This is a genomic window from Natrinema ejinorense (assembly GCF_002494345.1).
Taxonomy (GTDB): Archaea; Halobacteriota; Halobacteria; order Halobacteriales; family Natrialbaceae; genus Natrinema; species Natrinema longum.
Genome location: NZ_NXNI01000001.1, coordinates 1578689 through 1693275, shown reverse-complemented (window position 1 = coordinate 1693275; position 114587 = coordinate 1578689). Strand labels below are relative to the sequence as shown.

111 protein-coding genes, 2 tRNA genes and 5 pseudogenes (2 of these 118 running past the window's edge) are annotated in these 114587 nt (G+C 59.8%); 66 read left to right on the top strand and 52 right to left on the bottom strand.

The genetic code is table 11. The features are described from left to right. Together CP557_RS08380 and CP557_RS08375 are read right to left on the bottom strand one after the other, a co-directional pair. Positions 1–40 carry the beginning of a TIGR00341 family protein gene (locus CP557_RS08380; RefSeq protein ID WP_097379478.1) on the bottom strand. 1253 nt of this gene lie to the left of the window's left edge, so the window shows 40 of its 1293 coding nt (coding positions 1–40); the start codon lies at positions 38–40; its stop codon lies off the left edge, out of view. Between the two features lie 110 nt (positions 41–150). Continuing rightward, positions 151–1002: a translation initiation factor eIF-2B gene (locus CP557_RS08375; protein ID WP_097379477.1), complete on the bottom strand. Its 852-nt coding sequence runs from the start codon at positions 1000–1002 to the stop codon at positions 151–153. Between the two features lie 191 nt (positions 1003–1193). Here CP557_RS08375 and CP557_RS08370 point away from each other — a divergent pair, with 191 nt between their 5' ends. The 5 genes from CP557_RS08370 (at position 1194) to CP557_RS08350 (ending at position 4965) form a co-directional block, all read left to right on the top strand. Further along, positions 1194–1517 carry a glycosyltransferase family protein gene (locus tag CP557_RS08370; RefSeq protein ID WP_097379476.1) on the top strand — a complete coding sequence of 108 codons (324 nt, stop codon included), beginning with the start codon at positions 1194–1196 and terminating at the stop codon, positions 1515–1517. A gap of 106 nt (positions 1518–1623) precedes the next feature. Next, a complete protein-coding gene (locus tag CP557_RS08365; protein WP_097379475.1) occupies positions 1624–2832 on the top strand; it encodes a hypothetical protein in 1209 nt (402 codons plus the stop codon). Between the two features lie 90 nt (positions 2833–2922). Continuing rightward, on the top strand, positions 2923–3999 hold the full coding sequence (locus CP557_RS08360) for an Mrp/NBP35 family ATP-binding protein (protein ID WP_097379474.1): 1077 nt from the start codon (positions 2923–2925) through the stop codon (positions 3997–3999). After that, a complete protein-coding gene (locus tag CP557_RS08355; RefSeq protein WP_097379473.1) occupies positions 3996–4250 on the top strand; it encodes a hypothetical protein in 255 nt (84 codons plus the stop codon). Before CP557_RS08360 ends, CP557_RS08355 begins: the two co-directional genes overlap by 4 nt. Positions 4251–4362: 112 nt before the next feature. Next, on the top strand, positions 4363–4965 hold the full coding sequence (locus tag CP557_RS08350) for a uracil-DNA glycosylase (RefSeq protein WP_097379472.1): 603 nt from the start codon (positions 4363–4365) through the stop codon (positions 4963–4965). A 19-nt stretch (positions 4966–4984) separates the two neighbouring features. On the opposite strand, the gene CP557_RS08345 is transcribed toward CP557_RS08350, so the two are convergent. Then, positions 4985–5203: a hypothetical protein gene (locus CP557_RS08345; protein ID WP_097379471.1), complete on the bottom strand. Its 219-nt coding sequence runs from the start codon at positions 5201–5203 to the stop codon at positions 4985–4987. A 112-nt stretch (positions 5204–5315) separates the two neighbouring features. Between CP557_RS08345 and CP557_RS08340 the strand changes: the two genes are divergently transcribed. The 3 genes from CP557_RS08340 (at position 5316) to CP557_RS22800 (ending at position 6342) form a co-directional block, all read left to right on the top strand. Continuing rightward, positions 5316–6056, top strand: coding sequence for a hypothetical protein (locus tag CP557_RS08340; RefSeq protein ID WP_097379470.1), 741 nt, complete (start codon positions 5316–5318; stop codon positions 6054–6056). A 41-nt stretch (positions 6057–6097) separates the two neighbouring features. After that, a tRNA-Ser gene (locus CP557_RS08335) sits at positions 6098–6181 on the top strand. Continuing rightward, positions 6157–6342, top strand: coding sequence for a hypothetical protein (locus CP557_RS22800; protein WP_211290190.1), 186 nt, complete (start codon positions 6157–6159; stop codon positions 6340–6342). Before CP557_RS08335 ends, CP557_RS22800 begins: the two co-directional genes overlap by 25 nt. A 57-nt stretch (positions 6343–6399) precedes the next feature. Here CP557_RS22800 and CP557_RS08330 read toward each other — a convergent pair whose 3' ends face one another. The 5 genes from CP557_RS08330 to CP557_RS08310 form a co-directional block, all read right to left on the bottom strand. Beyond that, positions 6400–7566, bottom strand: coding sequence for an ABC transporter ATP-binding protein (locus CP557_RS08330; RefSeq protein WP_097379469.1), 1167 nt, complete (start codon positions 7564–7566; stop codon positions 6400–6402). Positions 7567–7568: 2 nt separating this feature from the next. Beyond that, on the bottom strand, positions 7569–8453 hold the full coding sequence (locus CP557_RS08325; RefSeq protein WP_097379468.1) for a carbohydrate ABC transporter permease: 885 nt from the start codon (positions 8451–8453) through the stop codon (positions 7569–7571). A 1-nt stretch (position 8454) separates the two neighbouring features. Further along, positions 8455–9339, bottom strand: coding sequence for a carbohydrate ABC transporter permease (locus tag CP557_RS08320; RefSeq protein WP_097379467.1), 885 nt, complete (start codon positions 9337–9339; stop codon positions 8455–8457). An 18-nt stretch (positions 9340–9357) separates the two neighbouring features. Then, positions 9358–10545 carry an ABC transporter substrate-binding protein gene (locus CP557_RS08315; RefSeq protein ID WP_097381585.1) on the bottom strand — a complete coding sequence of 396 codons (1188 nt, stop codon included), beginning with the start codon at positions 10543–10545 and terminating at the stop codon, positions 9358–9360. Between the two features lie 467 nt (positions 10546–11012). Further along, positions 11013–12986 (bottom strand): 3-hydroxyacyl-CoA dehydrogenase/enoyl-CoA hydratase family protein, encoded by a 1974-nt coding sequence (locus tag CP557_RS08310; RefSeq protein WP_097379466.1) that lies wholly within the window; start codon positions 12984–12986, stop codon positions 11013–11015. 115 nt (positions 12987–13101) lie between these two features. Here CP557_RS08310 and CP557_RS08305 point away from each other — a divergent pair, with 115 nt between their 5' ends. The 5 genes from CP557_RS08305 to CP557_RS08285 all read left to right on the top strand — a co-directional run bounded on the left by CP557_RS08305 (position 13102) and on the right by CP557_RS08285 (position 17774). Continuing rightward, positions 13102–14244, top strand: coding sequence for an acyl-CoA dehydrogenase family protein (locus tag CP557_RS08305; protein ID WP_097379465.1), 1143 nt, complete (start codon positions 13102–13104; stop codon positions 14242–14244). Between the two features lie 294 nt (positions 14245–14538). Beyond that, positions 14539–15078 (top strand): CBS domain-containing protein, encoded by a 540-nt coding sequence (locus tag CP557_RS08300; protein ID WP_097379464.1) that lies wholly within the window; start codon positions 14539–14541, stop codon positions 15076–15078. A 196-nt stretch (positions 15079–15274) separates the two neighbouring features. Continuing rightward, entirely contained in the window at positions 15275–15484 is a 210-nt protein-coding gene (locus tag CP557_RS08295; RefSeq protein WP_245852956.1) for a hypothetical protein, read from the top strand. A 77-nt stretch (positions 15485–15561) separates the two neighbouring features. Next, positions 15562–16464 carry a universal stress protein gene (locus tag CP557_RS08290; RefSeq protein ID WP_097379463.1) on the top strand — a complete coding sequence of 301 codons (903 nt, stop codon included), beginning with the start codon at positions 15562–15564 and terminating at the stop codon, positions 16462–16464. A 92-nt stretch (positions 16465–16556) separates the two neighbouring features. Beyond that, positions 16557–17774, top strand: coding sequence for an MFS transporter (locus tag CP557_RS08285; RefSeq protein WP_097379462.1), 1218 nt, complete (start codon positions 16557–16559; stop codon positions 17772–17774). 197 nt (positions 17775–17971) lie between these two features. Here the strand turns inward: CP557_RS08285 and CP557_RS08280 are convergent, their stop codons facing one another. Both CP557_RS08280 and CP557_RS08275 read right to left on the bottom strand, forming a co-directional pair. After that, positions 17972–18514 (bottom strand): DUF7122 family protein, encoded by a 543-nt coding sequence (locus CP557_RS08280; RefSeq protein WP_097379461.1) that lies wholly within the window; start codon positions 18512–18514, stop codon positions 17972–17974. Next, entirely contained in the window at positions 18514–19422 is a 909-nt protein-coding gene (locus CP557_RS08275) for an RsmB/NOP family class I SAM-dependent RNA methyltransferase (RefSeq protein WP_097379460.1), read from the bottom strand. Before CP557_RS08275 ends, CP557_RS08280 begins: the two co-directional genes overlap by 1 nt. A gap of 123 nt (positions 19423–19545) precedes the next feature. Between CP557_RS08275 and CP557_RS08270 the strand changes: the two genes are divergently transcribed. Continuing rightward, on the top strand, positions 19546–20292 hold the full coding sequence (locus tag CP557_RS08270; RefSeq protein ID WP_097381584.1) for a proteasome assembly chaperone family protein: 747 nt from the start codon (positions 19546–19548) through the stop codon (positions 20290–20292). 59 nt (positions 20293–20351) lie between these two features. Next, the gene (locus tag CP557_RS08265; protein ID WP_097381583.1) at positions 20352–20630 is read left to right on the top strand and encodes an acylphosphatase; all 279 of its coding nucleotides are present in this window, start codon (positions 20352–20354) and stop codon (positions 20628–20630) included. 166 nt (positions 20631–20796) lie between these two features. On the opposite strand, the gene CP557_RS08260 is transcribed toward CP557_RS08265, so the two are convergent. Further along, a complete protein-coding gene (locus CP557_RS08260) occupies positions 20797–21111 on the bottom strand; it encodes a hypothetical protein (protein WP_097379459.1) in 315 nt (104 codons plus the stop codon). Positions 21112–21151: 40 nt separating this feature from the next. Next, positions 21152–21649 carry a hypothetical protein gene (locus CP557_RS08255; RefSeq protein ID WP_097379458.1) on the bottom strand — a complete coding sequence of 166 codons (498 nt, stop codon included), beginning with the start codon at positions 21647–21649 and terminating at the stop codon, positions 21152–21154. Positions 21650–21769: 120 nt separating this feature from the next. Here CP557_RS08255 and CP557_RS08250 point away from each other — a divergent pair, with 120 nt between their 5' ends. The 6 genes from CP557_RS08250 (at position 21770) to glmS (ending at position 28443) form a co-directional block, all read left to right on the top strand. Then, positions 21770–23218 (top strand): NAD(P)H-hydrate dehydratase, encoded by a 1449-nt coding sequence (locus CP557_RS08250; protein ID WP_097381582.1) that lies wholly within the window; start codon positions 21770–21772, stop codon positions 23216–23218. Further along, on the top strand, positions 23211–23708 hold the full coding sequence (gene moaC, locus CP557_RS08245; RefSeq protein WP_097379457.1) for a cyclic pyranopterin monophosphate synthase MoaC: 498 nt from the start codon (positions 23211–23213) through the stop codon (positions 23706–23708). The genes CP557_RS08250 and moaC overlap by 8 nt, the downstream gene beginning before the upstream one ends. A gap of 12 nt (positions 23709–23720) precedes the next feature. After that, positions 23721–24749, top strand: coding sequence for an NAD(P)H-dependent flavin oxidoreductase (locus CP557_RS08240; RefSeq protein ID WP_097379456.1), 1029 nt, complete (start codon positions 23721–23723; stop codon positions 24747–24749). A gap of 156 nt (positions 24750–24905) precedes the next feature. Beyond that, the gene (locus tag CP557_RS08235) at positions 24906–25313 is read left to right on the top strand and encodes a hypothetical protein (protein WP_097379455.1); all 408 of its coding nucleotides are present in this window, start codon (positions 24906–24908) and stop codon (positions 25311–25313) included. A 143-nt stretch (positions 25314–25456) separates the two neighbouring features. Next, on the top strand, positions 25457–26638 hold the full coding sequence (locus CP557_RS08230; RefSeq protein WP_097379454.1) for a sugar phosphate nucleotidyltransferase: 1182 nt from the start codon (positions 25457–25459) through the stop codon (positions 26636–26638). Between the two features lie 2 nt (positions 26639–26640). Next, on the top strand, positions 26641–28443 hold the full coding sequence (glmS, locus tag CP557_RS08225; RefSeq protein ID WP_097379453.1) for a glutamine--fructose-6-phosphate transaminase (isomerizing): 1803 nt from the start codon (positions 26641–26643) through the stop codon (positions 28441–28443). 334 nt (positions 28444–28777) lie between these two features. Here the strand turns inward: glmS and CP557_RS08220 are convergent, their stop codons facing one another. Further along, positions 28778–29239, bottom strand: coding sequence for a hypothetical protein (locus CP557_RS08220; RefSeq protein ID WP_097379452.1), 462 nt, complete (start codon positions 29237–29239; stop codon positions 28778–28780). Between the two features lie 411 nt (positions 29240–29650). On the opposite strand from CP557_RS08220, the gene CP557_RS08215 reads away from it, so the two are divergent. Further along, positions 29651–30478: an undecaprenyl-diphosphate phosphatase gene (locus CP557_RS08215; RefSeq protein ID WP_097379451.1), complete on the top strand. Its 828-nt coding sequence runs from the start codon at positions 29651–29653 to the stop codon at positions 30476–30478. A gap of 911 nt (positions 30479–31389) precedes the next feature. Here CP557_RS08215 and CP557_RS08210 read toward each other — a convergent pair. Then, positions 31390–34683 carry an ATP-binding protein gene (locus CP557_RS08210; protein ID WP_143825057.1) on the bottom strand — a complete coding sequence of 1098 codons (3294 nt, stop codon included), beginning with the start codon at positions 34681–34683 and terminating at the stop codon, positions 31390–31392. A gap of 899 nt (positions 34684–35582) precedes the next feature. Here CP557_RS08210 and CP557_RS08205 point away from each other — a divergent pair. Continuing rightward, the gene (locus tag CP557_RS08205; RefSeq protein WP_097379449.1) at positions 35583–36965 is read left to right on the top strand and encodes an ATP-binding protein; all 1383 of its coding nucleotides are present in this window, start codon (positions 35583–35585) and stop codon (positions 36963–36965) included. 577 nt (positions 36966–37542) lie between these two features. Next, the gene (locus CP557_RS08200; RefSeq protein ID WP_097379448.1) at positions 37543–38391 is read left to right on the top strand and encodes a DNA-binding protein; all 849 of its coding nucleotides are present in this window, start codon (positions 37543–37545) and stop codon (positions 38389–38391) included. Between the two features lie 237 nt (positions 38392–38628). On the opposite strand, the gene CP557_RS08195 is transcribed toward CP557_RS08200, so the two are convergent. Beyond that, entirely contained in the window at positions 38629–39303 is a 675-nt protein-coding gene (locus CP557_RS08195; protein WP_097379447.1) for an IS6 family transposase, read from the bottom strand. A gap of 717 nt (positions 39304–40020) precedes the next feature. On the opposite strand from CP557_RS08195, the gene CP557_RS08190 reads away from it, so the two are divergent. Continuing rightward, positions 40021–40614, top strand: a complete 594-nt coding sequence (locus CP557_RS08190; RefSeq protein WP_097379446.1) for an LURP-one-related/scramblase family protein — start codon at positions 40021–40023, stop codon at positions 40612–40614. 345 nt (positions 40615–40959) lie between these two features. Further along, the gene (locus tag CP557_RS08185) at positions 40960–41211 is read left to right on the top strand and encodes a hypothetical protein (RefSeq protein WP_097379445.1); all 252 of its coding nucleotides are present in this window, start codon (positions 40960–40962) and stop codon (positions 41209–41211) included. A gap of 183 nt (positions 41212–41394) precedes the next feature. On the opposite strand, the pseudogene CP557_RS08180 reads toward CP557_RS08185, so the two are convergent. The 3 genes and pseudogenes from CP557_RS08180 to CP557_RS08170 form a co-directional block, all read right to left on the bottom strand. Next, a pseudogene (locus tag CP557_RS08180) lies at positions 41395–41824 on the bottom strand (hypothetical protein); the annotation flags it as partial. Positions 41825–42186: 362 nt separating this feature from the next. Continuing rightward, positions 42187–43113 carry a DMT family transporter gene (locus CP557_RS08175; RefSeq protein WP_097379444.1) on the bottom strand — a complete coding sequence of 309 codons (927 nt, stop codon included), beginning with the start codon at positions 43111–43113 and terminating at the stop codon, positions 42187–42189. Continuing rightward, entirely contained in the window at positions 43113–43751 is a 639-nt protein-coding gene (locus tag CP557_RS08170) for a nitroreductase family protein (protein WP_097379443.1), read from the bottom strand. The genes CP557_RS08175 and CP557_RS08170 overlap by 1 nt, the downstream gene beginning before the upstream one ends. Positions 43752–43834: 83 nt before the next feature. Between CP557_RS08170 and CP557_RS08165 the strand changes: the two genes are divergently transcribed. After that, positions 43835–44497 (top strand): helix-turn-helix domain-containing protein, encoded by a 663-nt coding sequence (locus tag CP557_RS08165; RefSeq protein WP_097379442.1) that lies wholly within the window; start codon positions 43835–43837, stop codon positions 44495–44497. Positions 44498–44966: 469 nt separating this feature from the next. Here the strand turns inward: CP557_RS08165 and CP557_RS23495 are convergent. Continuing rightward, a pseudogene (locus tag CP557_RS23495) lies at positions 44967–45653 on the bottom strand (transposase); the annotation flags it as partial. A gap of 57 nt (positions 45654–45710) precedes the next feature. Here CP557_RS23495 and CP557_RS23005 point away from each other — a divergent pair. Further along, positions 45711–45836 (top strand): annotated as a pseudogene (locus tag CP557_RS23005) (PadR family transcriptional regulator); the annotation flags it as partial. 85 nt (positions 45837–45921) lie between these two features. Here CP557_RS23005 and CP557_RS08145 read toward each other — a convergent pair. From CP557_RS08145 to CP557_RS23000, 4 genes and pseudogenes are all read right to left on the bottom strand, one after another. Further along, the gene (locus CP557_RS08145) at positions 45922–46236 is read right to left on the bottom strand and encodes an ArsR family transcriptional regulator (protein ID WP_245852952.1); all 315 of its coding nucleotides are present in this window, start codon (positions 46234–46236) and stop codon (positions 45922–45924) included. Between the two features lie 456 nt (positions 46237–46692). After that, positions 46693–46917 (bottom strand): annotated as a pseudogene (locus CP557_RS08140) (transposase); the annotation flags it as partial. Positions 46918–47101: 184 nt separating this feature from the next. Continuing rightward, a complete protein-coding gene (locus CP557_RS08135; protein WP_097379440.1) occupies positions 47102–49510 on the bottom strand; it encodes a DEAD/DEAH box helicase in 2409 nt (802 codons plus the stop codon). A gap of 121 nt (positions 49511–49631) precedes the next feature. Beyond that, positions 49632–50159, bottom strand: a complete 528-nt coding sequence (locus CP557_RS23000) for a hypothetical protein (protein WP_245852950.1) — start codon at positions 50157–50159, stop codon at positions 49632–49634. Between the two features lie 377 nt (positions 50160–50536). Between CP557_RS23000 and CP557_RS23490 the strand changes: the two are divergent. Then, positions 50537–51079: pseudogene (locus tag CP557_RS23490) on the top strand (AAA domain-containing protein); the annotation flags it as partial. A 6-nt stretch (positions 51080–51085) separates the two neighbouring features. Beyond that, the gene (locus CP557_RS23485; protein WP_394340609.1) at positions 51086–51853 is read left to right on the top strand and encodes a DEAD/DEAH box helicase; all 768 of its coding nucleotides are present in this window, start codon (positions 51086–51088) and stop codon (positions 51851–51853) included. A 644-nt stretch (positions 51854–52497) separates the two neighbouring features. On the opposite strand, the gene CP557_RS08125 is transcribed toward CP557_RS23485, so the two are convergent. After that, complete coding sequence (locus tag CP557_RS08125) at positions 52498–53883, bottom strand: ATP-binding protein (protein ID WP_097379439.1); 1386 nt, start codon at positions 53881–53883, stop codon at positions 52498–52500. Positions 53884–54493: 610 nt separating this feature from the next. Between CP557_RS08125 and CP557_RS08120 the strand changes: the two genes are divergently transcribed. The 14 genes from CP557_RS08120 (at position 54494) to CP557_RS08055 (ending at position 67898) form a co-directional block, all read left to right on the top strand. Beyond that, positions 54494–54748 (top strand): toxin-antitoxin system TumE family protein, encoded by a 255-nt coding sequence (locus tag CP557_RS08120; RefSeq protein WP_245852948.1) that lies wholly within the window; start codon positions 54494–54496, stop codon positions 54746–54748. Positions 54749–54772: 24 nt separating this feature from the next. Further along, positions 54773–55222: an HVO_A0114 family putative DNA-binding protein gene (locus CP557_RS08115; RefSeq protein WP_097379438.1), complete on the top strand. Its 450-nt coding sequence runs from the start codon at positions 54773–54775 to the stop codon at positions 55220–55222. A 74-nt stretch (positions 55223–55296) separates the two neighbouring features. Then, the gene (locus tag CP557_RS08110; RefSeq protein WP_097379437.1) at positions 55297–56235 is read left to right on the top strand and encodes an ArdC-like ssDNA-binding domain-containing protein; all 939 of its coding nucleotides are present in this window, start codon (positions 55297–55299) and stop codon (positions 56233–56235) included. Continuing rightward, positions 56228–56440 (top strand): hypothetical protein, encoded by a 213-nt coding sequence (locus CP557_RS08105; protein WP_097379436.1) that lies wholly within the window; start codon positions 56228–56230, stop codon positions 56438–56440. The genes CP557_RS08110 and CP557_RS08105 overlap by 8 nt, the downstream gene beginning before the upstream one ends. Before the next feature lie 510 nt (positions 56441–56950). Next, a complete protein-coding gene (locus CP557_RS08100) occupies positions 56951–57895 on the top strand; it encodes a transcription initiation factor IIB (protein ID WP_097379435.1) in 945 nt (314 codons plus the stop codon). A gap of 108 nt (positions 57896–58003) precedes the next feature. Next, positions 58004–58477, top strand: a complete 474-nt coding sequence (locus CP557_RS08095; RefSeq protein ID WP_342746473.1) for an SWIM zinc finger family protein — start codon at positions 58004–58006, stop codon at positions 58475–58477. A gap of 347 nt (positions 58478–58824) precedes the next feature. Continuing rightward, positions 58825–59244: a hypothetical protein gene (locus CP557_RS22990; RefSeq protein ID WP_245852947.1), complete on the top strand. Its 420-nt coding sequence runs from the start codon at positions 58825–58827 to the stop codon at positions 59242–59244. A gap of 40 nt (positions 59245–59284) precedes the next feature. Then, a complete protein-coding gene (locus CP557_RS08085; protein ID WP_097379434.1) occupies positions 59285–60976 on the top strand; it encodes a hypothetical protein in 1692 nt (563 codons plus the stop codon). Next, complete coding sequence (locus CP557_RS08080) at positions 60973–61815, top strand: hypothetical protein (RefSeq protein WP_245852946.1); 843 nt, start codon at positions 60973–60975, stop codon at positions 61813–61815. The genes CP557_RS08085 and CP557_RS08080 overlap by 4 nt, the downstream gene beginning before the upstream one ends. Continuing rightward, complete coding sequence (locus CP557_RS08075) at positions 61815–62948, top strand: hypothetical protein (RefSeq protein WP_097379433.1); 1134 nt, start codon at positions 61815–61817, stop codon at positions 62946–62948. The genes CP557_RS08080 and CP557_RS08075 overlap by 1 nt, the downstream gene beginning before the upstream one ends. Next, positions 62948–64042: a hypothetical protein gene (locus tag CP557_RS08070; protein ID WP_097379432.1), complete on the top strand. Its 1095-nt coding sequence runs from the start codon at positions 62948–62950 to the stop codon at positions 64040–64042. Before CP557_RS08075 ends, CP557_RS08070 begins: the two co-directional genes overlap by 1 nt. After that, positions 64039–66159: a VirB4 family type IV secretion system protein gene (locus CP557_RS08065; RefSeq protein WP_097379431.1), complete on the top strand. Its 2121-nt coding sequence runs from the start codon at positions 64039–64041 to the stop codon at positions 66157–66159. The genes CP557_RS08070 and CP557_RS08065 overlap by 4 nt, the downstream gene beginning before the upstream one ends. 5 nt (positions 66160–66164) lie before the next feature. After that, on the top strand, positions 66165–67340 hold the full coding sequence (locus CP557_RS23480; RefSeq protein WP_097379430.1) for a phage NrS-1 polymerase family protein: 1176 nt from the start codon (positions 66165–66167) through the stop codon (positions 67338–67340). 327 nt (positions 67341–67667) lie between these two features. Continuing rightward, a complete protein-coding gene (locus CP557_RS08055) occupies positions 67668–67898 on the top strand; it encodes a hypothetical protein (protein ID WP_097379429.1) in 231 nt (76 codons plus the stop codon). 198 nt (positions 67899–68096) lie between these two features. Here the strand turns inward: CP557_RS08055 and CP557_RS08050 are convergent, their stop codons facing one another. The 3 genes from CP557_RS08050 to CP557_RS08040 form a co-directional block, all read right to left on the bottom strand. Next, entirely contained in the window at positions 68097–69011 is a 915-nt protein-coding gene (locus tag CP557_RS08050; RefSeq protein ID WP_097379428.1) for a hypothetical protein, read from the bottom strand. After that, entirely contained in the window at positions 69004–69243 is a 240-nt protein-coding gene (locus CP557_RS08045) for a hypothetical protein (RefSeq protein WP_245852944.1), read from the bottom strand. The genes CP557_RS08050 and CP557_RS08045 overlap by 8 nt, the downstream gene beginning before the upstream one ends. 109 nt (positions 69244–69352) lie before the next feature. Then, positions 69353–69727: a hypothetical protein gene (locus tag CP557_RS08040; RefSeq protein ID WP_097379426.1), complete on the bottom strand. Its 375-nt coding sequence runs from the start codon at positions 69725–69727 to the stop codon at positions 69353–69355. Positions 69728–69884: 157 nt separating this feature from the next. Here CP557_RS08040 and CP557_RS08035 point away from each other — a divergent pair, with 157 nt between their 5' ends. Continuing rightward, positions 69885–70133: a winged helix-turn-helix domain-containing protein gene (locus tag CP557_RS08035; RefSeq protein ID WP_245852943.1), complete on the top strand. Its 249-nt coding sequence runs from the start codon at positions 69885–69887 to the stop codon at positions 70131–70133. A gap of 216 nt (positions 70134–70349) precedes the next feature. Beyond that, on the top strand, positions 70350–72788 hold the full coding sequence (locus CP557_RS08030) for an MFS transporter (RefSeq protein WP_097379425.1): 2439 nt from the start codon (positions 70350–70352) through the stop codon (positions 72786–72788). Positions 72789–73019: 231 nt separating this feature from the next. Here the strand turns inward: CP557_RS08030 and CP557_RS08025 are convergent, their stop codons facing one another. Further along, positions 73020–73406 (bottom strand): hypothetical protein, encoded by a 387-nt coding sequence (locus tag CP557_RS08025; RefSeq protein ID WP_097379424.1) that lies wholly within the window; start codon positions 73404–73406, stop codon positions 73020–73022. 250 nt (positions 73407–73656) lie between these two features. Here CP557_RS08025 and CP557_RS08020 point away from each other — a divergent pair, with 250 nt between their 5' ends. The 4 genes from CP557_RS08020 (at position 73657) to CP557_RS08005 (ending at position 77874) form a co-directional block, all read left to right on the top strand. After that, positions 73657–73917 (top strand): winged-helix domain-containing protein, encoded by a 261-nt coding sequence (locus CP557_RS08020; RefSeq protein WP_097379423.1) that lies wholly within the window; start codon positions 73657–73659, stop codon positions 73915–73917. Between the two features lie 165 nt (positions 73918–74082). Continuing rightward, the gene (locus CP557_RS08015; protein WP_097379422.1) at positions 74083–75597 is read left to right on the top strand and encodes a sulfatase; all 1515 of its coding nucleotides are present in this window, start codon (positions 74083–74085) and stop codon (positions 75595–75597) included. Continuing rightward, positions 75597–77096: a lipopolysaccharide biosynthesis protein gene (locus CP557_RS08010; RefSeq protein ID WP_097379421.1), complete on the top strand. Its 1500-nt coding sequence runs from the start codon at positions 75597–75599 to the stop codon at positions 77094–77096. The genes CP557_RS08015 and CP557_RS08010 overlap by 1 nt, the downstream gene beginning before the upstream one ends. Positions 77097–77157: 61 nt before the next feature. Continuing rightward, positions 77158–77874: a class I SAM-dependent methyltransferase gene (locus tag CP557_RS08005; protein WP_097379420.1), complete on the top strand. Its 717-nt coding sequence runs from the start codon at positions 77158–77160 to the stop codon at positions 77872–77874. Between the two features lie 49 nt (positions 77875–77923). On the opposite strand, the gene CP557_RS08000 is transcribed toward CP557_RS08005, so the two are convergent. After that, entirely contained in the window at positions 77924–78919 is a 996-nt protein-coding gene (locus CP557_RS08000) for a glycosyltransferase family 2 protein (protein ID WP_097379419.1), read from the bottom strand. Positions 78920–79043: 124 nt separating this feature from the next. Further along, positions 79044–80156, bottom strand: coding sequence for a hypothetical protein (locus tag CP557_RS22145; RefSeq protein ID WP_143825056.1), 1113 nt, complete (start codon positions 80154–80156; stop codon positions 79044–79046). Positions 80157–80487: 331 nt separating this feature from the next. On the opposite strand from CP557_RS22145, the gene CP557_RS07995 reads away from it, so the two are divergent. After that, positions 80488–81600, top strand: coding sequence for a glycosyltransferase family 4 protein (locus tag CP557_RS07995; protein ID WP_097379418.1), 1113 nt, complete (start codon positions 80488–80490; stop codon positions 81598–81600). An 11-nt stretch (positions 81601–81611) separates the two neighbouring features. Then, positions 81612–83096, top strand: coding sequence for a sulfatase (locus tag CP557_RS07990; protein ID WP_097379417.1), 1485 nt, complete (start codon positions 81612–81614; stop codon positions 83094–83096). Here the strand turns inward: CP557_RS07990 and CP557_RS07985 are convergent. Then, positions 83090–84181 carry a glycosyltransferase family 4 protein gene (locus tag CP557_RS07985; protein WP_097379416.1) on the bottom strand — a complete coding sequence of 364 codons (1092 nt, stop codon included), beginning with the start codon at positions 84179–84181 and terminating at the stop codon, positions 83090–83092. The genes CP557_RS07990 and CP557_RS07985 overlap by 7 nt on opposite strands. A gap of 193 nt (positions 84182–84374) precedes the next feature. Here CP557_RS07985 and CP557_RS07980 point away from each other — a divergent pair, with 193 nt between their 5' ends. Then, positions 84375–85352 carry an NAD-dependent epimerase/dehydratase family protein gene (locus CP557_RS07980; RefSeq protein WP_097379415.1) on the top strand — a complete coding sequence of 326 codons (978 nt, stop codon included), beginning with the start codon at positions 84375–84377 and terminating at the stop codon, positions 85350–85352. Next, positions 85352–86719, top strand: coding sequence for a nucleotide sugar dehydrogenase (locus CP557_RS07975; RefSeq protein WP_097379414.1), 1368 nt, complete (start codon positions 85352–85354; stop codon positions 86717–86719). The genes CP557_RS07980 and CP557_RS07975 overlap by 1 nt, the downstream gene beginning before the upstream one ends. Here CP557_RS07975 and CP557_RS07970 read toward each other — a convergent pair. After that, positions 86668–88107 carry a sugar transferase gene (locus CP557_RS07970; RefSeq protein ID WP_097379413.1) on the bottom strand — a complete coding sequence of 480 codons (1440 nt, stop codon included), beginning with the start codon at positions 88105–88107 and terminating at the stop codon, positions 86668–86670. The two genes, CP557_RS07975 and CP557_RS07970, sit on opposite strands and share 52 nt — an antisense overlap. Positions 88108–88507: 400 nt before the next feature. On the opposite strand from CP557_RS07970, the gene CP557_RS07965 reads away from it, so the two are divergent. The 5 genes from CP557_RS07965 to CP557_RS07945 all read left to right on the top strand — a co-directional run bounded on the left by CP557_RS07965 (position 88508) and on the right by CP557_RS07945 (position 92669). Then, complete coding sequence (locus CP557_RS07965; RefSeq protein ID WP_097379412.1) at positions 88508–89494, top strand: GDP-mannose 4,6-dehydratase; 987 nt, start codon at positions 88508–88510, stop codon at positions 89492–89494. Positions 89495–89638: 144 nt separating this feature from the next. After that, positions 89639–90175: a DNA-binding protein gene (locus CP557_RS07960; RefSeq protein WP_097379411.1), complete on the top strand. Its 537-nt coding sequence runs from the start codon at positions 89639–89641 to the stop codon at positions 90173–90175. Further along, a complete protein-coding gene (locus CP557_RS07955) occupies positions 90168–90644 on the top strand; it encodes a metal-dependent hydrolase (protein ID WP_097379410.1) in 477 nt (158 codons plus the stop codon). Before CP557_RS07960 ends, CP557_RS07955 begins: the two co-directional genes overlap by 8 nt. A gap of 141 nt (positions 90645–90785) precedes the next feature. Next, positions 90786–91910 carry a DUF4330 family protein gene (locus tag CP557_RS07950; RefSeq protein ID WP_097379409.1) on the top strand — a complete coding sequence of 375 codons (1125 nt, stop codon included), beginning with the start codon at positions 90786–90788 and terminating at the stop codon, positions 91908–91910. Between the two features lie 12 nt (positions 91911–91922). After that, on the top strand, positions 91923–92669 hold the full coding sequence (locus CP557_RS07945) for a hypothetical protein (RefSeq protein WP_097379408.1): 747 nt from the start codon (positions 91923–91925) through the stop codon (positions 92667–92669). 92 nt (positions 92670–92761) lie between these two features. Here the strand turns inward: CP557_RS07945 and CP557_RS07940 are convergent, their stop codons facing one another. The 5 genes from CP557_RS07940 to CP557_RS07920 all read right to left on the bottom strand — a co-directional run bounded on the left by CP557_RS07940 (position 92762) and on the right by CP557_RS07920 (position 96604). Then, positions 92762–93505 (bottom strand): beta-ketoacyl-ACP reductase, encoded by a 744-nt coding sequence (locus CP557_RS07940; RefSeq protein WP_097379407.1) that lies wholly within the window; start codon positions 93503–93505, stop codon positions 92762–92764. A gap of 125 nt (positions 93506–93630) precedes the next feature. Next, positions 93631–95208 carry a class III poly(R)-hydroxyalkanoic acid synthase subunit PhaC gene (gene phaC / locus CP557_RS07935; RefSeq protein WP_097379406.1) on the bottom strand — a complete coding sequence of 526 codons (1578 nt, stop codon included), beginning with the start codon at positions 95206–95208 and terminating at the stop codon, positions 93631–93633. Continuing rightward, entirely contained in the window at positions 95205–95750 is a 546-nt protein-coding gene (locus CP557_RS07930; RefSeq protein ID WP_097379405.1) for a poly(R)-hydroxyalkanoic acid synthase subunit PhaE, read from the bottom strand. Before CP557_RS07930 ends, phaC begins: the two co-directional genes overlap by 4 nt. 51 nt (positions 95751–95801) lie before the next feature. Then, complete coding sequence (locus tag CP557_RS07925) at positions 95802–96287, bottom strand: hypothetical protein (protein ID WP_097379404.1); 486 nt, start codon at positions 96285–96287, stop codon at positions 95802–95804. Next, positions 96284–96604 carry an AbrB/MazE/SpoVT family DNA-binding domain-containing protein gene (locus CP557_RS07920; RefSeq protein WP_097379403.1) on the bottom strand — a complete coding sequence of 107 codons (321 nt, stop codon included), beginning with the start codon at positions 96602–96604 and terminating at the stop codon, positions 96284–96286. Before CP557_RS07920 ends, CP557_RS07925 begins: the two co-directional genes overlap by 4 nt. Positions 96605–96866: 262 nt before the next feature. Between CP557_RS07920 and CP557_RS07915 the strand changes: the two genes are divergently transcribed. From CP557_RS07915 to cdd, 3 genes are all read left to right on the top strand, one after another. Then, entirely contained in the window at positions 96867–97505 is a 639-nt protein-coding gene (locus CP557_RS07915) for a MaoC family dehydratase (protein WP_097379402.1), read from the top strand. 79 nt (positions 97506–97584) lie between these two features. Next, complete coding sequence (locus CP557_RS07910) at positions 97585–98988, top strand: phosphohexomutase domain-containing protein (RefSeq protein WP_097379401.1); 1404 nt, start codon at positions 97585–97587, stop codon at positions 98986–98988. A 41-nt stretch (positions 98989–99029) separates the two neighbouring features. After that, positions 99030–99419, top strand: a complete 390-nt coding sequence (cdd, locus tag CP557_RS07905; protein ID WP_097379400.1) for a cytidine deaminase — start codon at positions 99030–99032, stop codon at positions 99417–99419. A gap of 29 nt (positions 99420–99448) precedes the next feature. Here the strand turns inward: cdd and CP557_RS07900 are convergent, their stop codons facing one another. The 4 genes from CP557_RS07900 to CP557_RS07890 all read right to left on the bottom strand — a co-directional run bounded on the left by CP557_RS07900 (position 99449) and on the right by CP557_RS07890 (position 102397). After that, complete coding sequence (locus CP557_RS07900) at positions 99449–100450, bottom strand: M23 family metallopeptidase (protein ID WP_097379399.1); 1002 nt, start codon at positions 100448–100450, stop codon at positions 99449–99451. Between the two features lie 136 nt (positions 100451–100586). Next, positions 100587–100748 carry a hypothetical protein gene (locus CP557_RS22505; RefSeq protein ID WP_169924356.1) on the bottom strand — a complete coding sequence of 54 codons (162 nt, stop codon included), beginning with the start codon at positions 100746–100748 and terminating at the stop codon, positions 100587–100589. A gap of 193 nt (positions 100749–100941) precedes the next feature. Beyond that, positions 100942–101859, bottom strand: a complete 918-nt coding sequence (locus CP557_RS07895; RefSeq protein ID WP_143825055.1) for a winged helix-turn-helix domain-containing protein — start codon at positions 101857–101859, stop codon at positions 100942–100944. A gap of 106 nt (positions 101860–101965) precedes the next feature. Next, positions 101966–102397, bottom strand: coding sequence for a DUF488 family protein, N3 subclade (locus CP557_RS07890; RefSeq protein WP_097379398.1), 432 nt, complete (start codon positions 102395–102397; stop codon positions 101966–101968). A 59-nt stretch (positions 102398–102456) separates the two neighbouring features. On the opposite strand from CP557_RS07890, the gene CP557_RS07885 reads away from it, so the two are divergent. Further along, entirely contained in the window at positions 102457–103278 is an 822-nt protein-coding gene (locus tag CP557_RS07885; protein ID WP_097379397.1) for a nucleoside phosphorylase, read from the top strand. A 42-nt stretch (positions 103279–103320) separates the two neighbouring features. Here CP557_RS07885 and CP557_RS07880 read toward each other — a convergent pair whose 3' ends face one another. From CP557_RS07880 to CP557_RS07845, 8 genes are all read right to left on the bottom strand, one after another. Next, positions 103321–104019: an ABC transporter ATP-binding protein gene (locus tag CP557_RS07880; RefSeq protein ID WP_097379396.1), complete on the bottom strand. Its 699-nt coding sequence runs from the start codon at positions 104017–104019 to the stop codon at positions 103321–103323. Then, the gene (locus CP557_RS07875) at positions 104016–104792 is read right to left on the bottom strand and encodes an ABC transporter ATP-binding protein (protein WP_097379395.1); all 777 of its coding nucleotides are present in this window, start codon (positions 104790–104792) and stop codon (positions 104016–104018) included. The genes CP557_RS07880 and CP557_RS07875 overlap by 4 nt, the downstream gene beginning before the upstream one ends. A gap of 73 nt (positions 104793–104865) precedes the next feature. Beyond that, positions 104866–105999: an ABC transporter permease subunit gene (locus CP557_RS07870; RefSeq protein ID WP_097379394.1), complete on the bottom strand. Its 1134-nt coding sequence runs from the start codon at positions 105997–105999 to the stop codon at positions 104866–104868. Next, entirely contained in the window at positions 105996–106898 is a 903-nt protein-coding gene (gene urtB / locus CP557_RS07865) for an urea ABC transporter, permease protein UrtB (protein ID WP_097379393.1), read from the bottom strand. The genes CP557_RS07870 and urtB overlap by 4 nt, the downstream gene beginning before the upstream one ends. 70 nt (positions 106899–106968) lie before the next feature. Next, on the bottom strand, positions 106969–108219 hold the full coding sequence (locus CP557_RS07860; protein ID WP_097381576.1) for an urea ABC transporter substrate-binding protein: 1251 nt from the start codon (positions 108217–108219) through the stop codon (positions 106969–106971). Positions 108220–108793: 574 nt separating this feature from the next. Continuing rightward, positions 108794–109561, bottom strand: coding sequence for a mechanosensitive ion channel domain-containing protein (locus CP557_RS07855; protein WP_097379392.1), 768 nt, complete (start codon positions 109559–109561; stop codon positions 108794–108796). 1 nt (position 109562) lies between these two features. Continuing rightward, positions 109563–110375, bottom strand: a complete 813-nt coding sequence (gene dacZ / locus CP557_RS07850) for a diadenylate cyclase DacZ (RefSeq protein WP_097379391.1) — start codon at positions 110373–110375, stop codon at positions 109563–109565. 312 nt (positions 110376–110687) lie between these two features. Further along, a complete protein-coding gene (locus tag CP557_RS07845; protein WP_097379390.1) occupies positions 110688–111182 on the bottom strand; it encodes a hypothetical protein in 495 nt (164 codons plus the stop codon). A gap of 261 nt (positions 111183–111443) precedes the next feature. Here CP557_RS07845 and CP557_RS07840 point away from each other — a divergent pair, with 261 nt between their 5' ends. Continuing rightward, on the top strand, positions 111444–111680 hold the full coding sequence (locus CP557_RS07840; RefSeq protein ID WP_245852942.1) for a winged helix-turn-helix domain-containing protein: 237 nt from the start codon (positions 111444–111446) through the stop codon (positions 111678–111680). A gap of 424 nt (positions 111681–112104) precedes the next feature. On the opposite strand, the gene CP557_RS07835 is transcribed toward CP557_RS07840, so the two are convergent. Continuing rightward, positions 112105–112189 (bottom strand) — tRNA-Leu (locus CP557_RS07835). Positions 112190–112235: 46 nt separating this feature from the next. Continuing rightward, a complete protein-coding gene (locus CP557_RS22500; protein ID WP_169924355.1) occupies positions 112236–112409 on the bottom strand; it encodes a hypothetical protein in 174 nt (57 codons plus the stop codon). A gap of 239 nt (positions 112410–112648) precedes the next feature. Here CP557_RS22500 and CP557_RS07830 point away from each other — a divergent pair, with 239 nt between their 5' ends. Next, positions 112649–112957: a transcription initiation factor IIB family protein gene (locus CP557_RS07830; RefSeq protein ID WP_097379388.1), complete on the top strand. Its 309-nt coding sequence runs from the start codon at positions 112649–112651 to the stop codon at positions 112955–112957. Between the two features lie 219 nt (positions 112958–113176). Here the strand turns inward: CP557_RS07830 and CP557_RS07825 are convergent, their stop codons facing one another. Next, positions 113177–113641 (bottom strand): phosphopantetheine adenylyltransferase, encoded by a 465-nt coding sequence (locus tag CP557_RS07825; RefSeq protein WP_097379387.1) that lies wholly within the window; start codon positions 113639–113641, stop codon positions 113177–113179. A gap of 146 nt (positions 113642–113787) precedes the next feature. On the opposite strand from CP557_RS07825, the gene CP557_RS07820 reads away from it, so the two are divergent. Next, positions 113788–114587: the start of an NADP-dependent malic enzyme gene (locus CP557_RS07820; protein WP_097379386.1), read on the top strand. Its footprint extends 1456 nt past the window's final position; 800 of the gene's 2256 nt are visible here — the first part of the coding sequence; its start codon is at positions 113788–113790; the stop codon falls past the right edge of the window.

Below are 114587 nucleotides of genomic sequence, written 5' to 3'. Positions count from 1 at the left end.
CCAACTCGCCTCGCGGCACGAATACCTGGACGAGACGCATAGGGCCAGTACACTCGAGACTGGCATAGGCTGTTGCCACACGACGGTGACTGTCAGACCAACCGACCGATCGAGCCGACCGACGCCGGTCGAGAACCCCCGGTGCCCGGTTCAGAATTCCGTTCGACCCTCGTCCGTAATCACGCTCTCGAGCAACTCGACCGGCGTTGCGTCGTAGGCCGGGTTGACAACGTCGAAGCCGTCGGCGGGTTCGGCCATCACCTCGCTGCCCGACCGGAACTCGTTTTCGAAGACGAACCCCTCGCTGACGAGCTTCGCGGCCGAGCCGAGCACGGTGACCGGGACGTCCAGTCGGGCAGCCGTCGACGCGATCGGGAACGTTCCGACGCGATTGTACAGCGTCTCGTCGACGATGCAGTCCATGCCGACGACGACCCGGTCGCACTCCTCGAGGTAGGTCCCGTGTGCGCTGTCGGTGATCAGCGTGGCGTCGACGCGATCGAACTCGGCGAGCGTCCGGGCGGTCTTTCGCCCGAGGTACCGGGGACGGGCCTCGGTGACGTACACGTCGAAGCGCTTGCCGGCACCCGTTGCCTGCTCGAGGGCCTCGAGAACCGTCGAGGAGTAGTCGTGTGTCAGGATGGTCGCCCCATCTGCGAGGGTATCGACGGCGTTTTCGGCCGCGAGTCGCTTGGCGGATTCGATCCGCGAGACGACCTCGTCGATGGTTTCGCTCGTGAGCCGGCGGGCTTCCTCGACGGTGTCGGGGTCGGCGTCGGTCACGCCGCCGACGACCTCCCGGACGGCGTTTTGCAGCGAGGCGTGTGATGGATTCGCCCGCCGCAACACGGACCCGTTCCGCTCGAGGGCGCGGGTGTACTCCTCGACGGTGGCGAACTCCCGTTCGATGAGCTCCTCGAGGGCCTGCGCGGCGCGAACTGCAACCACCGAGGAACTGTGCGTCTGCATCTCTCGGATTTCCTCGGCCGTCTCGTCGATCATACTCTGATGGTTTCCCGTCAGCGCAAAAGGTGTTCCGGGTGCTCTCATCGCGTCGCCGTCCCGTGGCTTTCGTCGGTCGTCGGACGGCAGTCGGATCGGGTAGCCGGTTCGGAAGACCGACACTGGAGTGGCCGCCCCTCAGTCTCACCGGTGCCCGCAGGCTTACGTTCTCGAGTCCGCTAGAACCGCTGATGACTGTCACCGTCCGGTACACCTGTCCCCACTGCGGAGCCGTCGTGAGCGTCGAGCGCCCGCCGGATCTGGCGGATCGGTCAGTCACGAAGGTCCGCCAGCCGGGCTGGGACTACGCCGACCCGACCGACCCCGATCGCGAGTCGGCCGACGGAATCGAGTTCCTCTGTGGCGAGGACGGCACCGTCACCGACCTCGAGGGCGAGTCCGTCGAGGGCTGTGGTCGCCCCTTCTATCTGAATTTCGTGCGCTACGAACAGGGCGTCGAACTCGATCCCGATCCGCCGACGTACGGTGGGCCACGGTTCGATTTCAACGCATAGGTTCCGGGTCGCCGATTCGCCGTCGGCGGGCGTCGAGGCTCGAGCAACGCGCGATGGAACCCCGGTCTCGGGAAAGAACGATTACGCTGCCACATCAGGACGACCTATGGGAGAGACCTACTCGCTGATGGGCCTGTTCTTCGTCGACGACGTGGGGGACGGCGCAGCGTTCGTCCGTCGGACGGTCGAACGGCTCCGTGACAACGGCTTCGAGACGACGTCTGGAGGCGGTGAGATGATCGACCGGTACGCGGTCGACGGAGACCGCAGAGTCGACACTGACACCACGCTCACCGACGCCGCCGGTGAAATCGCCGACAGCGGTAGCGGGAAGATCGAGACCCGACTCGAGAGCTACCCCGTTGAGGCTCGGTTCGATCTCGACGGGGTCGGCGACAGCGAGCTGCCGATCCCGGTGACGCTCCGCGGACCCGAAACGTCCGCGTTCGAGGAGTACGACGTTCCTCGAGAGCTGGCCCGTGACCGTTCGGACCGTCTCGCTGACGGAATCGCTGGTCTCGCCGTCGAGGTCGACCCATGGCTCGCCGTCGCGTGGATCCCCTACCCACACAAGGATGCGCATCCGTATCCGGAGGGGAAACCGCCGGAGACCGCCCTCGAGACGCTGGGGTGGGTGACGGTGTTCGGCGAGACGTTCTACGATCGGTTCGGCGGTCGCGAGCGACTGCTCGAGGCACCGGCGTGGAACGTCCGCGGTCTCGAGAGCGGGGCCGTCCTCGTCCGCGAGCAAGAGACGCCGGGAAGTGGCCGTAGCGACGCCGATCCGGCCCCCGATCCGTCGACGTACGCCTACCTCTTCGAGGGTGAATCCCTCGCGGAGCTGCGGGTCGAGATCGAACGCCAACGGAGTACGTACGTCGATCCGTTTCGCGACCTCGAGGATGGCGAGCTGGCGAGTGACGTGGTGATCTGCGAGTCACACGCCCCCTTCGAGTTCGAGGGAATGAACTACGCGGCGTTCCCCGACCATCTCGACAGGAGCGACCGGTGTCACGTGTTATGTGTCCGCCGTGACGGGGACAAACTCTGGGTGGCGAATACCGACGAATTCGTCCGACGGCTCGTCGACGCGGACGGTCGTCCCATCGGCGACCGTCCCGACGGCGTACCGCCGGATCAGGAGATGATCTCGCTCGTGATCTCGACCGAGTACGAGGACGCGACATCGTTCGATCTATACCGCATGGAGAGCCCTGACGATCCAAGCGTCGTCGGCGGTCTCCTCGGCCTTCAACGGGCTCCCGACGGCGAGAGTATCTGGCAGGACAGGGACGATCCCGTCACGCGAGACTGATCGTGGGTTCGCCACTCGAACCACGACCGTCCGCGTCCCCCGAACGGGTTCGAACACAACCCTTTTCGACGCTGGCAAGTACCTAGCGACATGGACGAAGCCGCCGTTCGCGACCGCCTTCGGACGGTCGAGGACCCCGAACTCGGCGACGATATCGTTTCGCTCGGACTCGTCAACGACATCTCCGTCGACGGCGACGAGGTCGATATCGACCTCGCACTCGGCGCTCCGTACTCCCCGAGCGAGAGCGACATCGCTGCCGAGGTCCGCGAGGTCCTCACTGCAGAGGGCCTCGAGCCGGATCTGACCGCGAGCGTTCCCGATCGCGACGATCTCACCAGCGAGGAACAGGTACTGCCGAACGTCAAGAACGTCATCGCCGTCGCCTCCGGGAAGGGCGGCGTCGGCAAGTCGACCGTCGCGGTCAACCTCGCCGCCGGGCTCTCGCAACTCGGGGCTCGCGTCGGCCTCTTCGACGCCGACGTCTACGGGCCGAACGTCCCGCGGATGGTCGACGCCGACGAGCCGCCGATGGCAACCGAGGACGAGACGCTGGTCCCCCCCGAAAAGTACGGCGTCAAGCTCATGAGCATGGCCTTCCTCACCGGCGAGGACGACCCCGTCATCTGGCGCGGTCCGATGGTCCACAAGGTCATCACCCAACTCACTGAGGACGTCGAGTGGGGCCACCTCGACTACCTCGTCGTCGACCTCCCGCCGGGGACCGGCGACACGCAGCTGACGATGCTCCAGACCATGCCCGTCACCGGCGCGGTCATCGTCACGACCCCACAGGACGTCGCCCTAGACGACGCTCGCAAGGGCCTCGAGATGTTCGCCAAACACGACACCGTCGTCCTGGGGATCGCCGAGAACATGTCGACCTTCGCCTGTCCGGACTGTGGCGGCGAACACGACATCTTCGGCTCCGGGGGCGGCGAGGACTTCGCCGAGGAGCACGAACTCCCCTTCCTCGGCTCGATCCCGCTCGACCCGGCCGTCCGCGAGGGCGGCGACGGCGGGAAGCCGACGGTTCTGAAAGATGGAGACGGCACGAGCGACGCCCTGCGGACGATCACTGAGAACGTCGCCAACAACACCGGGATCGTCCACCGGCAGGCGATCTCCCAGAGCCGACGCAACGAGGCCGCCTCCCCGGACCGATGAGCGACGGTGGCCGAGACGCGAACGATACCGCGGCGGCCGACGGGTTCGAGCCCGATCCCGAACGCGTCGAATTCCTTCGCGCGATCGCCGACGACGTCCGCGGTGACACCAGCGAGAGCAAACAGCTCGCGAACGTTCTCTACCGGACCAGCGACCTCTACGACGAGCGCGAGGACACCTCGCCCGAGGAGATCGTTCGCAACGTGAAGTTCATTCTCGAGGTCACCGAGCGCGGCGGCCTCGATCGCTGAGTCGGCCGTCCCGTGACCGGTTCCCCGACGCCTCGGGCGCGTCGCTTTTGCGCCTGCCCCTCGAGATGCGAGTGTGGACGCGAACCAACAGTCTCGGGCGAACCCCTTTGGCATGGACGAGGAGTGTCGGAACTGTCCGGCCCTCTGTGAGACGCGCAGCCAAGTGGTCCACGGCTACGGCGACGTCGGCGCGGACTTCCTGTTCGTCGGCGAACGCCCGTCGGCGCGAGCGGACGAGGCGGGGGTCCCCTTCGCCGGCGAGGGCGGCAGCGACGGCGACGGCGGGGTGCGACGGCTCCTCGAGCGGCTTGGGCTGTGTGACGTGACGTCTCCTGCCGCAACGCCCACGCTCGAGAACGTCTACCTGACGAACCTCACCCGCTGTCGCGACCCCGACAGGGAGCCGACCGACGAGGAGATCGGCAACTGCGAGCCCTATCTGAACGCCGAGATTCGGATGATCAATCCGGAAATCCTCGTCCCCGTCGGCGAGCGCGCGTTGCGGGAACTCGGGACGGAGTACACGACGACCCCGGTCGAGGAGCTCGTGCTTCCCGACGACCACGCGGCGCGGATTCGCGGTCGCGGGTTCGAACTCGTTCCCATGATTCATCCCCGCGAGCAGACCGACGACCAGACGCAGGCGTGGCTCGAAACCTTCGTCGAACTAATGGCATCGGACTATCGGCAGACGAAGGGACGGCAGGAACGGTGAGACCCAGCGGCGAGAGCGATTACCAGTAGGGGTTCGCGCGCCAGCGCTTCGAGCCGATGCCCGACGCGATCAACGCCCCCACGGCGAGGACTGCAACGACGAGCACGCCGATCGTCGGGACCAAGAACTCGCCCGGTGAGTTGAGCAGGTAGCCGGTTCCGAATCCGTACACGCCGAGGACTGCCAACGTGGCGATGACGACCATCGCGAGCAGCCCGGCGATCGTTCGTTCGTCCATACCGGAGCCCTGGCGCTACACCATTATAATTCATCATCATTTCGGCTCCGCTGGCGGGCGGTCGACCCCCGGAAGCGCCGCGTTCAAGGACCGCGCGCTCGGAGTACGTCTCATGATCGTCGTCGTTCCGGTCGATCCGCCACGGGAAGGACTCGTCCTGTCGTCGCTCGTCGACGGCTCGCCGGTGACCGAAACCGAGGCAGTGTCGCTCTACGAGGCCGCCGTCGCCGACGTCCTGTGGGCCGTCGCTCAGAGCGGCGGCGACCTCCTGATCAACTACCGCGACGAGGAGACCCTGCCCGAGGATCGCGCGGCGGGCGATCCCGAGGCCGAGGTCCGGGCGCTGGCTCTCGACGCGCTCGGCGAGGACGCTGACGTGCGGTTCGAACGCCAGGTCGGCTCGAGCCGCTCGGCACGGGTCGGCAACACCGTCACGCATCTGCTCGAGCAGGAGGGGGCCCAGAGCGTGGGGGTCCTCGAGCCGACGGCACCGCTGGCGGCCCGAACGGAGATCGACGGGGCGGCGATGTCGCTGCGCCGCTACGACGTCGTTCTGGGGCCGTCTACCGGGGGCGCGACCTACTTCGCCGGCTTTTCCGAGCCGATCGATTTCACGGACGCGTACGCGACGCCCGAGCTGTCGTCGCTGGCCCGGCGGGCAGCCGACGACGGCCTCGGCGTCGGCTTCGCACCGATGCTCCCGACCGTCTCGACTCCGGCCGGATTGGTAGCAACTGTCGCCGGACTCGAGGCCCGACGGGCCACAGAGCGGCCGGGTGGCGAGGCGACGGCGGCGCTGATCGAGGAGCGAGGGATTACCGTGGGTGCAGACGGCGAACTCGAGCGCGAATAGACCGACAACCATTTTTGAGCGTGCGGAGAACGTGCAGGTGAGGTGGGGTGGCAGAGCGGCCCAACGCGCCTGCCTTGAGAGCAGGTGGCTGTCAAGCCTCATGGGTTCAAATCCCATCCCCACCGCTTTTGCGACGAACGGACGTGAGGAGTCAAGCGTCGAGATGGATTTGAACGATACCGAGGTTCTGCGCGAAGCGCAGGTTCTCGGAGGGGGTTCAAATCCCATCCCCACCGCGTTCAAGGTGGTGCTCGAGCAGAACACGACCTACGTTATCCCACTCTGATATGTCGAAGGCCCCGCAAACGGGCCGTCCGTTGTCGAGATCGACACCGGAGAGCGGCTACTCTCGAGGGGCTCGTTCGATCCGCTCGGGGGACCTGCGATCGTTCGCCGAGTGATAGCGGGCCTCGCCGGTTTCCGGATCGAAGAGGTGGAGTCGCTCCGGATCGTACGCCACCGCGATCTCGTCGCCCGACTGCAGTGCGGTTCGCGGTTCGGCCTGGATTTTGAAGACGGCGTCGCCGACCGAACAGTGTATGAGGAGGCTGTCCCCGAGCGGCTCCGTGACGTCGACCGTCGCGGTGAAGGTCGCGTTCCCGAGGTCAGGAGACTCCTGTGCCAGGTAGAAGTCCTCGGGGCGAACACCGAGAACCGCGTCGTGACGATCCCCTGATCGTCCAGCGACCGCCGTTTCGGGAGTCCCGTCTTCGGTGCCGGCATCCGGGAGCGGTATCTCGAAGCCGTCGTGGACCGCGGTCCCGTCTTCGACCGTGACGTCGATCATGTTCATCGCCGGATCGCCGATGAACTCCGCGACGAACCGATTCTCCGGGAAGTCGTACAGCGCCTGCGGGGAATCGACCTGCATGATCTGCCCGTCGTTCATGACGACGACCCGTTCGCCGAGGGTCATCGCCTCCGTCTGATCGTGCGTGACGTAGACGGTCGTCGTCTGGAGCTCCGCGTGGAGTCTCGTGAGTTCGGCGCGCATCTGGATCCGTAGTTTCGCGTCCAGATTCGAGAGCGGCTCGTCCATCAGAAACGCGTCCGGATCGCGGACGATCGCTCGCCCGAGCGCGATCCGCTGGCGTTCTCCGCCTGACATGGCCTCGGGTTTCCGCTCGAGGAGTTCCGTGATGTCGAGGGTCTCCGCCGCGTCCTCGACCCGCTGGTCGATCTCGTCGTCGGTGAACGCCCCGGCCGACTTCATCCCGAAGGTGATGTTCCGTCGCCCCGTCATGTGGGGGTAGAGCGCGTAGTTCTGGAACACCATCGCCACGTTCCTGTTTTTCGGTTCGGTACTGGTGACGTCTCTGTCGTCCATCCCGATCCGTCCGGCCGTCGCCTGCTCGAGTCCGGCGAGGAGTCGGAGCGTCGTACTCTTGCCACAGCCACTCGGGCCGACGATCACGAGGAACTCCCCGTCCTCGATAGTGAGGTCGATTCCGTCGACGGCGACGACGTCGTCGAATTCCTTTCGGAGGTTCTGTAGTTGGATAGTTGTCATCGTTATTTCTGTTGAATGGTGAACGTTTCCAGGAGCGGTTTCCGGAAGACGATCATCAGGACCAGCGGGGGAATCAAGGTCAGCATCGATCCGGCCATCACCAGCGACCAGGAGAGCTGTCCGCCCTGCACGTCGCCCTGAAGCAGTTGCAAGCCGACCTGTGCGACCTGATTGGTCTCCGAGTCGATGATCACCAGCGGCCAGAGGTACTGATTCCACGCGTAGACGAACATGATGATCGAGACGCCGACGAGGACGCCTTTCGACATCGGAACCAGCACGTAGAGCATGAATTTTATTGGGCCGACGCCGTCCAGCTTGGCAGTTTCGACGATCGACGTCGGAATCGAGAGGAAGTGCTGTCGAAGGATGAACACCGTCGTCGCGCTGGCGAGGTAGGGAACGGTGATCGCGAGTAGACTGTTGCCCCATCCGAAGTCGTTGATCAACTGAAACAGCGGGATGAACCGAACCGGGACGGGCAACAGGAGCGTAAACAGGATGAACAGGAACACGAGGTCCTTGTAGGGAACCCGATAGTAGACGATCGCCATCGCCGCACAGACCGAGATGACGAGCTTCCCGGCGACGACGATGACCGACATCAGCAACGAGTTCCACATGAATCGGCCGAAGTTGTAGTCGACGATCGCCTCCCGATAGTTCTCGACGGCGTACGCGCCGGGAACGAGGTCGCCGAGACTCGTGACGATCCCCTGTTGTTTCGTACTCACGACGAGGGCGACGACGATGGGAAACACTACCAGCGACACCAGCACCCAGAGTTGCAGATGGACTCCGGCAGTGCTCCCCTGTGCCGTCCGCTCGGGGGTCCGTCGTTTCATCGCATCGATTCGGCGCTTCGTGTATTGGATGACTCCGTCCATTCTACCCACCGTAATACGAATACTCGTCAGTCACACGAAATTGGACGTACATGAGGACCCCGACGACGAGGAACAGAACGACCGACTTCGTGGATGCGATGCCGAAGTTGAAAAAGGAGAACCCCTCCTGATACAGATCGAAGATCAGGATGTTCGTCGCGCCCGAGGGGCCACCGCTGGTCAGCAGATCGACGAACGCGAACGTACTGAAGAACGCGTAAATCGTGTTGATAATGACGAGGAAGAACAGCGTGGGCGTCATTATCGGCACGTAGACGGAGACGAGGCGACGAAACCGACTCACCCCGTCGAGTCGAGCGGTCTCGGTGAGCGCATCGGGAATCGTGTTCATCGAGGCGATCATGAAGATCACGTTGTAGCCGATCTGCTTCCAGATCGCTGCGAGGACCACGACGGCGAACGCTTGTCGGCCGTTGTTGAACCAGTCGAGGTCGATCCCGAGCGCCTCGATCGGCCCGGTCAGAACGCCCAGCGTCGGATGTAGCATGAACAGGAACACGAGCGCACCGACCGCCGGCGGGAGCGCGTACGGCCAGATCACGGAGAGCAGATACGCAGTCTGGCCGGACTCCACCTCGTGGATGAGGAAGGTCACGTACAGCGAAAACGAGATCACGCCGATCACCACGAGCGCGGCAAAGAGAACCGAGAGGAGGACGCTCGAGCGATAGTCCGAACTGGTCAGTATCGTCACGTAGTTTTCGAGTCCGACGAACTCGTCTTGCCGACCGAAGCCCGAGTCGAAGAAACTGGTCCGAACCGCCAGTGCCGTCGGGTAGTACAGGAAAACGATCGACACGACGATCGTCGGCAAGAGCAACAGCGCTGCCTCGAGCCGTCCGTCGAAGATTTCGCGCGTGGACATGATAACGGGACTCGCTGATCAGTTGTAGTAGTCGTCGAGAATCGTTTCGACCTCGTCTTTCATCGCGTCGACCTCGGAGCCGATGTCGTCGGCGTTGATGATGTCGACCGATTTGTCCTGCACGGTCGTCTGGACGTTCCGTGCCGGCCCGAGCAGGGCCCGTTTCGTCGCCGGATCGTCGGCATCACCGTTCTGGAGTTGCTCGAGTGCGACGTTGTACATCGGGTTTTCCTCGAACCAGCCCTCTTCCCTGAGCGAGTCGACCGAGGGCTGTGTGATCGGATAATAGCCCGATCCCTTGTGCCACTCCGTCTGGACCTCGGGGGTAGCCATGTACTCGAGCAGTTGCCCGATCTCCTCGTAGCGTTCCTCGGGGAGTCCATCGGGCACGTAAAACGACGCACCGCCGATGACCGGCCCGACGCGGGTGTCGCTGATAGTCGGGTAGGGAGCCGCGTCGACGTCGAAGTCCTCGGAGTCGGCGATCAGTCCCGCGACCGACGCGGTGCTCGTCAGGACCATCGCGGCCTCCTGTTCGATGAACAGCGACGTCGCCTCGCCCCACGCCTCGATGCCCGGATTCGTGTAGAGACCGTCGTCGGCCATTCCCTTCCACCACTCGAAGAGGTCGTAGATCGCGTCGGGCGTTCGGAACGTCGAGGGGTCGCCCGCGTGGCCGTTCTCGGCATCGGTCATGAGTTGGCCTTCGAAGCCGTACCACGTTTCGACGAACCAGACGTGATTCGGCCAGGTGATACCATACTGGGTGACACCCTGATCGACGAGTTGCTCGGCGGCGGACCGGACCTCCGCGAGCGTGCGCGGCGGGTCGTCCGGGTCGAGTCCGGCCTCCTCGAACGCGTCGCGGTTGATGTACATGATCGCGTTCGAGTTGTTGAACGGCAGCGACGCGAGTTCGCCGTCCACGGTGAAGAACTCCGCGACGTTATCGAGGAAATCGTCCGTCTCGAAATCGTCGGGGAGGATTTGCTCTACCGGGCGCACCTGGCCGGTATCGAGCACTTGCTGTGCGAACAGGCTGTCGACCTGTAGCATATCCGAGACGGACCCGGAATCGAACGCCGCGAGCGTGTTCGTGAGCACGTCCTCGTAGGAGTCCTGGAACTCCATGTTCACCGACGTCCCGTGTTCGCTCTCGAAATCGGCGGCGATCGTATCGAGCGTCTCTCCGTTCGTCCCGCCCATCGCGTGCCACACGGTCAGTTCGTCGGCGATCGGTGAGAACTGTTGTGTCCCCCCGCCACTCCCCATACAGCCCGCCAGACCGGAGAGGGCACCCAGCGTCAGTCCGGTCCTCGTGAGTACGCCTCGCCGTGAAATGCCACCCATCGCTTCCTCAGTAGACTTCATGCAAGAGAACGTACGAAAAAGCCGGATAATAGGCCCTGCTAAGAGTACTATATCCGGTTACGACGCGCTGAGGCAGCTATATATGTCTATTGTCACTAGTGATCAACTGGACGTATAGTCGTTCCGTCAGTCTCCCGTCGTCCCGTCAGTCGTGACTGCCCGATCGTCGTTGCGTCCCGGCCCCGTCCGTATTGGCACTACACGTACCGATCAGATCTGCGCCGGCAGTGCTAGAATAGTTGGCCCGGTTCGCGAGCGGATTCGCCGAGGTTCGACGACGATCGCGGATCGGCCGAACCGGCTTACTTTCCTTCGAACTCGGGTTCCTCGTCGCCCATGAACGCGGTGATTCCTTCCATCAGGTCGTCGGTCGCCATCAGATGTCCGAACGCCGAGGCCTCGTACTCGAGGCCGGCGTCCGTGTCGTCGCGGCCGGCCAGCATCGCACGTTTGGTGAACTTCTGGGCGATCGGTGGCCCGCCGGCGAGGTCCGTCGCCAGCTCGAGTGCACGATCCTCGAGCTCGTCGTTGTCGACGAGTTCGTTGACGAAGCCGTACGATTCCATCGTCTCGGCGTCGTAGCGCTCGGCGGTGAGAATGATCTCCTTCGCGCGACCTTCGCCGACGATGTGTTTGAGCCGCTGCGTCCCGCCCCAGCCGGGAATGAGTCCGAGGTCGAGTTCGGGCTGGCCGAACTCGGAGCGCTCGCTCGCGACGCGCAGGTCTGCACAGGTCGCCAGTTCCATCCCGCCGCCGAGACAGAAGCCGTCGATCCCGGCGACGACGGGCATGTCACAGGCCTCGAGGCGTCCGAACGTGGACTGTCCCAGCCGCGAGAGCTCCTGGCCCTCGATCGGGTCGGCACCGTCGCCGGCCATGCTCTGGACGTCGGCACCGGCGGAGAAGGCCTTCTCGCCCTCCCCAGTAACGAGGAGCGCACGAACCTCCTCGTCGTCTTCCAGGTGTTCGACCGCCGTCGAGAGCTCTTCGAGCAGTTCGTCGCTGATCGTGTTCATCCGGTGTGGCCGGTCGATGACGACGTGACCGACCATATCGCCGGGGTACTCGATCCGGACGGTCTCGAAGTCGAGCTCGTCGGCGTCGTCGTCATCGTCGTAGAAGCCGCCTTCGGCGGCGCGTTCCGCGAGGTACTCCGCGGGCGCGTAGCGCTCGTGGCCGGTCTCCTCGTAGGCCTCCTCGAGCACCTCGTGGAGGGTCTCGAGGCCGTACTCGTCGACGAGCTTGACCGGGCCGTCGGGGAAACCAGCGCCGAGTTGGACGGCCTCGTCGATCGATTCGGGCGGCGCGACGTCGCCGCCGATCAGCTTGGCGGCCTCGTTGGCGATCGTCGCGAGGAGTCGTTCCTCGACGAACTCGGACTGCTGATCGGACGGGATCTGGACGCCATCACCGTCCTCGTAGTCGTAAAATCCCTTGCCGGTCTTCTTGCCCAGTTCCTCGTTCTCGACTTTCTCTTCGAGTAGCGGGGCCGGCTCGTAGGCCGCACCCAGCACGTCGTGCATGTACTCGAGAACGTGGTAGCTGACGTCGTTGCCGACCTGGTCGCCGAGTTCGAAGCTCCCCATGGGCAGCCCCATGCCGTACTTGGTCGTGGAGTCGACCTCGGCGATGGTCGACTCGTCGTTGCTGACGAGCCAGGATGCCTCGTTCATCAGGGGGACGAGGATCCGGTTCACGATGAAGCCGGGCGAATCCTTGTGGACTCTGACCGGTGCCTTCTCGAGGTCCTCGGCGAGTTCCTCCGTCACTTCGAGGGTCTCGTCGGCGCTTTCGGCACCCGAAATCACTTCGACGAGGGGCATCCGAACCGGCGGGTTGAAGAAGTGCATCCCACAGAACTGGTCGGGACGGTCCGTAAACTCCGCGAGATCGGTAATCGAGAGGCTCGAGGTGTTCGTCGCGAAGATGGCGTGATCCGGCGCGGCGTCCTCGAGTTCGGTGTAGACGTCCTCTTTGATCTCCATCTGTTCGGGGACCGCTTCGATGACGAAGTCGGCGTCACCGACCGCTTCCGACATGTCGACCAGCGGCGTCACCCGCTCGAGGGCGGCGTCGGCTTCCTCCTGGGTAAGCTGGTCGTTTTCGGCGAGCTTGTTCAGCGACCACTCGATCTGTTCGTAGCCGTTCTGAACGAACTCGTCTTTGATGTCGCGCATGTTCACGTCGTAGCCCGCCATTGCGGCGACTTCCGCGATACCGTGGCCCATGTTTCCCGCACCCAGAACTGCGATGGTGTTGATATTGTCCAAATCCATGCTTGAGAATCCAATGTGGACGGGTTTCAACGTTTCCCTCTTCCGATCTATAAACAGCACTTCTGTTTACTATCGGTTACAAACTTCTTTATCGCTTGGATAGTAACGAACGACTATGGAATTCGGACTCAGTGAAGAACAAGAGCAAATCCGCGAAGAGGTCCGCCGGTTCGCAGAAAACGAGATCGTTCCCAACGCAGAAGAGTACGACACCGAGGAGAAGTTCCCCCACGAAGTCGTCGACAAGGCAGCCGAAATGGGCCTCGTCGGCTCGACGATCCCCATCGAGTACGGTGGGGCCGGCTACTCGACGCTCGAGTCGGTGATCATCGCCGAGGAACTGTTCTCCCACGACCCAGGGATCGCACTCTCGATTATGGCCTGCTCGTTCGGAACCGAAGCCATCCGCGAATTCGGGACCGAAGACCAGAAGGAACGCTTCCTCGAACCCGTCGCAACCGGCGAGAAGATCTCCGGGGCGGCGATCTCCGAACCCGACACCGGCTCGGACGTTTCCTCGGTCTCGACGCGCGCCGAGAAGGACGGCGACGAGTGGGTGATCAACGGCAACAAGATGTGGATCACCAACGGCAGCGTCGGCGACTTCTTCGTCGCGCTCTGTAAGACCGATCCCGACGCCGAGAGCCGCTACGACGGCTTCAGTCAGATCGTCATCGAATCCGACCGCGACGGCTTCAGCGCGGACAAGATCACCGGCAAGCTCGGCATTCGCGCCTCCGACACGGCCGAACTCATCTTCGACGACGTTCGCGTTCCCGAAGAGAACCTCATCGGCGACCGGGACGCCGCGTTCCTCCAGCAGATGCAGTTCTTCGACGCGACCCGTACCGGCGTCGCCGCACAGGGACTGGGTATCGCGAAAGGCGCACTCGAGGCCTCCCTCGAGTACGCCGAGGACCGCGAGCAGTTCGGCCAGTCGATCTCGGAGTTCCAGGCCATCCAGCACAAACTCGCCGACATGGCGACGAAGACCGAAGCAGCACGCAACCTGACCTACAAGGCCGCCTGGAACGTCGACCAGGGCAACGACATCACCAAACTCGCCTCGATGGCCAAGGAGTACGCCTCCCGCGTCGCCGTCGACGTCTCCAACGAAGCCGTCCAGATCCACGGCGGTTCCGGCTACGTCAACGACTTCCCCGTCGAGCGGTTCTACCGTGACTCGAAGATCACCCAGATCTACGAGGGCACCACCGAGATCCAGAAAAACGTTATCGCCCGCGAACTGCTGGACTAACGGCCGAAACGTCGATCGAAGCCGCCGAAAGACACACCGCGTCTTTTGCGAGACCGAGTACACCGCTCCCCACCTCGCAGTGCGTGGGACCGCGTTGTCGCTTGTCACCACGAGACGGCGGGCGGATTGGCCCCGCGTCGCATTCGATCCGCGCGCTGTCGCTCGGGGCGGTTGTTCCGGCCCGACCAGGCCGTTCCCGCTACAGTGACGAGACGGACCGGTTTCTGCACCGATCTGTCTGCGAAACTGGACCCAACCCAAAATACTTTCTATAACCCGTAGTAATCCACTCGTATGGAACTCCCGACGCCCGCGGACCTCCGACAACGTCGTACCGAACTCGGACTTACCCAGAGCGAGCTGGCGGACACGGCCGACGTCTCCCAGCCGCTGATCGCCCGCATCGAGGGCGGGGACGTCGATCCGCGTCTCTCGACGCTCCGACGGATCGTCAACGCCCTGGAAACGGCCGAAAGCGACGTCATCCGCGCCGATGATCTCATGAACGAGGCCGTCGTCAGCGTCGCGCCGGCGGACCCCGTCAGCGATGCCGCCCAGAAGATGGAGGACGAAGCCTACTCCCAGCTGGCAGTGATTCAGGACGGGATCCCGGTGGGATCGATCAGCCAGAGCGACCTCGTTCACCTCGACTCCGACGACCGCGACGAACCCATCGAGGACCACATGAGCGAAAGCTTTCCGACCGTCTCGAAAGACGCCACCCTCGACGAGATCAGCAACCTCCTCGAGCACTACAAGGCCGTGATGATCACCGAGGCCGGCGAAACCGTCGGTATCATCACCGAGGCCGACATCGCCGCGCGGCTCTCTTGACGGGCTTTAGCGGCACCGTTCGATCCACTCGGCAGCCGGGCGATCGGCGGAGGGGTGACTGTGGGGAACCTACACCGCATCCACCGTAGAACCGACCTCCGACTCCAAGCGGGCTGGAATCGGTCGACCACGCTTTTGGAGAAACGGCCTACATCCTGCTCGGAAGATGGACTACTACGATTGACTGCTGGCCGGAATGCTCACGTCCCTGCTCGTCGGGGTTGCCGTTGGATTCCATCCCGTCGTCGATTTCCGGCTCGAGCTCTTGGGTGGCGCGTTGCTGGCGACCGCCTTCCTGTGGGAGGCGATCGTCCGCCGTCCGCCGGTACCGACGGCAGAGTCGGGGTACGCGGTTGCAGTCATCGTTTGGCATGGACTGGTACTCGGCCTCCTCCTCGTGGCGTGAGACAATAATCACCGTCGCCCAGGAACGGTGAGAGCGTTTTAAGCGAACCGCGAGTGAATCACGAGCCAGAATACGCTATGTACGACTCCATTCTCGTCCCGATCGACGGAAGCGACCACGCAGTCCGGGCCGCCGAACACGGCCTGGCGCTCGCACGCTGGTTCGACGCGACGGTCCACGTCCTCACCGTCGTCGACGTCGCCGCCGCCGGTGGCGTGTTCAATGCCGGCGGTGTCGACGCGGAGTTCGTCCAGCGACTCGAGGCCGAGGCCGAGACCGCGACCGAACGAATCGAAGCGATCGCCGACGGGAGCGAGACGGTCCGGACGGCGCTGCAGAGAGGGAGCCCCGCCGACGTGATCCTCGAGTACGCCGCCGAAAACGGGATCGATCTGATCGCGATGGGGACCCACGGCCGAACCGGCGTGAACCGCTACGTCGCAGGCAGCGTCACCGAACACGTCGTTCGACGGTCGGACGTTCCGGTACTGACCGCCCGAGTGGCCGACCGAAGCGAATGGACCGGCGGGTACGACGAGGTCCTCCTCCCGACGGACGGCAGCGAGGAGGCGTCCGCCGCGGTCGACCACGGACTCGGGATCGCCACGAAAGCGGACGCACGCGTCCACGCCGTCAATATCGTCGACGTCAGCAACGTTGCAGGCACTCCTAACGTCGCGGCGTCCCGCAAGCTGCTTTCCCAGTTCGAATCCCAGGGGGAACGGGCAACCGAAGCGATCGCAACGCGGGCCCGAGATGCCGGTCTCGAGGCAGTGACTGCCGTTCAGGAGGGGTTCCCCGCCAGTGGTCTCCTCGAGTACGCCGCGGAAAACGAGATCGACCTGATCGCGATGGGAACGCACGGCCGAACCGGGCTCGGTCGCGTTCTCCTGGGCAGTACGACGGAACGGCTGATCAGGCGCGCGGGGATGCCGGTCCTCGCCGTCAAATCGAGTTCCGGCGACTCGAACTCGGAGTGAGACCCCTCGGCTGGACGGCTACCCGCGGCCGTGTCGGGATCGTGACCGATCGGCCGCCTCACTTTTTCAGGTGTCCGCCGTATAGTCGGGCGATGACAGCCGTTGCCGGCACCAAGTGGCGTGCGCTCGTCCTCGTCGGGGTCGCCGAACTGTTCGCGATGACGCTGTGGTTCAGCGGGACGGCCGTCGGTCCGGAGCTGGCCGAGAGCTGGAATCTCACGCCCGCCGAGACGGCGTGGCTGACCAACGCCGTCCAGCTCGGGTTCGTCGTCGGCGCGCTTGGGTCGGCCTCGCTAACCATCGCCGACGTCGTTCGGCCGCGATACCTCTTCGCCGGGGCCGCCTTCGTCGGAGCGGCGTCGACGGCCCTCATTGCCGGGGCCGTACACAGCGGGCCGCCGGCTATCGTCCTTCGATTCCTCACCGGTGTCGCGCTCGCTGGTGTTTATCCGACGGGAATGAAGATGATGGCCTCGTGGTTCGTTCAGGGCCGCGGCCTCGCCATCGGCGTCCTCGTCGGTGCACTCACCGTCGGTTCCGCATCGCCACACCTGCTCCGGGCAGTCGGCGGCATCGGACAGCCGCGTCTCGTCCTGTACGGAACGGCCGGTATCGCATCGATCGGGGGACTCCTCGCGCTCGCATACGAGGACGGCCCACACCAGCCCGAAACGGCCCCGTTCGATCCGAGCGCGGTCCGTCGGATCGTCACGGACCGGGCCGTCGTTCTCGCGAACACCGGCTACTTCGGCCACATGTGGGAACTCTACGCGGTCTGGACGTGGATTCCGGTCTACCTCCTCGCCAGTCTCGAGGCAAGCGGGACGCCGGACCCGGCGCGGCGAGCGGCACTGCTGGCGTTCGGGACGATCGCGATCGGCGGCGTCGGAGCGTGGCTCGCCGGCTCGGTCGCGGATCGGGTGGGCCGATCGCTCGTTACCAGCGCGTCGATGATCCTCTCGGGCACCGCGTGCCTGCTCGCGGGCGTCGTCTACGGCTCGTCGCTGGCCGTGATCACGCCCTTCGTGCTCGTCTGGGGGTTTTTCATCGTCGCGGATTCCGCGCAGTTCTCCGCGGCGGTCTCCGAACTCGCGGACGACAGCTACGTCGGCTCCGCGCTCACGCTCCAGACCGCAGTCGGCTTCTGCATCACCATCGGATCGATCCAGTTGCTCCCCGTCGTCCAGCGCGCCGTCGGCTGGCAGTGGGCGTTCGTCCCGCTGGCGATCGGCCCGTTGATCGGGACGGTCGCGATGCTCAGATTGCGAACGCGACCGGAAGCAAAGCAGTTGGCCGGCGGCCGAGGCTAACTCGTCGTTCACCCGCCGGTCACACGATACCGGCGGACTCGTGTCAGGCAGCCGCCAGCCCGTTCGATAGCGGCCCCTCGAGCGACATTGGGACGTCTGCCGGTGTTATAAAGCGATCCCCTCGCTGCCCCATCGCAGCCGGGCGACGACTAGTTGAACGAGCCGACGGCAACGAATGCGACCCGCATCGAACGCGCTTATCGGGACGACGTGAGGTCGCGCTGTCGCCCCTTCGGGACCATCGAGCGCAGTTCGCCGTGAACGTAGAGGCCGACCCCGAGGGGCTCGAGTCGGCCAGCGACCGTCTGCGCGGCGATGAGATACCCCCAGTCACCGTCCCACGCGAGTTCCTGGTCCTCGCCGCTCGCGAACCGCCGGGCCGCCTCGCGGTCGAGGTCGATCACGCACTCGGTCGCGTGACGGCCAAACCGCTGGGCGAAGTCCGTCGTGGGCTTCCAGTGTTCCTGGCGGGTGCGCAGACAGGTCATGCCGATCGCTTCGATCTCGAGCGGCGTCGAGGCCTCGCCGCCGTAGATCCAGATCTTGCCCGCGCCTTTCTCCCAGAACGTGTACTCGTCGAACGTCGCGGGCGGAATCCCGAACCGATCCGCAAAGAGGTCGACGACCGCCTCGCGCGTGGCCCGTCCCGCGACGGTTCGTTCGGACTCCGTGGCCGGCAGTCGGTCGAACCGCTGGCCGTCGTTTGCCGCGAGATCGGTGGCGTCGGTGCCCTCGCTCATCACGCGGTCACCTCCAGTTTCGCCACGAAGAAGCCGCCGGTATCGTTCTGGTGGGGATAGATCCGGGCCGCCTGCTCGAGACTCGAGTCGAAGCGCTCGCCCTCCCACTCGGTCACTCCCGGCGAGTGCTCGAGCCCGAGATCGAAGTCGACGACGCGGCAGTCCTCCTCCTCGAGCGCGTGCTGGACGACGGCCTCGTTCTCCTCGGGGGCGAAGGTACACGTCGAGTAGACGACGGTCCCGCCCTCGCGAGTGGCCTGGATCGCCCGCCGGATGATCCCCTTTTGGATGCCCGCGACGGAGGAGATGTGGCCCTCCGACCAGTTGTCCAGCGCGTCGGGGTTCTTCCGGATCGTCCCCTCGCAGGAACAGGGCGCGTCGACGAGCGTCCGGTCGAACGCGTCGAAGTCGAAGCGCTCGAGCGAGTAGTTGCGCGCGTCGGCGTTCGTCACCGCGAGGCTGGTCGCGCCGAGTCGTTCGGCGTTGAACCGCAGCGCCGAGATCCGGCCGAGGTTGTTGTCGTTCGCGACGACGGTTCCGCGGTCGTCCATCAGCGCGGCGATCTGGGTCGCCTTCCCGCCGGGCGCGGCACAGCAGTCCCAGACCCGTTCGCCGGGCTCGGGATCGAGGACGACCGGCGGCACCGCCGATACCTCCTCCTGGCCGTGGGTAAAGCCGTGGAAGGAGGTCCACGTCGATCCCGGCGAATCGGTCTCGAGGTCCAACACGCGGGGGTTCCAGTCGGCTTGCTCGTAGCCGACGCCCTCTTCGGCGAGGGCCTCGAGCGTCCGCTCGACCGAGACCTTGATCGTGTTCACGCGCACGGCGTTGCCCAGCGGCCGCTCGCAGGCCGCGAGGAAGGCGTCGAAATCGTCGACGATCGGTCGATACCGCTCGAGTGGCTCCATTGGCCGCAGGTTCGGGTGGCCGGTGCTTGTGGGTTTCGAAGCGGGCAGCGTGTGGCCGCCCGTGTGATTCGTTTGGCACCCGCTGCCCTCGATTTTATGTCGCTGACGGCCATCGGTCCGATCATGGCAGGAATCCGCGTTCAGGGACCGGAACCGGAACTCGAAGCGCCGACGCTCGTCGAAGGGTTTCCAGGTGTCGGTCTGGTCGGCAAGATCGCGACCGACCACCTCGTCGAGGAACTCGAGATGCGCTACTACGCGAGCGTCCACTGCGAGGGGCTCCCCCGGATCGGCGTCTACCGCGGCGGCGATCGGACGGCGCGGCCGCCGGTCCGACTCTACGTCAGCGAAGCACACGACCTGCTCGCGCTCCAGAGCGACGCCCCGATCACCACCAAGGCCGTCGAGAGCGTCGCCGACTGCCTGACCGGGTGGATCGTCGAGCATGGCGTCACGCCGATCTACCTCAGCGGTCTGCCCGCCGAGCGCGACGACGAGGACCGTCCCGACCTCTACGGCATCGCGACCGGCGACGGCGGCGACCGACTCGAGGCGACCGACATCCCGGTTCCGCCGGAGGACGGCGTCATCACGGGGCCGACGGGGGCGCTCATCAACCGCGCTGCACAGGAAGACTACGGGAGTCTCGGCCTCGTCGTCGAGTGCAACCCGCAGTTCCCCGATCCCGAGGCCGCGAGCGTCCTGCTCGAGGACGGCATCGGGCCGGTCGCCGACCTCGAGGTCGACGTACAGGAACTCATCGACCGCGCCGAGGAGATCCGCGCGAAACGCGAACAGCTGGCCCGGCAGATGCAGGCGATCAGCCAGGAGGAAAGTTCCCAGGCCCAGCCGCTGCGAATGTATCAGTAACGATCCGCGAGGGGGTCCCGGCGGCGGATTTTTTGACGGTCGCGATCGAGTATCCGCATATGAGCGATCGAACCCGCGCACGCGTCTTCGTCTCGGGAACGGTACAGGGCGTCTACTATCGCGCGAACACTCGCGATACCGCCCACGAGAGGGGTATCGACGGCTGGGTTCGAAACCTCGAGGACGGCCGCGTCGAGGCGGTCTTCGAGGGGCCGGCCGACGCCGTCGAGTCGATGGTCGAGTGGTGTCAGACCGGCAGTCCGGCGGCAAACGTCGAGGACGTCGAAGCGGAGTACGAGGAACCACAGGGCGAAGACGGATTCGAGATTCGGTACTAGAGTATCAACTGACGCGATTCGTACACCGATCGCATCCTCCGCGGGTCTCGCTCCGACCAGCGCTCCCGTCGTGCGATCGGGTGTGCGGTGACTGTCGGTGGCTACGGATAGTCGGCGGTCGGTCCGAACGTCGGCCTCGTGTGGGAGGGGGCGACCTCTGCCGATATCAACGGCTGAACCGGCCGGTCCGGTGATCGTCGCTATCGTCCCCGGTTCTGGTGTCGGCTCTCCCAGTGGTATCCTGCTGGTCGTCGAGTCCGGCGTCTCCGTCGTAGATGTCGATGTGATGGACCGCGTTCGGCGAGAGGAGTCGGTCTCCCTCGAGTTCGATCCACCCGTTCGCGTGGACGACGATCGGGCCCTGATAAAGGGGCACATCCGCCTCTCGCTCGTCGTAAACGACGACGTCACGGTAGGCCTGCGTCAGGGGATTCACGTCGTCCGAGAGAATCGATTCCCGCGAGAACGGCGGTGGAAACATGACCAGCGAGTAATGACAAGCGATAAACTAATAAAGATGATCACTCGCGCTCGGACAGAGACGCCTCGAGCCACGGCGGCTCTGCCGTATACTGCCACTCGGCCCAGTCGGCTTTCTCGCCGGCGTAGTACGCCCGATACGCGGCGACCGGATCGTCGGGGCGTTTGTACTCGTCGGGCATCGCCTGCGGACGCGGCGTCGGCTCGTCGGCGGGGAACGCGATGTCGTCGGGATCGATCCGCTCGATGACGCCCCAACTCGCGTGATCGTCGTCCTTGTCGTAGCGCTCGACGAACTCCGCGTTGAGCGCTTCGGCCTGATCCCGAAGGCGAAGCCAATTGGCTCGCGACTCCGTTGCCCATCTCGTTACGGGATGGGCGACGTGGGTCGACCGATAGAGACCGTCCCCCTCGGAGCCGTTCTCGCGAGCCGCGGTGCACAGTACTTGCGCGGCCTCGAGCAGCAGTTTGTTCACGTGCTGGTCGCAGTGATAGCGGGCAGCCAGCCGCGGGTCCTCGTCGAGCCAGAAGACGTTCACAGCGGGGCTCAGGGCTGTGCTGGCTTGAACATGCTGGTCACCGTGGCTCGGACGACCCGTCTCGGCGAGCGGTCCACGCCGTCCGCAATCTTCAACGGCCGGCCGGTCGAACCCTCAGTCATGATTACAGGCGAGCGAATGGCCGCCGTCGACGCAAACGCCGCAGCGCTGGGCGTGCCACGAAAGCAGTTGATGGAGTCGAGCGGGCACGCGGTCGCCCGCGAGATTCGGACGATCGCCGATCCCGGCGCTCGAGTCGTCGTCGTCGCCGGCCGCGGGAACAACGGCGGCGACGCGTTCGTCGCGGCCCGCTTTCTGGACGACTACGACGTCACGACGGTGTTGCTCGGTCGCGCGGAACTGATCGGGACCGACATCGCTCGCGAGAACTGGGCGGCTCTCGAGCAAGCCGAGTACGAGACGCGGGCGGTGACCGACTCGAGCGAGTTCGATCGCGACGCCGAGGGATTCGGGCTCGCCGACGCGGACGTGATCGTCGACGCGATGCTCGGAACGGGGATCAGCGGCGACCTTCGGGAGCCCGCGGCGACCGCCGCCGGGGCGATCAACGAAACCGACGCCACCGTCGTCGCGGTCGACGTGCCCTCCGGGTTCGACGCGGATGGCGGCGACCACGCGGACAACGGGGTCGAGGCCGATCGCGTCGTCACCTTCCACGATTCGAAACCGGGCCTCGAGGACCTCGAGGCGACCGTCACCGTCGCAGATATCGGCATCCCGGCGGCCGCAGAACGGTTCGTCGGCCCCGGGGATGTCGACCTCGCTCGACCCGACGGCCGTGAGGGACGCCCGTTCATCATCGGCGGCGGCCCCTACACCGGTGCGCCGGCGCTGGCCGCCCAGGCCGCGTTGCGGGGCGGCGCGGACCTTTCGTTCGTCGCTGCACCCGACTCCGTCGCCGGCGAGATCCAGGGCTACACCGAGGATCTCATCGTCCAGCCCTACGAACACGACGTTCTCAGGCCCGAGGTGGCCGACGACCTGCTCGAGACGGCCGAGCGCTACGACAACGTCGTCGTCATCGGCCCCGGGCTCGGGGACGCCGAGGAGACCCTCGCGGCCACCCGGGAGTTCCTCGAGTCCTCGACCGGGCGGGTCGTCGTCGACGCGGACGCGCTCGCGGTCGTCCCCGACCTCGAGACGGACGCGACGCTGGTCTGTACGCCGAATCGTGGCGAACTCGCGCGGATGGGGGGGCCGGATACGGACGATTTGGCCGCGACGGCCGACGAAATCGAGGCGTTCGCGGCCGAACTGGGGCACGTCGTCCTCGCGAAGGGCGCGAACGACGTTATCACCGACGGGGAACGGACCCGGATCAGCCGCTCCGGGACCGTCGGGATGAAAGTCGGCGGGACCGGCGACACGCTCGCCGGTCTCGTCGCGGCACTGCTCGAGGGGACCGAGCCACTCGAGGCGGCTGCCGCGGCGGCACACGTCAACGGGCTTGCCGGGGAACGACTGGCCCAGCGAGACGGCCACGGGTTCGTCGCGTCCGAGGTCGTGAACGAACTTCCCGCGGTCCTGTGGGGTGGTTCGGATGAGTGAGAACGACGACGCGGCCGCCGACGAGCTTACCCACACGACCGACGAGGGTGACGTCCAGATGGTCGACGTCGGCGACAAACCCGACAGCGAACGCCGAGCGGTCGCGGCCGGTGAGATCCGCCTCCAGCCGTCGACGATCGAGGCGATCCGGGACGACGAGGTCGGCAAGGGCGATGTCCTCGCGACCGCCCGCGTCGGCGCGGTCCAGGCCGTCAAACACACCTGGGAGACGATCCCGATGTGTCACCAGATCCCGATTACGAACGTCGAGACCGACTTTTCGCTCGCCGAGGATCGGATCGAACTGCAGGTCGCCGTCGAGACCACCGGGAAGACCGGCTGTGAGATGGAGGCGCTCGAGGGCGTGACGACCGGTCTCAACGTCGTCTGGGATATGGTCAAGGCCGTCGAGAAAGACGAGGACGGCCAGTATCCCGACACCGGGATCGAGAACGTGGGCGTGCTCACGAAGGAAAAGCAGCGACCGTAGCGGGCACGAAGGATGACACTACGAACGACGCTCTGTGACCTGCTCGAGATCGAGTACCCGATCGTCCAGGCGCCGATCGGGAGCGCGACCTGCCCTGCACTCGCGGCCGCCGTCTCGAACGCCGGCGGCCTCGGTCACCTCGCGGTCACGTGGCGCGATCTCGCGGAGACGCGGCGAGTGATCGACGAGACACGCGGGCTAACCGACGAGCCGTTCGCGGTCAACCTCGTGGTCGACGACGCGACGACGAGCGTGGCCACGGCCGACCACCTCGAGGCGGTCCTCGACGCCGGGGCCGAGATCGTCACGCTCTCGTTCGGGGACGCCGACCCCCACGTTGGTCGGATTCACGACGCGGGCGCGATCGTCGCGCAGACGGTCGGGAGCGCCGAGGAAGCCCGCGACGCCGTCGACGCCGGCGTCGATATCGTCGTCACGCAGGGACTCGAGGCGGGCGGTCACGTCCAGAGCGACGTGGCGACGACGGCGCTCGTCCCGAGGGTCGCGGACGCCGTCGGTGCGGACGTTCCGATCGTCGCGGCCGGCGGAATCGGCGACGGCCGAGGGATCGCGGCCGCGCTCGCGCTCGGTGCCGACGGCGCGTGGCTGGGAACGCGGTTCGTCGCGAGCGAGGAAGCCCGGGTCCACGAGGCCTACCAGCGACGGCTCCGCGAGAGCGACGAAACCGACACCGAGTACACGACCCTCTTCGAGAAGGGCTGGCCGGGAACGCCACACCGCGTATTGCGAAACGAGACGCTCGAGCGGTGGGAACGCGCGGGCAGTCCCCCTGCCGGGGAACGGCCGGGCGAAACCGATACCGTCGCGACCACCGGTGACGGCGAGCCGATCGAGCGCTACGACGAGGCCCTCGCGACCCCGGACGTCGACGGTGCGATCGAGGAACTGGCACTGTTCGCCGGCCAGAGCGTCGGACAGGTGGCCGAAATTCGGCCCGCCGGAGCCGTCCTCGCGGACCTCGTCTCGGAAACCCACACGGCGATTTCGGGGTTACCGGGTCGCCAGAATGCCGACGGGTAATCTCCCTCGCGGGTTCGAGACGACGGCAGACTGGGAGGCCATCCCCTTCGTGACCGACTCGAGTGAGGGAGTATCGCGCTGTTCACGTTTGTTCAGAGACAGTGCATTCAGTATAATTAACTATTTGCAACGTCGGAACGTATTCGACCGGTACGAATGAGTTCGCTCACTCTCTGGCCGTGGGCTGCGCTTGCGTTAGTAATCGGACTCGTCTTGCTGTCGTCGACGGTCTGTCTCTGCTATGCGATCGGAACGGACGCGAACGCTCGCGGTGCAAACGGGATTGCCTGGGCGATGTTCGCGATACTGTTCTTGCCGATCGCCGTCCCGGCATACGGGGCGTACAGAACGCGACTCCCAGCCCGAGACGAACCGCCCGGATCGACCGAACGCCGCCTCGGCGCGTTCGGAATCGGCGCCACGACCGCGTTCGTCGTCTCGGCACTCGTCTCGCCGCCGGACCCGTTCACCCAGCTGCTGTATGCGGGTCCGCTGGTGGTCGTCTTCGTCCCCCTGGCTGCGGTCGTCTGTTACGAGCCCGGCTGGCGAGGTCTCGGTTCCTGAATCACGTCCCGGTCGCCGCCCCGTCCGGGATCGGTAGTCCCGAATCGAACTCGGTATCACGCCACCGTCCGTTGTTGAGTTCTCGTCGAGAGCGACAGTTCGAGCCACAAGAATAATATCTGCGGATTACTCTCACTCTGCCAATGACGATTCATTCTGCGGTTGTTCTCGCAGCGGGGGAGGGAGCCCGTCTCCGTCCCCTGACGAAACATCGGCCAAAGCCGATGCTTCCCGCGGCGACCAAGCCGATTCTCGAGCACGTCTTCGATGCGCTCGTCGACGCCGGCATTACGGAGCTCACCGTCGTCGTCGGATACGGGCGGACGCACGTCCAGTCGTATTTCGGCTCGACGTACCGCGACGCCTCTCTCGAGTACGTCGTCCAGGACAAGCAACTCGGCAGTGGGCACGCCCTGTTGGCTGCCGAACCCGAGGTTTCCGAGCCCCAACTCGTCCTCAACGGCGATCAACTCGTGGCCCAGCGGATCGTCGAGGACGTCCTCGCTGCTTACGACGATGACGACGACGCGATCGCGACGCTCGGACTCGTTCGCGACGCGGCCGTCGACAACTACGGCGGCGTGATCCTCGAGGACAACGGCAGCGTTCTGGAAATCGTCGAACGTCCCCGCGACGACCGGACGTACCAGCTCAACGCGGGCGTCTACGCCTTCGATCCGGAGCTGTTCGAATATCTCCGGGGGCCGGAACCACAACTGAACGAGTACTCGCTCGTCGACGGGATCGCGAACGCGATCGAGTCGACGGAGACCGTCCGGGGCGTCACGTCCGAGGGTATCTGGATCGACGCGACGTATCCCTGGGATCTCCTCGAGGTAACCGAGACCCTCTTCGAGAGCGTCGACGGTGTCGAAAGCGAGATTTCGGCCGATGCTCGCGTTCACGACTCGGCAACGATCGTCGAGCCGGTCGTGATTTCCGCCGACTGCGTCGTCGGCCCGGGCGCCGTCGTCGGCCCGAACGTCGCACTCGGCAAGAACGCGACGATCGGAGCGAACGCCGTCGTCGAGACCAGCGTCATCGACGCCGACACGCGCGTCGGTTCGGGGGCGACGCTCGTCGACTGCGTCACTGGGCGGAACGTCCGGATCGGCACAGGTTCGACCGTCGTCGGGGGGCCAGGCGACGTCCGCGTCGGCGACCGCGTCCACGAAGCCGAACGACTGGGCGCGTTGCTCGCGGATCGCGTTCACGACGGTGGCGGCGTGACCTACGCGCCGGGAACGATCGTCGGCTCCGATGCCGTCATCAACGCGGGAACGACCGTTCGCGGGACGATCGAGACCGGAACGGAGGTCCAGTAACGATGTGTGGTATCGTGGGGTACGTCGGCTCTACCGACGGTAGCGATGCAGTCGACGTCGTTCTCGACGGGCTCTCGCAACTCGAGTATCGTGGCTACGATTCCGCCGGACTGGCCGTACCGACCCCCTCGATGCGGGTCTCGAAGGCCGCCGGCGAGCTGTCGGCACTCGAGGACGTGGTTTCTCGCCCTGCCCTCGCGGGCGAACCGGTCGGAATCGGTCACACGCGCTGGAGTACACACGGCAAACCGTCCGACGCCAACGCCCACCCACACGGCGATGCGGCGGGACGGGTCGCCGTCGTCCACAACGGGATCATCGAGAACTACCAGCGGCTGCGCGATGATCTCGTCGATGCGGGCGTCGCCTTCCAGAGCGAGACGGACACCGAAGTCGTTCCTCACCTGATCGGGCGCTACCTCGACCGCGGTGCCGACCCCGAGGCTGCGTTCCGGCTGGCGATCGACCAGCTCGAGGGCAGTTACGCGATCGCCGCCGTTTTCGACGGCTCGGAGACGGTGTACGCGGCTCGCCAGGATTCCCCGCTCGTCGTCGGCCTCGGCGAGACCGGGACGTACCTCGCGAGCGACGTCCCCGCGTTCATCGAGTACACCGACCGCGTCTGCTACCTCGAGAACGGCGATTTCGCTCGACTCTCCGCGGACGGCGCGGTCATCACTGACGGAGCGGGAGAACCCGTCGACCGGCCGACGGAAACGATCGCGTGGGACTCCGAAGACGCGGAGAAAAGCGGCTACGACCACTATATGCTCAAGGAGATCCACGAGCAGCCGACGGCCCTACGACAGTGTCTCCGGGGCCGGATCGACGAACTCGAGGGAACGGTCGATCTGGCGGAACTCGCCGCCATCGACCACGGCGGTCCGGTCCAGTTCGTCGCCTGCGGAACGTCGTATCACGCGGCGATGTTCGGTGCGGAGCGGCTCCGGTCGGGCGGCGTGAGGGCACAGGCGTTTCTCGCCAGCGAATACGGGAGCGATCGCGTTCCCGTCGACGAGGGGACGCTCGTCGTCGGCGTCACCCAGAGCGGCGAGACCGCCGACACGTTACGCGCCCTCCGTGAGGCCGACCGCGCCGGGGCGACGACGCTCGCCGTGACCAACACGGTCGGCAGCTCCGCCGCTCGAGAGTGCGATCACGCCCTCTACATCAGAGCGGGTCCCGAGATCGGCGTCGCCGCGACGAAGACGTTCGCGAGCCAGCAACTCGCGCTCGCACTGCTGGCGTTCGAACTCGGCGACGGCCCGACTCGCGGGGAACTCGAGGCACTCCGAGACATCCCCGGGCAGATCCAGACGGTCCTCGAAACGACGACCGCCAGAGCGGTCGCCGAGGCGTTCGTCGATGCCGACGCGTACTTCTTCGTGGGACGGGGCTACCACTACCCGGTCGCGCTCGAGGGCGCGCTGAAAATGAAGGAGATCACCTACCGTCACGCGGAGGGATTCGCATCCGGCGAGTTGAAACACGGCCCGCTGGCCCTCGTGACCGAAACCACGCCCGTGTTCGCGATCGTCACCGGCGACGGCGAAACCGCTCGGAAGACGATCGGAAACGTCAAAGAAGTCGAAGCCCGCGACGCACCCGTCGTGGCGATCACCGACGGGGAGTCCGACGTGACGCGCTACGCCGACCACGTCCTCGAGATTCCCGCCGTCGACGACATCAGTGCGTCAGTGCTCGCGAACGTCCAGTTGCAACTGGTCGCCTACTGGGTTGCCAACCTGCTGGGACGCTCGATCGACAAGCCGCGCAATCTGGCCAAGAGCGTGACAGTGGAGTGATACCGTCAATCTACTGTTATCGATCTTGAAGTTAGCGCACGGTCACGGTGGCTCTGCGTATCATCGGTCGGGTCCCACACCAGTCCTGTCCGATCGACTGGTCTGAGCAGTTCAGGTGACACAGCCCTCCGTCCCGGTATCGACCGGTTTGATAACGATCAGAAACGGTCTGCTGAATACAGCGGTTTGACCCCGTTTGGATGCAAAATGCAGTAGAACGGGACAGTCCGCTGCAGTATGTAACCCATTATGCCAGGGAATTCATGGCCACCTCAACCACTCGATGGCCGGGCGTTGTAGTGTTGATACTGGTAGTTCTGCTTTTGAGAAACGTCTAGACGTATTCATCGACGACGAGAGCACCAGCGATCCCGAGGAGTCCTCCCACGAACAACCGCATACCACGAGGCAGGCTATTTCGCATGTGGCCGAGCAACGACTGCTCTACTCCGCTACCAGACACGAAGAAGTGAGTCACCGTTACCCCAAGAATTGCATTCCCGATGAGAAAGACGACCCCGGCGACGAGGAACCCCGTGCCGACGCTGCCCGGAGTGTGTTCCGTTCTCGTCAGGTGACATGCGATTATAGCACAGGCGAGGGGGATCCCAACTGAAAACACGAAGCCACCGACAGTCGTGATCGGTTGCGACCACGTTTCGATGTATGTAGTGCTTGCCGCCGAGGACAGCAGTTCCTGGGGAACGATAAAGAGCAGCGTCGTAGTCAGAAGAAGGAACAACGCGCTGAATACACCGATACCTGCGCCGATTTTGGCGGGTTGATGCTGATACATGAATTACTGTTGGAATTATCCCATATTAAATTACAGAGGAGGATATCGGATCGATAACTGGGAAGCACAGATCGATGGTGGATCGCGGAGTGCATCTCCAGCCAGCCCGTGCTGTCGCCGAGCCGCTGTTCGAACACATCGAGCCGATCCCCCATCCGGCACCCCAGACTCTGTTCGACGATCTCACCGTCTCTTCTATGATTCGTTTTCAAGCACGCCGCTGTGCCGCCTGTCCGTTTCACTCTCGTGACGACCGGCCGCGTCGACGACACGACCGCGGCCACTCTGTGATGCTCGCCGGTCGAAGGGGTCCCGCGGCTCGAGTACTGGCCCGTTCGACGCGGACCGGGACGCTTCGACGGCGGCTCGAATCGGGCCGATTTAAGTGGCCGTGTGCGTCGACTAGCACCAGTGAACCGCGCCGAACTCGTCGTTGCGATACTCGCCGGGATCGTTCAGGGGGTCGTCGAATGGTTGCCCGTCTCGAGCCAGGGGAACCTCGCACTGTTCTTGACTGCCGTCGGAACGGATCCCAGCGTGGCGTTGCAACTGGCGCTGTTTTTGCAACTCGGGACGACGCTGTCGGCGGCGACCTACTATCGTAGGGACATCGCGACGACCGTTCGTTCGGTGCCCGGATGGCGACCCCATCGGGCGTACGCCAGTGAGAACGCGATCGCATCGTACATCGTCGTTGCCTCGCTCATGACTGGTCTCGTGGGGATTCCGCTGTACGTGTACGCGGTCGATCTCGCCGGCCGGCTTACCGGCGGCGTCTTCATCGCGGCGATCGGCGTCCTGTTGATACTGACCGGCGTCCTCCAGCTCGCCTCGGAGTCGGTGTCGATGGGGATTCGCGACGCGCCGACGCTGCTCGATTCGGTGCTCGTCGGGGCCGTCCAGGGCGTCGCGATCCTCCCCGGTATCTCTCGGTCGGGCGTGACGACGAGTACGCTACTGTTTCGCAGCTACGACCCGCCGGCCGCGTTCCGGCTCTCCTTTCTGTTGTCGATCCCCGCGAGCCTCGGTGCGGCCGCGCTCACCGTCGCGGGTGCCGGCGGACTCCCCGGCATCGCGCTCGGGCCCGCACTGGCCGCACTCGGGATCAGCGCCGTCGTCGGCTACCTCACGATCGATGCCCTCATGCGAGTCGTCGATCGGGTTCCGTTCTGGGTCGTCTGTTTCGGTCTCGGCGCACTCGCGATCGCCGGCGGGGGCGTCGTCTCCGTCGTCGTATAATCGGATCTGTTCTCGACACGATGCGTCGCTGCGGATGTTGCCGGCGACTGTGAGGCGGAGCCATTGTTGACGAACCGAACACGATCAGGCGCGTGATTTCCGTCGACAGACTGCAATTCCCCGTGTACAGTCGGTCATAATGGGAATCTTGCTCCGAACAGCTATAGTAGCCACTGAAACGATTTACACACTCACCGCAACGTTGTCGTGCGATGAGGTGTGCAGTGACTTTCAGTGGCTACGATAGTCACAGCTCTCCCCTATTGTCTCTCATGTCGATCCAAATATCCATAACCGTCTCTGCCCCCGCAAGGTGTTGCTGAGGGGTACGAAAGGGAGATCCTATGAAGAGAGGAAGTGATATTCAAAATCGGCCATCGACTCGAGCAGAGGCGCTGAAACGAGTCCGAGACGGCGAGGGGGCGTCAGAGACGAGTTGAGCATGCCAACAGGAGTAATTAGAGGTGGGACAATTCGAATCTCATAATCGGCCTTCGTCTGCTGGTTTTGGTTCTTTGCGGTCTTCGATACGCTCGAGCAGTCGGGGAATTCGATTTCGGAGACCGATTTCGGTGACCGATTTCGGATCTGCTCTGTGAAAGTTCGAATCAGCGGGTGCAAAGAGAGGGTCTCCTCCTCGATTTCCTCCGCTCGAGGCGCATCTGAGAATCTATAGCAGGAGTTGATTCCGGACTATAGCTCGAGCGAAATGGATCGGTTCGACAGAGCAAGGCATGCAGTATCCGATCGATCAGCCCACCTAGTTACGCCCCTCGAGAACCCAGCCACGGCAGCCTTGCGGTGGATTGAGCCGATTATGAACGGGAAATGGCCGTTTCTGTGATGGGTACACGACGTCTCGAGGTGAGAACAGAGACGAATCGTCGTTGGGAATCCCGTACCGCTTCGAACTATACTGTATCCGGTTCCGGTGAGTGATCTCGAAGCCACTCTGCGGGGTAGACTGCCGTCATCCCTGGCGTGTCGATCCGGAACTGTTGGGGCGGCGTGGTTTCTGCATACGTTTTCTCGACGCGGGGTGTGCCCTCGAGAGGAGCGTTGAGTGCGGAGAGTATTTTGTGTCCGTCGGCTTGTTTCATGACGACCCAGATCGCGGCCTCGGGTTCGCAGGCGGCCATCTTATCGAAATCTTCGGGCACTGCACGTCGCGTGTCGTGGTTGATGCGTTCGACCTCTGCCGTGACGATGATTTCGCCGTCGGAGGTCACACCTGCGAGATCGAGTCGATGTTGGTCGTCGAGTTCGTAATATGGGATGATTTCAGAGACGCTCGAGTCTGGGTTCTCCGCATATGCTTCCTCGAGATAGTGACGAGTGACTTCGATTCCGAAGACGTGTTCACTGGACTCGTCGAGATCGCCGATCCCGTGGCCATAGTCGACGCCTTTGCGATAGCTCTCCCCAATTACGGATCTGCCGTCCGAAGAGACGGTGTAGAGGCGATGTGGGTGATCCGTATCGTGTCGGAGGAGGTCGGCCTCGAGCAGCGGGGAGATTTCGTCGGGTTCGATGCCGACGTACTCCTGCAGTCTGAGCATGGAGTCGTACAGGAGATCGTACTCGAGGGGATCATAGCGGAGTTGCTGAGCGTTGTATACCGTCTGTAGAAAGAGCAGTTGGCGATCGCTCCACTCGGTGGCAGCACGCTCCTCGGGCGTGAGTTTGAGATTGATCTCGCAGACGGGGATATCGTCCGAATCGACGTCCGTAAGCGTGTGACAGCAGTCGATCGCCCGCTTCATTCCATCGATAGTCGGGTCGTAGCGGTTTGCACACGAGTCACAACAGAGGGCGTGTATCGATTCGTCGTAGCTCACGCAATCGGGAAGCCGCTTCGTATGTGGGAGTAACGACCCGACATAGAGTGACTCTTCTCCGGTTTCGTCCCCCTCCCCGGGACCGTTTTCGTTACCCGTTTGGCCCCTCCCCGACGGAGTGGTCTCGTAATCGAGTCCCGATTCATTCCACGTCTCCAACTCGGTGAGTTCGAACGCGGCCTCGAAGGTCTGTGCGCTCTCGTCGTCGAGAGGAGCGTCGCTCACCGGGTGCCCGTCAGGGGCGGGCAGTGACCGGCCGAGAAACGGCCGTGGGACGGGCGAACCGAACGCGGCTGCCGGGCGGATGAGCCACTCGCCGTGGCGAATTGCCGCAAGTCGTCTGGCGACTTTTTTCGGCGGAACGTCGTCGGTCGCGAGCGCCTTCGCGAGATCGTCTTCGATACTGACGTTACCGACGACGAACGTCCCGATCTCGTTGAGCGCTTCCTCGTACGTGTGATTCGATGGATCCGGGGAATCGAGTTGGCTCGGAAACTGAACGCCGAGCATGAGGGAGAGGCCGAACGACCGCCCCTGTGAGAGGAGCGTATCGACCAGTTGCGTCGCGACGACATCTTTCGCTTCCTCGAGATACAGATTGACCAAGAGTGGAGTTTCGGACCGCTCCGGGCTTTCGGACCGAGCTTTCAGTGCCGTCCACAGGTTTGAGAGGAAGACGAGCGTGAGGGCGCGTTTGATCCGCTCTTCCATTCCGCCAAAGTCGAAGATGATGACCACATCATCGTTGATAACATCGATGAAATCGAAGTGTGGGCTCGTCTGGTCATCAGCTGTCTCATCCCGCGAACTCGCTCTCTCCCCACCAGTCTCGTCTTCCGCGTCGTGAACAGCGGGGACGTGATCGAACAACGGTGCGAGTCGATCGTCAGTCGCGATCATCTCGACTCGAGCCACGGCACCGCCGAGGACCATGTTGAAGACGTCTCGGTCGCGCTCTAGCAATCCGGCGAAGTATTCGGTGAGTCGGTCATCCGAGGTCGGCGGTGGCGTTCGATCGCCGAGCGTGCGTTGAAGCGCTCGATAGAGGTCTTTGTGCGAGACGATATCCGAGCCGTGAATCGGATCGAACAATGCTCGAAGGTGGTTTCGAATCGCCTTTGTCGACTCTGTCGCCCCGTAGTACTGTTCTTCGCCCATCAATCCCGCGAGGATCTCCTCGTAGTGGCCCGCGATTCTCGATCGCGCCTCCTCGCGTGAGAGGCCTGCATCGAGCAGTGACCTGATATCGAAGATCGACAGCGCGGGCAATAGTTTGGTGAGGTCGAAGTAACGGACGTTCTCGAGGCTGCCGTGTGCCACGTAGTGTGCTCGAAGATACTCCTCGGCCGTTCCCCCTCCCTTGTAATCGAAGAGAATTTCCGGACCGTCTGTTGCTCCGACGTTCGAAAGCATCGCGCCGGCGGTGAGGACGGATTTCCCCGAGCCCGTATCGCCGACGACGAAGAGATGTCTGTCCTGGAGCGATGGTGGGAGGACGAACGGGTTCTTGTATGGTTGGCGGTCGTCAGTGAGAGGCATACAGAGCGCTTGACCGACCCCCGTATATCGCTCGAGATCGGCCGGCGATGGCAGGGGAAGTCCGGTTCGTTCGGATTGTCGAGCGCCGAGTGCTCGCTGCCCGGTCGGCGTGAGACCGACGCCGTCGATCAAGCAGAATCCGGGCAGTTCGTCCAGCGAGACGACGATTCCAGCGCTCTCGGGAGTCTTCCACGGAAGACGGCTCCCGACGGTTTCGTACGTCGGTTCGGGACAGGTCCGATCACGGATCTCTTCGAAAAGCCGGCTCGCAGGCGGACATATGCCCGTATGGAGGTCGCTGTCCGTAATGACGTGTCCCCGGATGGTATGGTACGGTCCGCTCAGGTGTCCGAACACGCTCGCCAGACTGCGAACGATCGCGTCGGCTTGCTCCGGATTCCGAGACTCGTCTGCGAACGCCACCGCTCGAGCGGAGAGGCAAAACATCCGTTGGAGGTCTCGCGTCTCGAGATCGGCGAGGCGGTCTCGGTATGCGGGTGAGAGGTCCGTCGTCTCGAGTTTTTCGTCCGCGTTCGGGAAGATAAATCCGAAGACGCGATCTGCGGGTGTGACAAGGCTGCGCTCGAGATCGTACCGGTACTGGTCTGCGGTCGCCCGCTGATCGCCGATCGGGCGACAGACGACCTGATAGACGATGGGAACCGCCGAATCACAGAGCGTTTCGACGAGCATCGCCAGTGGGACGCGCCGCGATTTCGACTCGTCTTCGGTCGATCGTGGCTGTGAGGAACGGTCGGTGATCTCGTCGAACGTTGCGAGCGAGGTTTGCCAGTCCTGGCGGATGTCGGTAGTAGCGCGATATTCCACACCAGCGACGTACGGTTGTGTTTGGATCTCAGGGACCTTGCTATCACCAGCAATCGACGGCGTCGAACGCTCGTTCCCTATAGAGACCGAACACGAGGCTTCGATTTGGCGCGGATGCCATTCGACCCGTGTCAATTCGTACGTGTCCGGAAACCACGTCCGAAGAATCGCCTCGAGTTCATCGAGAAACGAATCGTGTGTCGTGCCGACGAGATACCGAATGCTGGTATCCGACTGCCCGTCAGCGACGAGCAGCCACTCGACGATCGGCTGTTGAGTTCCGTTCCGCAGCGCCGACCAGACACTCGAGTGAGAGAGTTCTCGTAGGCTCTCGTACAAAAGCGACGTCGCCTGTGAAACGGCCGTCGCGTTGAGTGGCTTCGTCGATGGTCGAATTTCGATATACGCTCGTGGCTTGTAAGATGGTGACTCCGTGTGAACCCCGGTTGTTTCGTCGCAGATCTCTGGACTCGAGTCACTGCTGGTGTCATTTTTAAGAGTGGTCGAACTCGAGTTCTCGAGAGAGATAGTCGTCTGTTCCTCAGGTATCGGCGTCGCGTCTTTCTCTGTCGGCATTAGTTACGGGAAGTCTGGCACAGACAGCGCTTACGCGGACCGTAGTATGAGCGCTTCTGAGACTACGACTTTCAATACGTGTACTATAGTAGCAAATCTAATAAATAGATGTCGAGCACGGATGATCGATTGTTCCGGTCGACTACCAGAGTTGCTCTGTGACGAGCGGTCGCGGTGACGTTGTTCACTGGTGTCTCTCATCGAATTCGCGTCCGTCCACCTCATCCATTGAGATTCTAAACCTGCCTAAACGTCTCATGGAGGCCTGTTTCTGAGCGCACCAAAACACACAAGTCATTATTGCACTAATCATTAGACAAAGTATGACCTTCTATGACCGGAGCGATGAGTTGGAATCGTTACAAACCGCTTTTAGCGCACCTGGTCACGCGTTCTACGTCGTCTATGGACGCCGGCGCGTCGGAAAGACAGCACTTCTCAAGGAATTCTGCGTCGACCGACCGCATCTCTACTATCTCTCCGCTCAAGAAGCAGAGCACCGTCAGCGTGAGAAATTCGTCGAACAGGTAGCCGATTCGTTCGACGACCGCGTGCCCCAAATCGATGGATGGGACGATGCGTTTGATTATCTTAGTGACAAGCTCACAGTAGAAGACAGAATCGTCGTCATTGACGAATTTCCATATTTAATCGAGGAGAATGACTCGCTTCCATCCTACATCCAGGCGTTCGTCGACGAACAACTCAGAGACACTGACTCGATGCTCGTCCTCTGCGGATCGAGTGTGAGTACGATGGAATCCGAGGTGCTCGGTCACGAGAGTCCGCTGTACGGCCGCCGTACCGGGCAGATCGATCTCCAACCGTTTTCGTTTCAAGAGGCTCGAGCTGTTATTTCCTATGATATTGCAGACGCGATCCGGTCGTACTCGGTCACTGGCGGGACGCCGATGTACTTGACTCTCTTCGACTACGGGCAATCGCTCGCCAAGAACATCCAGACACACGTCCTCTCGCCGACAGCAATACTCTACAACGAACCGGAATTCCTGCTTCGGACGGAATTACGAAGTCCCGCCCGGTACCTGAGTATCCTCGAAGCAGTGGCGCTGGGCCATACGACGCCGAACGAGATTTCGGGCGCGACTGGAATCGATTCGGGGCCACTGTCGAAGTATCTCCAAACGCTTCGCCAACTCCGACTCCTCGACCGCAGTGTCCCAGTCACAGCATCCGGGAAGAAGTCCAAACGTTCTCGATACCGCGTTGCTGACGAGTTTCTCCGATTCTGGTTCCGCTACGTCGAGCCGAACCGCTCTAGCATTGAAGAAGCACCGTCGGTCGTTTTCGACGGCACCATCGAGCCAGATCTACCGATGCACGTCGCAACGACGTTCGAAGACATCTGTGAAGAAGCCGTCTGGGAGTTGATCAGACGTGGCAACCTTGCGCCGTACTCCGACGTCGGACGTTGGTGGTACGGTGAAGAAGAGATCGACATCGTCGGTCTCGCCCCCACTGATGACCGTATCCTCCTCGCCGAATGCAAATGGACCAGTGACCCGATCGACCACGGACTCGCTGCAGACCTTCGAGCAAAGGCGGACAGCGTCCGATGGGGTCCGAACGATCGCACTGAGCAGTTCACCCTCTTTTCGAAAAGCGGATTCGTCGACGGTCTCGCTGACGACCTCGACGACAATTGGTCACTGTTCGATCTCGATGATCTCAATCAGATTATCTGAGATTAGGCGAGCGACTTGATTCAGGCGTATTCGAAGCAGTCGTCCCTCAGGAAGAACTTGGATGATATACGAGTAGGAGCGTAGGGACGAGTGATCGACCATCTGACGAACGTCCCAACCCCCTCGCACAGTCGACTCCCGCGACTCGCTGCGCTCCTCGCTTCGTTGCGGTGCTTTCGTCGTCGGGGTTCGTCGACTGCACTCGCCCGTTGGACCCCACCCATGCCGGGTGTTTAGCCAGTTATCGTCTCTGTTTCTCGATCGAGAACCGCGCACACAACTCGCCGCTTCTGCCCTCCGCTCGCTCCCACTCTTCGGACACCAGTATTAAGCGCGCTTTCGGTCTTCGCTCGCGCTCAGACGCGAAAACGGCTTAAAACTGGACGCTCGCTCCGGTGGAAGCGACGCGCGGTGCTGGTTGCTCGGGCATCGGCGCGTCTCGCTCGCGCCCTGACGGGCGCCTGCGAAGGCGCGAGCGAGACGCGTGTGATGGAGCGTTGGAGAGCGACGAGAGCCAGGGCTGGAGAGTCGTGGTGTCGGAAAAGACGCCGAGTGAGCGCCTTCGGACTGAAGTCCAATGTCTAGTAGGAAGTCGATTAGCAAGGTCGTTTCGGTCGATGAACAAGCGTACAAACAAGATGGCGCTCGAGAAGGGCATCCGGATATCGTCGATGAGACGCCGGAGTTCCGGGCCACGGTGGAGATGGAGATTCAGGCGAAAGTAGATGCGAACCACCCGGACGGAATCGTCGATACGAGCGACGATCGGATCTACGGCGCGACTCTGGCCCAGGAAGAACGCATTCGAGCCAGAGAAGAAGAGCTCGAGCGAATCAGTGAACAGGCGGTAGTCGGTCGACAGGAGGGACGGGCGGAACGAACGAGAGCAGCGGTCGAGGAGGCGTGTCAAAACCGGCGGACGAATGTGCGAGATGATCCTCGTGAAAAACTCGAGCGAGCGGTAGTGGGAGAAATCAATCGACAGGCACAGCGGTTGGCCGAGGACGTCGCCGGTGGCTACACCCGAGCGGTCATCGCGAAGCGAATCGCGAGTCGAGTTCTCGAGGGCGTAGAGCTGTTCGAGGCGGTGATGGCGACGAAAGAAGAGATGCTACATGAAGCAGGGACGATCGTGCCGATCGGGAGGCTCGAGGAGATTAGGCGGGGAGAGGTCAGTGTGGACGGTCGCGTGATCGACCTGTGGGAACCCTCGAGTACGAGTATCCAACAGGTGGGGTTGATCGAAGACGAAACGGGACGAACGAAGTTCACTATCTGGTCGAAGAGCCGGCAGACGATGGTCTGCAAGGGCGAGCGGGTGCGGTTCAGGGCGGCTGCGAAGAACTGGTACAATGGACGATGTTCGATCGCGCTGACTCGATGGTCGGAAATCGTGTTCCCAGAGCGCGGTCAGTGGTGGGAGTAGCGCTGTAGTCTCCTTTTTGTTGGATCCCGATCACCCACTACCCGCCTCCCCACCCACCTCCACGTTCCGGGCTGCTCACGGCCGAAGGCCGTTCGCTGCCGGGCTTTCGCTCTACTGTTTATTTAGAAAGCGGTTGGAACGCAATCAGATCATTCGGTGACATCTTCTCCACCCTACTCGCTCACGGTTGACGCCGTTCGCTCCTTGAGGTTGGACTTTCTGTTTCTACGGCACTGTCTAGTTTAGCACCTCCGCTGGCGGTTGCTTATTGAGTGACTGGTACGGTCGCTGTGTGTTATAGTAGTGGACAAACTGTTCAAGTAATTCTCTTGTGCTGGCCCGACTGCCAACCCATGAGCTATGGAAGCGGTCGATCCGCATGTTGAGGGTATGAAACCACTTTTCGATGTGGTTTCGATCAACGTAGTCGAGGTGACCGCTCAACCCTAATCGAGAGAAGGCAGTTAGATAGCCAGCACCATCGACGAGAAACTTAGCGTCGGAGAGATCGTGTTTCTCGGCGAGTCCATGCAGAAACGCAGCAGCTGGATCGGTGCCTCGCCGTCCGAAGAGCGCGACATCGAGAATGAGTTTCGTGTCGAGGTCTATTGCAGCGTACATCCAAGATCGGTCGCCGTTAATCCTGACAGCGGTTTCGTCAACCGCGACCCGCGACGGCGAAGCCGTCGGCGGATCTGGCACGCTGTCAGCCAGCCGATGCACCCAGTACCAGATTGCTTGATGAGAGCGTTCAACGCCGAGTGAGCGAAGAATCGCTTGTGTCTCTCGAAGCGAACAACCGGTCGTATGGAGTCGGACGGCGAACGCCCTGACGGGCGTTGCCGTCCGCTCACGCTCCCAACATTCATCAAATTCCGCTGCGTAGCTCTCGCTGAGCAGGTCTGCGAGCATCTTAGCCAATTCACTCAACGACCTGCTCATTTCTCAAACTGACTCAACTAGACAGTGCCCGGAAGGATTAATGGTAATGGTTGAAACAATAGTTTGTCTCCGGCTCCCCTTCCTCCCTATCCGGAGACTGCTCACATCCCCCCACTTACCATTTCGAAGGTATCCACAGATGCGTTAGCGGTCTCGCAAGGTCACTGTTGAAATTAGTAAGGCTCGCGAGATCGTCAGGCTTGTCACAGCGAAGTTTACTCGAGAGAAAACGCCAGCCAGAGGCTAGCGTAGAAGCTCCCCAACCCTGATGGTGGGTGTCCGATCTGGGTGGGTCCGAGACCGTGTGTGACAATATGGCTATTGACCCCTTGTTGGGACAATCTCGAAGGCAGGATTGGCCTGTCGTGGTGGACAGGTAGGTTAGCTGAATGTCTGAACCTTTCCCCGCCATTTGACCAAAGGTTGTCGTATCGCATGAATGTATTGGCCATCTGAGAACGACCCCAACGAATAATACCATGTTCAGAATACAGCGGAACGCCTCCACACCTCGTCCGTCGTGGTGGCTCAGTCATTCACCAGACTTCCTTCTTTCATCGCTGTTCGTCGGTCGAAGATCGGTAGGGAACACTACGTTCGACGGTTCACGACAGTCGGCACTGAAAGACACACGCTCTACATGTCCAGAGTTTAAGTAATAGCCCCCCAGAAAATCTCCCTCAAAGGATGAAAGAACCAAAACAATACGAAATCACTGGTCTCGGCCTCTCGGGCACCCAGTATACCGTCGAACAAACGGGAACGGACAAGAACTTTCGACCCGAGTACGAAGCCAGAGACGTCACTGGCGACACGATATTCCGCTGCACCTATAACATGTACGAGGAGAAAGACGAACTCCCCTTCGTCGATGCCGACGGAGACGAACTGTTTACCGTCAAGGCGAGCGAAACCTGGGACATCGCCGGCGACTATCTGCTTACAGATAGCCAGACTGGAGAAGACATCGTCGTTCTAGACAACGACTTTTCGCTCTTCCAAGACACTTGGCGAATCCGCGACGCTGAGGACGAGTCTCTCATCGCCGAAATCAACTCGCGTGGTGCACTCTTCACCGTGGGTCGGAAGATCCTGCCAGTGGGCCAGTGGATCGGACACAGGTTCAAGGTAACTGATCCCGAAGGCAACTCCGTTGGAACCATTGAGAGCGGTTTCGCAGTTTTTGACCAGTACGAGATCACGATTCGCGATAGAAGTTCGGTTCCAGTAGATCCAGTATTGGCAGGAGCAGTTGTGATAGACGCAATTCAGGAGAATTGAATCATCGACTCCGTTGAAAGAGGTTGAGAAGGACGCCCCCAGACAGCCATATCGAGCCGGTCGAACGCCTTACACAACGTCGAAAGAGAGGAGAGTTTTTCAAGTTCGAGAGTGAACCCTATTCTTCAGATATATTTTTGACTGGAACAGCTGTTACGTAGATGTGCACACTTACCAACCTGAGTGGGTCAAATCAACGCTTGACCTTAGGGAGGGCATTTCCGTATAACTGCTAAATGGATCGCTATGAACCGCCGTTCGTATCTCGCTGTCGCCAGTCTTACCGTCTCCAGCCTCATCGCTGGTTGCTCCTCGGATAAGCCCACAGAACCAGAGTGCCACTTGATGCACGAAATCGTCGAATCACCAGAAGACTACGGTGAGCCAGTTGATACGTACAGATATGAAACCCTGAGCAGTGACGCACAGCGGGTGGTTGAAGAGGTCGTCACCAAAGGAAGCTATTCAACTACGAATCAAAGCCTCGAATCGACGGAATTCCGGTATTGGGACACAACGACCGTCTACAACGTCACCTACCAAAACGAGACGCACGTACTGCTCACGTATACGGGCGGGGGGTGCGAAAGCCAGTAGATGGGCAATGTGTAGTGTCTAAGCTCCCTGTCCCCGCATCGTTCTGCGGATGGAACCCGGTGTATACTAGTTGGTTTTGAGTGGTATTTTTGCGTGGACAGCGTTCCAGTCATGCGATTCTTCGTGGACAGAGGTGTCCATGCAGTTTCCGTGGATAGCCGATCTGCGTGGACAAGTGATGAAAGGAACGCTGTCCTTCGAGAGTACTCCGTCATCAGGGACACGAGCGAACTCTGTGTTCCCATCGGAAAGGACGTGCTCGCCGTTGTCGCGCGTCCAGACGGTCTGATTACAGAACCTTCGCCGGCCGGTCTGGCGTTGTTGTCGCTGCCTCGATGTTAAACACCACATCATGGTCTGGATGCGTCGCAACTGCGTCAGGTTGCTCGCTCCCATCCTGCTCGAGGATCTCGACACTGAATCCGCGTTCAGTGAGCGCTATCTCAGTATCCAGAAGCACTTCATCGTGGCTAGTTCCACCAGCCGAGCCGCCAGTGCCCGTCTTGGGCCGGACTAACTCTTCACCCTCGTCAGTGAGGCGAGCGACGATCTCGTCGTTCTGCAGGTCGACTTCGATCAACTGCGAGGCGTCGCGCACGTTCGGCAGGTCTTCGTATCCAGAAGGCAGTGACTATGTCAGTGGTATACAACTCATTTCGAATATCAATGCCAAACTGATACGACTCACATAGGTATCGCGTTTTACAGTTTTCGTTGGGAGACATTTGCTCGGACTGGGCTCAGTTATGATGGATTGGCTAATTATCCAATATTACTCTCGGTATCTAGCTTCTCGTTCGGACGGTCAGACCGATCGTCAGCCGCTAGGCACCGCGGTAACCGGTACATTCGCCGAAATAGCCGGCTGGCTCGCGAACGATGGGATCATCGCCGGACTTGTTCGCCCTACTCGTTGTAGGCCTCGGTAGGGGTGGTCTGGCCAATGCAATGGTCGAGCGCTATAAGAGCAATGCTCTACATCGCTTGGGGGTCACCGAACGTGAGGAGGCCAACGCCAAGTGCGATGAGGATACCACCGATGGCGAGCCCCTGTGGCGGAGCTTCCCCGAGGAGTAAAACAGCGATAGGGACACCGACGACGGCACCGACCGAGCCGAGAAGGCTGAGATAGACCGGCCCGCCGTGCTTCTGAAGGACGAAGAACAAGAGATACTGGAACGAGAATGCCGCCATCTGTGCGAGAATGAGGAGGACCGGCGCGGCGTTATCCGTGGGCACCACGAGAGAGAATCGTGCCACATCTCTCAGGAGAGTCCCCGTGAGTGCGCCGACGGCCAGTAGCATGAGTCCGGATGCAGCGAGCATACCGGGCGCGAGCTCGTCGGGGGTGGCCCCTTCTGGCCAGCGGATTGTCCGGTAGATGTTACCGACGGCGAGGATGAGCGGTGCACTGAGGGTTGCGACGACCCAAAACCCGTCGACATCAGGCTCGGAGAGCTTGAGGGCGGCGAGCAAGGCGGCGCCCCCCAGTGAAAACGCTACGCCCGCCGCGCGGCGAGTCTGGAACTCCTCCATGCCGAGGAGAAGTGCACCAAGATACGTGAATAGAGGCGGGAACGCGATTGCGAGCGCAACGAAGCCGGCTCCGACGCGGGGGACGGCAGCGAAGAGCAGGAGGTTCGGTGCGGCAACGCTGACTAAGCCAGAGACGACGAAGTACTCGGTCGTGCGGGCAGTAAGCGGAGGGAGCCGGTGGCGGGCGGCCCCGACCCCGGCGAGGACGGCCGTGGACCCGACGAGCGACCACGCGAGGAAGGCCAAGGGATTAAGGCCGGCGCCGGCGGCGAGCTTAGCGAGATTGGTCGAGATGCCGAGGAAAACACCCGTGCCGAGGAGAGAGGCGAGCGGGATTGTCCAGTTCGATTCGGTTGGAGTAGTCACTACTCATCTCCCCCTTTCTCGGCACCATCGAACGCTCCTTCGATAACGATATCATCCAGAAGCTTTCTGTCGCTCGGTTCTTCGCGCTCCCGGAGCGTATCCGGGAGTAAATCCGGAGGGCCTTGAATGCCGATTGCCGCCATCGCCTCGATCGTGTAGGCCGATGGAATAGAGAGGGCTGCTGCCGCCTGCTCGTAATCAAAACCACCGATTCCGTGGACGACCAACCCGCGCCTGGCCCCCTCGAGTGCGAGGTTTTGCCACGCGGCACCCGTATCAAACGAGTGCGTTCGTGACAGTTCGCCACTGTAGTCGAATGTCGTTTTCGAAAGTATGACGACGAGCACGGCTGCTCGTTTCGCCCACGTTTTGTTTTCATTCGAGAGAAAATCGAGATAGACATTCCAATGGTCGTCACCCTTGGCCGCGTAGAGGAACCGCCACGGCTGGTTGTTGTACGACGATGGAGCCCATTTTGCCGCCTCAAACAGCGGCATGAATTCCTCTTCATCTAGTGATTTGCCAGTCATCGCCCGTGGCGACCAGCGATTCACGAATACCGGTGCGATGTCATAGTTTGGTATCCGGTGGTCACGTACGTCACTACGAATCTCCGCTTCTGAATTCCATGTAACCATGGTGGGTAGTAGATGAGAAGTCACCCTGGCTTCATACGTGAATAACTTTCTGCGTTTAAGTGACCAGCCAGCCAACGTTCGATATGCCTCGCATCCAGTTGCAGGTCAACGGTATGCCAGTAGACGATTGGCTAGCCGACACCTCTTCCGAGTTCCCGGCCGCTGAATTCAAACTGTTGGCTTCCCAACCAATAGATGAACACTTGCTCGAAATCGTCGAAGTAACGACGCCGGACGGAGATGTCCTCGTTCATCATCTCGAGAACTCCCCCGAGGTGCGATCATATGAGGTGATTCATTCCGACGAGCATTTGCTGCTGGTTCAGTTCGTGATTCCGATCTCGGAGACGTATGTAGCACTAAGTGCGTCTGGGATCCCTCCACGGTATCCGACTCTCCTTTACGATGGATGGTACTCCAAGGAGATAACGGCCTCACACGAACGATTGGCGGAGTACACGGAGGAGTTAGACAACGCTGACATTCCGTATCAGATTACGTCGTTAACTCAATCGCACGATTCGAACGAGTTGCTCACGGAACGCCAATGGGAATTCATAACTGAAGCAATCGAGCAGGGTTTCTACGATATTCCTCGGGATTGTACGCTCACCGATCTAACAGAGAGGTTCAATATCAATATCTCGGCAATGAGTCGATTGCGTCATCGGGCTGAAAGTCGGATTATTCAGGAATTCGTCGAAGGGTCAACTCCAAAATCGGGCCAGAATAGAACGCCGGAATAGACTTGAACTGACTAACGGGCCGGAGATGAATATCGTTTGCTTTCAGGCGGTGCCCGAGTGGTGTCCGCCGCAAGGGCGGGACGACCTGAACAACCGGCTCCAGCAGGCGTTACTCTCTGAGCACGAAATTTCCGTGTCGTTACCAGCTTATCGTGCCAGCCGGAGGTTGCGAGTCGTCCTACTGAATCCATTCACCGGAGTGGATACTATTCAGCGGCTCTTCGGTGGGATTGAATCGTTCCGAGACGTAGAAGAGATATAATCTATTCAGTAGACAATATCTGAATAGAAGGAACGCATCAAAACTATCTTCCGAGGTTGTGTAGTTCCCACAGTTTCGGAGAATAGTGCAGTCTCGGGTTAAATCCCCGCCGATTCGAGGTCAATCACCAAACTGGATGCTCGATTTCTGCCCATTCTGGACGAGACAATCGAGAGGGCATAGGAAATTCCGCGGATTTTGATGCTCCTACAGAGCGTTGCCACTCTCAATCGGCGAACCCAGTAGGGGATCCGTCGCTCGGTCAGGCGGTATCAATACCGAAACGATCATTTGGCACACTCACCAGCGGTCAGGACCGGCGCGTGGTTGATTTCGCCGTCGACCCCCGCTTCCAGCAGGAAGTCAGTGAGCCGCCAGATGTTGTACAACAGCACCGAAGTAAAACAGCCTGACACGGTAGTCCTTCGAGGATGTCTTCGCAAGGAAATCGTTCTTGATCGATTCGTACTCGTTCTCTATGTGCCAGCGCCGGCTGTAGCGCCGGCAGAACGACTCGGCCTCCTCCAGTCTGACTCTGAGATTTGTCGCGAATACGGCCGTTCCGTCGCTTTCGTCGACGGCACGTACAAAAACCGCATCGGATGGATCCCCCCTCAACGTGAACAGAAGCCGATTCCACCGCGACAGCTTGTCCGTCAGCCTCCATCGTCTTGATGACATCCCGCTCAGTGCTGTTGACCCACTTTGGGATGAGATAGTTCACCCCAATATTTGCCAGTGCATGGTAGACTCGCTGGGAATTGAAGTCGGGGGTACACAGCACGGCCTCTACAGGACGTGTTCTTTCGCACGCCGCACTAACCGCCGGACAATACGGTAGACCTGATTGGATAAATTCTCGTCCCAAGATGAACTCTCACGGACCGGCTCGATTTACGACGGTGGTGATCGCTCAGTTTCGGTGAAGGACAGAGCACGTCAATGATGGACTTGGTGAATAAGGACCTTGTCGAGAAAGGACAACTCGACAGGCGCACAAACTACTACGCGATTACAGACGAGGGAGAGCAAGTAATCGAGGATCGTCGTGAGTGGAAATCCCAGTACGTCGACTGAACCGATATCAGAAGTGGTCTGAATTCTTGCTTTGTTCTCTTGAATCGGTAAGTATAGGCAATGAGTTACTGTAGAAACTGTACAGTTACAACCATTCGTTAGGTAATTCGTCCTGATGATTGTTCATTAGTTCTATGAGTGGTCTGATTTCTTCAAAATTCGGCCCTTTTGTAACTACATGATCCTCTTTATCCCAGTTTATGAATCCATCCGCTTCTAATTTGGGAAGGTGGACGTGAGTCATATGTATGAGCAGTTCCTCTAAATCGACGTCTTCGACGTTCATGTCTCCGATATAGACTTTTGTATCGTCTTCAGGATTGTGTTCAAGCATGTGTACTAACAACCGTCGTCGTTGCGCATCAGCAAGTGTGTCAAATATTTCATCTACATTGGTCATGGCTTCCCTACTGCTTGGGTAGTTAAATGCGTCGTTCCAAAGAAAAAAGGGAGGTGTAATGATACGGGTGAACGAATAGATGGTCTGTCCGCAGGTGTAGTGTGTGGAGGAGTCACTGAATCAGCTGTGATGGAGTGGATCTCACTGAGCAACTTGCAATCACCGCTTTCGATAATAGGGTGAAAGCCCCTGGCACGCTCGAGTCCCGCGCCTGGCGAGACGCACGCGTCTCGCTGCCCGTCGCTCGTTTCACTCGCAAAGACCTCTCTGCGCTCCTCACAGGTTGCGGTGCTTGCGTCGGCGGGGTTCCTCGAGCGCGCCAGCCCCTTTCATCCCCACCCACGTGGACTGATTGGGTTGCTGTTGCGTTGGTTGTCCGCTCTTGGTATTCGGCCCGCCGCGCGGTGCTGGTTGGGTAATTAGTCACGAGTAGGGTTCGTGGAAACGTGCTGACACTCACGGACATAAGTATGTGAATACATCTGGTATATTGACGTCGTCCAGTGTACAGAGAGCAGCATCATGAAGTTCGTCAAGCGTTTCGAATAAGCGGTTGCCGAGTGATTGATCGAGTTGTCGCCAGCACTCTTCCGCGGGGTTCAACTCTGGTGAACCCCACGGAAGGTAACACAGTTCGATCGGAGTATCTTCAACGAATTCTTGGACTCTGTTCGCCGTGAAAGACGTTGTCGAGAGAGGTCATATCGGAGTAGCGTACCCTTCTTTGAAATATTTTTGTCTGACAGTATCAGCTACAGACCAATAGATCGTCAACGAGTACTGGTTGAAAATCCTCCCTCCAGCCAATCACGTTCTCTGAAGAAACCAGGTAAGGCTTGGTGGTGACAGCAGGATAAGAGACGCCTCAGAAATCGTCAAGTGACGTCGGTCGTGGTTCCGAGCCAATCGAGGTTTGTCCTCGTTCGATAGCTGTCGTTGAGTCACTTCCATCTGTACGTGTTTGTTTTTTGCCGCCGAACGCTTCGAGGAACTCCCGTCCAGATGCGGTGAACGGCGGCCGGGCTGGCACCGTTGTGTCGCCACCGATCCAGTCTTCGATTGCTTGGACGACTGTTGGAGCGGTTTGTGAACCGATACCCTCGGCGTTGCTGACAAGCCGTTGTTCGAAGCGAACTGAGTTTTCATACTGAACCGCTAACTTCTTGATCGTCGGATGCGACAAATCGATGGTATCGGTCCCCTCACCAAATTTTTGCCAGGCGTTTCGGATTCGATCGTCGAGGATTATTACTCGCCCACGAGCAATGCCTTGGTAACTCGTCAGATGGAGGTCTTCAGCAGTGACGCCGGCATCCATCTGTCGGGCCATCGTCTCTAGCCACTGTGGTGGCGTATGCGACGTTGCTGTGTACAGTTCAGCAAGCGGTCGAATCGCCTCTGCCAATTGGCTCCCGGTCCGCGAGACGTGTGAAACATCGATATCGAGTGTTAATTGGATTAGTTCGACATCGATTCCTTCGGCCCAGAGCCAACACATCACACCTGCTGTGACGCCGCCCTCATCGGTTCCCAGGTCATGGCGCTCGAGGAGTTCGAGAAACTCTGGACTCTCATCGTCAGTGACCGTCTCGCCGAGATTACACTGGTAGAACATCTCGGCCAATTCAGCGACGATTGTCTCTGGATCAGTTGGGGCAGTCGCTTCCAGTGTTTCGACCAACGATTTGATGGCAACGGGCGGACAGTCAATTCGTGTTGCGTGATCGTACTCGAACGCAGCCGTCCCAAGATCGGTCGTTGCAAGCATCGAATTTGAGACCATCTCGATGAAGCCATTCTCGACGAGTTCGGTGAGCACGTCACGAACCCGGTCGGCGATTTCGTCACGACCGCCCTGTGCTTCGCCGCCGATCATCGGGTTCTCTCCAAGCGTAAGTCGGTCCCGGAGCGCGTAGTGGCCGTACAAGGTCGACGAGACAAACTCGACCAGAGCGTCGACGGAGTCCCACCCGTTCTGGACTAACTCGATCAGAAGCCATTCGAGGTTCGTCTTTGCACTCTCGAGATTCGTCGTATAGTCAGCGTTCGAGTCCAAGCCTTTCGGATGGCCGAAATGCGAGCCGATCGACTCGAGTGACTTTTCCTCAACCGGGGTATCGAACTGGAAGACATCAGCAGCGTCTTCGCGACTGTAAATCGGGTAGGCGTAGGCTTCCTCCATCTCAGAGTCACGCCCAGCACGCCCGATCCACTGGATGTACTCCCACCGCCCAACGAAGTTCCCAAACCGGGTGAGATCGGCAACGATCACTGCCTGGACGGGACTGTCAAAGCCGTAGGCGAGCGTCGTGGTACACGAAATTGCCTGGATTTCACCGTTTTTGACACCCTTTTCCACGATCTGTTTGATGTCGTCCTCGAGTGCCGAATAGTGAAACCCGACGCCCTGTTCCAGACACTTGATCAGATCCTGATGTGTGTCCGTCAGTGTCGTGTCGATCGCATTCTCGATCTTCTCCCGGTAGTCGGTCTCCGGCCGTTTGAAATCTGAATGAGAGGCAATCTGGACCGCTCGCGAGCGAGTGTGATCCGTTGTGAAGTTAAAGATCATAAACGGCGCTTCATCGGCCCGCTTGGCCATGTGGTCGGCGATGAATTCGCCGTAGGTTTTGTTCCCACTCTTCTCGAGTGGTCGCTCGACGATGGGCACACCACGGTCTTCGGGGCTGATGATTAACTCGGCATCCAGCCATTGGGCGATTTCGTCGGGGTTGCCGATCGTCGCCGACATCGCACAGATTTCGATATCCCGATCCATGGCCATCGCGAGACTTTTCTCGATGGTTGGCCCCCGAAAGCCCGAGTACAATTCGTGGAAATCGTCATAGACGAGGACGTCGATCCGTGAATCAACACCACGGATTGCAGCTTCGAAGTGCGAATCAAACGTCGCGACGATCACATCGGCATACTGGTAGCCGGCTTCATCGCCCCACGTCGCGTTTGTCAGCGTATATCGGTCTGTATCGATCCACTTGTTGAGACTACTGTACTTTCCGTTCGTCAGCTGAACGCTCGGGACGAGATAGCCGACGGTCTGTCCTCGCTCGAGCGCCCGTTTGACGACAGCCTCAGCACAGAACGTTTTGCCGTTGCCAGTCTCAGCGACCAAGAGTGTATTCGACTCCTCAAGGCCGCCCTGTTCGAAAAAGGCACGTTGGGTTCCGTTGATCTCGTCGAACTGTTTTGCCTCGAGGAGGGCTTCGATACAGTAGGTTTCTGTTGCTGACAATGAGTCTGGAAGCTCCGCCATTGTGGGGTCTCGTTCTATTTCCGGACTTCTCAGTCTGTTATCAAAAGTATATTGGGTATGCAATAGTCGATTGTGATTCCGGACAACATACCTAGGATAAGCCACAAGAATATCGAGTAACTCAACAACTGTAACAGGTATGTCCCTCCTCTTCGACCACGCTCTTTCCAACTTCTCTCCAGAGGCCGGTCACCATTACGAGGTCTAGGCAGGCGATCTTGAATCCACTAGAGAGCGAGTCCCCGTCAAACCGATCGTCGAATTCGCTCAGCATCACGACCTCGAGTTTTCGGGCGACGATGATTACATCCCTATCCCACTCCATGGGATGGACGACGCCACACCGACTGGGGAGTACCTCGGATACGCCAACACAGATCTCCGGGGTGAAATCATCGTGTATCGCGACGAGGACGGTCGCGGGTCGATCAGCCTCTCTGAATTTGCAGAAGCCAGACTGGCACAGCGAGTTCGATTCCGGCACTCTGACTATCAGCCACCAACCCTTCCACAGAGCTACGATCGGCCCGTCGACGACAACGGGCCACCGCGGAAGACAATCGATCCGGATTCTTTCTGTGGTGACCTCGAGGAGTTCATCAGAAACGAGCGAGAGGCAACTCGCCAGGCAAACTATGAGCGAGCGCAATCGAACACTGCTCGTGAAATCTACATCAACGGAGGGAATGCGACTCCGACCGTCGAGTACAGGGGCCAAGATGGCGAGCAACGCAGACTCGAAGCGCAACCACTAACTGATGAGTCGGATGATCGCGACGACTGGGCATACTACGTTCCAAACACGTTCGGAATTCACCAAGGGAACGAGATTCTACTTCACGGTGATGGGGATGTCTTCCCGCTACCGGCGACCGTCGAAACCATCCGTGCCTTCGATTCACCGCCAGCGTCCACTGGAGCAACATCGAATCGTCGAATAGCGTCCGACACCATCTGTCGAACGACGCTAACCTCGGGATCTCCCTCTTGCTGAACACTGTCCCAACCGATCGTGAACTTGAGGCAGTGACTGAACTGCAGGACGATGCGTTCCTAGACGTTCTGACTGGCCAACGACCGATCACATTCACGAACGGAGCGGCTGCCCAAAGCACGCAAGCCGACACTGATTTCAATCAGGAACAGCAGTTGGCTTCGGAACTGGCGCTACTGGCCGACGACGTCTTCTGTATTCACGGCCCACCCGGAACAGGAAAGACACGGACGCTCATCGAGATCGTCCGGCGAGCTGGCGAAGCTGGCGAACGTGTGCTCGTCTGTACTGACTCGAACCAGGCAGTCGACAATATCGTCGTGGGAGACTCGACAGAAAACGACCCAGACGACAGTTCGCTTCATGCCTATGCACAGTATGAGAAGGACCAGTTCACGCTCAAACGGCTCAACGGCTCGAAGCGATCGAACGATCTCGTTCGGCAATATGGAACCACGAACGAGTCGCCAGACGTCGTCGCCGGGACGAACAACAGCACCGCTCAGCTTCCGAGTGAGTTCGATCTCCTGGTCCTTGACGAGGCAACGCAAGCAACGTGCGCGTCATCGTGTATCCCGTTAGTGAAAGCCGACCGAGTCGTCCTCGCCGGTGACCACAAGCAGCTCCCTCCGTTCAGTACGATCGAAAAGCCTCCCGAATCGAGTCTGGGGATGTCCCTGTTTGAGCATCTCTATGCGGATGGTGGTGTTTACGAGGATGTCGGCGTGCAGTTGAAGACGCAGTATCGGATGCACCGTGACATTGCAGCGTTCTCGAATAGCGTGTTCTACAATCGGGAACTGCGGAACGGACGGACTGTCGAGCCACTCCCCTCGAGAGATGAACCGATGGAAGCGTTCAATGTCGGTGGATCAGTCGAGATCGACGATTACTCACGGTCGAACGACACTGGGGCCGGTCTCGTAACGTATCTCATCCAGAAGCTGACTGACGATCTGTCGCCAGATGAAATCGGTGTCATCACGACCTACACGGCACAGGTGAGAACGATCGAAGAACGACTCCAAGATCACATTCAGAACGACCAAGCGGTAACTGTCGATACGATCGACTCGTTTCAGGGTAGCGAACGTGAGGCAATCATCCTCTCGTTAGTTCGGTCCAATAGTCACGGTAAGATTGGCTTCCTCGGAAGAGAAAAAGACGGTCCGAGGCGGTTGAACGTGGCACTGACGCGGGCAAAACGATACTGTGCAGTTGTCGCCGATTTCCACACCCTGTGTTACGAGAGTAGTGGGAAATGCACCGACATCTATACTCGGTTCAATCGATTCTTCGAAGATACGGATCGCCGTCGAGACGTTGATTCCGATTTTATCCCGGTCTGAGTCAGATTATATGCGGAGTAGGCGCAATACCACGGCGTTCACGCCGTGGATACGCGCCGTCGATAGGTGACGCAACCCACCGACCATAGCACGACTTGAGTTTCTCAATCTGTGCTTCCAAGTAGATGATTCTCCTACTGAGTGGCAAGGTCCGGTTGGAACGAAGCGGATTCCGACTGACCTTCGGAGGTCGTTCGAGAGAGCTTTGCTCTCTCGTGATGACGGAAATCTCCGATTTTCGAACCACGCCCTGTCCGCCATCCAATGAGACAGTATCCGAAACGCCGATATGGCGAACGCGAACCCTCGAAGGGTTCGTCTCGTACCTGTTGGCCTAAGCAAGCCCACCGATACCTCCGAGTCTGTCGACGCGGCGGCGACTCCCTGCTGGCAAAAACAACAGATGGGTGTTTCCGGCGCCGAGGATAGGAGTAACGGCGATTTGGCACCGTCCTCAGAAATCGAAGATTTCTGATGGGCTGCACGAGAACGCTGTTCTCGTGAACGCCAGACAGCCACCGACCACGACGACAGGGTTAGATGCGAACTCCCGTAAAGTAGCGGCATCCGTGGTTGCAGACCTGAAACTCCCACCGCTCGAGATTCCTCCGCATGAACGCGGAGGAGGATGTCACTCCATAACGTCAGCTCTGGTCGTGCTCAGTGGTGACTAGGTCAGACAGGTCGAAAAGACGGACGTCATCCCGCGTTTCGGTGGCGTGTTCGAGATCATCAGTATACCCTGACCGGCTGAACAGCACGTACAGCGGCTCTCCGCCGGTGGGTCGCTTTGACCATCGTACTTCGTCCGCTGTCCGTTCGAGATCGGACAAGATGCCCTCACTGACGGGGTTGGAGGTGAACTTACACTCCCCAGCGACAAGCCCGTCCTCTGTCAGACCGAGGACATCCAGTTCGTATTCCTTGAACCACCACTGTCCGACGTCCCGGAACTGTCGATCAACGAGAGTTGGGAGTGCTCGCTGGCAGAGCCGTTCGAACAGCGGACTCACGTAATCCGCGAGTTCTGGCGCGACAAGTTCTTCGTACGCATTCTCGCCGAGCATCCGAAGCTGATCCTGACTGCCGTAGACGAATCGGAACCAGAACCGGAACAGCGGAGCAGCGATCCGATACCGGCCGCGTTTCGACGAGGTCGACGATTCAGTCACGGGAATGTGGCGCTCGATAAGACGAAGGCGGCGAAGCTTCTGTAAGTACGTACTGAGTGAGGCCGACTCGACGCCGGCCATACCTGCAATTTCGTTTGGCGTCCGGCGGCCGTGAGCGAGTGCGCGGAGGATACTGAAGTACGTGTTCGGCTGGCGGAGTTCGGTTCGCAGCAGGAACTCTGGCTCGGAGTACAAAAGCCCACGTTCCGAGAGGGTTGACTGCTGAACGTTCTTCCCTAACTCCTTGTCAGGGTCGATTGTCTGGAGATAGTACGGTGTCCCGCCGTAGATCGACCACGCAGCGATAGCGGTTTCAGGGTCGTATTCCGGGAAGAACTGGCGTGCGTTAGCGACGGAGAGTGGTTTGAGATCGATCGTTGCCGTCCGTCGCCCATACAACGGCGCACTCCCCGAGAGCACCTTCTCTTCCATGACGCTAATTGAGGACCCGACGAGCACGAGCGTCATTCCAGTCTCCTGTAACTCCATATCCCAGACCCGTTGTACCCGGGAGGGGAGCGACTCATCCTCTTCGATGAGGAACGGGAACTCATCAATGACGACAACAGCATCTTGGTCACCGAGTGCTTCAAGGAGTGCTTCCCAGTCCCGACGAACGTTTCGCAGCGAGGGGAACTGTGCAGTCGCTATGTCTACGAACTGCTCGAGCTGGTTTTGTGCGGTGGACTCGACTGCTTGATAGTAGAGGGCGTCATCCCGATCAGAAATGGACTGACGAACCAGCTCGCTTTTCCCCAGACGACGTCGTCCGTAGATCACAACGAAGTCTGCCGTCTCGGACTCGTAGCAGTCCGTGAGTTGGTCGAGTTCGACTTCCCGATCAACGAATTGCTCCATGCACCTAGTCGCATCTCCTTACAAATAGAACTCCCGATTTCGGAAATCATGATTTCCGAAATCGCACTTTCTATCAGATAGCAAGAACGACCTCAAATGAGTTGATCAAGTGACTTCATCGAGAAATGTGACTTCGAACAGTACCGCTCTGGAAGGTGAGTCTCACTATCCACTTCAACAACCTTAACCAACGCCCGATGAAGAACATGGCACTCTGTTGGTTAACGGGACCACTGCTTCGTTGATGTTGGAACTGAGAGACTGTACCCGAGCACGATGACACACAATTATTCTATTTGATCGACATTTCACAGCATGTGATCTACAAGGGTGGCCACTATTCGGTATATCTTACCCTTTCCGACGAAGATAGTGATGGAGGATACGAGAAGGTGGGAAAATGGAGGACACGACGTGGTGAAATGGACTGGAGAAGCGGAACGCATTAATATTGGTCATTCCACCAATTATATTGGTTCATAGACCAATAGTCTTATTGTATTGGTCTGTGGACCAATGGATGGGGATGGCCTCACTGACCGACGATGATCTTGATGGCGTGAGCGAGGGGAGGAAGTTCCCTGATGAGACCGTCGTCTAGGTGTTTTGCATGCGAACCGATCGTGACGCGTACCCGTCTGGGTGGGCCTACAAGTTCCACTACGGCGCGACGGAGCCAGACCCACCCCGCACGCTTGACGATGGGACGATTCGTCGGTACGACAACTCGCACGAGGACACCAAAGGGCACGAACTACACGTCGCACCGGATCCCGACCCAGACATAATCACGTTCCCCGGGATAGTCGAACTCTGGGAACGGTTCTGGGGCGAGACCCCGAAATCCGAGTTCGAGGTCAAGTGAGGACATCACACCACGGTGATACCCATGAACGATACTACGCCGCCGCTACACCCAATGGAGCGCGAACAGCTTCGGGCCGAATCAACCCTCGTCGTGACTGTAAAGTCATCCGGTGAGTTCCACGGGGATATCACCGACAGTATCGAGGCGCTCGAACGGGGCGAAGCAGAGGATTCCACGCCGACACTCTCGTTCACGAGTTACGACGATTTGATGGAGACGTTAACACCGCGCGTCCTCGATCTCATCAAGGCCATTCGTCGAGAAGAGCCATCCAGCATCAACGAGGCTGCACGGATCGTTGACCGAGACGTGAAGAACGTCCACGAGGAACTCAGTTGCCTTGCCCAGCTGGGTATCATCTTCTTCGAGGAAGACGGCCAGAGTAAGCGCCCGGTTGTCTGGTTCGATGAGCTCGTGATTACCCTCCCATTCGATCCAGAGACTGGTGGCACGGCCACTACCGCGCCCTAACCATACGCCGGTTTTTTGAGACCCGCTGACGGGCAGCGGTCTTCTCGAGTTCGGTTCGAGACGGCCGTTTACCCATGAGTACGAGTAGTTGCCCCCGGGAAACGTTCGACGATTCGAGCACCCGGAACGACGAGATGCACAGTACGATCGAAACGTGGCTCGAGGAACTCGTCGGAGAGGTCGACGACGCCGTCTCGAGCGAGCAGTTCAGAGAGTGGCTCGACGTCCAGAGCGAGTTCCACGACTACTCCCCTCGGAACACGCTGTTGATTAAACTCCAGTGTCCGCACGCGACTCATATCGCCGGCTACCGAACGTGGCACAACGAGTTCGATCGGCACGTGACGGAAGGCGAGAAAGCGATCTGGATCTGGGCTCCGATCATCGCGAGCAAATGCCCCGAGTGCGGTAACTCGTCGTCGTACCACGACCGAAGCGAGTGTGAGTACGACGAGACCGACCCGAGCGAATGGAAAAACGGACTCGTCGGCTTTCGGCCAGCGCCCGTGTTCGATATCTCGCAGACGGAAGGCGAGCCACTACCCGAACTCGAGACCGAAGCGATCGGAGAGGGCGACGAGGTGGCATCACACCTCCTCGAGGGAGCGCCATCGCTCTCGGTGGACGTCGTGGTCGTTCCTCTCTCGGAGTGGCCTCACGGCAATGCCAGGGGCGTCTGTCAGTATCGAGCCCCTGCGGAACGACCGCTAGTGAAGGTTCGCGACCGGGAGAACAGCGCCGATCTCGCTGTGACGCTCATCCACGAGTACGCCCACACACTGTTGCACGGTGACGCTGAAGACGAGACCAATCGTTCGGAACGAGAGCTTGAGGCCGAAGCAGTCGGCTACATCGTTGGACGGTACTTCGGACTCGATACGAGCGGCTCTGCGTTCTATCTCGCTGCATGGCGAGGCGACGAGCCAGAGGCCATCTTCGAACGTCTCGATCGGATCAGTTCGACGGCTGAGAGGATTATCGGCGTCGTCGACGAGGTGAGCAAGGATGAGTGATCGAAACCTCCTCCTCGAAATCGTCGACGTACTCGAAGAACAGGGACTCGATCGTAACGCGTACCAACTGCATCGAGTAATCGATATCGAAGCGCTCGAGCAACTCGTCGACTCGGCGAGCGATGAGTTCGAGATCAGATTCGCAGTCGGAGAGTTTTGCGTCCTCGTCATGCGAACCGAGGTACGTGTTATTGCTCGATCGTAGAACAACCACTACGATTAGCGGTGAAGGTGGAAAATAGAGCACGTTTTCTCCTACTGCTTTGCTTGCGTGGTGCAATACGATAACTCGAGAGAAATGAAAAGTCCGTCAGTTCCGACGGAATTGTCTTTGCTCTTAACAACCTCATATTACAGACCGAACGCTAAATTTATAACAGTATTATTCTTACGTAGATAATTGATGGATTCTGATCTACGCAAGCATTTGCTGTTGATCGAATTTCTCCTGATAGTGATTGCATTGATTGGGGTATTTATTTACGGCCAGATGGTTCCGGAATCCGGTATGCTAGGTATAGGGCTCCTCGGTGTCGTTGGAGCCCTGTTTCTGTATGTTTTTGACTCAACCGAATAATACCGTCCGTTCACTAATCGCCACCCACTCCGAAAGTTCCAGTTCGATATACTCCCTCCCCACTCATGGTCTCGAGCCAGTTTATAGCCCCCAGAGGGGTGACGGGGCAAGCAGAGAGGCGTCCCGTCAGAGTGACTTATGACGAGAGCAGATTCGGATAGCGGTCGATTTGATCGAGAGACGAGTACAGAACGGACGAGATCTTGCCCGGAGTGCAGTGGATCCCTCATTACGATAACGCACGAAACGCAATGTCAGGAATGCGGTCTGATCGTTGAGGAAGACCTGCTTGATTACGGTCCCGAGTGGTTTCCATCTGCAGACGGGACGAGCCAACGACGAACGGGTGCACCGCTCACTGCGGGTCGCCACGATCGCGGCCTTTCGACCGAGATCGGCTGGCGAATCGATGCACGAGGGAATCCGATTCCCGGCCGAAAGCGTCGTCAACTCAGTCGGCTCCGTCGGCAACACCGCCGTAGTCAATGGCGTTCGAAACGCGAGCGAAATCTGGCAGACGGCCTCGGCGAAGTACGCCGACTCGCGAGCGTTCTCGAGCTATCGACGTCGCTGCGAGATCAGGCGTGTACGCTGTTTCGGCGTGCCCAGGATCGGAAGCTCTGTTCGGGACGATCCCTCGAGGGAATCGCAGCTGCGAGCGTCTATGTCGTCTGTCGATGCAACAGACTCGGACGAACACGCGACGAGATCGCCGCTGGGGCGCAATGTTCTCGAGCGCAATTGGAGTGTGCATACACTGCGATAAATACTGAACTGGATTTGCCGATCCCCACCTCGCGACCGCAGGACGTCCTTCCCCGACTCGCGACTGAGCTCGACATTCCATGCGAGGTGCGATACCGAGCGCTCGAGTTAGCCGATCGGGCAGAGGAAGCAGGGATGACGATCGGCAGACACCCGCATGGATTCGCCGCAGCGTGTCTCTACAGTGCAACGCAAGAAACCGGTCATCGGCTCACTCAGCAAGCGATCGCTGATGCAGCGGGGACATCCACGACAACGCTTCGAAGTCATCGAAATCGCCTTCGGGAGGTGATCTGCGGCTCCGAAGTGAGGTTCTGATTGTCGAACCGAGGAGCTAAATTCCTCGTAGAACAGCTTCACAGGTCCGTCTCCGTTCTCCAGCGAGCGCCAGTTTTTATTTGCCCCGTCAGGGTGCGGGGCAGCTCAATGAAGCCTCGCATGAAAAATCGCATGTCGACGAATCCACTCTCCAAACTCGAGTTTACAGGTCGGACGGCGAAACGAGCCCAGTACGAAGCATTCGAATACACGCTCACGCCGGCGGGCGTCCGCGTCAGAAACGGTAGTCACGCAAAGCCAGAAGAACACGAGTACGTCGTCACCGTCACGAACGGACTCCCGATCGCCTGTGAGTGCCCCGCAGACGACCACTACGAGGGGGCATGCAAACACCGAGTAGCGGTTGCGATCCGTCGGCCAATCATCCAGGCAGTCACTCAGCAGCAGCTCACCACCGACGGTGGAAGGCCACTCGGATCCCACGAAAGAACGGATCACTCCGGCCCGCAAGCGAACTCCGAAAACGCGGCGTCGACAGAAGAGTGTGACTGTCCTGAGACCGGAGATTCGTTTCCCTGCTGGAACTGTGTTCGCACTGGTCGCCGAACGCTCGAGGAGTGAAAATGAGCATTTTCGAATGGTTTCAGGACCACTCGAAACGAACTCCGACAACGATCGTCGAGTGTCGGAATTGTGGGACGACGCTCAAAACCGACCGAGATCGTTGTCCGTATTGTCGGATCAACGATGTCGTTACTCTGGACCTGGGTTAGTTCTCTCCATTCTGTTACTGGTACCAGGTATAATCCATATATGGTTTTTCACTATCAATAGGTAATTACTAGTCTAATATATACGTAAACTATATTATCAGCACCGGCTGAATGGGTTTGACGATCCAAGAAGAAGTCGTCTGAATCTATACGCTGGATTCCTTGAGAGATTTCACTGGATCGAAGTACCTACCAATGTATTCGAAAATCCCGTTTTTGCATCAATCCGTAGAGACAGACGAACCATCGGACGTGTCTCATCGAGTCATACGTTCTGGTCTTGGAACGCTCACGCTGTTACTGATTATCGCCGTTGATCCGGTCCTCGCACAGGACAACGTCGTTTGCGACGCTGAAGGGCTACCCGGAATGATATCCGGGTTCTTTCAGATCACAACCGCGCTCGGCCTCATGGGCCTGGTGGTCGTCTGGCAAGTCGACTCGCTCGTCGAGATGTTCACGATGAACCTCGAACAGAAGAAGAACCTGAAGATGCACAAGCGAACGGCGCTGAAATCCGCGGTCATTCTGATGATCCTCGGGCCGCTGTATACGGTTGCCGGCGCTACGATGGGGCTTCCGTTAGCCGAGTGTGTCAATCTCGTGCCGTGGTAATGCTGACCTGTGAGCAGTTCTACTCGAGTCGGAGGCTCTGATGCGATTCGAGGGACGGCAACTCCTCCTCGCAGCCGTCGGAATTGCTATCGCTTTCAGTGGAACCGGTCTCGTCAGCGCTGACGCTGCGTTCCAGACGAATACCGCCGAACTCGGATTGGATGAGAACGAGACGGCAACGCTGTGGTCGAAAACACCGAACGCGTGCACAAGCAACGCGGAGTACGAGGAGCGATACGGCGAAGAGCGGACCCTGATGCGGGAACTCGGCAACTGTACGGATATCACGTTCAAAACACCGCCCGACACGGCCGAGCGCTGGACCGTCTCTGACTACGAATCACTCGAGGGAGGCGATACGGAAACCTCGATTTATCCCACGCACGCAACACTCACGGACTCTGCACTCATCGCCGACGCCCACATAACGGCGTTTGCGATCCATCCGTCGACGAGAACGCATTTGGACGCGAATGAGACGGTTCACTACATCGCACCGGAAGGCGACCTCCGTGGACTCGTCGATTATCGCGTCCGTCTCGAGAACAACTCGTCAATCCAAACTCACGGGATCGAGGAAGTCCGGCTGCTACGCGATGACGATCTCGTCGAGACCATCGGCGGGACACAGACACCGATCTTCGAGTATGTGTTCGACCAAGGTGGAGAAGCGACGCTGACGCTCGAGGCGGATATCAGCGCTCGAGTCGAGCAGGAGGGAGAGAACGAGACGGTGGTGATCACTGATGACGTGACCGTCTCTCAGGATCTCGCTGTCGAGATCTACGACCCCCGCGCATCGATCTATCACGCATCGTATCCGAACGGCGATAGCGGCGTCGCGATCTATCACGCTCAACCGTGGCACGGATACACGCTTTCGGACGACGGCGAAGCGAAGGTCCGTGGCGTGTGGCGATATTACACCGCTCGCGACACGAACTGGGACGAACTTACGAAGGCGACTCGAGCGACTCGGGAGACGATCCAATCCGACGCACTCCCGGTATATGTTCACGCCTATCCCTCCGAATTAGGTCCGCGGACAGAACCGGTCCGCGAGGGCCCCGAAATCCTCGAGGTATGGGGAACTGAGAGTTCCTCTCCGGAGCCGTCGATTCACGAGAACGTCGAGATCGACGTGGTCTCCGAGACCTACACGCGATCGTACGGGCTCGCGCTCCGTCACGATCGCATCGATTCGGATGCCATCACCGTCGACGGGATCGTTCGCGGTGTCTCCGCAGACATCGTCGAGCCCGACGGCGGTTCAGAGCGAGAGATTCGCAAGAGCGACCTCTCCGTCGAGATCGTCGAATCGAACGCGACTGCGATAACGTTGCAAATCGAACTTCGCGATGCGGAGACGGGATCCCCGATCTCGCTCGAGCGTTCGGTCGCTGATCCTCGATTCTCACTGATCGGTCACGATTCCCGCGAGGGCACCATCTCGATCGGCGATCAACAGGTCCGAACGAACGCAGCAGGCGTTGCGGAGATCGTGATCACCCAGCCGGGGATTTACACAGCAGAATATCATCCGGGCTCGTGGCGATCGCACAGTCCGGCATACATCGGTGATACGGCGACCGAAACGTGGCACCCGCTCGCGACACCGACGGGCTGGTTCGCACTTCTGGTCGACTTCGTTCGATATGCCATCCCCTTTGCAGTCGCGCTGTACGCTGCAAAGCGGATCGGATCCTTCTTGAAAATCAGAGAAACACCATGACAGACAAGCGGCACACCCCACACAGACGCATCGTTCTCGGAAGCCTTTTCACTGGAATCAGCACAGCCCTCGCCGGTTGTTCGACGGTGAGTACTTCCAGAAAGACCGACCCAACAGCTGACTCCGGTGGAGATGTCATACAGAGCGTCGAGGTTGTCGAGCTCGATCTAATGATCGAACTCGAGCGAGACGCGGTCGATCAGCTAAACGTAGTTGCCCCTTCCGGCGAACTGTTCGCTCGCCGAATGATCGAGTCGGGGGTGTCTCGTACGACGGTCGAGGTCGGAACAGACTATCCACCTGGCGAGTACGAACTCATCGGACTCGCAGACGGAAAGACGGTCGAGACGACGTCGATTACGCTCGAGCCAGACCTTGAGGTAACGGAACTCAGGGTGGGGCGGGACTCCCCTGAAGCGATGTATGATGGAGCAGCTGAGTATGAGACGGAAACAGAAGCAATACTTTCGGTGGCGAACCGAGGAACGGGCCCAACTGCAGCGACTGCGATACGGTTTGACGGAGATGTTCCGCTTCCGACGCACGAGAGCTACGACGAGGTCGGTAAGAGCGGTATCTACGATCCAGAGGTCGACTTTGGAGCAAATGCCGAGTCGATACCGATCCCTGCCGGTGAGACGGTTCTTCTCTACAGCAATACGCGACCATTTTCACCAGTACGTACACGATCAAAGTGCGACTCGGTCGGACGAGACGGCCGGTTCACTGTCCGTCTCTTCGCAACCCACAAAGAAGAGAATCTCGCCCTTGATTATATCATCCACTATCTCAGCAGAGATTCTGATGATTGTGATATCGAAATCGAGGAGGCACCGTAATGCCGTCGTGGTCGCTTTCGGATGTCGGGATCAAATGGTTCGAAGATGCAGTTGACAAAATCATAGACTGGTTCCAAGAGGGACTGACGGATGGCTATGATGCAATCACGGCCCAGATCTTTGGGACGCCAACCCCAGAAACGGATGGTGCGTTCGTATTCGGACAGCCATCGAACGCACCGTGGGTCGAAATCTATAGCAGTCTCGTCGCCGGCGAGATCATGCTCGTCGCCTTGTTACTACTCGTAACGTGTGTCCAAGGCCGACATACGATTCGAATCTTCAATATCGGCAGTGCGTATGAAACTCGAAAGGCGAAACGCAGCGCGTGGATGGGTGCCTTTTTGATTGTAACCTGGTACTGGCTCGCCGTCTTGGTCCTCTACCTCGTCGATGGCTTCACGATCGCACTCCTTCCAGACATTGCAACCGTTACTGATGCGATGGCTGGTATACTCCTGACCGGCGTTTCAAACCCGCTCCTCGCCCTCTTTCTGATGGGAATCGGTGCCACAGCGATGTGGATACTTCAGGCGCTATTTTTCCTCCGCGAAATCATGTTGTACATCCTGATTTACGCGATGCCGATCGGGATCGCTCTGGCGTACGGCAATCTCCCCGTGGTCTCACACATCGCGAGAACGGTCTGTCTGAAGTTCGTGCCGCTCGCGATCATGCCGATTCCAGTGGCGCTACTGTTCAAGGGATACGAGATCCTCTTCAGAGAAGGCACAGACGCTGTACTCGTCCCCGCTAGCGCTTTTCTGAGCAACCTCATCGCGGTCACGCTCCCACTTCTCTCGATCGTCATCGTCTGGAAACTGTTCAAGTACGCCAGCCCAATGGCGACGGGGATCATCGGCACGACGACGAAGGTAGGCGTAACCGCAGGTGCGGCGATCGGCGCTGGTGTCGTTGCCGGCCCTGCGGCCGCAGCGACGACAGCAACGTGGGGACCGAAAGCGGCCGTCGGCTATTCTGCCGTCTCGAAGATGCGCCAACAGGGCGGCTCATCTCAAGCGAGCAGTAGTACCGACGGACGAACCGATCACGATAACGTTGCGACAGACGCGTACGGTCAGGACGGTGTCCCGGCGTACCGTCGAACTGAGAACGACCCGGGATACTACTGATGACGCAAGAACGAGATGCGGCCGGCCGTCGAATCATGGATGAACTGGGCGAAGCGAATCGAGTTCCACTCTTCAATATCGAGGAAGGTGACGTCTACATCTTGCTCGGATTTCCGATCGGTGGCCTCCTCGTCGGTGGCCTCATCGGACTCGAGGGTGCGATCTTCCCGTTCGTCCTCTTGGGAGTCATCGCAGGCGGTGCAGTCGTCTATTCGTCACCGAGTCATCTTCCGGCATCGACGTGGCTAGGCGATCTCTATCGATACTACTGCAAACGCCCCAGATTCACCTACAGTACTGCACCGAACTCGGGTCCCGACGAAGCGAGTACAGACGGCGGTCTCGTGAATTACACGCCGTTCCAGCCTGACGAACGGACACAGGACCTCACCAACGTCTGCCGTGCGTGGCCGGGTGCCGGTGCCATCGAACGAACCGATGGCGCGATGGAAGCGCTCCTCGAGATCGATCCCGGGAACATGGATTTCGCGATGTCCGGTGACTGGGCACAGATACAGCGTCTCGGTGAGGAGTTCGCGAACCGCGAACTCGACTTCAAACTCACGTTCCACGCGACGACGCGTTCTTTCCCAGTCGAACGATTGGTCAATCGGATTGACGACCGACTTACTGACGAGGACGTGAAGCGAAATCCGATCTTCAGGGTACTCCTCGAGGAGTATCGCGAGCGACGCCCGACCGAGCTCGAGGCGACCCAGCAGCTTCGGTACTTCCTCGGCGTTTCGGTCGCCCCACTCGAGGTCTACAACCGCTATCAGGACGAGCGCTCGCCCGCTGAGAAGCTCACCACGTTTCCTGGAATCGGATTCCTGTTCAATCCGTTCGTGACCCGACGAAAGAGTATGGCCGACGCCGAGATCAGGACGGCAATGTTCGATAAGCTGGACGATCGCTGCCGGGCCATCCAAACGGAGTTCGTCCAGAAGACGCCGGGCTGGTCCGCCCGTCGACTGACGACGGTCGAACTATTCGTCCTCTCGATGGACTTCTGGAACGGTGAGGAACACACCGACGGCGAAGCTACGATTCGCGAGCAACCTGTTATTGGTCACGAACGGAGGACCGATCGATGACTGTCCGTCTCTCGATCGTGAACGGGGTCGTGGTTCCCGATCCCGGAACGCAGACCGGTCTCGCTCTCTATCTGGGGATCACCGCTGCGCTCACACTCCTCGCGAAAATCGCATGGGATCACCGGAATGCCGCGGAGATCAAAGAGATCGACCTCAGTGAGTTGCTCGAGGACGAGGTTATCGAAGACGGACGCGATGAAGGCAAACTGCTCGATGAGGTTGCGGAACGGCACACGCACGCGATCGCACCGGCCGCGATCGAGTGGGATACTCGTACCGCGCGTGTCGGCAACCAATGGACGTCCACGCTGTATATTGCCGACTATCCAGATTACCCGAAAGACGGGTATTTCAACGAACTGTTCGAACTCACTGACGTCGAGTTCGACCTGACGGTACACATCACGCCGAAGGATCAACAACAAGCACGTGACGAACTCCAACGGGTCGCAGACGATCTCCGAGCCGATGCAGACCTCGAGCAGAGCGTGCGTGGTGCGTACCTTCAGGAGCGAGCGGTCGAGGCGGTCTCGACCTACAAGAGCGTTGAGAACGGCAGTCGCGTGTTCGATCAGGGAACGTTCATCACGATCCGTGCGGCAACCCGTGATCAGCTTCGGGATGCCGTCCGCACCGTCAAGAGTCGCCTCCGCGAGGAACCAGCAGGGCTCTCACCGAAGACGGCCATCTGCAAGCAAGATCTCGCGATTCAGGCGGCGGCACCGATCGGCCCCAATCCCTTCGGCCGAGAGGCGACCGCGCTCGGCGGGGCCATCGGTGCGCTGTTAGCGTCACCACACAATGCGACGATCCTCGAGGACGGTGGCGTCGAATTCGGCGATCACTGGCGGAATCAGAGCCCCGTCGTGATCGACCCGTTCGCTCGAGAAAACGGCTATGCGATGTTCACGATCGGCGATCCCGGCTCTGGCAAATCGTTCGGCGCGAAGCAGAACTTCATCCGATCGATCGAACACAGCGAGGATCGCATCGGGATAATCTTAGAACCGCTGAACAACTGGGCAGGCGTCGCCGAAGCTCTCGGCGGTGAGCGCATTACGATCGGTGGGAACATGGGCCTGAACCCACTCGAAATCAAGCCGACGCCCGAACGGGTACAGCGAGCGATGGGTGAGGACGCCAGCCCCTACCGAGAAAAGCTCGATAGCGTCATGAGTTTTCTCTCGAACTATTTTGCCCTCCGCGGGATTCGACTCGGCGATCGACGAACGACGCTCGAGACGGCGATCGAGAGCGCCTACGACCATAAGGGAATCACCGACGATATCGCGACGCACCACAACGAGAGTCCGACGATGCGTGACGCCCTCGATATTCTCGAGGGGATGATCGACGACCCTGACGAACACGTCGTCCGCACTCACGAGGAGGCGACCAAGATCCGCGAGGACGCGACGTGGCTCATCGACCAGTTACGTTCCTTTGACGAGGGCGGCCGGTACGAAAATCTCGGACGGGAAACGGAGTTCGATATCCGTGACGAGAAGGTGATCTATCTCGATCTCGCCCAACAGGAGGGGAGTCTCGGCGGCAGTACGAGCCTCATCATGCAACTGCTGATCTCGGCGGTCTACGAGCGAGCGAAAGAGACGGACAAAGAGGTCGTCTTCGTTATTGACGAAGCCCGCTACATCATGCAAGACGCAGCGAGTCTCGAGTATCTCGAAATCGTCTTTCGACATCACCGCCATCACGACCTCTCGATCCGCCTCGTCACACAGACCGTCGACGAGTTCTTTCAGCATCCCGAGTCAGAGGCGATCATCGACCAGTGTGCAATCAAGCAGTTCCACCACCTCGACGGAATGGACCGCGAGTGGGCCGACGAATTCGGCCTCAATTTCGCACAGATGCGGTTCATCCAGGACGCCGTCCCCGGAAACGATCTGGCGGGCTACTCGGAGGCCCTCGTCGGCGTCGACGGCGAGTGGCGCGGTATCGAAGTTCGGGCACTGGATAACGAAAAAGAAGTCATCGACTTCGATCCGAAGTCACAGTCCCAGCCCCAGTTACCGGGCCACTCTAGCGATACCGCCGACGATGTTTTTGACCGCACCAAGGGTGGCGGTCAGAGTTCTCGAGGATACTCTGACTGAAAGATATGATCGACGAAAATACAATTCCGGAAACGCTGTGTGCTCGAGACCAGTGGATCTGCTGGGAGCAAGCCGAACGTAACGGAGAGACGACGAAGATTCCGATTGACCCGCAGACAGGGAACTTCGCATCGACGACGAATGACCACACCTGGTGTACTCTCGAGACCGCTCTCGAGTATTGGGAGTCGAATTCGACGGCAGTCGATGGTCTCGGATTCGTGTTCACGAGTGCGGATCCGGTCGTCGGCGTCGATCTCGATGACTGTCGCGACCCGGAAACTGGGCGACCAACCGAGCGAGCAAAGCGCATCATCAATCGATTCGACTCGTATACCGAGTGCTCACCGTCAGGAACCGGCTACCATATTCTGGTTACCGGCGAACTGCCCGACGGTCGCAATCGATGCGGTCACGTCGAGATGTACGACCACGCCCGATACTTCACGGTCACCGGCGATCACGTTTCGGGAACGCCGACGCGAGTCGAACCTCGACAAACCGAACTCACGGAGGTCCACGAGACATACGTTCGCGAGCCCGATGACGACCGTCACGAGACGCTTTCACCAGAATCGGATTCGAATCCTCCCCTCTCGGACGACGAACTCCTCGAAAAGGCGCGAAACGCATCGAACGGAGACAAATTCGAACGTCTCTGGAACGGAACGACCACCGGATACGCGAGTCAGTCGGAGGCAGACATGGCCCTCTGTTGTCTCCTCGCGTTCTGGACCGGTGGCCATGCCGTCCAGATGGACCGATTGTTTCGACGATCCAAATTAGACCGCCCGAAGTGGTATCACGTCCACTACGCAGACGGCTCCACGTATGGTGAGAAAACTATTGCTCGCGCAATCGAGCACACCTCTGAATTCTACGAGCCGTCCGAGACAAGGTCGAACGAAACACAGACGCAGGAGTTCGAGTCGCCGACGGATCGTGAACACACTTATCTCAATGAGAAGCTTTCCCTCCTTCGAAAGCAGACTTCGACTCTCGAGACGCGACTGGAAGAGAAGACAGCACGTATCGAACAGTTGGAGCGACGGCTCGAGACATATGAGGGACGACCTGCGACTCGAGAGCAGCCGTCTGACCACTCGAGAGTGACTCAGCCACGATCGATTTGGGGTCGCCTCTGGAGAATCATTCGTTGTGTGTTTCCTAGAGAACGTTGAGTCCTGGTTCGACGAACTCGTGATCAACCTTCTGTTCGATCCAGAGGCTGGCGACACGGCGACCGCCGACCCGTGAAGTCTCTAGCTTCACTGAGACTATAATATGGTCTATAGTAGAATCTGGAAGTCTTTGCAGTGGCACCCGCTGAAGATTAGCGTATCTCATTGTCTCTCGAAGATCTGATGAGAAGTGAGAGTAGACGCTTCTGGAGAGTACTATAGACAGTGCCGGATTTGGCATTGTCCCATCTAGTTTGATGAACTCGATGTCGTTCAATATGAGGTGCATCGAAAGACACAGAATTCTGTGCTTGCATAGATTCCTGTATGCCTAGTATCACGGTCAACGTGGACGACGAGCTCAAAGAGCAAATGGAAAAGCACCCGGAGATCAACTGGAGCGAGGTCACGCGACAGGCCATCCAAGAGAAGATCGAGGCGCTCGAAATGATGGACGAACTCACCAGCGAAAGCGAACTCACCGAGCGCGACGTGCAGGAAATCGCCGATAAAATCAACGAACGTGGACGCAAGCGCGTCGAAGAAGGATCGGAGTAGACTCGACGAATCAGTCACCGTCCATGGACAGCTGTCGTCTCCAGACACTGACTCGAGGCCGTCACTACTGTCTGACTGCGAGACTGCTCGAGCAGGGACAGCCACAGCTACCCAGGCCGGATAGACAACCGCTAGCGTTATCTTTGGTATGTCGGAGAGAGGTGTCTGGCTCTCTCGAGGGTGGATTCTTCCTGCTGTCTATGGGGATCCGTGGACGCCAGCTGTCTCCAGGTCCTGTTCCGTCCTGTCCCACTCCGGCGACTCACCGGGGATCTCTGCATCGGTTGGAAGTACGAGCCGCCGTTCGGTATACTCGAGACCGTTCTTTCGCTCGGTTCGTTTGCGAACCGCAACGCGATGCTTCGAGAGATCGAGTACAGCGTCGATCATCCGAGAGACGAGTTTCTTCGCATACGTCTCGCTCGTCCCAGGCTCTTGCCTGCGGATCCAGTGTTTCAGGTCACTCGCTTTGACGTACTCGGCGATGGTCTTACAGCCTGATTCCCAAGGATTGTCGCCGACGCTCGAGTCAGTTCTCGCTCTCCAGAGTTTCGCGGCGAGCCGTGTCGGAAGGGAGTTAGCCGTCGAGCGAAGCATTTCTTCGTCCATTCGGGCGAGTTGTTGGACCGGAAGTAAATCCCCGTGAGAGAGTGCGACGCTGCCGCGTTCGAGTGGATCTTCGGATCGCGGTAGTCGATAGTAGGTTTGGCCGTCGTCTTTGGAGATCCGCTCGAGTCGGTCTCCGTCGACATCGATCTCGTAGTTGTCTACAGTCTCTGTGAGGAGGTGAGCACCTTTTTCGAGTTCGCGCGCTTGGAGTTCTTCGATACGCTGTTTGTTCGCCCCTGCTCGCTTGCACGTAGCATCCGTGAGCGCGTCAAGCCGAGTGGTCGCTTGCTCACAGTCATCAAGCCGGTCGTGAAGTCGTTCGTTCGTCTCCTGAAGGTCCGCTTTCTCAGTTTCGAGTCTCTCGAGTTTGGCGTTGGCCTGTTCGAGGTCGCACTCGAGACCATCGACGCGCTCGATAAGCTGTCTGTTCTGTTCATATAGATTGGTAACCGCTTCTGTGAGCGTGGTGATATCGACCTTACCGAGTTCAGAGGGACTACTCATCACCATCACCGCCCTCGAGGTGGGTTTGAATGTGGAATGGAGTTGTTTCCTCTTCGTCGCTACTGACGAACGAAACCTCTTCGAGATACTCGATACCGACCTCTCGCCACTGGGATTCACAGAGTTCGAACTCGGTGCGAGTCCACGCGTACTCACCTTCGGGTTGTGGCTCGAAGACGAGCTTTCGCATTGGGCCATGGACGGGCGTCCACTGTAGGGAAAGTTCGTCCATTATCGACCCTCCTCAGCCTGCTCGAGGATCTCGCAATAGGCGCGTTCGAGATCTCCTGGGGTGATTGGGTACTCGAGTTCAAGTGTGATAGTGACTCGATTCTCGTCGGTCATCGTTGATCCCCCTGCGTGGAGTGCATCTCGGCGAAGATTTCCTTGACATCGATGGGGACCGGACGATCTATCCAGCCTCTGACCGAGTCGACATACGCAACCCACCTGTCACGGTCTTCGTCTCGCTCGAGTTCTTCTCTGTGGTTTAGTTCACCACGGACGCGAAACCAGTACACTCCTGCGTTAGCTGGGAGGAACCGCTCAGCGCGGCTTAACGTCACGTAGACGGTATTCGTGGCTTCATCGACGTGATGATGGAATCCCTCACCGTCCTTTCCCAGATAGCCGTAGTAGCTCCCTGATTGCTCGAGGACGATGTCGCCCTGCTGTCCATCCGAAATTGTTTCGTGTGCAGTAGTCGTAGTTGACATTGCTGGTTGCTCCAGCACGGGTCGGTGCTCTAACACCGGCCTCAGATCATCTAAGGCATTCCGTGCTCATTCTACAGGATGTGCTACGACTACATAACCCTTAGGACCTATGGGTAAGGGGATAAGGATTATGTCCGAAGCCATTGTCCATTTAGACGTGAGCGTAACAACTACTAACCGAGATTCGATGCTTGAAAAAGAAGATCTCGGGCCGGCCGACGAGAAGTTACTTGATATGCTGAATGAGGGGCGTGTAACTGCACCGTACGTCGCTGAAGAAACAGGATATAGTCTGCAATATGTCCGTGACCGTCTTGGCCGGCTTGTAGAACATGGAAACGCACGCAAAGTGTACGAAGGGCTTTATGAACTCATCGATGACCCACGAAAAGACGTAGATTCGTGACCGATATGGGAATATTGGTGTGGATTCTTACTTTCCCTCCCTGTGTATTGCTCATTCTGTATGTTCTCACACCGAATTCTTAATATCTACCAACATCTTCTGCTATAGAAGGAATAGACGGACATAAGCGCTGACAGCATATTGGTCCGTTGGTCTCCGTTTCTTGAGTACTCAGAACGAAAGGACCATGTGCAGCGACTGTCACACCTTCGTTGAATGACCGCCGACGCCCGCGAGACGGTACAGAAGTTTCTCGAGGATCGCGACGACGGCGACCAGGTACTCGAGACCGTCCTCACGGCCGACGCCGAATACGACACATGGACGTTCGACGATATCGATCTGGATTCGGGAACGTTCGGAGAACTCGTTTCGAGCGGAATCGTCGAGAAGGTCGATGGCGCGTATCGAGTTGCCGACCCCGAAGTCGTCGAAGCAGTGATAGCAGGTGAGGAGTTCGAAGAGGAGTTGGATTCAGCAGCTGACGACCGCGGGTTCGATCTCGAGCGGTTCTGGACGGCCATCGATCCTCGAGCGATGGTCGCGTTGGTCGGGGCGCTCGTCGTCGTGGCCGGTGCCAGAATGACGGCGTTTCGGTCGGTCTTTCAAAACGGCCGAGTCGTCTCGCCCGCGAACGATCCCTACTACTTCCGCTACTGGATGGAAGCGCTCGTGGCGGAGGCATCGGGACCGACGGAGTATGGAGTACTGGTTGATCCCCATCACAGCGTCGCGCTCCGGAGACCACTGGCCCACGCGACGAACTGGTTTGTTGCCGAGTTACTTGGCGGCGGACAGGGAGCGGCCGACACCGTCGCAGCATGGCTCCCCGTCGTCGCGTCTGTCGCGCTCGGGCTCGTGATTTACAAAGTGGCCGTCTTGCTGACTCGAGACGTTCGCGTCGGGGTCGCGTCCGTTCTGGTCTTTGCAGTGACGCCGATCCACGCGGTCTACACGGGACTGGGGTTCATCGATCACCAGCTCCACCAGTACTTTTGGCTCGGAATTACGCTACTGACGCTGACGTGGCTCGCAGTTGATCTCCAGCGACGGCTCGAGGCCAGGGCGGAGCCGCGTACGGGCGTTCTGGCACAGCTTCGAACGCCGATGACGTGGGTCGTCGCCGTCGTCTTCGGCCTCTCAGTCGCAGCAGGGATCCACGCCTGGGGCGGCTCGCCGCTGTTACTGCTCCCGCTCGCCGGCTACGTCGCGTTGCGAGTCGTGATGGACGCTCGAGCAGATGTCTCGCCTGCACTCGCGAGCCTGCCGTTGCTCGTTGGCCTCTCATTTGGAAGCTGGCTCTCGCTGGCACTGCACCACCGCTGGGGCTGGCAGCCGGAGTTCGTTGCGACAACGCCGGCACTGGTGCTTGGCGGCTCGATCGCCGTAATCGCACTCGGCGAACTATGGCGGCGGCTCGATGTCCACCTCGGCGGCTTGCTCGCACTCGAGACGGCCGTCGCCACAGGGGTACTTCTCGCCTTTCGGCACCTGCAACCCGACGACTGGGCCGAAGCGATGGCGCGCGTCGACGATCTGCTCTTCCGGGAGAGCGCGACCGAGGCGGCCTCGCTGTTTTCCACGGAGTACTTCGTCATCTTCGGGCCGCTCTATCAGCTTGGCATGGGATTTTACATCGCACTCGCGGTCCTGGGCTGGATCGCCTGGCTCGTCGTCCGTCGGTACGAACCCGGCTGGTTGCTCCTTGGCACCTACGCGGGCTACCTGCTCGTCCTGGCAGGGATTCAGGTCCGCTTCGCCGGGCAGTTGGCGATTCTGCTGGCCATCCCCACCGGGATGGGCGTCGTCCGACTGCTCTCGGCCATCGAGCTGGCGCGTCCGCCGGTCCCGTTTCGGAATCGAGACGCCACTGCTGGGGATGACCTGCGGGAGGGAGCGACCGTCGCCGCCGACGGCGGACTCGAGCCCTCCATTTCGATTCCCGATAGGCGACGACTCGTCTATCTGCTCGGGATCGGTCTGCTCCTGTTCGGGCTGAGCCTCATCTACGTCCCCACCTTGACGGCCGACGTGACCTACAGCGGGGCACAGATCGAAGCGGTCGACGCGATCAACGACCACGCCGACGCGGCGAACCGAACCTATCCCGAGACCTTCGTGCTGAGCAAGTGGGGCGACAACCGGATGTACAACCACTTCGTCAACGGCGAATCACGGGGGTACGGCTACGCCCAGAGTAATTACGAGGAGTTCCGTGCGGATTCCGATCCCGACGGCTGGTACGACCAGTTCAGCGGCCGGGTCGGCTACGTCGTCGTGACCCCCGTCGACGGCAACGTCTCGTCCGACACCGCACAAGCGCGCCTGCTCGAGGATCGTGGGGCAGGCGGAAACGGCTCCGACGGGCTGGCCCACTACCAGGCGATCGCCGTCGACGACGACGCCACGGCCTTCGCAGTCGTTCCCGGAGCGAGGCTCGCAGCGTCCGGTGAGCCGGGGTCGAACGTAACAGTCGAGACGGACGTCTCCGTCTCCGGGGAGTCGTTCACGTACGAGCGGACAGTGGCGGTCGACGAGAACGGTCAGGCGACGGTGAGGGTGCCCTACGCCGGCGAGTATACGGTCGGCAATCGGACGGCGACCGTTACCGAAGCGGACGTGCTAAACGGGAAGTCGGTCGCGCTCGAGGAGTGAACGGCCCGTTCGTCTCGTGACGGTGTATCGCTGTCCGAGGGGACTCACTCCTTCGAGGGCTGGTTCGCATCCTCTCTTTCTCGAAGGGATCGTCGAGGCGGGTCGTGAGCCGATCGGTTTCGACACGGCGGGCTCTGACTTCCGCGAGGAGCGTCTCGAGCAGGGTACTCTCGAGGGATGTGGGGTTCGTCGGACTCGGCAGTCGCGAGGCAGGGGTCCGCCCCGAACTGCTCAGTTTTTGCTTTCGCCGCCCGTCTCGTCGGTTCGGTCGTCGTCGCGTTTCGGGCTGTCGCCCTCGCGTCGACGGAACGCCTCGCGGGCTGCCTCGAACGGCCCGCTGACCGTCGTGATCGCGTTCGCCCGACCGTCGTCCGCGTATGCGCTCCCGGTCTCGGGGAGGTACCGGTGCAGACACTCGAGTTCCGCCCGAAGCTCCCGACAGTGGCGCTTCGCCGCCAGTCGAGCGTCCGACTCGAGCGTCTCGTCGTCGGTGATCGCCTCGAGCAACGTGGTGGTATCGGTGTCGATCGACTCGAGAAGGGACCGATAGCTGCTCGAGTGGGCCGATTCATCCTGCCGGTCGGGGCTTTCTTTACCCCGTATCTCGTCGTTGGACATGGCTTCCGTAGGGATGTTACGGGAGCTTCTCGCGGACTGGTGGGCTAACACCGGTCCGCTACTTCCGAACTCGTGAGCGGCGAATTCGTACTTTTGCTTCCGTATATTTCACCAACAAATTCCGCACACTTATAGATTAGCGTATTTCCGCTACATTTGGACACTGAGTGGACTACTCAATGCAGAAACCAACCCAAGTTAATGCTCGTCAGCGGGACAACAGCGTCGAATGCGACCCCGTCCGGAGTGGATGTCTCTGAAAGACGGTCTCGTTCTCGAGTTTCTCGAGGAGCACGACCTCGAGCTCCCTGCGAAACCTCTCTACCGAAATCTGAATCGACACGGCCACGAGATCGGGTATTCGACGGTTCGACAGCGACTTCGAGTGCTCGAAGCTAATGGGCTAATCGAGAAAGTCGACGAGGCGGGATACTATCAGGTGAGTTCGAAAGGAAGAGCGTATCTCGAGGGAAAACTTGATACGAGTGATCTCGAGCGGACCGACTCTTGATCGAATTCTGAAAACCCACCTCGATAGTTAACTCCATGAAATTAAACTAGAAGTTATTAGAACGAACTTAGAGTAAGTATAATAGGTTTATATACCCCTGCGGATTCGTCGTACGCCCTATTCGTGAACGAAAGAATAATACGACGTTTGTGCCAGATACCGTCTATGCCGACTGATTCCGAGAGTCAATCACCTAACGTGATATTTCTCGTCTCTGATGCTGCTCGAGCTCGAAACTTTTCTGCTTATGGGTACGACAGGCCAACGTCACCAAACCTCGAGCAAATTGCTTCGGAATCAACGCTCTATACGAATGCGATAGCCACAGCGCCGTGGACGGTACCCTCGCATGCATCTATGTTCACCGGAGTATATACGTCAAAGCATCACGCTACTCGGAGTTCTCCCTCAATTCGCTCCGATCTGAATACGCTACCTGAATTACTCCAGCGAGAAGGATATAAGACATACTGCATCACTGCAAATCACCTACTCGCATCGAATAATGGGTTAAATGACGGGTTTGACGAAACGTATATTACAACCCGCCTGTTCCCGACCAATACGAAGTATGGATCAGTGAAGAGTTCGTTCGCGGAAAATGGATTCAGCACGACGTTTCTCTCTGATATCATCGAATTCGTTCGCAACGAAGGCTCTTTCCGAGATGTCGCTAATTTAGGTTACAAGTTTGCCGTGAGTCAGACGAACGGGGATATCGTCGGCGAACGACGACGAACTCCCAAAGGAAGTGAGGGAAACGTTAAAAAGTTAGTTGACATCATGGAGAGCGGAAATGAGCCATTTTTCACATATCTAAATTTCATGGAAACTCATCTCAAATATCTCCCACCGAAGGAACATTTCTTGTCTGTTGCCCCAACAAAACACAGTGATGTCGACTATTCGGATGTTAATCAAGACCCGCGCCTCTATAATTATGCGAAGGCCGTCGAGATGTCCGAAGAGGACTTCGCGCTCCTCCAGTCATTTTACGATGGGACGATTCGCCATACTGATTACTTGATCGGTAAACTCTATCGCGAACTTTCGGAACGGGACCTGCTAGAGAACACGATGTTCATCGTCGTCGGAGATCATGGCGAAAACCTCGGTGATTTTGGTCAAATGGGCCATTCGCTCGCACTTAACGATGCGGTGGTCCGTGTTCCCCTCCTAATTTCCTATCCGAAGTCGACTGATTTCGTTACTGTGGATAGCTTGGTTCAAACCCACGACCTATTCCCAACGATTCTAGAGACGAGTGGGGTTTCTATTGAGTTAGATAGCCTTCTTGGTCAGGATTCCACACTGCTTCCTCGTCATAGTGATGATCCCGGTCGAGAGTACGCTATTGCAGAATATCTCGGATCACCATTCGACGGAATCAAACGAATTATGCAAAAGTACCCGGAGACGGACTACGATCAATACGATTTTGAGATCAAAACGATATACGACAACGATGGGATGAAATTGACGGTGAAATCGACTGGTGAACGAAGACTCGCAACAGTCGATATCGACGGTGAAGAACCAATCGAGGACGGTGCTAACGATATTTCAGACAAATTAGAGGAAGAGTTGTTTGAAACCGTCGAATCGTTCGGGAAAATAGGCACTGTGACGCACTACGATGAGGGCGTCGAAGACACACTTCGTGATCTCGGCTACATCTGATGACGACGTTTACAGAGAAACTCAGTAAAGACGTTCTCGGCTACCTTCCTGCAAAGGTTATCCCAGCCGTTACGCAGTTCGCTACTGTCCTCGTGTTCACGACACTCCTTACCCCGTCTCAATATGGAGATTATACAGTCGTCCTCACGACGGTAAGCTTCGTTATAATATTCCTGAGTTCGTGGCTCAGGCAGTCGATACTCAGATATTTTGAGCAATCATCTAATGAAAATAGTATTAGACCACTTTTATCGACGCTACTTAACGCCTACTTCCTCATTTATATAGTTTTATTTGTCATCTGGGTTGGGGGCCTCTTGGTTCTAGATAGACACTTTACTACCCGTTTGGTGTTGCCCCTTTTTCTGGGAGTATTCATAGTCGGGGGAAATGGACTGTTCATGTTGCTCACCGCTATTAGGCGTGTGGAGAATAATATTATTAGATACAGCACTTTCACATGTCTAAATACGGTATTACAACTGTTAGTGGGTGCAGCACTCATTTACTACACCCCGTTTGATGTTGTCGGTGCTCTCATCGGAATGATATTGGTGACTGGATTATTGTCAGCCATCGAACTTAGACATTTATACAAATTAGGTAACTACTCCCCCAAGTATTTTTCATTCAAAAAGCTCAAACAATCGTATGAGTTCGGCGTGCCATTTATTGGATCACAACTTAGTGGGAAAGTGCTCGAATTGGCAGATAATTATTTGATTTTCTTTTTTCTTGGTTCAGTCACCGTCGGAAAGTATGCGGCAGGGTATAGTATATTCTATCGAATTATTTTCTTTATATTTTCGCTACTCTCTCTTGCAGCGTATCCAGAAGTCGTAAAGACCTTCGAAAATAATGGATCAGAGGCTGCAAGTGAATCTATCTCTGTGACAGTTAGAGCGTATCTTCTAATTGCATTTCCCGCCGCTTTTGGCCTCATAGCTATCGGTCCAGAGCTCGTTCAGACTGTACTCGATAGCGAATACTCTGGATCGACCGTCATAATCCCGTGGGTGGTACTTGGAACTTTCTTCTATGGCCTTGGCCAATTATCGACATATCCAATTCAATTAATGGAGAAAACGAGATGGTTGCCAATAATTCTCTCCGTTGCTGCGGTCTCTAACCTTTTATTGAATGTCCTGTTGATACCCTATCACGGAATTGCGGGAGCGGCTATCGCAACCTTGATTTCCTACCTCCTGTATTTCATACTCACTACATTCATAAGTAACAAAATAATGGTATGGGAATATCCGTATTATCTATCCATCAAGTGCCTTCTCGCATCGATGATAGTATGGCTCTCTGTTTCGTACCTGTCTGTTCATTTCAGAGGTCTTATCTTTCTTACTGTTGCACTACCTTCAGGAATCGTTTTATACGCGGTTCTACTGCTAGTATTGAGAGTGAACGAGTTCGAGCAAATTATCAGCCGATCGCGACAGGAAATAGGGCTACTGACAGAATCGGCTGATTCGAACGATCTAGACTAAAGATGTTCTCTATACTCATCTAACCAACAACGGTATAACCTTCTTTCTTATATTACTCCGTATGTCGCTCACTGCGATCTACCGCCGTTTGCCATCTTCATTGCAACCGGTTGCCAAGCAGTTATATATGGGACAACGATGGGCTCGATTCTATGCTCGCCTTCCCTATGCCCGACTGTTAGATCGATTTCGTCTGAACGATTTAGACGATATCTATACAGAAGAGTATTTCCTGCAAAGGACACGTCCGCCTCACGATACCGTTGCTGAGACAGTAATCGACGAACTTGTCGAACGGTACGACCCTGATACTGTCGCGGATATCGGTTGTGCGATCGGACATTATCTCCTGAAATTCCAGGATCGAGGGATCGAAACAACAGGCTTTGAGGGGTCGCAACGAGCGGTGAATAACGCACTGGTCGATACGGTACAGCAGGCAGACTTACGGGATGGAATCACTGTCGAATCGGATCACAACCTAGTAACGTGTATCGAAGTGGCCGAACATCTCCACCCGATATACGCCGACAACATCGTGAATACCATTGTTTCCGCCACGGGAGAAAACGGTACGATCGTCTTCACTGCTGCACCGCCGGGCCAATATGGGACTCACCATATTAACCTCAAACCACGGCGATATTGGATCGAGAAGTTCGAAAAGCGTGGAGTCACCTATTGCCCGGAAGACTCGAAGGCAATAATCAATTCACTAAATACCCGTCTTTCACAGAAGACGTGGCCGGTAGAGAATATTATGGTGTTCAGAAATTAGCCACAGCAGGTTTCACCCGCCAACGTAGAAACGGTCGATATATCACCGATTATACCTTTCGGTCTAGTACTGTCTGGACGGTGTTTTTCACCTTATTACGGCGATCGTCGGAGAGACATGATAAGAACAGCCGATACCAAGGTCGGACGTTCGTCGGTGCTGCTTTTACAGCGAGTAAAAACCGCCGTCGTGCCGCCGAATTATCGCCCCCGCTGAGTAATTGTACTCCAGCGAGATAGTGATACATCGACTCACGCTCGTTCTCGGTAAAGTTCCGAGTCGACATTTGTTGTGCTTTCCTTTCCAATTCTGCTAGGTCCTCGTTCTTCCCGTTACGGCGACGTCTCGCACCTCTTTTAGCAAACGACGTGAATAACCGCTGCTTCGATCGCTTCGCCATTTGGTCCGCTGATAGCCGACGTTCATAGAGAACTTCTGGAACAACATGGACAAAGCCCGGGCCAAACTCTTCTGCCATCCGAAACCAGAGGTCGTAGTCCTGAGCTAGCGTAAATTGTTCTCGATATTTCCCGACAGTGTCAACTGCCTCTTTTCGCATCATTACAGAACCGTGGGCGATCCCTGGACCCTCTTTCAACAAGTCATCGATGTCAAACGGTCGTTCCGCTGGAATTTCGATATCGACGATCCGTTCACCGTCTCGGCCAATTACTTGATACCAGCAACCGACGACTTGAACGTCTTCTCGCACTTCAAGAACGTTGACCTGTCGTTCTAACCGAGTTGGGAGCGACCGCTCATCTGCGTCAATACGTGCGATATACGTTCCTTTGGCTTGGGAGATTCCTCGATTGAGTGATCGTGGAAGCCCAATATTAGTTTCGTTAACTATCAGATTAACCCTCTGGTCATCAAAACTTCTAACAATACGCTGAGTATCATCCGTCGACCCATCATCCACAACCAGTATCTCAAAATCAGAAAACGTCTGTCCTAATATACTTTGTATTGTATCTGCTATTGTCTCTTCTTCATTATATGCTCCAACAACTACAGAGACTATAGGAGATCCATGTTTATACATCTGTGATCTTGCAATTGTTGTCTATTATCATAAAATCATTTGGTCCAAAATGCCCGGAAGAGCATAACATTCATACCAATAATAATAAATTCATGTCCTATATGATATTATCTCAGTACTATCCTCATTCGTTTCTCTTTGTGAACCAGAATGGAAGGGATTTTGAGTCAAACATTGATGTAATTGCTACGGCTCCAAATACGAATATGACCCATAAAAACATGGGTCGATGGCGAACCGCTGTACCATAATTTACCGTTCCTAGTCCGTAGAGAGATACTCCAAATAGAAAACCAACTGCCAACCCAACAGTAATTGATGGGGATCGATTTATTAATATCCGAAACCCAATAATTGCGAAGAGCAGATAGAAAAAAGACAGCAAAGACTCAAACATTATCGGTACATCCGAGAGAGTCTCTACCATCCACGGAAATGGGGTGAATAGAAAATATCCGATGCCGATCCAAGTGAATACGATTATCTCGCTAATTCCATCAAATTGTACGCTTCCAAGATACTTTGTTCGACCACCAACACGATGGCTACGCAAGTTATTTATCTGTTTGATTATGGGGCCAAGAAAAGGAATAGCGGTAAGACTACTAATGGAAAAAGAAACTATGGTAGTCTTTGTGAATCGATGGTTCCAGTAATTCATAGTAACTGCGCTAAGAATTGCTAATCCATACACAGGGAGGTTTTCTTGTCGATGTATAGTTGTGAATATGATTGCTATTACTGCACCAATAGCTGCCCAGTGACGTGAAAGTTGAGGCGGACGGGCAATAAGAAGCCTTGCGGCAGTTGTTAAACCGAACAGAATCGCCGCCTCACGTAAGAGAGTACTGTGAGTTAAGACAATACTAGGATAAACTGCAACCGGGAGAGCTGCCAAAACACCAGCATGTGGAGAATAGAGCGTTTGTCCAATAACAGCGATATTATAAACTGCGATTGCACCAAGTATCGCAACGAAAATATGAGCATATATACTACTTGGACCGGGAAGAATCCAGAAGGGTGCAAGGAATATACCCCAAATTTCGTATGTGGAACTTCTAGGCGTTGAGAGTGAGAATTCAGTAGCGATTAGAGCAGCAGTTTTAGCAAAACCAATTGCGTCATCGGATGCGTAAGGATGGATCTGAAGAAGTGAGGCAGGTATCATAATCAACCGGAAAAGTAAAGCCAGACAAAGGGTTATAAGAGGAGCACTCCATTTAGAACTCGCCATATTTGCTTAGGCAAGTATTGGGAGACATAATACTTTATCTATTTAGATTAACCTTTTTACCGCAGACAAAAGCAGGATGATTATGTATTATTGCCAGTTAATAAATTATGAGTGGGATATTACTAGTGCATATTCTTGTGGAAGAGATCTGTTGTTGGCTACTTCAATAATATTTCAACGATCCATAGGTGGTTTTGAGATGTTAGAACAAGCCAAGTTATCTGGCATGTTCACCATTACGCATATATTTTTTGTAGTTGTTGTCCAATCATATCAACATGTCTTTAACCGACGTTCTTTAATCACTGGCAACTACTCCTACCCATAGAGAATGAAGGTCTGTTATCTCATCAACCAACTTGCTCCGGGTGGGGCACCCACCTTACTACTCGATATCGCCCGGAATATGGACGAGGGCGTTTCTGTTACCGTTTGCCAGATCGAGGGCGATACGGATTTGACTGAGAAGTTGACCGAAGCCGGAGCGGAGGTCGTCAACTTCGGGGCGGATTTCAAATTCGACCCTCGAGCGATCGCACGGATGATTTCGTTCTTCCGTCAGAATGAGTTCGATATACTCCATGCCCATCTCCCGTACTCACAGACACTCGCGCGAACGATTGGCCGAGCCGGAAACGTAGACACGATCGTAAGTACCCAACAGAGTTTTCCCGATAATTATCATCCGATCACGCGGTTCTTAGAGCGACACACGCGATGGTTGGACGATGCAACTGTTGGTATTACTGAAGCGATCACACAGGCGTTTCGCGAGTCCCCCGTTCGAACAGATTGGTACACGATTTATAACGGGACTGACATCCCCAAGTTCGCCGAAAACGTGGCGGCTGCCGATCCAGATCAGTTGCGATCCGAACTCGGTCTTGAGGATGAGCTGATATTTCTAAACGTCGGTCGCTACGTGCCCGTGAAATCACAGAAAGACGCGATCCGCGCGATGGCGGCGGGAGTCGACCAGTTCTCGGATAGCCACCTGCTGATCGTCGGCTGGGGACCATTAGAGGAAGATCTGAAGCAGCTGGCGACCGATCTCGGCATCGCCGACAGCGTGACCGTGACTGGCCGAGTCCCGAAGGATGAGATTCACGAGTACTATGCGCTAGGGGATGTATTCGTTCTCCCGTCTATTTCTGAAGGGTTTGGGATCTGTTTGACGGAGGCAATGGCAGCGTCTCTACCAGTCGTCGCATCCGATATTCCAGGCGTTCGTGAGGTCGTTGCGGATGGAGAAACCGGGTTTCTGGTTCCGCCACGCGAACCTGCCGAGTTTGCAACCGCAATGAAAGACCTGCAATCCGAACAGAAACGCCGTACGTTCGGAAAAGCGGGTTTTCAACGTGCCGCCGAACGTTTCGACATCAAGAGTATCGTCGAGTCTCATATGGATCTCTATGATCAACTCATGGCTAAGAATCGGGCGTAGGGATCATACCAATGAACGCTAGACACGATCACAACGAGGAATCGAAGAAGAACGTGATTATTCTCGTTCTAGATACTTTCAGAGCGAAGGAATTCGAAGTCGCCGCCGACCTTCCGACGTTTTCATCGCTCCGAGAAAACGGTGCCACGTTCGAGAATGCGTTCACCGCTGCCCCGTGGACCCTCCCCTCACACGCTTCGCTGTTTACCGGACTCCATTCCTCGAGTCACGGCGCGAACGCGGGCCACAAACATCTCGCGGAGGGCCCGGTGACGCTTGCGGAGGTCTTCCGATCGAACGGGTACGAGACCGTGGCCGTCTCGAACAACACCTGGATCAGCGAGGAGTTCGGCTTCGGACGGGGGTTCGACGAGTTCCGAAAGACGTGGCAGTACGTCCAGTCAGATGTCGATCTCGGTCGGATCGCACGAACCGAGGAAGGGATAGCTAAACTCACGGCGCTCGGGCGGGAGCTGGTCACGGGCAATCCCCTTGTCAACGTCACGAACGCCATCTATGGGCAGTTCGTCCGCAAGCAGTACGACGACGGTGCGAAACAGACCAACGAGTGGATCGAAACCTGGCTCACCGAGAGGACCGATTCGAGTCCCTTCTTCCTGTTCGTCAACTATCTCGAGCCGCATCTCGAGTATCACCCACCAAAGGAGTTCGCCGAACGATTCCTTCCATCGGACATCTCCTACGAGGAGGCGATGGACGTTCCGCAGGATGCATGGGGCTACATTGCCGGCACGGTCGAGATGTCCGAGCAGGACCTCGAGATCCTTCGATGTCTTTACCGGGCCGAGATTGCGTATCTCGATCAGCAAATCGGCGAGCTCAAAGCGCTCCTCGAGGAACAAAACGAGTGGGAAGACACGCTCTTCGTCGTCACCGGCGATCACGGCGAGAACATCGGCGACCACGGGCTGATGGATCACCAGTACTGCCTCTACGACACGTTGCTCCACGTGCCGCTGCTCACCCACGGCGGTGAGTTCACCGGTGGTCGCGAGATCGATGATCTCGTCCAACTCACCGACATCGCACCGACGCTCCTCGATGCCGTCGGTATCGAAGCCCCGGAGTTCCGCGACCAAATGCAGGGTCGATCGTTCCACCCTGATGCGGACACCGAGCCGCGCGAGTACGCGTTCGCGGAGTATATGGCACCCCAGCCCTCGATGGACGCCCTCGAGAAACGCGTTGGCGACCTCCCCGATGGCGTTTACGAGTATGATCGATCGCTGCGGGCGATTCGATCAACGGAATGGAAGTACATCCGCGGCTCCAACGGCTCCGAAGAATTGTACAACGTCGCCGACGATCCCGAGGAAAGTGAAAACCTCGTGAAAGCGAATCCGGAGAAAGTAGCCGAACTCGAGTCAACACTCGACGACTGGCTCCAGTCGTTCGACCACGCTGACGCCGACGGTACCGTCTCGATGCGAGACGAAACGAAGGAACGACTCGAGGATCTCGGCTACCTTCAGTAGGCGATGGACCGGAGATGCGCTGTCGTCCGTTCGACAGTTGTTTGCCACGCGTAATCGTCTTCGAGGGGCCGAACGCGTTGCCCCGTCTCGAGCCACTCGGAAACGCGGGGAGCGATCGACTCTCCGGCGTCCAAATCGACGAGTTCACCGCGTCCTGCGACGAGTTCCTCGAGTTGGTCGAGGTGCGAGCAAACGACCGGTAATCCGGTGCTGATCGCCTCGAGAACGGTCCGTGGGACGCCCTCAGCTCGACTCGGAAGGACGAGTACGTCGCCGCTGCGGTAAACCCGCGGCATCTCGTCGTAGGGAACGTGACCCAGGAAGTGGACCGAGTCATCGATATCTAGCTCGCGAGCGAGCGACTCCAGATCGCTTCGCAACGGCCCGTCGCCACACAAATAAAGCTGCGCGTCTGGATGCGTACGCTTGATCTGTGGGAGCGCCTCGAGAGCCACCGAGGGGCGTTTTCCCTCTACTAACCGCCCGACGAAGAGAACGACCGGCTCCGTACTATTGATCAACGTACTCTCACGCCCGTCAGAACCAAATCGGTTTGTATCGATTCCGTTCGAGACGACTTCGATCCGACTCGAGACGCCGAACTCCCGCACGCGGTCCCGGTCCGTCTCGGTATAGCAGAACACCACATCGGCCTGATCGAACGTCCACCGACCGAGCGTTCGCAGGTACAGCCGAAAGACGTTCTCGGGAGCGCTCTGCGAGTAGAGTCCGTGGTTCGTAATCGCCAGCGGGATATTCCCGAGACGGCGCTTCAGCGCCGCCAGATTCGTCGAGAAATAGAGATGGGAGTGAGCATGCATGACATCGAATTCCGCAGCCGAAGCCAGATACTGTGCGACCCCTGAACTGATGTCGTTTCCGAGGAGACTTGCTGTCGGATCGTACCGAATCACTGTATATCCGTCTCGAGTTTCGATGTGAGGGAGGTCGGGATCGGATCGTACCGTGACGACGGTCACGTCGTGACCCAGTGCCGCCTGATCGCGACTCATCGCATGGACGTGATACTGTCCACCGCCCTTCGTATCGGGATAGAGCTTCTGTGCGACGCGAAGAATACGCATTCGCTAGGGGGTGTGGATCGAACACCTATGAGTATGCTGGTCTATTCCGATCCGGAGAATGAGATCTACGAATGAACTTCCGGCTCTTAGATGGCCTATAAAATAGTTGCACACAGGCCGGGAGGGCCCATAAAATAGTTGCGTACAGGCCGGAACGGTTAAGCGGATGTGTTCATAGAGAAGAGAATAGTTAATGCGCATACTCGTAACCGGAGGCAGCGGTTTTATCGGCTCTCATCTGGTCGATTTCGTACTCGAGAGGACGAATCACGACATCGTGGTCCTCGATAACTTCTCGACAGGAACGAAAACCAACCTGCCGAACTCGGATCGACTCGAGGTCGTCGATGGCGATGTCTGTGACGACGCAGTAGTTTCGAAACAGGTCGGTCGCGCGGATACTGTATACCACCTCGCGGCCGCCGTCGGCGTCCAGAAGATCGTCGATTCACCGCTCGACTCGCTGCGGACGAATCTACGGGGAACCGAACTGGTACTCGAGGCCGCAGTCGAAGACGAAACGCAGGTGTTCATCGCGTCATCGTCTGAGGTATACGGGAAGTCCGAGGCGGTTCCGTTCGCGGAGTCGGATGACCGAGTGCTCGGCCCAACTGAGAGCCTCCGCTGGAGTTACGCCTCCGCAAAGGCAGTCGACGAGGCATTGGCTCTCGCGTACAACCGGAAACACGATCTTCCCGTTGTCGTCGGACGGTACTTCAACATCGTTGGCCCACGCCAGACGGGTCAATACGGGATGGTCATTCCGACATTTGTTGAGCAAGCGCTTACGGGCGAACCACTGACCGTCTACGGGGACGGCACACAGACACGGAGCTTCACACACGTCCGAGATGCCGTCCGAGTGACGTACCAACTACTACACTCACTCGAGGCCTACGGCTCGGTGTTTAATATCGGCTCACCGCATCCGACGAGTATCAACGATCTCGCGGAACGAATTATCGAACTCACGGACTCCGACTCCGAAATCGAACATATCCCCTATGAGGTCGCCTTCGACGAGAACTTCGAAGAACCACAGCAGCGCGAACCCGACGTCACGAAACTCGAGGAGACGCTAGGATGGCATCCGGAGACGGAACTCGACCGCATTCTCGAGGACGTGATCGCGGAACGGCGGTCGCGACTCGAAACTGAGGAGGTAGTCTAATGACCGGCGTTCGAGAGCGGATCGAAGAACGGGCGGCAACCGTCGCAGTAATCGGCGTCGGATACGTCGGCCTGCCGCTGGCCTGTCACTTCACGAAAGCCGGCTTTCGTGTCGTCGGATTCGACATCGATGAGGACCGGATGAAATCCCTCCAGCGCGGCGATTCGTATATCGACGATATCGACGACAAGCGCCTCGAGCGTGCGCTCGACAACGATTTCGTCCCGACAAGTGATCCGGAGAAACTCTCCGAAGCGGACGCATTCATCGTCGCCGTCCCGACGGGGATCCAGGAGGGAGAACCAGACATGGAAGCGATCAGGCAAGCGAGTCAGACGATCGCAGAACACGCACCCGATCGTGAGATCTTGTACGTCTGTAGTAGTACGGTCTTCCCGGGAGCGGCCGATGAGATCGTCCGCCCGGCGCTTCAAGCAGGTGGTCGCCGTCCGGGTGAGGATACCCTCGTCGCCGTCGTTCCGGAGCGAATCAATCCCGGTGGCCGATACGAGTTCGAGGATATCCCTCTGATCGTCGGTGCGGATAGTGATATCGAGCGGACTACGGCACAGAAACTGTTCAATGCGGTCACTGTCGGAACCGCGCCAGTAACGTCGACGAAAGCCGCCGAGATGGCCAAGACGCTCGAGAACACCTACCGAATGGTGAATATCGCGCTCGTCAATGAACTCGCGCGCCACGCTGAGGAAGTCGACGTCGACATTTGGGAAGTGATCAACGCAGCGGGAACGAAGCCATTCGGATTTCAGGAGTTCTATCCCGGTCCTGGTGTCGGTGGGCATTGTATCCCAGTCGATCCCCAGTTTTTGACCTGGCTCGGTCGACGTGAGGGCAACCCGCTCCGACTGGTCGAACAGGCAAACGCGATCAACGAGACGATGCCAGCACACGTCGTCGATCAGGTGGAGACTGGACTGGGAGCCCGCGGCGTCCCGATCGATGATGCCTCGATCGTCGTACTCGGACTAACGTACAAGCCGAATGTCTCCGATATTCGTAACTCGCCTGCGATGGCGATTTGTGAGAACCTCTGTGCGAAGAATGCGACTCTCACAGCTATTGATCCGTACGTCGATAGTACGACTCTCGCCAACGATCCGATCGAGCCAGAGAACGAAATTGATCGCGAACTAATCGCCGATGCGGACGTCACGCTCCTGCTGGTCGATCACGATGTCTTCGAGTATGATGCCCTCGAAGACGCGCCGTTCGTCTTCGATGCCCAGAACGCGCTACCAACGGAGACGGCAATGCCCGTCCTTCGACTCGGTGATGGAGAATCGCTATCGGACGCTCACTCGCGACCGGCGAGTTCGGCGACGTCCTCAACGACCTTCCAAAGTTGACGGAGCAAAATCTTCAGATCGAGCAGAAGTGACTGATTTCGGATGTACTGGAGATCGTACTGAACTTTCTCGGTAGGCTCCTGACTCGTCGCGTCGTTGATCTGGGCGAGTCCGGTCAGTCCAGGTTTGACGAACCATCGCTGTCGCCACTCGATTGCTTCGCTCTCAAATTCGGACTCGAGTTCGGTCTGTGCTGGCCGTGGACCAACAATGCTCATACTTCCGGTTAGGATCGACCATAGCTGCGGGATTTCGTCGAGATGAGTCGTTCGAAGGAATGTCCCGAGTGGTGTCCGACGGTCCGTTTCGATAACCGTCCCCACTTCCCCACCCCGTTTCGGTTTCAGCGTTCTGAATTTCTTTATCTGGAACGTTTCGCCGTACAGATAGGTCCGCTTTTGGCTGAAAAAGACCGGACCTTCGCCCTCTAGTCTAATCGCGAGGACGATAAGCAGAATAAGTGGTGAGAGAACGAGCAAAGCCGTCCCCGAAACGACAATATCGAACGTTCGTTTCATGAGATAATCGAATGGATCCCATGGCTCTACCTCTACGTCGATGAGCGTTCCAACCGCGTCTTGGGAAACGAGTACCTTATTCGCGTACTCCCGGTGAACTTTCGCGTTAACACCGTGTTCGTAGCAGGCATCGAGTGCACCGAAAAACTCTGCACGGTCAGGATGATGGAACGCAAGTACGACGGTATCGATATCGTACTCGATCAGGGTGTCTTCAATTCGTGAAAGCCCACCGAGTCGAGTAAGCGAATCGCTATCCGTGAGCGTATCGACCTCGTTTTCGATTTCCGTGAGACCGTCGTCTTTCTGTACGGTCACACCACCATCAGTGACAGTGTGCCAGTTAATGGCGGTCGGACACAGATATCCAAGTACGAGTGCGTCGACCTCAGGCGCAATCCGTTCGATCTGGGCCAGATCATCGCCGACGATCAGCGTGCGGCCGTCCGACGCAGTCGGCCGCCGGCGGATCCATACGAACCACGCGGGGATCAAGAACATCAATACTCCGATGATCATGACCAGCGTCGCCCGCGGCAGTCGATGGCTCCACTGGAAAAACCCGAGTGTCGCCAATGCAAGTCCTGCTACCCCGACTCGTTTTTGCGCGATGAACACCGTCTCGAGGAGTCGACGAGGACGGGGTTTGTAGAGCGGGAGTAAACAGCCAGCGACGATACCGATACTTAGAAGCAACGCCAACTGCAGTGATTCCCCAGTTAAAACGGTCTCCTCGAGACGGTCGAAGAGTGGAACATACGTCGTGAACAGAGACTGGGACACCGGATGGTTAGCGGTGGTGACAGCGATACCGGTCGCCAGTATTACTCCAACAAAACTGACAATACGATACCGCCATCCGGTGAGCATTCGATACGAGCGATTGTAGGGTAATGGTATAAACTTATTGAATATGTCGCTGGGCTTGATTCTGTCCTTCACTGTGTATATACTGATTGCCAATATAGAACGACTTTCGGAGAATTGAGAGTAGGTAAAATTACATTCAATACTCGATATTTCAATCAAACTGGGCTTGTCAGTACCCTGGGCTTCTACCTCCGAGTCGGAGTTGGGTGTATATCCCGATTCGGCGTCACAATGCCCAACGTCAGGACCGTTCGGCCGTGGCCGTCTGCTGCGAGGACTGTGGTCTGCAACGGAAGGATTTCCAGTCGACGTTATTCGCCGCGTTGTAATTCGTGCACGCTCCTATTCCACACACCGAAGACGTATTCTTTTTGTAGGGATGGTAGCACAGATTCACCTAATGGACGTGCTCGTTACTGGCGGTGCAGGCTTTATCGGCGGCCACATTGCTGAAGCCGTTGCAGGCCGCGGCCACGACGTGACCGTACTGGACAATTTCGAAGCCTACTACGATCTCGGCATCAAGGAACACAACGTCGAGGCCGCGAAAACGGCCGCCGCCGAGGCCGCTGCGAGCTATAATCTCATCGACGGCTCGATCACCGACGGATCGCTCGTCGACGACCTCGTCGCCGACGCTGACGTCGTCTATCACCAGGCGGCTCAGGCAGGCGTCCGGACAAGTGTCGAGCAACCACAAAAAGTCAACGCGTACAACGTCGACGGGACGATGAACCTCCTTGAGGCCGCCCGACACACCGATCTCGAGCGCGTCGTCCTCGCCTCCTCGTCGTCGGTTTACGGCAAGCCGGCGTATCTGCCCTACGACGAGGAGCATCCGACGAACCCCGTCTCACCGTATGGCGTTTCGAAGCTCGCGAGCGAACAGTACGCGCGCGTCTACAACGAGGTCTACGGGCTCCCGACGGTCGCACTCAGGTACTTCACCGTCTACGGCCCGCGGATGCGGCCGAACATGGCGATGACGAATTTCGTTTCGCGGTGTCTCCACGGCGAACCGCCGGTTATCTACGGGGACGGTACACAGACCCGTGATTTCACTTACATCGACGATATCGTTCGGGTCAACGAACAGCTTCTCGAAGATGACAGCGCGGACGGCCAGATCTGTAACGTGGGCTCGACGGACAACATCGACATTCACACCCTCGCGGAAGTCGTCCGCGACGAGATCGATCCGAGCCTCGAACTCGAGTTCGGCGAGCCCCGCGAGGGCGACGCCGAACACACCCACGCCGACATCTCGAAAGCCAACGCGGTCCTCGGCTACGAGCCGACAGTCGACATCCGCCAGGGAGTCTCGAAATTCATCGACTGGTATCGCGAGAATCGGGAGTGGTACGATCCGCTCGTCCGGTCATCGTAGGTCAGTCTCGTGGTCCGAGAGCGTCCGCCCCTGTCGACTCCGCCTCGACCCGCGTACTCGAATAACGAGTGCTGACGGATATAGACGGCACGCTCCTTCGGACATCGATACGATAAAGGAACCGCTGTGCCAGGAGAGTGACGAATGCGCCCCGCGACCAGAGTCGTCGTCGTCGCCGCGTTACTCCTCGTTCTCGGCGGGCTCTGTGTTCACTACGGCGCGACCTACGACGATAACTGGCCTCACCCGACCGGCGATCGAATCCAGGACGCGGGACTCGAGCAGTCCGTCGGCGACCGGGTACTCCTGTTCGGCGAGGTACGAAGCGTCGACGCCGAAGCCGAGACCATTACCATCCAAGTCACGGACGACAGCGGCGAGGTGGCCGCCGAACTCGAGGTTCGGGGCGTCGCAAGCGACGTGAAATCGGGCGGTGACGTACAGGTCTATGGCCTTCTCGAGTCCGAAACGGAGCTCGCCGCCGATCGGACGGTCGTCGTGAACCGTGATCCGTCGGCGACGACCTACAAACTCGGGGCCTCGGTCGTCGGTCTCCTGTTGGCGGTCGGCTACTTCCTCCGGCACTGGCGCGTGACCGGCCGCGAACTCGCCTTCGAGCCGAGAGTCGATCCAGCGACGTCAGATGGTGGACCGAAATCGGAGGAGAACCGCCGTGGCTGATCTCCTCTCTCACGTCCTCCTCGCGTACGCGGGCTGTACGATCGCGGGCTGGTACCGCCCGATCCCGGATCGGTGGATCGCCGTCGTGATGATCGGCGCGGTTCTGCCGGACCTCAACCGAATGACGCTGCTCGTCGCGAGCGGGACGCTCGAGGCGGCACTCGGCGTTCCGTTCGATCTCGACGCGCTGTCGACGCTCGGGGGAGCGATCGTCCTCGCGGGGATGGGTGCGATGGTCGTCGCCGACAGGCACCGACGGACGTTCACCGCGCTGCTCGCAGGTGCGCTCTCACACCTCGTCGTCGACGGCATCAAGGCCTACGCCGACGGCGCTGCCGGGGTGTGGCTCTACCCGTTCACGTGGGCTCGCCATCCGACGCCGAGTCTGTACGTCTCGTCGGAGCCGGCGGTCCTCGCGGTGGCGGCCCTGATCGCAACGATCACGATCGCGGTTGATCGCGTGATCTAGTCGGAGGGGCATGAGTATCGGCGTCTCAAGTAGTTTTACCCGGGAGCCGTCTACCCTTGTGACGGACAGTGGAAGATATGACATGACAATACCTATGGTACAGGAACCGACTCTCTCGCCTATGGTCATCCGGAGTGATACATGCCGCTGATTGACGACGAGGGCAACCTCTTCGGGATCGTCAACGTCATCGACGCGCTGGCGGTCCTCCTCTTGCTCGCCGTCCTCGTCGCGGGAGTCGCGTTCGTTGGGGTGCTCGGCTCGGATGGGGAATCCGAAACCAGATATGCCACTATCGACCTCGGCGGACAGCCCGATTACGTCGCCGACCGCGTGGCCGAGGGCGATACCGTCAGGGCCGACGGCTCGTCACATAATCTCACCGTGACCGATGTCTACGTCACACCCTCGATGACGAGCGACGGTGGAAACCAGTCACAGGTTCTGGTCCGCGCCGAAATCAACGGCCAAGCCGCCGACCTCGAGGACCGGGAGGAGCCGGTCTTCGAGTACGCCGGGAAGCGCCTTCGCGTCGGTTCGGAACTCGCGATTCAAACGGACGAGTACACCGCCACCGGTCGTTTGACGAACCTCGAACCCGACGGCTCGACACTCTCGCTCGACGAAACGCCCGTGCTGCTCGAGTCGACGATCTCGGATCGGACTGCTGACGAGATCGCCGAGGGCGATAGCGTTACCCTCGGCCCGTACACCACGGCGACGATAACGAACGTCAAACTGTACCCGGTCGGCGGGGATCAGTATCGGGCGCTCGTCGGTACCGAACTCAATACGCACCAGCAGGGATCCATGCCGACGTATGGCGGCCAGCCGGTTACCGTCGGCAGTCAGATCAGTCTGAGCCCCGGCGGCTACGATCTCTCCGGCAAAGTAGTCAGGCGCGGAACTGACCAGGAATCCGGCGAATCGACGACGGTCGATGCCGAGATCGAACTCGAGAACATACAGCCCGCGGTCGCGGACGAGTTCAGTTCGGGAATGACCGAGACCGTCCGTGGCGAGACGTTGGTCACGATCCAGTCGGTCGATACTGAGGCGGCTGACGTCGTCCTCGAGAGCGAGAGCGGAGAGATCTACCTCCGCGAGCATCCGAAGAACAAGGATGTCACGCTTTCCGTCGAGTTACAGACGCGACGGACCGACACTGGCGTGCGATTCCACGGTGACTCGCTTCGGACCGGCGATAGGGTGGTCCTCGACTTCGGGACGACGACCGTCAGCGGAACGGTCACACAGATCGAGTAGCAGCGAACACAGATGAGCACCAACGCACGCGATGGATCGGTGGTCGTCCGGGTCGGACGGACGGTAGCCGATCGCATGCGGACGGCTATCGACCGCTCACGGCTCGGATCGCTGTCCCACTGGCAAAACGACTCTCAGGCCTCCGAATCCGAAGAGACGACCGCTACGCCATCGCCGTCAGTGCTCGAGCGGATCGCGAGCGGGTCGGCACTTCGGTCCGCGATGACGGCCACGAGGACGCGAGCACAGGCGGTCGCCTCGAGCGCGCGACTCACAGCCCTTGGAGAGACGTGCTCTCGGTACGCGACATCGTCGTTTGGCTATCGGTGGCTCACGACGGAGCCGGAGCCGGACGTTATCGTCATCGATCTCCGCGAAACCAACGCGATCGGCCCGTTCCTCGATATTCTCGATCGCGTACTGGATGGCGCGACGGGCGCGATGCCGACGTCTGCCGTCACCGAAGTTGTGACTCGAGTCGGGACCGCCGTTCGTGACCGACCGCTCGCAGCAGCGAGCGTTTTCGCACTCCCCACCGTTGCTGTTTCGCTCATCGTGCTCGGACTCAGCGGCTCGCTCGATCTCCCGCTGCTCGGGGTTCACCTCACCGCCGCTGTCTTGGCGGCTCTCGGACTCCGTTCGCGACGGAGTCTCGAGGACCTTCTCGAGATGCAGGCAGTCCAGCTCCTCGTTGCGGTGTTCGAACCGCCGGAGCCGCCGGCAACCGAGATACGAACCGACGAACCGGACGACGAATGACTGTCGCTCGGTTCGGACATTGCTCACCGTTTACTTAGAGACGCGCCCGCGTTACAGATGCGTATCGAGAAGAACCGATGCTCCGGCAGAACTCAGAGATCCATTCCGCCGTTGACGTCGATCACTTCGCCGGTAACGTACGAGGAGTCCTTGCTCGCGAGGAATCGGACCACCGCGGCGATGTCCTCGACTTCCGCAAGCCGCTCGAGTGGAATCCCTGCGATGATCCGGTCGAGGACCTCGTCGGGGACGCTCTCGAGCATGTCGGTTGCGGTGAAGCCGGGCGCGACGCAGTTGGCCGTCGACCCGCCTTTGGCGAGTTCGAGGGCGATCGTCCGCGTGAAGCCGAACATGCCGCTTTTTGCGGTCGCGTAGTTGGCCTGGCCGAAGTTGCCCTGTTTGCCGACGACGCTCGAGATGTTGATCAGCCGCCCCTCGTCGGCGTTCCAGATGTCGTCGTAGAACAGTTGGGTGCAGTTGAACATGCCACCGAGGTTGACGTCCATGACCCGATCCCACTCCTCGCGGGACATCTCGGTGAACTGCTTATCAGCCGTAATACCGGCGTTGTTCACGAGGACGTCGGCCGGACCGAAGGCCTCGTGACAGACCTCGCGCATGTGTTCGACCTCCGCGCGATCGGAGACGTCCGCCCTGGCTGCAACGGCGGAGCCGCCGGTGGACTCGATCCTGTCGACGGCTTCCTGTGCAGCTCCCTCCGACGACCGGTAGTTGATAACGACGTTTGCGCCTTCCTCTCCCAGGTACTGAGCGATACCGCGACCGATACCCCGCGCTGACCCTGTGATGACGCAGGTACGACCATCCATGGACATAGGTCACACATTCAACGTCCGATGGTAAATAACGACCTGTTAGGTATCACGTTATCTGACCCGAGAACACTCCGAGGGAGGGGCGAGAAGACGTCCTCGAGCGGTGCCCACTGGCGGGGCCGCGACTACTGCTCTCGAGCCTGTTCGATCCAGTCTTCGATGCGGCTCGGGGCGATGCCGGTTTCGGCGGCGAGTTCCGCCACGTCGGCTGCCGCGAGCGCGTCGAACGTTTCGATCCCCGCGGCGGTGAGATCCTCGGCGTAGGCTTCGCCGACTCCCCTCAGGTCGGTCAAATCGTCGGTTTCGGACTCGATCTCCGACGCGGCGTCCTCGCCGGCGACTTCCTCGACCACGCCCTCGTCGACGGTCATCTCGCCGGGCGCTGCGGGCTCTTCCTGAACGTCGTCTTCGCCGCGCTCGACGATTTCCTCGTCCGACCGATCCGTCCCGTGGAGCTCGCTCGTCTCGGCGTCGAGACCGGTATCGGAACTCGCCTCGACGCTCGAGTTGCCGTCCGCGAGTTCCTCCGTCCCCGATTCGTCGCCCGCGACGTCTTCCGTGAGGGCAGCGTCCGGTTCCTCAGCCACTGGCGTCTCCGGCTCGGCGTCGGCATCCGCGCCGTTCGAGCGGTCCTCGAACCACTCACAGACATCGGGCCAGAGCTCGGCGTGGCTCCGTGAGGAGACCGACATGCCGATGTGGCCCGTCGCGAACTCGAGGATCTCGGTGTCATCCGAGGCGATCACGTCGTTGAACGGTTTGGAGGCCGCCGGCGGGATGAGGTGGTCGTACTCGGCGACGATCTGGAGGACGGGCATGTCGATGTTCGTGAGATCGACGTGCTCGCCGCCCAGGTACAGCTCGTTTTCGTAGAGCTTGTTGTCCTGGTAGATGTCGCGGATGAACTCCTCGTAGGCCTCACCCGCGACGTCGATCCCCTCGTCGAGCCAGCGTTCCATCCGGGCGAAGTTCTCGACGAAGTCCTCGTCTTCGACGTTGTCGTAGAACCGGACGTACTTCGTCACGTTGTTCGCGACGGGGTCCATCAGCGCGAAGCCGACGTCGAGGAACTCCGCGGGGACGTTGTCGAAGGTGTCCGTGACCCGGTCGGGGTCGTAGTACTCCTCCCCGCCCCAGAGCTCGAGGACGCCGCCGTCGCCGGTAAAGCAGAGTCCGGCGGCCATCAGCGCCAGGTTCTCGACCTTTTCGGGGTACAGCGAGGCGTACATGGCCGACTTCGTGCCGCCCATGCAGTAGCCGAGGATGTTGATCGAGTCCTGCCCGGAGCGTTCGCGGACGACGTCGACGCAGTTGTCGATGTACCGGTTGACGTAATCGTCCAGCGAAAGCGAGCGGTCCAGCTTCGAGGGCTCGCCCCAGTCGATCAGGTAGACGTCGAAGCCGGCCTCGAGCAGCGTCTGGACCACGGAACGATCCGGCTGGAGATCGAGGATGTACGGCTTGTTGATCAGCGCGTAGACGATGAGGATGGGGATGTCGTGTTGCTCCTCGGTCATCGGCTCGTAGTGGAGGAGCTCGAGTTTGTTTTCCTCGTAGACGACCTCGCTTGGCGTCGCTCCGACCTCGACGTTCTCGAACGTTTCGGTCCGCTCGGGGGCGACCCGGGTCTTCTCGGCGAGGTCGGCCGTCGCCTCCCAGGCCTGCCGTTGCATGTCCAGAACGGTCGCGTATGGGTTCTTCATTGCTCCTCTAGGTGTTCGAGAACGCGGTCGAGTTTCTCCTCGACGGCGTGCTGGCGGCGCTCGAGTTCGACGAGTCGGTCGCCGATTTCGACGACGTCGCCCTCCGTCGCGAAGCCGAGAGTGTGTAGCGTCTCCTCGGCGGCTTCGTCGGCCTGTTCCTGGAGTTCGAGGACGTCGCCGACGGTTTCGCCGGTCATCTTGGCGAAGGCCGTCGTCGACATGACCTCCTTGAACGCCTCGTTGGACGTGTTGAGCCAGATGTCGCGGAACTCCTCGATGTCGACGTCTTCCCCCTCGAGTTGGTCGTTCATCCGGTCGACCATCTGCTGGGAGGCGTTCATCCAGGTCTCGTAGGCGCGGGCGTATCCCTCGACGCCGTCGGAGAATTCCTCCTCCTCGCTCATCTCACCGACCGTCTCGGACCAGCTCTCGACGAACTGGGCCTGGGCCTCCATATTGTCCTCGAGGGCCTCGAGGAATTGCTCGTTCCACTGTTCGACGAACGCGTTCCAGTTTTGTGCCTGGGGCTGTGAATCTGTCATTGGAATAAAATTGGGTGCCGAGTGTGAAAAGGGTACGGCCGGTTCGACGATCTACGCCGAGACGTCGAACTCGTCGGCAGCCTCTTCGACGTTTTCGGCGACGGTGCTGACGTTCTCCTCGACCTGCTCGTGGGCCTCCAGCGCTGCGTCGAAGGACGTGTCGACGACCTCGGAGTAGCTGGCGGCGAACTCCTCGTAAGCGACTTCCGACTCTTCGAGGGCGTTGAGGTAGGCCTGGATCGACTGCGACTGGGCCTCGGTGGCCGAATCGAAGCCTTCGTCGACGAGTTCGCGGAGTTCGCCGAAGTCGGCCGCCTCCTCGGGGAGGGAAGCCTCGAGGGCGTCGAAGTAGGCGTGAATCGCGCCCTTGGTCAGTTCGGCGTTGGATTCGAACAGCGAGTTCGACGTTTCGACGGCGTCGGCGAAGGCGCTGATCGAGTTCTCCTGGGCCTTGATCGCGTCGTGGGTGAGTGATTGGCTCTGTTCGAGTGCGGTGCGCTGTGCGTCGAAGACTGCGGTGAATGGGTTCTGAGTCATGATTGGTCCTCTCGGTTGCGTTTGACGGGGACGACGATCGTCTGGACGATGTCGCCCTCTTCGATGTCGAGGGCTTCCCGTTCGGGGCCGGGGATGCTGATCCGACCGCCGCTCTGGACGCGGGCCTTGAACGTGGCCGTGCCCATGTTCATCGGCCCGAAGGCCGACGTGTTCTCGAGCGGATTCGCCGACGTGGCCTGCAGCAACTGTTTCATCATCTCCTGCTGGGATTCGGCGACCTGCTCGCCCGCTTCCTGCATCTGCTCTGTAAACATCGCAGGCGGGAACCAGGGCGATCGGTCGGAGTCGTCCGTCATCAACAGTTCGTTGGATCGCGGACATAATAAGCCTTTCCACTAGATACCATTAGATGCCATTGGATGGTGCAAGGTGGATCGGTTCGTCGCTGTCGAGGGCGGCCGTACGCGGCCCGCGGTCGAAGGAAACGTGACGACTCGCTGTGAGGTGAATTTTTTCATCTCAGCCCTCCTAAGAGACTATTACTCCGTATTTCGGTCAGTAAAACGCTGTTAGGTCAGCCAAAGAAGTCATATACACCCCACACTTACCCGGTCGTAGATGTCCCACCAGAACGCTGGCGAAGACAACCTTACCGCCATGACGGACGCATGGTCGGCCATGACTCGGGGGTTCCTTCGAACCGCCACTGCTGCGAACCGAGCGGCAGTTTCTGCGATGCTCCCGTCCACTACTGCCGAAAACGGATCGAATAGCAACAGAATCGCCCCGTCGATCCCGTCGATCGACTACTCCGATCTCGACTGGCAGTTCGATCGCACCGTCGACGATCCGGACGGAATCAGCGTCGGCGATACGGTCACCTTCGAGAAGGTCCTCAGCGACCAGGACGTGCGAGCGTTCGCCGCCGTCAGCGGCGACACGAACCGTCTTCACCTCGACGAGGAGTTCGCATCCGACACTCGCTTCGGCGAACGCATCGTCCACGGCACGCTCGTCTCCGGACTCATCAGCTCCGCGCTGGCTCGCCTTCCCGGACTCACTATCTATCTCTCCCAGGACCTCGAGTTCAGCGGCCCGGTCGGTATCGGCGACCGAGTATCCGCTCGCGTCGAAATCGTCGAGGATCTCGGTAACGATCAGTACCGACTCGAGACGGTCGTCCGCGACGAGGACGACGACGTGACCGTGATCGACGGCGAAGCCGTCGTGCTGATCGACGACATGCCCGCCGAATAACTGTTTTCGCCCATGCTACGCCTTCGGTCGGAGAACGCGTTGCAACGTTGCTAAGTAGTTGCTCGCGGAACGGGCGCACATGACGCTGTTTGGGACCGCAGGAATCCGTGGTCCGGTCACGGAGGTATCGCCCTCGCTGGCACTTTCCGTCGGCCAGGCCGCCGGCGATTCCGGCGACACGTTCGTCGTCGGCCGCGACGGTCGAGAGACGGGGCCGGCGCTCGCGGCCGCGATGGAAGCCGGCCTCGAAAGCGCCGGCGCGGACGTTCGCCGCGTCGGTGCGGTGCCGACGCCAGCACTCGCCTTCGCCTCGCAGGGACGACGGGGCGTGATGCTCACCGCGAGTCACAATCCGCCCGCGGACAACGGCATCAAGCTCTTCGTCGACGGCGTCGAGTACGACAGGGACGCCGAACGGACCATCGACGACCGGGTCGCCAGCGACGACTCCCGGCTCGCTCCCTGGGACGAGTGGGGCGACTCCGAGCGCCTCGCAGTGCTCGAGGAGTATCGATCCGCCGTCGACCGCTACGTTCGCGAGCAGTTCGCGGATCGGAGCCCGGACGGCCACCCAGGGGAGGTGTCCGCGAGCGATCCCCTCTCGGGACTGCGGATCGCCGTTGATTGCGGGAACGGCGTCGGCGCGCTCGCGACGCCGCAGGTCCTCGAACGACTCGGCGCGACGGTCGTGGCGATCAACGCGTCCGTCGACGGCCACTTCCCGGGCCGAGAGAGCAAGCCCACGCCGGAGACGCTGTCGGAGTTCACCGCGTTCCTCAGGAGTGGCGAGTTCGACCTCGGACTGGCACACGACGGCGACGCCGACCGCCTCGTCGTGTTGGGCCCCGACGGTGACGTGATCCACGAGGACACGATCCTCGCCGTGGTCGCGGCTCACTATACGGCGGCCAGCGACGCCGACGATCCCGTCGTCGTCACCACGCCCAACGCCTCCGCACGCATCGACGAGCGGGTTCGTGAGGCCGGCGGACGGGTCGAACGCGTCCGTCTCGGGTCGCTTCACGAGGGGATCGCACGGGAGCGCTCCCGGGGCACCCCCGACACCGAACTCGCCTTCGCCGCCGAGCCCTGGAAGCACATCCACACCGCGTTCGGCGGCTGGATCGACGGCGTCGTCAGCGCCGCGGTCGTCGCTGCACTCGTCGCCGCTGCCGGCGATACCGAGACGCTTCGCGAGCCGGTCACCGAACGGCCGTACCGAAAGGTCAGCGTCGAGTGTCCGGACCCGGCCAAAGCCGACGCCATGGCCACCCTCGAGACGACCCTCCCCGAGGCGTTCCCCGAGGCCGCGGTCGAGACGGAGTACGGCGTCCGCCTCGAGTTCGCGGACGCCTCGTGGCTCCTCGTCCGCCCGAGCGGAACGGAACCGTACGTGCGCCTCTACGCGGAGAGCGACGCCGTCGACGACCTCGTCGCCGACGCGCGAACGGTCATCGAAGCGGCGGTCGAGGACGGGCGATAGGAGTCGACATTCTTTGGTGCCCGCTCGTCGAAGCACGTCCCATGAACGAACTGATAGCCGCCGCTCGAGACGTCCAAGACAGGGCCCACGTCCCTTACTCCGACTACCGGGTCGGTGCCGCCCTCGAGACGGCCGACGGTGAGGTCTTCGTCGGCTGCAACCTCGAGAACGCGAACTTCAGCAACAGCCTCCACGCCGAGGAGGTCGCGGTCGCGGAGGCGGTCAAGAACGGCCACCGCGAGTTCTCGCGGCTCGCCGTGAGTTCGGGCCGGCGCGACGGTGTCACCCCCTGTGGGATGTGCCGGCAGACGCTCGCGGAGTTCTGCGACGACGACCTCGTCGTGTGCTGTGACGAGGGGGAAAGCGAGGTAACCGAGTACACGCTCGGCGAACTGTTGCCGAACACGATCAGTCAGGAGACGCTCGAGTAACTGGCGTCGACACTGCTACGTCGAGGTGCTCATTCTGTGGACGCCACACGCTGTCCCGCGGCGATGTAGGCGCGTTCGTGGACCGTCTCCTCGCCGTCCGGCTCTCGGAGTCGCAGGTTCGAGAAGTGAATCGGCAGCCCCATCGAACGGAAGAACGAGGGACGGTCCTGCAACTGAAAGTGGAGGTGTGGCTCCGACGAGTTCCCGGAGTTGCCACAGCGGGCGACCCGTTCCCCGCGCTCGACGCGATCCCCTTTCGAGACCTCGAGGCTCCCATTCCGTAGGTGTGCGAGCACGCTGTACTCGCCGGTGGCGTGTTCGATCGTCAGGAAGTTCCCGCGCAGATCGCGCTGACGCGGGTCCAACCAGCCGCCGGCACGGTGATAGTCCCGGTGGCCGTCGCTGGCCGCGACCACAACGCCATCGGCGGGCGCGACGATGGGCTCGCCGAAACAGTGGTACTCCGCCGGACGGTCGCCGCTGCCCTCGTAGCTTCGCCCGTCGTCGTCGGTCACGACCAGATCGTACGCGTACCGCTGGGCGAGTATTCCCCACGAGTGGGAGGTGTCTCGTGTCGGCCCGCCATTGACGACGGTCCACTCGCCCTCAACCGGCAGCCGGTAGTCGACTTGCTGGTCGAACCGGTCGAGATCGGGGAGTCGAAGCCGATACCGGAGGAAGGTGAGACCGTGGCCGGCGATCTGTTTCACTCCCTGCCACTGGATGAGCGGGTTCAACTGGAGGGACACCATCGAGACGAGCGGCCGCAACCCCGACGGCGTCCCCATCGAGATCCAGTTGGTTGCCTCGGCGTCGTCGCTCGGGGACGGCACGATGCCCGTCACCATGTGCCAAAGCGTGAACAGCCCGAACAGGTAGAACCACTCGAGGCGCTTGAGCGACGGGATCAGCGAGCCGGGAATCCCGAGGAAAAACAGCAGCGCGAGAGACGTCGGGCTCGGGAGGCGAGAGCGCAGTCCGTTCGATCGGTCGACCGACGGCAGGTTCGGGTGCGTATTCGGGTCCGACATCGGTATCTGGGGAGACGGCTGGAGACCGCTTGAACGCTCGGAGAACGGATTTTCTATTAGAAATAGTACATACTTGAGTTGAGTCACACCGGCTACAGTCCGACCCGGTAGTAGCCACCGAACCGCGAGGGAGCGTTCAGTACGCCGGATCCGGGACAGCTATCGAATCGAGGTCGCGCCAGGCGGTGATGAGTGAGCCGACGTCTGTCGAGAACAGGACGACACTGACGACACTGACGAGCATCGTGAGGGGGTTGCCGGTCACGAGGGCGATCGTGGCGGGAACGAACCCGAGCACGATCCCCGGCGCAGCGACGACGACGGCGTAGACCGAACGCCGGATCGGTCGCGTCGGGTGAACCGAGTGGTGGATCGGATCGTAACCGTCCTCGAGGTCGAACGTGACCTCGACGCACTCGAGAACTTCGCGTGTGGCGAATTTGAGTGTGGGTGTCGGTGGCGGTCCGGCAGCCGTCGCTGCTCATCACCCGTCACTCGGCGCCGCCCGTCTCGTCCGCGGTGACGTGCCCGCGGCCGTCGACGGTGGCCGAGAGCGACTCGCCGCCGAGCGTGACATCGAACGCGAGGCGGAGCGGGTCCTCCTCGAGGACGGTGACGCTCGAATCGTCGCGGACGAACGGGAACTCCCAGACGTGGTCGTCCCGCAGCGTGAGTCCGTGCCGGCGACAGAACGCGGTCACGTCGGGATCGACGAGCAGACAGAAGCCCACCGGGCCCACGATCCGTCCGCCGCAGGTGCCACAGACGGCACGAAAGAGCGGGCGCGGCGGGCCGTCGACGAGGACCGTCGGCTCGATGGAGTCGTAACACTGCGGACAGACGCCGAGCAGCGACTGCTCGATGGCCTGAGACGCCAGCAACTCGGCCAGATCGACGACCTCCGGCAGCGTCGCGTCGGCGGTGGCGTTGGGGGGCACGCTCCACTGGAAGAGTGGGTGCTCGTTGTCGCAGGTGACGAGACAGCGGCCGTCCTCGCAGGTCGCGACCGCCGGGCGACCGCAGAACGGACAGTCGCTGTCCAGTTCGGTCGGTCCCATCGAGACGGCCTCCGTGTAGGTTCCCGCGAGGATCGCTGCAACCACCTGCACGCCGGCGTGGGTGAGCCGGTAACCGCCGTCGGCCTTCTCGACGAACCCGTCGCGGAGTTCGTTGAGATGGTAGCGGAACCGCCCCGGGTCCCGGACGCCGACGCGTCGGCGCAGGTCGGCGAACCCGATCGCCGCCTCGTCGCTGGTCCGGTAGTGGGCGCTCAGTTCCTGCAGGATCGAGACCCGGAGCGGATCGCTGAGCGCCGAAAACGCGTCGGCCGGCGCTCGGCGCTCGGCGGGCTCCTCGCCGTCGCTCGTCTCGTCGCTGTCGATTGCGTCGTCCTCTCCCGGTGCGGTCATCGTTCCGTCTCCGTTCGACCATTTACACGTCCGCGCTCGAGTTGCATGATTTCGCGGGACTCGTTTCGAGCGTCTCGCTTGCGGTCACGGTGGGACCCGATCGGCCCTACGGTCCGTTCTCCTCGAGCCACTCTCTGAGGATCGTCCGATGACACCGCTTCTTCTCGGTGTTCTCGTAACAGACCAGCGCCAGCGACTCCCCCGAGGCCAGCCGGTCCTCGAGCGCTGCGAGGGCCGCCTGCGCGTCGTCCGTCTCGAGGTACTCCCGGTACGTCTCGCCGAACCCGACTTGGTCCCACGCGGCGTTGTGCGCGCCCTCCTCGCAGAGCCCCTGCATCTTCATGTCCTCCTCGCGGTCGCGCATCGACTCGAGCAGTTCGGTCGGCGGGCCGAGTGCCGGCCGGTTCTCGTCGACGGCCGCGTGAAACCACGACGTGGGCTGGCGGACGACGCCGACGCGGGTCGCGTCCGCCGGTAGCTCGACCAGATCGTGCTGGATCGCGGCGACGTAGGTGTCCGCGAGCGTTCCGCGTGCCATACGCTCGCTACGGCCGCCCCGCATTTATATACGGTGCCGGGCCGAACCCTCGCTATTCGATGTCCCGCGACAGCGAAGATCCGAACGCCGACGTACAGTACCACCTCGAGGTCGGTCCCGAGGACGTGGCCGAGACCGCCCTCCTGCCGGGCAACCCCGAACGACTCGAGAAGATCGTGGCGTTCTGGGACGATCACGAGATCCGCGGCCACCACCGCGAGTACCGAACGGCGACCGGGAGTTACGAGGGGACGCCGATCTCGGTCACCTCGACCGGCATCGGCAGCCCATCGGCGGCGATCGCCGTCGAGGAACTGGCTCGCGTCGGCGTGGATACGTTCGTTCGGGTCGGCTCCTGTGGGGCGATCCAGCCCGGGATGGCCGTCGGCGATCTGGTGATCACCACCGGCGCGGTCCGTCAGGAGGGGACCAGCGACGAGTACGTCCGGGCTGATTACCCGGCCACTGCGGATCAAGAGGTCGTCTCGGCGCTGGTCGCCGCCGCCGAGCGTCTCGGGTACGACTACCACACCGGCGTCACGATGAGTTCGGACTCGTTCTACGCCGGCCAGGGACGGCCGGGGTTCGGCGGGTTCGAAGCCGCCGGTGCCGACGACCTGGTCGATGAACTCAAAGCGGCCAACGTCGCGAACATCGAGATGGAGGCCAGCGCCATCCTCACGCTGGCGAACCTGTATGGCCTCCGCGCCGGCGCGGTCTGTACCGTCTACGCCAACCGCGAAACCGGCGAGTTCAGAACCGAGGGCGAGTCCCGCGCCGCCGAAACCGCAACGCTCGCGACGCACCTGCTCGCGAAGATGGACGCCGTCAAACGCGAGGCCGGCGCGGATCGCTGGCACGCCGGCCTCTCGCTCGAGTAGCCCGAGTGAGGGCCGACGACGGTCCCGCTCGGGGGTCCGGAATCACACCACGAGATGCTCCGCCAATTTCTCGCGGTCCTCGATGTCCGTGTCGTCGAGTTCGTTTACGATACGCCCCTTATCCATCGCGTAGCAGCGGTCCGCCAGGCTCTGGATGACCGAGAGGTTCTGCTCGACGAACAGGATCGTCGTCCCGAGCTCCTCGTTGATGCGTGCGAGGTCTTCGGTAATGGACTGGACGATCGAGGGCTGGACGCCCTCGGAGGGTTCGTCGACCAGCAGCAAGTCGGGGTCACCGACGAGTGCGCGACCGATCGCAAGCATCTGCTGTTGGCCGCCGCTCATCGTCTCGGCGTCCTGAGTGGCCCGCTCCTCGAGGATCGGGAAGTACTCGTAGACGCGGTCGTACAGCGTCTCGTCGCCGCTTCCGACGTTCTCGCCGATCAGGAGGTTTTCCTCGACGGTCAACCCCGGGAAGACGTCTCGTCCCTGGGGAACGTAGCCGATACCGAGGCCGGCACGCGCGTCGGCGGACCGGTCGGTGAGGTCCGCGTCACGGTACCGAACCGAGCCGGAATCGGGCTCGAGCAGTCCCATCACCGTCTTCAACAGAGTCGTCTTGCCGACGCCGTTCTTGCCCATGACGCCGACGATTTCGCCTTGTGCGACGCGACAGTTGACGTCACGGAGGATCGGCGTGCCCTCGTAGCCGGCGGTAACGGTCGTCATCTCGAGACTCATGTGTCTTCACCCAGGTAGATGCGCTGGACGTCTTCGTCCGCCTCGATCTCCTCGATGGAGCCTTGCTGGAAGATCGCCCCCTGGTTCAGCACCGTTACCCGATCGGAGATCTTGCGGACGAACTCCATGTCGTGTTCGATGACGACGAAGGCCATGCCGTCGGCGTTGAGCGACCGTATCAACTCCGCGACGCTCGCGGTCTCCTCGACCGACATACCCGCGACGGGTTCGTCGAGCAACATCAGCGTCGGCTCGAGCGTCGTCGCCATCCCGATCTCGAGGCGCTGTTGTTGCCCGTGCGAGAGGTCGCCGGCGGGCGTATCGGCCCGGTCGGCGAGTCCGACTTCCGTAAGGGTCTCCCAGGTCGCCGAGTCGACGTCGGCGCGGTCAGTTCGCTGGAGCGGGATCTGCAGGTTCTGGGCGACGCTGAGGTCCTCGTAAATATGGGGCGACTGGAACTTCACGCTGAGGCCCGCGTCGATCCGTTCGTGTGACGGCATGTCGGTGAGATCGATACCGTCGAAGTAAACGCTCCCCTCGGTCGGCGAGAGCTGTCCGGTGATCAACTCGAGCAGCGTGCTCTTCCCGGCACCGTTGGGGCCGATGAGACACCGCAACTCCCCTTCGGCGACCGTGAAGTCGACGCTATCGACGGCGGTCAATCCGCCGAAGCGTTTGGTGAGGTTCTCCGTCGCCAGCACCGCATCGCGATCGAGACCCGTCGCCGCCACGGCGGGTTTGATTCTGGCGTTCGGATCGCTCGGTGTGCTCACGACGGACCACCCCCAACGGCGAGCGGTCGGTGGGTAGCGACGGCGATTCGCGACTGGTCGATGAGAGTTTCGATCATTCCACTGGTTCCTCCGTTGGACGGCTGGACGAGCGGTTTCCGAGTCGATCGAGCAACCGCTTTCCGATCCGGTCGAGAGACGGTGCGACGCCCGATGGCAGTAGCACTATGATACTGATCAACAGCCCGCCGATGATGACGAACGCCCATTCGGGTCCGATTGGGCCGATGCCTTCCGCCAATCCGGTTCGCATCCGCTCGATGACCAGCGTCGCGCCGATGGTGCCGAGCAGCGACTCGCGACCGCCGACGCTGGCCCATACCACGGGCAACGCGGCGAACTGGATACCGAAGACGGTCGGGTCGACGTAGTTCCCCCAGGCGGCGTAGAAGACGCCGCCGACGGCCGCGAGCGCACCGCCGATAGTGAACGCGACGAGTTTCACGAACGCGATGTCGTAGCCGAAGGTAGCGGTCCGCTGTTCGTCTTCGCGGACGGCGACCATCGTCATGCCAAAGCGGCTGTTGACGAGGACGCGCAACGCGAGGTAGGTGATGACGAGCGAGACCAACAGCGCGTAGTACAGCGGGACGATGTCGCCGAACCCGACGTTCGTCTCACCGATACCGATGACGAGATCGGGGATGTCCGGCATTCCGTTGAACCCGCCGAGTTGGGCCTCGCCGACGGCCCACTCGCTGCCGGCGGTCTGGGCCATGAACGTGTTCAACACCAGCGCCACGACGAGCGTGATGATAGTAACGTAGACATCGCTCACGCCGCCGTAGAACATGAAGTATCCCAGCACCAGCGCAAACAGCGTCCCGGCGACGACCGCGCCGACGACTGCGGCCGTAATTCCGCCCGCCGACGAGAAGTTCACGCCGATGACACCGAACGCGTAGGCGGCGATCCCGAAGAACGCGACCTGACCGAAACTGAGCACGCCGCAGTACCCCCAGACGAGGGTCAGGCTCAACGCCAGAAACGCCAGCGCGAAGTACTTCGTGGACGTCAAGACCGAGTACAGGCCCACGAACTGGGGGTAGGCGGCGAGGCCGACGACGGCTAGCGCGAACGTGACCCAGAACGGTGTCGAGTTGCCGAGCGTGTTCGGCCCCTCGAACCGGGCGCGAATCCGACCGAGCGGCCCCGCGGACGATTCGCGTGAGTCGAAGTCGGAACTCATTGGTCGGCCCTCCTGCGTTCACGCCAGTCCTCGACGTATCCCGAGATGCCGTTGGGGAGCAGCCGAAGCAGGACGATCGCGACCAGCAACATCGCCATCAGTCCGACGAACGTGCCGAGCTGCCAGCTGAACGCCGCGTTGACCAGCCCCAGAAGCGTCGACGCCGACAGCGTTCCGACGACGACCGACGAGCCGCCGACCACGACGGCGACGAACGACTCGACGAGGAAGGTGCTGCCCCGGTCGGGAGTGATCGCGCCGATCGCCGGTGCGTACAGCGCGCCGGTCAGTCCCGCGAGCGCCGACCCGATCGCGAACGTCGTGACGTACATCCGGTCGGTATCGACGCCCATTGCACGCGCCGTCTCGGGATCCTCGATGGTCGCCCTGGCCTTGACCCCGAACTCCGTCCGGGTAAACAGGAGGTAGAGACCGCCGAGGACGACCAGAGCGGCCGCCGGCAGGAATACGCTCCGATAGACCGACGAGGTGTACGGTCCGTACGCAACGTTTCCCATCGGCGTCGAGATGCTGTCGAGGCTGGACCCGAAGACGATGAGCAACAGTTGTGCGACCACCAGGGAGAGCCCCCAGGTCGCGACCATCGAGTCCAGCAGCCGGTCGTAGAGGTGCCGGACGATGAGCCGCTCGACGACGACGCCGAAGACGGTCGTCACCGCGACGCCCGCGACCATCGCGAGGGGGAGCGGCGCGCCGGCGTGGTAGGCCAGTGCCGTCCCGTAGATACCGACGAGGATGAACTCGCCGTGTGCGAGGTTGATGACACCCATCATCCCGAAGATGATGGCCAGACCGACCGTCACTAACACGAGGAATCCGAAATTGTTCAGAAACTGGAACAGGAGCGACAGTCCGTCGTAGACCGTGGCCGCCGCCATCGGTCCCGCCGCTGTGCTCGAGGTCACGAGCGATCACCGCCGGATCTGATCGCGTTGTGTTCGATCATCATCACACGTCGTAGACGTCTCCGGGTTCGTACTGGGTCTGTTTGGACTCCTCGCGGAGGTCACAGCCCTCGCCACCCTCGACCTCCTCGCGGAGGAACGTCGGTTCGATGAACTGTTCGCCGTCGAAACTGATGTCGTGGTTCTCGTCGGCGTGGGCGACGCGCATCTTGTGCGTCATGTGGTGGGTCGCGCCGTCGAGTTCGATGTTCCCCGAGGGAGCAGCGACTTCCATGCCCTCCTCGAGCACCGAGATGACTTCCTCCTGATCGAAGGTACCCGCCTCCTCGACGGCGTCGCGCCACATGTACACCGAGAAGTAGTTGTTCTGTGCCTCCTGATTGAGGTAGTTGGCGTCGGGCCACCGGTCGTAGAAGTCCTCGACGAAGCCCTCACCGCGTTCGTCGCCGAGTTCCTCCATGTAGCTGACGCCGGCGTAGACGTCGGTCAGGGCGTCGGGTTCGTAGCGGATGTGTTCGTGCCCCTGCGCCATCGTCGTGGAGGTCCCGATGGGGATCAACATGTCGTTGGCATCCCGCTGGTCGTAGAAATTCTCGTGGTTGGCACCGACCAGCATCGACATGATGAAGTCGGGGTCTTCGGACTGAATCCGGTTGATGACCGACGAGAAGTCGGTCTCGTTCAGCGGAATGTACTCCTCGCCGACGATATTGTAGTCGTTCTCCTGGGCGATGACGTTGACCCAGTCGCCCGACAGTTGGCCGAAGTTGTAGTCGGCCGCGATGATGTAGATGTCCTCGCCGTACTCCTCGGCCATGTACGGCGTCACCACGCCGAGTTGCTGGCGCGCGGTCGCGCCGACGGGGAAGATCGTGTTGTCACACACGCCGCCCTCGTACTGGGTCGTGTAGAAGTACAGCTGGTCGTAATCGTTGATAATCGGCCGGATCGCCTCGCGGGTCGCGCTCGAGTACCCGGCCCACAGGGCGTCGACCTCGTGCTCGAGGATCATCTGCTCGGTCAGCTCCTGGTAGCGCTCGTTGTCCGACTGGGGGTCGGGATCCTCGATCTGGATCTCCTCACCGAGGATGCCACCGTCCTCGTTGATCTCCTCGATGGCGAGTCGCGTCGCCTGCCACTTGGAGGTCCCGTTGAGCTGGAAATTGCCCGACCGGTCCTCGAGAATACCGACGGTCGGCCCGTTGGAGCTGCCGGACCCCGTACAGCCGGCTAGAGCGGCACCGATTCCTGAAGCGCCGGCGGCCAACAACGAACGTCGAGAAGCATTACGCATGGAGACGGTCACCGCCGTTACAGATCCGATTGTTCAATATGACTAACGTCCCAGAGTTCGGCACGAATGAGTCTGAATATCCAGTCATTTCTACAGTACTTCGACAATCAGAGGTGATATATAAGGATTCTCGGCATATCATCCAAACATAACCCAATGTCGAAATACGATAGTAATTCCATTCGTATCCTTATATTTCTGCGACATGGACAAACGAATAACCGAAGCGAACCTCCGCTCTCCGTCTCGCTGTCGTGACGAGAGTCGGGGTACTGCGGACGAGCATTGAGATCCGTCGAGTTACGAACCGATCGCCCTATTAGGTGATTAAATTCGAAAAGATCGTCCACTTATCGTCATATCTGACGACGCATGGTTGGTCCGTCCGGACGCGGCGGAGCCGTCGCGTGAACAGTCATACTACGTACTGTTCGGTCCGAGAGGCAACGTGCGTTCGACGTACTACTGCATCAGGCACGGCTCACCCGAACCGTTCGCTGATCGGCTTCTCGAGTCTCCGCTCGGTTCTTGCGGGGATCGGAAGCGGGAGCCGCCGCGAATCGAATTCGCGAATTCAGTCCCGCATTCGGACGATTCCGTCCTCGAAGACTTTCCGATTCGGCACGATGTACTCCTCGGAGTCGTCCTCGATCTTGGTGACGAACAGATCGACTTCCTGGACGATGCCGGTCTGGTCGCCGATCCGGATCTCGTCGCCGATCCCGTAGGGCTGGTTGAGCAGCAGGTAGATCCCCACCGCGCTCGAGACGAGGAAGTCCTTGAAGGCGACGGTGCCGACGATCACGACGCCGACGGCGTAGACCGTCAGCAAGATCAGCAACGCCAGCACGTGGACGCCGACCTGGCCCAGCGCGATAATGAAGGTGACATAGAGGACGGAGTACTTGACCAGCTTCGGGATGACCGACACTTCGGGGAGCTTGACGCCCCGCAGATACTCGCTGACGATCAGTTCGGACTTGTCCGCGACGATGAAGCCAAGAATGAGCACGAGGACGGCGATGAACAGTTGGGGAACGAACTCGGTAATGCGAAGCCAGAAGGCGTCGGTGTCCAGCAACTGTGCGATATGGATCGCGGTCAACACGGCGATCCCGTAGATGAACCACGAACTCAGCCGTGCGACGATCTCGACCGTCGAGGTGCCGATCGACTGGGCGGTCCGCTCGAAAGGGGTCCCCTCGACTGCTTCCGGGACGCCCGACGCGGAGAGTAACTCCTCGTTGAGCCGGCCGACGAGGTAGCCGACGATCAGGCCAAGCGTCAGTACCGCCGCCGCTATGACGGCCGGTTCGTTGAGAAGCGGCTGCCACTCTACCATATCAGTACGCCTCCGGATCGACCTCGAGAATGAGCTCGCCGGCCTTGAACGCGCGAACGAGCCCGTCGCTTTCGGAGAGCACGATCGCGATCGCGTTCGTGTCCCGCGTGATCGCGCCGCCGGCCATGTGCCGCGCCCCCAGTCCCTTCGGAATGTCGACGCCCTCCGCCGAGGGCTCGAGGTAGCGATACGCGGAGACGATCTTCCCCGCGTCGGAGATGATGAACGCGCCGTCGAGCCGCGAGAACTCCTTGAGCATGACGTTCACGATCGGGTCGCCGACGTGAACGTGGGACTTCTCGAAGGGGTTGTACGACAGCGGCCGGGACTTGTTCATCACCTTGCCCGCGTCGCCGACGACGAACAGCGCGCCCACGGGCTTGCCCTTCTGTCCCTTCTTCCCCAGTTCGATCGCCAACTCGAGGACCGCCTTGACGACCTCCGGGTCCGCACGGGATTTGACGAACAGGTCGTAGATCCCCGTTTGCGCCTCCGCGTCCGCCCGAACGCGAGAGACGGTATCGATCTCGTCGCTGAAGACGCTCGTCGCACAGGCGAGCGTGTCGCCGTCCTCGATGACCCCCTGTTCGAGCGCCCCCTCGAGGCCGAAGCGGATCCGATCGGTGATCTCCTCGAACTCGAGCGGTAACTCGACGAACGGCTCCGCGCCGACGGCGTTTTCGGTGCCGACGACGATGACGTCGAGATCGTCGACGGCCGCGAATCGTTCGTAGTACGAGCCACTCGGCGAGAAGAGGACGACCGAATCGACACTCGCAAAGAGATCCCCGAACACGTCGTCTAACCCGACCATTGATACTACAACCCGTTCCTGCGCGAATAAGCGTTATGGAGTGTCTGACGTTTGTCTGTCGCTTCTCTCTCCGTTCGACTGGGTTCAATTATCTGACGGCGAGTCGTCATTTGGTCGACGACACTCGTCGTTCGATCCCGGAACCCCCTCACCGCGAGTGATCGAGCGCCGCCGGTCGACAGCACGACCCGTTTCGACGTGTGGGCCGGTTTGACCCCACGAGGGCGGACGACGGTCCTGTAGCACGCTCGAGGGCGGATGCCGTCGCGGTTCCGCCTTCGAGGTCCCCCCGCTGGGGTCGCGAGACGGTCGTCAGTCGTCGCGATCGTCGTGTTCGCGTTCGAACGAGATCAGATCGGGGCCGAGCACCGACCGCACGCCGTTCCCGCGATAGGCGAGTTCCGATACTCGTCCGTCGTCGCCACCCCCACACTCTCCGTCCCCCTCTAGCAGTCGGCCGACGCGACCCGTAGCCTCCCGGATCTCGTGGAGGGTCCGAGTCACGTCTCGTCGTGTCCCCACCTCGAGTCCGTCCCCTCCCTGCAGTCGCCGGACGTCCGCCAGCAGGGCTCGCGCCGCGGCGTCGATCGTATCGAGCGCCTCGAGGCGCAGGCGGGACGCGGGTGCCTCCCCAGCAGCGGCCCCCTCGTTCGATGACGGTCGCTCACCACCGTCGGGCTCCCCGTCGGACGAGGATCGCGACCCACCGGGTCGCTCACCGCCGTCGGTGCGGACTCGAGGCGTCGAATCGGTCGATACAGCTCGTCGGTCGGGGGATTCAAGCCCCCGCGAATCGTCAAGTGGCATGGCTTCTGTCCCTCGACTACGGAAGCCATCGCAGGGCGCTGTCCTAGCACCGCCCTGCCGTTTTGCGGACGGTCTCGTTCCGAGTGTGGCTTCCGCATCTCCATATTGTTTTCTAATCCAACATAAAACTATGCTTTACGATGTAAATGAGATTTTGTAGCTCTCAATCTAGATTTTTACAATCTCTATAGCAATGTTTCTACGGACATTCATGAATCACTGCTTAGCATAGTTCTTCCAATGCGAAAGCGTGCCGAGTGGATGACGCGGGCAGATGACGAAATCCTCGAGTACCTCGGATCGAACCAGGCCGGCACTCCGAAAGTAATCGCGGATGCGCTCGATCGGAACAACAATTATATCGGCGTCCGCTGTCGCAAACTCGTGTCGTATGGCCTGCTCGAGCGGCCGTCTCGAGGCTTCTACGTGATCACCGACGAGGGGAAATCGTATCTCGAGGGGGAGTTCGACGCGAGTTCGCTCGTTCAGGACGACTGAGGCGGTCTATTGTCACTGGGGACACGGCGACGCCGGAGTGGGTTTCGGAATCCCTTCTCTTGCCAGCGGAATACCGTCTCGCTGCAACCGAGTCTCACACTGTGGCGGCCCACGCTGTCCGTGAGGCGTGGCCTGCGCGGGACCGGATTCGAACCGACGGAAGACGGTCGCTCTCGCTTTGCTCGAGCGCTGCGACTTCCGGGGTTCGAATCGGTCGACGATTGCTGTTGCTCGCGAGTTTGCTCGCGACAGCAGCGCAAATCAGAGATTTGCTGGCCTGCGAGTCTACGATTCGCAGACAATGCGCGGGACCGGATTCGAACCGAAGCAAGAAATGCTCGCTCCCGCTGGTCGCTGCGCGTTCCTTGCAGGGTTCGAACCGGTCGACGATCGCTGTCGCTCGCGAGTTTGCTCGCGACAGCCATGCGCGGGACCGGATTCGAACCGGCGGACCCCTACGGGACAGCGTCCTAAGCGCTGCGCCGTTGGCCTGGCTTGGCTACCCGCGCTCACCACCGAGTTTTCGCGAATCGAGTAAGTACCTGTCGGTCCACGTTACCCGTGCGTGACCGGTTCCTCCGGCGACCAGTCCGGCGGGACGATGTGCGTGACGTGCTCGGGATCTCGAAGCTGATGCAACTCCGCGGCCTGTTCGGCCAGCCACCGCTCCCGATAGGGCATCTCGAGCCCACAGCCGGTACAGACGAGTTTACAGGTTGGCGCTTGCATATCGGGGCCCGAATCATACCGACCGCCCGGTGGCTCGATACTCGAGTCGGTACGCGGTTTAGTAGTCGTCTCGTATTCGGACAGAAAACCCGACCGAAATCGGGACTCTCACGGACTGATACTCGAGTAGCGGTCGATCTGGAAAAGCCGATCGGCGAACGGTCGTGGCAACGGGCCTGGCGAACACCGCCTTGCTCGTGGACCGGAGCTTTATGCCGACCGAACCGATATGCAGGGGCATGCACAGCGCCCGTGATCGCATCGAGTACGAACCGTGGCTCGAGGAACTCGAGACCGCCGCCGAGCGCCTGGAGCTATCGACGGAAGCGCGGTCGTGTGCGGTCGACCTCTTCCTCGCCGACGTGCCGGCGTCCGATCGCTCGAAACGAGCGGTCCTTGCAGCCAGCCTCTACGCGGGGTCGCTCGTCGCCGGCGACGGCCGGACGCAGGGCGCAGTCGCCGACGCCGCCGACGTCTCTCGACTCTCGATCCAGTCGCGCTGGAAGGACCTCCTCGAGTCGGCCGGACTCGAGCCGCCCCGCTGGTAACGGACTCCTACAGGTGACCGGTCACCGCCCCACTGACGGCATGGGTCCCGATACCGTCGCCGTCAGCCGCTACACCTCGTGTGAGGTGCCGCGGCTGTGGCGTTGTCCCGACAGACAGACCGACAGGAGAGGGGCGGAATTCGCCTTCGCCGTCAGTACCGGCGTCGTTGCGATTCGCGCTGGGCAACCGACCGTGTCGTAACTCGGTGATACTCCGTCTCAGTCGTCGACGACGGCACCGTGTTCGTCGATCTCCCCCGCGACGATCCGCGTACTCGAGATGATATCGCCGTCGTCGGCGAGGACGTGGGGAACGACGACCACTTCCAGGGGGTCGTGGCCGCGTTCGCGGCGGATCTCGTTGATTCGTGCGCCGCCCTCGCGGGTTTCCGGCGAGACGACGAGATACTCGAACTGCGGTTCGGTCGCGATCCCCGTCGGCGCTTCGAGCATCCGAATGTCGAACTCGCGGTCGTAGTCGGCGGCGATCGACTCGAGTTCGGCCGCGAGATCCTGTTTCCGTTCCTCGTACGAGCGGACGTTCCGGTCGACGTCTCGCGTCTTCGGTGCGAGCTCGTCGCTGGTCAGCCCGACCGTCACGTCCCCGAGTTCGAACGCCCGTTCGAACAGCCGTCGATGGCCGTCATGAACGGGGTCGAAGGTCCCACCAAGCGCGACGTCCATATCACAGGTCACTCCCGCGGTGCGTATAAAACGGTCGAATCGACGTATTTTCGCGACGAACGGGGTGGTTGGTTCGGGACCGTTTACGACAGCTGTCGAAACTCCCCTTCGCATTGTTTTTAGTACTCCCCTGCAGTGTCCCCGGTATGGGACTAGACGAGGACGCACTGGAGTACCACCGGACCGATCCACCGGGAAAGATCGAAATATCGACCACGAAACCGACGAATACGCAGCGTGACCTCTCGCTCGCCTACTCGCCGGGCGTCGCCGCGCCGTGTCTCGAGATCGACGAGGACGAAACGGATGCCTACAGCTACACGGCGAAGGGGAACCTCGTCGGCGTCGTCTCGAACGGCTCGGCCGTGCTGGGGCTCGGGGACATCGGCGCGCAGGCGTCGAAACCCGTCATGGAAGGGAAGGGTGTCCTGTTCAAGCGCTTTGCCGACATCGACGTCTTCGACATCGAACTAGACGATTCCGACCCCGACAGACTCGTCGAGGCCATCAAGATGATGGAGCCGACCTTCGGCGGGATCAACTTAGAGGACATCAAAGCCCCCGGCTGTTTCACCGTCGAGGAACGCCTGCGCGAGGAGATCGATATCCCGGTCTTCCACGACGATCAACACGGCACCGCGATCATCTCCGGCGCTGCATTGCTCAACGCGGCCGACATCGCCGGAAAGAGCCTCGAGGAACTCGAGATCACCTTCTCTGGCGCGGGCGCAAGCGCCATCGCGACGGCGCGGTTTTACGTCTCGCTGGGTTGCAAGAAGGAGAACATCACGATGTGTGACTCCTCGGGGATCATCACCGAGGAGCGCGCGGCGGCGGGCGACGTCAACGAATACAAACAGCAGTTCGCCCGCGACGTGCCCGAGGGCGGCCTCGCGGACGCGATGGAGGGTGCAGACGTCTTCGTCGGCCTCTCGATCGGCGGCAT

Coding starts and splice junctions, on each gene's coding strand:
- CP557_RS08375 (WP_097379477.1), bottom strand. CDS start 1,002: ATGATCGACGAGACGGCCGAGGAAATCCGAGAGATGCAGACGCACAGT.
- CP557_RS08370 (WP_097379476.1), top strand. CDS start 1,194: ATGACTGTCACCGTCCGGTACACCTGTCCCCACTGCGGAGCCGTCGTG.
- CP557_RS08365 (WP_097379475.1), top strand. CDS start 1,624: ATGGGAGAGACCTACTCGCTGATGGGCCTGTTCTTCGTCGACGACGTG.
- CP557_RS08360 (WP_097379474.1), top strand. CDS start 2,923: ATGGACGAAGCCGCCGTTCGCGACCGCCTTCGGACGGTCGAGGACCCC.
- CP557_RS08355 (WP_097379473.1), top strand. CDS start 3,996: ATGAGCGACGGTGGCCGAGACGCGAACGATACCGCGGCGGCCGACGGG.
- CP557_RS08350 (WP_097379472.1), top strand. CDS start 4,363: ATGGACGAGGAGTGTCGGAACTGTCCGGCCCTCTGTGAGACGCGCAGC.
- CP557_RS08345 (WP_097379471.1), bottom strand. CDS start 5,203: ATGGACGAACGAACGATCGCCGGGCTGCTCGCGATGGTCGTCATCGCC.
- CP557_RS08340 (WP_097379470.1), top strand. CDS start 5,316: ATGATCGTCGTCGTTCCGGTCGATCCGCCACGGGAAGGACTCGTCCTG.
- CP557_RS22800 (WP_211290190.1), top strand. CDS start 6,157: ATGGGTTCAAATCCCATCCCCACCGCTTTTGCGACGAACGGACGTGAG.
- CP557_RS08330 (WP_097379469.1), bottom strand. CDS start 7,566: ATGACAACTATCCAACTACAGAACCTCCGAAAGGAATTCGACGACGTC.
- CP557_RS08325 (WP_097379468.1), bottom strand. CDS start 8,453: ATGGACGGAGTCATCCAATACACGAAGCGCCGAATCGATGCGATGAAA.
- CP557_RS08320 (WP_097379467.1), bottom strand. CDS start 9,339: ATGTCCACGCGCGAAATCTTCGACGGACGGCTCGAGGCAGCGCTGTTG.
- CP557_RS08315 (WP_097381585.1), bottom strand. CDS start 10,545: ATGGGCGGGACGAACGGAGAGACGCTCGATACGATCGCCGCCGATTTC.
- CP557_RS08310 (WP_097379466.1), bottom strand. CDS start 12,986: ATGGATTTGGACAATATCAACACCATCGCAGTTCTGGGTGCGGGAAAC.
- CP557_RS08305 (WP_097379465.1), top strand. CDS start 13,102: ATGGAATTCGGACTCAGTGAAGAACAAGAGCAAATCCGCGAAGAGGTC.
- CP557_RS08300 (WP_097379464.1), top strand. CDS start 14,539: ATGGAACTCCCGACGCCCGCGGACCTCCGACAACGTCGTACCGAACTC.
- CP557_RS08295 (WP_245852956.1), top strand. CDS start 15,275: ATGCTCACGTCCCTGCTCGTCGGGGTTGCCGTTGGATTCCATCCCGTC.
- CP557_RS08290 (WP_097379463.1), top strand. CDS start 15,562: ATGTACGACTCCATTCTCGTCCCGATCGACGGAAGCGACCACGCAGTC.
- CP557_RS08285 (WP_097379462.1), top strand. CDS start 16,557: ATGACAGCCGTTGCCGGCACCAAGTGGCGTGCGCTCGTCCTCGTCGGG.
- CP557_RS08280 (WP_097379461.1), bottom strand. CDS start 18,514: ATGAGCGAGGGCACCGACGCCACCGATCTCGCGGCAAACGACGGCCAG.
- CP557_RS08275 (WP_097379460.1), bottom strand. CDS start 19,422: ATGGAGCCACTCGAGCGGTATCGACCGATCGTCGACGATTTCGACGCC.
- CP557_RS08270 (WP_097381584.1), top strand. CDS start 19,546: ATGGCAGGAATCCGCGTTCAGGGACCGGAACCGGAACTCGAAGCGCCG.
- CP557_RS08265 (WP_097381583.1), top strand. CDS start 20,352: ATGAGCGATCGAACCCGCGCACGCGTCTTCGTCTCGGGAACGGTACAG.
- CP557_RS08260 (WP_097379459.1), bottom strand. CDS start 21,111: ATGTTTCCACCGCCGTTCTCGCGGGAATCGATTCTCTCGGACGACGTG.
- CP557_RS08250 (WP_097381582.1), top strand. CDS start 21,770: ATGATTACAGGCGAGCGAATGGCCGCCGTCGACGCAAACGCCGCAGCG.
- moaC (WP_097379457.1), top strand. CDS start 23,211: ATGAGTGAGAACGACGACGCGGCCGCCGACGAGCTTACCCACACGACC.
- CP557_RS08240 (WP_097379456.1), top strand. CDS start 23,721: ATGACACTACGAACGACGCTCTGTGACCTGCTCGAGATCGAGTACCCG.
- CP557_RS08235 (WP_097379455.1), top strand. CDS start 24,906: ATGAGTTCGCTCACTCTCTGGCCGTGGGCTGCGCTTGCGTTAGTAATC.
- CP557_RS08230 (WP_097379454.1), top strand. CDS start 25,457: ATGACGATTCATTCTGCGGTTGTTCTCGCAGCGGGGGAGGGAGCCCGT.
- glmS (WP_097379453.1), top strand. CDS start 26,641: ATGTGTGGTATCGTGGGGTACGTCGGCTCTACCGACGGTAGCGATGCA.
- CP557_RS08220 (WP_097379452.1), bottom strand. CDS start 29,239: ATGTATCAGCATCAACCCGCCAAAATCGGCGCAGGTATCGGTGTATTC.
- CP557_RS08205 (WP_097379449.1), top strand. CDS start 35,583: ATGACCTTCTATGACCGGAGCGATGAGTTGGAATCGTTACAAACCGCT.
- CP557_RS08200 (WP_097379448.1), top strand. CDS start 37,543: ATGTCTAGTAGGAAGTCGATTAGCAAGGTCGTTTCGGTCGATGAACAA.
- CP557_RS08195 (WP_097379447.1), bottom strand. CDS start 39,303: ATGCTCGCAGACCTGCTCAGCGAGAGCTACGCAGCGGAATTTGATGAA.
- CP557_RS08190 (WP_097379446.1), top strand. CDS start 40,021: ATGAAAGAACCAAAACAATACGAAATCACTGGTCTCGGCCTCTCGGGC.
- CP557_RS08185 (WP_097379445.1), top strand. CDS start 40,960: ATGCACGAAATCGTCGAATCACCAGAAGACTACGGTGAGCCAGTTGAT.
- CP557_RS08170 (WP_097379443.1), bottom strand. CDS start 43,751: ATGGTTACATGGAATTCAGAAGCGGAGATTCGTAGTGACGTACGTGAC.
- CP557_RS08165 (WP_097379442.1), top strand. CDS start 43,835: ATGCCTCGCATCCAGTTGCAGGTCAACGGTATGCCAGTAGACGATTGG.
- CP557_RS08145 (WP_245852952.1), bottom strand. CDS start 46,236: ATGACCAATGTAGATGAAATATTTGACACACTTGCTGATGCGCAACGA.
- CP557_RS08135 (WP_097379440.1), bottom strand. CDS start 49,510: ATGGCGGAGCTTCCAGACTCATTGTCAGCAACAGAAACCTACTGTATC.
- CP557_RS08125 (WP_097379439.1), bottom strand. CDS start 53,883: ATGGAGCAATTCGTTGATCGGGAAGTCGAACTCGACCAACTCACGGAC.
- CP557_RS08120 (WP_245852948.1), top strand. CDS start 54,494: ATGCGAACCGATCGTGACGCGTACCCGTCTGGGTGGGCCTACAAGTTC.
- CP557_RS08115 (WP_097379438.1), top strand. CDS start 54,773: ATGAACGATACTACGCCGCCGCTACACCCAATGGAGCGCGAACAGCTT.
- CP557_RS08110 (WP_097379437.1), top strand. CDS start 55,297: ATGAGTACGAGTAGTTGCCCCCGGGAAACGTTCGACGATTCGAGCACC.
- CP557_RS08105 (WP_097379436.1), top strand. CDS start 56,228: ATGAGTGATCGAAACCTCCTCCTCGAAATCGTCGACGTACTCGAAGAA.
- CP557_RS08100 (WP_097379435.1), top strand. CDS start 56,951: ATGACGAGAGCAGATTCGGATAGCGGTCGATTTGATCGAGAGACGAGT.
- CP557_RS08095 (WP_342746473.1), top strand. CDS start 58,004: ATGAAGCCTCGCATGAAAAATCGCATGTCGACGAATCCACTCTCCAAA.
- CP557_RS22990 (WP_245852947.1), top strand. CDS start 58,825: ATGTATTCGAAAATCCCGTTTTTGCATCAATCCGTAGAGACAGACGAA.
- CP557_RS08085 (WP_097379434.1), top strand. CDS start 59,285: ATGCGATTCGAGGGACGGCAACTCCTCCTCGCAGCCGTCGGAATTGCT.
- CP557_RS08080 (WP_245852946.1), top strand. CDS start 60,973: ATGACAGACAAGCGGCACACCCCACACAGACGCATCGTTCTCGGAAGC.
- CP557_RS08075 (WP_097379433.1), top strand. CDS start 61,815: ATGCCGTCGTGGTCGCTTTCGGATGTCGGGATCAAATGGTTCGAAGAT.
- CP557_RS08070 (WP_097379432.1), top strand. CDS start 62,948: ATGACGCAAGAACGAGATGCGGCCGGCCGTCGAATCATGGATGAACTG.
- CP557_RS08065 (WP_097379431.1), top strand. CDS start 64,039: ATGACTGTCCGTCTCTCGATCGTGAACGGGGTCGTGGTTCCCGATCCC.
- CP557_RS23480 (WP_097379430.1), top strand. CDS start 66,165: ATGATCGACGAAAATACAATTCCGGAAACGCTGTGTGCTCGAGACCAG.
- CP557_RS08055 (WP_097379429.1), top strand. CDS start 67,668: ATGCCTAGTATCACGGTCAACGTGGACGACGAGCTCAAAGAGCAAATG.
- CP557_RS08050 (WP_097379428.1), bottom strand. CDS start 69,011: ATGAGTAGTCCCTCTGAACTCGGTAAGGTCGATATCACCACGCTCACA.
- CP557_RS08045 (WP_245852944.1), bottom strand. CDS start 69,243: ATGGACGAACTTTCCCTACAGTGGACGCCCGTCCATGGCCCAATGCGA.
- CP557_RS08040 (WP_097379426.1), bottom strand. CDS start 69,727: ATGTCAACTACGACTACTGCACACGAAACAATTTCGGATGGACAGCAG.
- CP557_RS08030 (WP_097379425.1), top strand. CDS start 70,350: ATGACCGCCGACGCCCGCGAGACGGTACAGAAGTTTCTCGAGGATCGC.
- CP557_RS08025 (WP_097379424.1), bottom strand. CDS start 73,406: ATGTCCAACGACGAGATACGGGGTAAAGAAAGCCCCGACCGGCAGGAT.
- CP557_RS08020 (WP_097379423.1), top strand. CDS start 73,657: ATGTCTCTGAAAGACGGTCTCGTTCTCGAGTTTCTCGAGGAGCACGAC.
- CP557_RS08015 (WP_097379422.1), top strand. CDS start 74,083: ATGCCGACTGATTCCGAGAGTCAATCACCTAACGTGATATTTCTCGTC.
- CP557_RS08010 (WP_097379421.1), top strand. CDS start 75,597: ATGACGACGTTTACAGAGAAACTCAGTAAAGACGTTCTCGGCTACCTT.
- CP557_RS08005 (WP_097379420.1), top strand. CDS start 77,158: ATGTCGCTCACTGCGATCTACCGCCGTTTGCCATCTTCATTGCAACCG.
- CP557_RS08000 (WP_097379419.1), bottom strand. CDS start 78,919: ATGTATAAACATGGATCTCCTATAGTCTCTGTAGTTGTTGGAGCATAT.
- CP557_RS22145 (WP_143825056.1), bottom strand. CDS start 80,156: ATGGCGAGTTCTAAATGGAGTGCTCCTCTTATAACCCTTTGTCTGGCT.
- CP557_RS07995 (WP_097379418.1), top strand. CDS start 80,488: ATGAAGGTCTGTTATCTCATCAACCAACTTGCTCCGGGTGGGGCACCC.
- CP557_RS07990 (WP_097379417.1), top strand. CDS start 81,612: ATGAACGCTAGACACGATCACAACGAGGAATCGAAGAAGAACGTGATT.
- CP557_RS07985 (WP_097379416.1), bottom strand. CDS start 84,181: ATGCGTATTCTTCGCGTCGCACAGAAGCTCTATCCCGATACGAAGGGC.
- CP557_RS07980 (WP_097379415.1), top strand. CDS start 84,375: ATGCGCATACTCGTAACCGGAGGCAGCGGTTTTATCGGCTCTCATCTG.
- CP557_RS07975 (WP_097379414.1), top strand. CDS start 85,352: ATGACCGGCGTTCGAGAGCGGATCGAAGAACGGGCGGCAACCGTCGCA.
- CP557_RS07970 (WP_097379413.1), bottom strand. CDS start 88,107: ATGCTCACCGGATGGCGGTATCGTATTGTCAGTTTTGTTGGAGTAATA.
- CP557_RS07965 (WP_097379412.1), top strand. CDS start 88,508: ATGGACGTGCTCGTTACTGGCGGTGCAGGCTTTATCGGCGGCCACATT.
- CP557_RS07960 (WP_097379411.1), top strand. CDS start 89,639: ATGCGCCCCGCGACCAGAGTCGTCGTCGTCGCCGCGTTACTCCTCGTT.
- CP557_RS07950 (WP_097379409.1), top strand. CDS start 90,786: ATGCCGCTGATTGACGACGAGGGCAACCTCTTCGGGATCGTCAACGTC.
- CP557_RS07945 (WP_097379408.1), top strand. CDS start 91,923: ATGAGCACCAACGCACGCGATGGATCGGTGGTCGTCCGGGTCGGACGG.
- CP557_RS07940 (WP_097379407.1), bottom strand. CDS start 93,505: ATGTCCATGGATGGTCGTACCTGCGTCATCACAGGGTCAGCGCGGGGT.
- phaC (WP_097379406.1), bottom strand. CDS start 95,208: ATGAAGAACCCATACGCGACCGTTCTGGACATGCAACGGCAGGCCTGG.
- CP557_RS07930 (WP_097379405.1), bottom strand. CDS start 95,750: ATGACAGATTCACAGCCCCAGGCACAAAACTGGAACGCGTTCGTCGAA.
- CP557_RS07925 (WP_097379404.1), bottom strand. CDS start 96,287: ATGACTCAGAACCCATTCACCGCAGTCTTCGACGCACAGCGCACCGCA.
- CP557_RS07920 (WP_097379403.1), bottom strand. CDS start 96,604: ATGACGGACGACTCCGACCGATCGCCCTGGTTCCCGCCTGCGATGTTT.
- CP557_RS07915 (WP_097379402.1), top strand. CDS start 96,867: ATGTCCCACCAGAACGCTGGCGAAGACAACCTTACCGCCATGACGGAC.
- CP557_RS07910 (WP_097379401.1), top strand. CDS start 97,585: ATGACGCTGTTTGGGACCGCAGGAATCCGTGGTCCGGTCACGGAGGTA.
- cdd (WP_097379400.1), top strand. CDS start 99,030: ATGAACGAACTGATAGCCGCCGCTCGAGACGTCCAAGACAGGGCCCAC.
- CP557_RS07900 (WP_097379399.1), bottom strand. CDS start 100,450: ATGTCGGACCCGAATACGCACCCGAACCTGCCGTCGGTCGACCGATCG.
- CP557_RS07895 (WP_143825055.1), bottom strand. CDS start 101,859: ATGACCGCACCGGGAGAGGACGACGCAATCGACAGCGACGAGACGAGC.
- CP557_RS07890 (WP_097379398.1), bottom strand. CDS start 102,397: ATGGCACGCGGAACGCTCGCGGACACCTACGTCGCCGCGATCCAGCAC.
- CP557_RS07885 (WP_097379397.1), top strand. CDS start 102,457: ATGTCCCGCGACAGCGAAGATCCGAACGCCGACGTACAGTACCACCTC.
- CP557_RS07880 (WP_097379396.1), bottom strand. CDS start 104,019: ATGAGTCTCGAGATGACGACCGTTACCGCCGGCTACGAGGGCACGCCG.
- CP557_RS07870 (WP_097379394.1), bottom strand. CDS start 105,999: ATGAGTTCCGACTTCGACTCACGCGAATCGTCCGCGGGGCCGCTCGGT.
- urtB (WP_097379393.1), bottom strand. CDS start 106,898: ATGGCGGCGGCCACGGTCTACGACGGACTGTCGCTCCTGTTCCAGTTT.
- CP557_RS07860 (WP_097381576.1), bottom strand. CDS start 108,219: ATGCGTAATGCTTCTCGACGTTCGTTGTTGGCCGCCGGCGCTTCAGGA.
- CP557_RS07855 (WP_097379392.1), bottom strand. CDS start 109,561: ATGGTAGAGTGGCAGCCGCTTCTCAACGAACCGGCCGTCATAGCGGCG.
- dacZ (WP_097379391.1), bottom strand. CDS start 110,375: ATGGTCGGGTTAGACGACGTGTTCGGGGATCTCTTTGCGAGTGTCGAT.
- CP557_RS07845 (WP_097379390.1), bottom strand. CDS start 111,182: ATGCCACTTGACGATTCGCGGGGGCTTGAATCCCCCGACCGACGAGCT.
- CP557_RS07840 (WP_245852942.1), top strand. CDS start 111,444: ATGACGCGGGCAGATGACGAAATCCTCGAGTACCTCGGATCGAACCAG.
- CP557_RS22500 (WP_169924355.1), bottom strand. CDS start 112,409: ATGCAAGCGCCAACCTGTAAACTCGTCTGTACCGGCTGTGGGCTCGAG.
- CP557_RS07830 (WP_097379388.1), top strand. CDS start 112,649: ATGCACAGCGCCCGTGATCGCATCGAGTACGAACCGTGGCTCGAGGAA.
- CP557_RS07825 (WP_097379387.1), bottom strand. CDS start 113,641: ATGGACGTCGCGCTTGGTGGGACCTTCGACCCCGTTCATGACGGCCAT.